Origin of the sequence: Serinicoccus chungangensis, assembly GCF_001483745.1 — a bacterium.
GTDB classification, from domain to species: domain Bacteria; phylum Actinomycetota; class Actinomycetes; order Actinomycetales; family Dermatophilaceae; genus Ornithinicoccus; species Ornithinicoccus chungangensis_A.
Genome location: NZ_LQBL01000002.1, coordinates 115344 through 227970, shown reverse-complemented (window position 1 = coordinate 227970; position 112627 = coordinate 115344). Strand labels below are relative to the sequence as shown.

Genomic DNA, 112627 nt, shown 5'->3' with positions numbered 1-112627 from the left:
AAGCGGCTGCGCAAGGCCGGTTTCGAGCAGGTCGGGCCGACCACCCTGTATGCCGCCATGCAGGCCTGCGGGTTGGTCGACGACCACCTCGTCGGGTGCTTCCGCGCCGGCTCGGCGCGCTCCGGGCTCCGTCCGACGGAGATGCGCGCCACCTCATGACCCGTGCGGCGACCCGGGCCCCGGTGCCGGCCCGCCTGCTCGACCTGCGCTTCGTGGGGGCGGTGCTGCTCCTCTGGACCCTGTTGCGCGCGGTCAGCGGGGTGATCCTCCTGCGGCTGGCCCACGACCACCAGGACCCCTCCGTCTACGACGACCCCGGCGTCGGCCTGTACTTCCAGTTCGCGACGCTGTGGGACGGCCAGTGGTACGAGCGCATCGCGACCGAGGGCTACCCCGACGAGGTGCCCGTCGGGACCGACGGCGTGGTCCAGCAGAACCCCTGGGCCTTCTACCCCGCCTTCCCGCTGCTGGCGCGTGGCGTCATGGCGCTCACCGGGTGGCCGTTCGCGGTCGCCGGCGTCGTCGTGGCCACGGTCCTGGGGTATGCCGCAGCGGTCGTGGTGGCAGGCCTGCTGCGCGATCGCGTCGGCCCGGCCGGTGCGCTGGCCGGGGTGGCCCTCCTCGGGGCGTACCCGAGCTCACCCACCTTCCAGGTCGCCTACACCGAGTCGATCGCCCTGCTCGTGCTGGCGACGGCGCTGTGGCTGCTCGTGCGGGAGCGGTGGTGGGCTGCGGGAGCCGTCGCCCTGCTCACCGGCCTGGCCCGTCCGGTGGCGCTGCCGCTGGGGCTGGTCGCGCTGGTGGTCGTGGTCGCGCGGTGGCGCCGCAGGCGGGAGCGGCCGCTGCGGCCCCGGGAGTACGTCGCGATGGCGGCCGCCCTCGTGGGGTGCGGCCTCGCCGGTCTGGTGTGGCCGGCCGTCGCGTGGGTGCGGACCGGCCGGGCGGACGCCTACACCTCGACGATGTCCGCCTGGCGCGGTGGCGAGCAGGTGCTGCCGTTCCTGCCCAGCATCGAGCGGGCGCAGTGGCTGTGGGGGGACCTCGTCGGGCTGCTCGTCCTGGCGGCCGGCATCGGGGTGCTCGTCCTGGCCGTGCTCGGGCCGTGGGCGGCGGGGCTGGGCCTGGCCCTGCGCACCTGGTGCCTCGGGTACGCGCTGTACCTGTTCGCGGCGCTGGACCCGTGGACCAGCCTCTACCGCTACCTCATGCTGCTCTTCCCGCTCTTCGTCGTGCTGGCCGGCGCCGGGTGGGCGCCGGGCAGCCGGGAGCACGAGCAGCCGCGGTGGCTGCTGGTGGTCCGGACGGGCGTCCTCGCGGCCCTCATGGTCGCGTGGCAGGTGTGGTGGGGCTGGTACCTCTTCCGGTTCGAGCCGCCCAGCGACTACCCGCCGTGACTCGGGGCCTCAGCGGCCGGTGAAGACCGGCTTCTCCTTGGCGAGGAAGGCGTCCACGGCCGCGCGGTGGTCGGTGCTGGTGCCGGTGCGGGTCATGAGCGTCTCCTCGACCTCCAGCGAGTCGGCCAGACCGTGGCCGGCGGAGAACGCCACGGCCCGCCGCACCGCGCCGTAGGCCAGCGTCGGTCCGGCCGCCAGCTGCCGCGCCACGTCGAGGGCGCGGGGGAGCAGCTCCTCGTCCGGGACGACCTCGGTGGCCAGCCCGAGGCTCAGCGCCTCCTCCGCCGGGACGGTCCGAGGGAAGAGCAGGAGCTCCTTGGCCCGGGCCGTGCCGACCAGGCGGGGGAGGGACCAGGAGGTCCCCGAGTCGCAGGACAGCGCGATGCCGGTGAAGGCCAGGTTGAAGCCGGCGGAGGCCGCGACGTAGCGCAGGTCGCAGGCGAAGGCGAAGGCGGCCCCGGCCCCGGCCGCCACGCCGTTCACCGCGGCGACGACCGGCTTGTCCATGGTGGCGAGCAGCTCGACCACCGGGTTGTAGTGCTCGGCGACGGTCCGCCACAACGCCTCGGCGTCCTCCCCGAGCAGCTGCACGTGCTCCTTGAGGTCCTGGCCGACGCAGAACGCCCGACCGGTCCCGGTGAGCACGACGCACCGGACCTCGGGATCGCCGGCGACGGTCCGCAGCGCCTCGAGCAGGGCGTCCTTGGTCGCGACGTCGAGGGAGTTCATGGCCTCGGGCCGGTGGAACCGCAGGACGGCGACGCCGCTGCCGGCGTCGTGGTCCACCTGGACGGGGGAGGAGGCGTCGCTGCTCATCGTCCCAACCTACCGAATGGCCGAGGCGAGGACGCCATCCACGTAGTCGTCGGCGGCCGGCGCCAGCGCGGCCGCCCGGTCGAGGAAGAGCTCCCGCGAGCGGTGCCCCGGCCAGCCGACGGGCAGCACCTCCGGTGGGAGGTCAGGGTCCCGGAAGAGGAAGCGCCGCCAGGCGTGGACCAGGGCGGTGCGCTCGCGGTAGGCGAGCTCGGGACGCAGCCCGGCCACCGCCGGCGCGGCGGCGAGCGTCCGCGCGAACCGGTGGTGCTCGTCGGCCAGACCGTCCAGGTCCCAGACGCGGCCGGCCAGCCGGGCCGGGTCCTGGGCCGGTTCCAGCCGGCCGTGCACCGCCACCCAGCCGACCTCGAGGGGCTCCAGCGAGGGCTCGAGCTCGGGGCTCGGCCGGGGGCTGACCCAGCCGCCGGAGCCCAGCCGCCCGTAGCCGAGGTAGGTCATGGTGCGGGTCACCTGCTCACGACGCCGGCGGTCGCCGCCGGAGTCGACGTGGACGAGGTGCCAGCACCCGTCCCAGGCGGGGGGGCCGGGGGCGTAGACCCGGTCGTGCGCCCGCTCCCAGCGGACCCGCGCCCGGGGGGTCGCCGCATACCCCCGGACCCCCTCCTCGGCCCGGGCCTCGAGCCACCCCTGGGCCACCAGCCGGGAGATCGCCGTCCGGGTCGCCGGGCCGGCCACCTCGACCGCGGAGGTGAGCGCCAGCACCGCGGAGACCGGGGCCCACCAGCCACGTCGTCGCAGGTGGTCGCCGAAGAGGTCGACGACGGCGGAGCGGGCGTGCACGGGGACAGTGTGCCGCACGTCGGGTCACCCCGATTAGGCACGGCGTCAGCCAGGGGGGATAATTCGGTGGTATGTCTCCGTCGACACCGCGGCGGAGGAGCGGCGGCAGGCCGCGCCACGAGGAAGGGCAACCATGGCAGCAATGAAGCCTCGCACCGGGGATGGTCCTCTGGAAGTGACCAAGGAGGGCCGCGGCATCGTCCTGCGCATGCCTCTGGAGGGTGGTGGCCGGCTCGTCGTCGAGATGAACGCCGAGGAGGCGAGCGCCCTCGGCGACGCCATCAAGGACTGCGTGGGCTGACGCGCCCCTCGCGCCGACACCGAGCCCCCGGACGCCGTGATCGTCCGGGGGCTCGGTCCGTGCTCAGCGCTTGACCGCGACGAGCAGCCCGTCGCCCACCGGCAGCAGGGCGGGGACCAGTCCGTCCTCCTCGCGCAAGGTCTTGCCGAGGTCGCGCAGGATGCTGGTGGTCTCGTCACGCGCGGCCGGGTCGGCGACCTTGTCGTGCCAGAGCATGTTGTCGAGGACGAGCAGCCCACCCGGACGGAGCAGCCGCAGCGCGGCCTCGGCGTAGACCGGGTAGCCGTCCTTGTCCGCGTCCACCAGGACCAGGTCGTAGGCACCGTCGGTCAACCGGCCGAGCACGGCTGCGGCGTCCCCGCTGATGACCCGGGTGCGCTGCGGCGGGATGCCCGCCGCGGCGTAGGCCTCCCGGGCGGCCCGCTGGTGCTCCGGGTCGCTGTCGATCGTCGTGAGGATGCCGTCGCGCGGCATCCCCTGCAGGAGCCACAGCCCCGAGCTCCCGGCGCCGGTGCCCACCTCGACCACGTGGGCGGCCCGGACCGCCGCGGCCAGGAGCCGCAGCGTCGCGCCCGCACCGTTGCCGAGGGGCGTCGCCCCGAGCTCCTCGCCGCGCCGCTGGGCCGACTCGATGACGGGGTGGGGCGCGATGAAGTCCTCGGCGTAGGCGACCGAGGATGCCTTGGGTGCTGCCATGGGCGTAGCCTATCCCGGCCCGGACCGTCCAGCCTCCTCCCAGCCGGACCTGACACCGTTGATTCATGTCGACGCCGGACTGGGTGCCCCCGAGCTGGGAGGAGATCGTGCGCGAGCACTCTCCCCGCGTCTACCGCCTGTCCTACCGGCTGACCGGTGACCCGCACGAGGCCGAGGACCTCACCCAGGACGTCTTCGTCCGGGTCTTCCGCTCCCTCGACTCCTACCGTCCCGGCACCTTCGAGGGCTGGCTGCACCGCATCACGACCAACCTGTTCCTGGACAAGATGCGCCGTCGGCAACGGATCCGCTTCGACGCCCTGACCGAGGAGCTCTCCGCCCGGCTGCCGCTGCGCGCCTCGGGCACCGACCCGGAGCAGGTCTACGCCATGACCCACCTCGACGGGGACATCCAGCAGGCGCTCAACGCCCTGCCGCCGCAGTTCCGTGCGGCCGTGGTCCTGTCCGACATCGAAGGCCTCTCCTACGAGGAGGTCTCCCAGACGCTGGGCATCAAGATGGGGACGGTGCGCTCTCGCATCCACCGGGGACGGGCGCTGCTGCGGCAGTCCCTCGCCCACCGCCGTCCCAGCCGCGGGCTGCGTCCCGCGGGGACGGGTGCTCGGCTGGGTCGACCGGCCGCCGCGCTCGGCTGACGTCGGCGCTGGCAGAATCCGTGGGTATGACCGGCCCCACGACCGAGCGGCCCACCGACGGCCCCGCCCCGCCACCCGCTGGCCCGGCGCCCCGTCGCGCCGCCGCGCGTCGCCCGGCACGACGATCCCTCGTGCCGGTGGTGCTCGTGGCCCTGGTCAGCGGCGCGCTGGGCGGCCTGGGGGGCGCGGTGCTCGCGGACCGGATGGAGCCGGGGGCCGCGTCCTCGACGTCCGCTCAGGACCAGTCGCCGGGCCGGGCCGACGGACCCGTCCGTGACGACGCCGCGCCGAGCGTCGCCCCCGCCGCCCCGCCGGCGCAGGCCGACGGCACCATCAGCGGGCTCTCCCGCGCGGTGCTGCCCAGCGTGGCCCTCATCTCGATCGGCGAGGACGGGTCGCTGGGCCTGGGGTCCGGCTTCGTCGTGCGCCGTGACGGCTACCTCGTCACCAACCACCACGTCATCGAGGGGGCCGGGGAGGGTGACCCGATCCTCGTCGAGCTGCCCGGTGAGGACCCGCTCGAGGCCGAGGTGGTCGGGTCGGACCCCGCCTACGACATCGCCGTGCTGCAGGTGGAGCGCGAGGACCTCACCCCGCTGGCGTTCGCCGACTCCGACGACGTGCTGGTGGGCCAGACGGTCGTCGCGGTGGGCGCGCCGCTGGGGCTGGACAGCACGGTGACCAGCGGCATCGTGTCGGCGAAGGACCGCCCGGTCGTCGCGGGGGAGACCCAGGAGAGCACGAGCTACATCAGCGCGATCCAGACCGACGCCGCCATCAACCCCGGCAACTCGGGCGGGCCGCTCCTCGACCTGTCCGGACGCGTCGTCGGGGTGAACTCGGCCATCGCCCAGGTGCCCCAGGCCGCCGGGTTCGGCGGCAGGTCCGGCAGCATCGGTCTGGGCTTCGCCGTGCCCGCCGAGCAGGCCGACCGCACGGCGACCCAGCTCATCGAGACCGGGACCAGCGAGTACCCGGTCATGGGCGTCCTCGTCGACCTCACCTACACGGGGGACGGCGCCCGGGTCCGGCGGCAGGTGGCCGGCGAGGACGCCCCGGTGGTCGCCGGCGGTCCGGCGGACCGTGCCGGGGTGCGACCGGGCGACGTCATCCTCTCCGTCGACGGGACGACGATCCGGGACTCCCAGCACCTCATCGTGGTCCTGCGCTCCTACGCCGTGGGCGACACCGTCGAGCTGGAGCTGCGGACGGCCTCCGGCGAGGACCGCACGGTGAGCGTCACCCTGGTCGGCTCGGGGGACTAGGTAGGGTGACCCCGGTGTCCCGTCCACCCGCACGAGGTGGCCCCTGGAGCGGAGGAGCAGCGTGATCGGCAACCTCGCGGGCGGCGAGATCCTCCTGCTCGTGCTGGCCGCGCTCATCATCCTCGGCCCGACCCGGCTGCCGGGGTACGCCGCCAAGCTCGGCCAGGGGGTCCGTTACCTGCGCGACCTCGCCGAGGGGGCCAAGGGGCAGCTGCGCGACGAGCTGGGCCCGGGCTTCGACGACATCGACTGGCAGCAGCTGGACCCGCGGCAGTACGACCCCCGACGCATCGTGCGCGAGGCCCTCACCGAGCCCCGGGGCGCCACGTCGTCCTCGGCCCGCGCGGGTTCCGACGCGGGGGAGAGGGCGGAGAAGCCGGTGTCCGCGCGGATGCGCCCGGCGCTGGGTGCGGGGCACGACCCCTCGCGGCCCACCCCGTTCGACACCGACGCGACCTAGCCCCTGCGGACCTGGCCGGGACGCGACCTCGTCCCTACGACGAGGCGCGAGCGGTGGGGGTGATGCCGAGCTTCCGCCCCGCCAGACCACGGCCTCGCCGGGCCAGCTGCCGGGCGACGCCACGCAGCGCGGTCGCCGCCGGGGTGTCGTCGGCGCCGTCGACGTTCCCCGCCGCCACGACAGGGGTGCCGTGGTCGCCGCCCTCGCGCAGGGCCACGTCGATGGGCACCTGGCCCAGCAGCGGCACCTGCGCGCCGATGGACCGGGAGAGCGAGTCGGCGACCGCCTGGCCGCCACCGCTGCCGAAGAGCTCGGAGCGGGAACCGTCCGGCAGCTCCAGCCAGGACATGTTCTCGATGACCCCGGCGAGCCGCTGGTGGGTCTGCAGCGCGATGGCGCCGGCCCGCTCGGCCACCTCGGCGGCAGCCTGCTGCGGCGTGGTGACCACCAGCAGCTCGCTGCTCGGCAGCAGCTGGGCCACGGTGATGGCGATGTCACCGGTGCCGGGGGGCAGGTCGAGCAGCAGGACGTCCAGGTCGCCCCAGTAGACGTCGGCCAGGAACTGCTGCATGGCCCGGTGGAGCATGGGCCCGCGCCACACCACGGGCTGGTTGCCGGGGACGAACATGCCGATGGAGATGACCTTGACCCCGCTCGGCTCGGCGACCGGCGGCAGGATCATGTCGTCCACCTGCGTGGGGGCCTGGGTGATGCCCATCATGCGGGGCACCGAGAAGCCGTAGATGTCGGCGTCGACCACCCCCACCCGCAGTCCCTCCTCGGCCAGGGCGACGGCCAGGTTGACGGTGACCGAGGACTTGCCCACGCCGCCCTTGCCGGAGGCGACGGCATACACCGTCGTGAGGGAGTCGGGCCGGGCGAAGGGGATCTCGCGCTCGGCCTGCCCGCCGCGCAGCTGGTCGCGCAGCGCACCGCGCTGCTCCTCGGTCATGACGCCCAGCCGGACGTCCACGCCGGTGACGTGCTCCACCTCGCTCACCGCAGCCGTGACGTCACGGGTGATGGTGTCCTTGAGCGGGCAGCCGGGGACGGTCAGCAGCACCGTGACCTGGACCTGGCCGTCGTCGGTGACGTCGACCGCCTCGAGCATCCCGAGCTCGGTGATCGGCTTCTTGATCTCCGGGTCGTTGACGCGGGCCAGGGCAGCGTGCAGGGCGTCGTCGCTGGGGATGGGCATACCTCCATGGTAGGCGCCGGCCGCCCCACCGGCGACGGCGCCCTCAGCGGTCGTGGCGGCGTCCCGCGCCCCCCTCGCCGTGCTGCTGCCGCTCCGGGGCAGCGTCCTCGGCGTCCTCCGCGTCCTGGGCGCGCAGCTCCTCGAGCAGGTCCCGGAGCTCGGAGCGCACGAAGTCCCGGGTCGCGACGTCGCGCATGGCCAGGCGCAGGGCCGCCACCTCACGGGTGAGGAACTCGGTGTCGGCCTGCGTGCGCTCGTCCCGGGTGCGGTCCTGCTCCATCTGCACCTTGTCGCGGTCGTCCTGCCGGTTCTGCGCGAGCAGGATGAGCGGTGCCGCGTAGGACGCCTGGAGGCTGAGCATGAGGGTGAGGAAGATGAAGGCGTACGGGTCGAAGCGCGCCTCCGCGGGGAGCACGGTGTTCCAGGCGATCCAGACGAGGACGAAGAGCGTCATCCACACGAGGAAGCGCGCGGTACCCATGAAGCGCGCGAAGCGCTCCGCGAAGGCCCCGAAGCTCTCGGGGTCCATGCGGGCCTGCGGCATCCAGCGCGACTGCTTGGCCAGCGGCTGGTCGAGGCGCGGCCCGCCCGAGGTGGGGTCCGCCCGGCGGTTGCCCCCGCGGCCCCGTGCGGTGTGGCGCGTCGGCTCAGACATCGTCCGCCTCCGTCAGGTCGGTCTCGCGCCAGTCGTCGGGGAGGATGTGGTCGAGGACGTCGTCGACGGTCACCGCTCCGAGCAGCCGGCCCTCCGGGTCGGCCACGGGGAGGGCCACGAGGTTGTACGTCGCCAGCGCCCGCGTCACGACGCCGAGGCTGGCGCCGGGGGAGACGGGGTCGATGTCGGTGTCGAGGATCGAGCCCACGGGCTGGTGCGGGGCCTCGCGCAGCAGCCGCTGGATGTGGATGCTGCCGAGCAGGCGGCCGGTGGGGGTCTCGTGCGGAGGGCGCGTGACGTAGACCAGCGACGCGGTCGCGGGGTGCATCTCCTCCCGCCGGACCAGCGCCAGGGCCTCGGCGATGCTGGCCTCCGGCCCGAGGATCACCGGGTCGGTCGTCATGAGGCCACCGGCGGTGTTCTCGTCGTAGGTCAGCAGTCGCCGCAGGTCGGCGGCCTCGTCCGGCTGCATGAGAGCCAGCAGCTCCTCCTGGACGGCCTCCGGGAGGTCGGACAGCAGGTCCGTGGCGTCGTCCGGCTGCATGACCTCCAGGATGTCGGCCGCCCGGTCGGTCGGCAGGTGGGTGAGGATCTCGAGGCGGTCGTCGTCGGGCAGCTCCTCCAGGACGTCGGCCAGGGTCTCGTCGTCCAGGGCGTCCGCCACCTCGGCGCGTCGCTTGGTCGACAGGTCGTGGATGGCCTCGGCGAGGTCCTGCGGCTTGAGGTCCTCGTAGGCCTCCAGGAGGGCGGTGGCCGCCTGCGGGGGGCCCTGCTCCTGCAGGCCCTCGACGGCCTCGATGTCGACGAGCAGCGTCTCGCCGCGGCGCCGCCGGAGCAGCCCCCGTCGGGGCGCCTCGTCCCGCCCCTTGCGGACGAAGACCTTGGTGATGCGCCAGTCCCCGCTGCGCTGCTGGTCCATCGCCATGTCCTCCACGACGGCAGGACGGCGCTCGGACCCCTCGGTCACGGTGACCTGCCGGTCGAAGAGCTCACCCACGACGAGGGTCTCTCCCGCCCGCTGCTCGAAGCGCCGCATGTTGAGCAGCCCCGTGGTGATGACCTGTCCGGCGTCCACCGACGTGACCCTGGTGATCGGCACGAAGACGCGCCGACGGCCGGGGACCTCGACCACCAGACCGATGACCCGCGGCCCGTGCGCGGCCGAGCGGGCCGTCAGGGTGACGACGACGTCGCGGACCCGGCCCACCTCGTCACCCAGCGGGTCGAAGACGCTCAGGCCGTTGAGGCGGGCGACGAAGACACGGTGGGTGCTCACCCCCAGGACAATACGAGGTCGGCGACCCCCGGGGAGCGCGGTGCACCGGAATGGCGCGGCCGGGGGGGTGGTGGGCACAATGAGGGGGTGACTACCCCGACCGGTCCCCGTGCTGCCCTGCCCCGGCCGACCCTGGACCTCGACTACCCCAAGAGCCTCGGGGTCTTCGAGCGCTACGACCAGGCCCAGGAGGCCGTCGACTACCTCTCCGACCACGAGTTCCCGGTGGACCAGGTCCTCATCGTCGGCACCGACCTCAAGCAGGTGGAGCGGGTCACCGGCCGGCTCACGACGGGGCGTGTGGCGCTGGGCGGGGCGCTGTCCGGCGTGTGGCTGGGACTCTTCGTCGGTCTCATCTTCGCGCTGTTCGCCGGGCCGCGCGACGCTTTGATGACGGTGATCTGGACGGCCTGCTTCGGCGCCGTGTTCGGGCTGGTCTGGGGCCTCATCGGCTACGCCTTCACCCGCGGGCGTCGCGACTTCACCTCGGTGACCCAGGTGGTGGCCACCCGCTACGAGGTGCTCACCGAGCACAAGCTGGTCGAGCGCGCCCGCGACCTGCTGGACGGTCGGCTGTCCTGACCGCCGACGTGGCGCCGGGTCAGCCCCGTCGCCCGCCCCCGCGCACCCAGGCCTCCACCTCGGGCACCGTCCGCGGCAGCATGGCGGACAGGTTGCGTGCCCCGTCCGCGGTCACCACGACGTCGTCCTCGATGCGCACCCCGATCCCGCGCAGCTCCTCCGGGACCAGCAGGTCGTCGGACTTGAAGTACAGCCCGGGCTCCACGGTGAGGACCATGCCCTCGCGCAGCTCACCCTCGACGTAGTCCTCGCGCAGGGCCTGGGCGCAGTCGTGCACGTCGAGCCCGAGGTGGTGGCTGGTGCCGTGCACCATCCAACGGCGGTGGAACTGCCCCTCCTCGGCGTCCAGGGTCTGCTCCAGGGTGACGTCCTCGGGCAGCAGCCCCCACTCCAGCAGGTGCCGGGCGATGACCTCGATGGCGGCCGCGTGCACGTCCTTGAACCGGTTCCCGGGCCGTACCGCGGCCAGCCCGGCCTCCTGGGCCTCGAGGACGGCCTCGTAGACCCGTCGCTGCGGATCGGTGAAACGACCGGACACCGGCACGGTGCGGGTGACGTCGGCGGTGTAGAGCGCGTCGGTCTCGACACCGGCGTCGAGGAGCAGGAGGTCGCCGTCCTTCACCTCGCCGGTGTTGCGGATCCAGTGCAGGGTCGTCGCGTGGTCGCCGGCGGCGCAGATGGAGTCGTAGCCGACGCCGTTGCCGGCGTGACGGGCGTGCAGCCCGAAGACGCCCTCGACCCAGCGTTCCCCGCGCCCGCGCCGGACCGCCTCCGGGAGCTGCTCCACCACGGCGTCGAAGGCGGTCGCGGTGGCGTCGACCGCCTCCTGCATCTGCTCCACCTCCCAGTCGTCCTTGACCAGGCGCATCGTCGAGAGCGTGCGCGCCAGCGCCAGGTCGGCCTCCTGCGCCTGCTCGGCGGAGGACAGGCCGGACTGCTCGCGAACCCTGTCGACGGTGGCCGCGACCTCGCGGTCGGCGTCGCGCACGACCCGCACCGCCAGCCCGGAGGGGCCGACGTCCTTGGCCACGGCGTCCGGGAGCTCGGACAGGTGGCGCGTCGACAGGCCCAGCTCGGCGGAGGCGCTCGCCAGGGTCGGCCGGGACCCGACCCAGAACTCCCCGGATCGGGAGTCGGCGAAGAACTCCTCGCTGTCGCGGTCCGCCAGCGGCAGGAAGTAGAGGGTCGCCTCGTGGCCCTCGCCGGAGGGCAGCGGGTCCAGGACGAGCACGGCGTCCGGCTCCCGGTCGGCCCCCAGGCCGGTGAGGTGGGCGAAGGCGCTGTGCGGGCGGAAGACGTAGTCGGTGTCGTTGCTCCGGATCTTGAGCCCACCGGCGGGGACGACCAGGCGCTCGCCCGGGTAGGTGGCGGACAGCTCCTCCCGGCGCGCGGCGGCATACCGGGCGGCCTCGGTGAGCTCGGGGAGCTCGCCGGACCGGGGTGCCCAGCCCGCCCGCATGAAGGCCATGAAGGCCTCTCCGGTCGGCCGGTTCCGGTGCTCTGGCTGGTGCTGCTTCTCACTCACCCGGCTCATGGTAGGCGGTGCCCAGGGAGCACCGAGCGGACGGTCAGCGGCGGGCCCTACGCTGGATCCTGATGAGCGATCAGACCCCCTTCACGACCATGCCCGGCGAGGTGACCGGACCGCAGCGGATCGCCCGCCCGCAGCTGATCCCTGCGGCCCGGCTCGGCCGCCATCTCAAGCACGCCGCCGTCCACGTCGTCCGCTCCAGCTCGCCCCCGACCACGGCGTTGGGGGTGCGCACCGACGGCGACGAGGCGACCCAGCGGCACGCCCGGGCGGTCTGCGACCTCGCATTACGGGTCGGCGAGGCGTTGCTGTCGACGGGGGCCTCGGCGGCCGACACGGTGGCCATCGTGCTGCGCCTCGGGCACGCCTACGGCATCCGCTCGATGCACGTCGACATCACCTACACCTCGATCTCGGTGTCGGTGCACCGGGGGCTGGACGAGGACTCCCTGACCGTGATGCGCGTCATCAACGACCGGGCACCGGACTACACCCGCCTGGAGGCCGTGCAGCGGCACATCGAGGAGATCGTCCGCTCTGCCGAGGGCAGCAGCGAGGGACCGTCGCTGGACGTCGACGCGGCCCGGGCCCACCTGTCGACCCTGCTCGCCTCGCCCCACCCCTACCGTCGCTGGGTCGTCACCGTGGGGGCCGCGATCATGTCGGTCGGCGTCGTCATGCTCTTCGGGGCGGGCCCCCTGATGTGGCTGGTGGCCGCGATCTCCGCGGCCACCGTCGACCGGGTCCAGCGCCAGCTCTACATCTGGGGCGTCGCCGCCTTCTTCACCCAGGTGCTCAGCGCCGCGATCCCCACGGGCATCGCGCTGGTCATGTATGCCGTCGGTCGGGAGACACCCTCGGTGGTCGTCGTCTCCGGCATCGTCGTCCTCCTCGCCGGGCTGGGCGTCCTGGGCGCCGCGCAGGACGCCATCGACGGCTACTACGTGACGGCCGGGGCGCGGGGCCTGGAGGTCCTCATGATGACCCTGGGCATCGCGGTCGGGGTGGCGTCGGTGCTCGGGGTCTCCCGGTGGTTCGGGGTGGACATGCAGGTGTCGCCGATCATCGCCCTGGGTGGCACCCCCTTCATCTCGACCATCGGCGCCATGCTCATCGCGCTGGGCTTCTGCCTGAGCACCTACTCCGGCACCCGCACCATCCTGGTGAGCATCGGGATCGCCGCCCCGGCGTGGCTGGTGCTCGAGGCCGCCATCTTCGTGGGGTTCGCCGCCCCGGCCGGCGTCGCGGTCGCCGCCTCCCTGGTGGGCGCGTTCGCCTACGTCACGTACCGCGTGCTGCGGGTGCCGGAGGCCGCGGTCGCCACCGCGGGGATCGTCTCGCTCCTGCCCGGGCTGGCGGTCTACCGCGCGCTCTACGTCATCATGCAGAACGACGCGTCCACGGTGGCGAACGCGGTGATCTACTTCGTCGACGCCGTGGCGACCGGGCTGGGCCTGGCGGGCGGGCTGGCCATCGGTGGCTACCTCGCGCGACGCAAGCTCGGCCTGGACCGGGCCGCGCTCCGGGCCCGCCGCCGGTCCCGGGGCACCTACGTGGCCGAGGCCTGACCGGCAGCCCGACCGCGCCGGGCCGGCCGGGGCGGGCCGTCCACGGTCGGTGCCGGGGTCAGTCGTTCCAGGTCCAGCCGGCGAGCAGGTCCTCGAGGACCGGCTCGGCGTCCTCGGCCTGGCTCTCCACGGCGGAGAGGGTCACGACGTAGAGCGTGCCCTCGTGCGACACCCAGCGCTGCGTCTGGTGCACGGTCGCGTCCTGGACCTCGCGCACCAGGGTGTACCCGGGGGCCCGGTTGCCGTCCACCTCCGCCGGCTCGAGCAGCTCGTACTCCCCGTCCTCACCGGCCAGCTGCTCGGCCGAGCTCTCCACCGCGGAGGTGAGGTTGCCGACGTACTCCTCCTGGGTGATGACGATGTTGGTGTAGAAGGAGTCGACGCGCTCGCCGTCCCGGGCCGCCAGCACGGCCGTCTCGGTCTGCTCCTGCGCCGTGGAGGTCGCGTCCTCCCAGCCGGCCGGGACGGTCACCGTGAAGGACCCGTCGCTCGCGCTGAGCTCGAGCTCCTCCGGCTCGCTGGTCGCCTCCGCCTGCTCGGTCTGCGTGGCTGTGTCCGCCGCGGCGTCCTCGGAGGCGGTCTCCTCCTGCGCATCCTCCGGGGCGCTGCTGGTCGCCGCGTCGTCGGTCGCCGTGCTGGTCGCCGTGGGCTCCGCGACCGGCTCCTCCTCCGCGCAGCCGGCCAGGGCCAGTACGGCGAGCACGGTCGCGGCTCCGGCGGTCCGGAGCGAGGCTCGGGTCGTGGTCATGCTTCTCCTCGGTGTCTCGTGTCGGTCGCGCCGGTGGCGCGGGCGGATGGGGGAGTGGGGTTCCAGTATGCCCGTCCCTGGGCGCCGCCTACGGTGGGCTCATGAGCCGTCTCGCGCCGAGCGCCCGGATCGACCTGCACGTGCACTCCACGCACAGCGACGGCACCGAGTCACCCGCGCAGGTCGTGGGCCGGGCCCGGGAGGCCGGCCTGGACGTGGTGGCGCTGACCGACCACGATGCCGTCTCGGGCTGGGAGGAGGCTGACCGGGCCGGTCGGGAACGGGGCGTCGCGGTGGTGCCCGGGCTGGAGCTGTCCTGCAGCGCGGCAGGAGCGTCGGTCCACCTGCTCGGCTACTTCGTGGACCCGACCCACCCGGCCCTGCTCGAGGAGCTGGGGCGCATCCGGGGCAGCCGGGACGACCGCCTGCGGAGGATGGTCGACCGGTTGGCGGAGGCCGGCTTCCCCGTCTCCTGGGAGGAGGTGCTGGGCCAGGCCTCCGCCGGCGCGTCGTTGGGGCGCCCGCACATCGCGGACGTCCTGGTGCTGCGCGGGAGGTACCCGGACCGCGACGCGGCCTTCGCCGACGTGCTCCACTCCAGCAGCCGCTTCCACGTCGCCCACATCGCACCGGACCCGCGGCGGGCCGTCGAGCTGGTGCGGTCGGCGGGGGGAGCCGCCGTGCTGGCCCACCCGTTCGCCGCGGCCCGGGGCCGGGGCGTGCCGCGCGAGCTCCTGGGCGACCTCGTCGAGGCCGGTCTCGCGGGCATCGAGGTGGACCACCGTGACCACGACGGGGCCGGGCGGGAACTGGCCCGTCGGCTCGCGAGCCGCCACGGCCTGCTGCCGACGGGGTCCAGCGACTACCACGGGTCGGGCAAGCCCAACCGTCTCGGCGAGCACACCACGCAGCCGAGGGTCCTCTCCGCCCTGCTCGAGCGGACCGGGGGTCAGCTGCTGGGCGCCTCGCCGTGACCGGCGCTGGTGCGACGACGACGCCGGCGACGACCCCCGGAGCCCGCGGACTCGGTCGAGCTGGATCGGCGCGCCGATCCACCGGTGCCCTCTGCTGCTGACCCGCCCCTCGGGCCGTGGCCCTCACGGGCGCTGCTCCGACCGCCGTCCTGCCCGCTGCGCTGACCACCGCGCCCGGAGCGGCCACCTCGGCCGCGTCCGCGCCGGTCACCCCGCTCCCGGCCGGAGGTGCCCTCGATGTCCTCGACCGCCTCGGCACCCAGCCCGGCCCGGGTGCGGGCGGACTTGGGGAGCGTCCCACGGGTGCCCTCGGGGATGCCGAGCTGCTCGAAGAGGTGCGGGCTGGAGGAGTAGGTCTCCTCCGGCTCGGGGTAGCCCAGGTCCAGCGCCTTGTTGATGAGGCCCCACCGCGGCATGTCGTCCCAGTCCACGAAGGTCACCGCGACACCGGTCGCGCCCGCCCGGCCGGTGCGGCCGATGCGGTGCAGGTAGGTCTTCTCGTCCTCGGGGCACTGGTAGTTGATGACGTGGGTCACGGCCTCGACGTCGATCCCGCGGGCCGCGACGTCCGTGGCCACGAGGATGTCGACCTTCCCGCTGCGGAAGGCCCGCAGCGCCTGCTCCCTGGCTCCCTGACCGAGGTCGCCGTGGATCGCGGCCGCGGCGAAACCGCGGTCGCCCAGCTCGTCGGCGACCTTGGCGGCCGTTCGCTTCGTCCGGGCGAAGACGATGGTGAGCCCTCGTCCGTCGGCCTGGAGCATGCGCGCCAGCATCTCGACCTTGTCCATGGCGTGCGCGCGGTAGGCGAACTGCTCGACCGCCGCGACGGTCTGCCTGCCGTCGTCGTCGTCGCTGACCGCACGGATGTGCGTGGGCTGGGTCATGTAGCTGCGCGCCAGGGAGACCACGGCGCCGGGCATCGTGGCCGAGAACAGCATGGTCTGGCGACCGGCGGGGGTCAGGGCCAGCAGCTTCTCCACGTCGGGCAGGAAGCCGAGGTCGAGCATCTCGTCCGCCTCGTCGAGGACGACGGTGCGGGCGTGCCCGAGGGTGAGGTGGCCCTTGGCGGCGAGGTCCAGCAGGCGGCCCGGGGTGCCGACGACGATCTCGACGCCGCGGTTGAGCGCCTCGATCTGCGGCTCGTAGGCGCGGCCGCCGTAGACGGTGAGGATGCGGGTCGAGCGATGGGCTGCCGCCTTGGACAGGTCCCCGGCGACCTGCACGGCGAGCTCACGGGTGGGGGCGACCACGAGGGCCTGGGGGGCGCCCGGCCTTTCCAGGTCGGCGAACGCGGCGTCCTGGGGAGCGACCACGTTGTGCAGCAGCGGGAGGCCGAAGCCGAGCGTCTTGCCCGTGCCGGTCTTGGCCTGACCGATGATGTCGTGCCGGGACAGCGCCACCGGCAGCGTCATCGCCTGGATGGGGAACGGGTGGGTGATGCCACCGTCGGCGAGCGCCCGGACGATGTCCGGGTGCAGCCCGAAGTCGGCGAACGTGCGGGTCTCCTGCATGGGTACTCCCTGATCGGGTGAGTGCGGCCAGCTCCCGACGAGGTGACGTCGGGGTGGTCCGGGCCGATCGGGAACTGGGCGATGAAAGGGGCCGGGCCGCTCGCCCGACCCGCCAACAACCGTCTGACCATCGTGGCATGACGGCCGACCGGGCACCGGTGTACATGCACCAGGCTACCCGAGAGACCGTCCGGGACCGGACGCGCGGACGGCGCGCCCCCCACGTGGGGAGGCGCGCCGTCCGGACCGGCTCGGCTCGGTGCGCGGTCAGCGCACCGCCTTGCGGCGGGTGACCGCGATGTAGGCCATCACGGCGACGATCGCGAAGACCGTGCCGAGGATGAGGCCCCAGAAGCTGAACTGCGCACCGCTGGTCCCGAGGAAGTTGGCCCCGACCCAGGAGCCGACGAGCGAGCCGACGGCGCCCAGCAGGATGGTCATGGGGACGGAGATGTTCTGGTCACCCGGCAGGATGAGCCGGGCGAGGGGGCCGACGATGCAGCCGACGATGAGAGCGACGATGATGGTGGTGATCATGGGTATGACCCTTTCGCACAAGTCAGCCCAGGAGGAGAGAGCCCTCTGGGTGAGCGACGCGGGAGCAGTCTCCCGCGACGATCGCCCTCACAGTAGAGAGCGCGCGGCAGGAACACCAACCGACACGACGCGACAGGCCGTTTCGTGACGTTCTCGTGACCGACGGAGCGGTGTCAGTGGGTCCCGAAGCCCACGCGGCCCTTCTCCTGCACACCGATCTCGACGTAGGCGATGGTCGCCGTCGGCACGATGATCGTCTGGCCCTTCTCGTCCTGCAGCTCGAGGACCGAGGAGCCGCTGCTGAGCGCCTCCGTCACGGACTCTCGGACGGCGGCCGGCGTCTGCGCCGACTCGAAGGTGACCTCGCGTCCGACGTCCCGTACTCCGATGCGGACCTCCACGGTGGGTTCCTCCCTGTCGACTGGCAGTGGGTGCGCCCCGGACCGGGGCAGGACCCAGCCTAGCCCGGGACCGGGACCACCCTGGCGCGCGGGGGCACCGCCCCGAACCCGCGCCAGGCGATGGTCGAGAGCAGCTCGAGGACCCGTTCGCGGCTCATGCTCCCGCGGCGGTCGTACCAGGCGACCGCCGCGGCCTGCGCCATCCCGGCCATGGTGGTCCCGAGCAGGACGCACTCGTCCCAGCTGAGCTCGGTCTCCTCCGCCAGCACCCGGCCCATGGACTCGCCGCAGGCCCGGCGGGTGCGCTCCAGGATGCTGGCCACGGACGGGTCGGACGTCATGTCGGAGCGGAAGAGCACCGGATAGCCGGACGACGGCTGCTCGACGAACTCGAAGAAGCTGCTGAGGCAGCCGGTGATCCGGGCCTCGTTGCCCTCCTCGGAGGCGAGCGCCGCCTCGATCCGTCGGACGACGTCGTCGGCCACCGACTCCGCGATCGCGACGTAGAGGGCGAGCTTGCTGTCGAAGTGCTGGTAGAGCACCGGTTTGCTGACCCCGGCACGGTCGGCGATGTCGTCCATGGCGGTGGCGTGGTACCCCGACTCGGCGAACGCCTCCAGGGCGGCGCCGAGCAGCTGGGCCCGGCGCTCCCCTCGGGGCAGGCGCACGCGTCGTTCGGGGGTCAGGGGGCTGGTCACGGGGCTCCCTCCTTCTCGATCCTCCCATCGTAGGCCCACCCGACCGCTCCGGGCGGTCTGTCGGCAGCGGGTGATGTGATGGCCCCATGGCACGACCGCAGACCGCCGCACCGGCACCGCCCGGCGACGACCCGGACCAGCGTCGGGCCGTGGAGCACCGGGGTGGCGTCCTGCTCGTCCTGGGGGCCCCCGGCACCGGCCGCACCAGCGTGGTCGTGGCGCAGGCGCAGGCGCGGCTGCGCGAGGGGCTGGAGCCGGACCGCTGCCTCGTCGTCGCCGCGACCCGGCAGGGAGCGGGCCGCCTGCGCGCCGCCATCGGCCAGGACCTCGCGGCCACCCACACCGAGCCGCTCGCACGGACCGCCGCGTCCCTGGCGTTCTCGGTGCTGCGGCTCGCCGCGGCACGCGAGGACGGGCCGACGCCGCGGCTCATCTCCGGGGCCGACCAGGACGCCGTGCTGCGCGAGCTGCTCGCGGGGCACGAGGCCGACGGTGGCGGCCCTGCGTGGCCCGAGGAGCTCGACCGGGCCCGCCGCACGGACGGCTTCCGGGCCCAGCTGCGCGACCTGCTCATGCGTGCGGTCGAGCACGGTGTGGGGCGCGAGGACCTCGAGGTCCTCGCCCAGGTCCACGACCGGCCGGAGTGGGCGTGCGCCGGCGCCGTGCTGGAGGAGTACGACCAGGTCACCGCCCTCGCAGATCCGGGCAGCTACGACCCCGCCTGGATCACCACGGCCGCGGCGGAGGCGCTGGAGGGCGACCCCGACCTCCGCGCCCTGGTGCACCGCCGGGTGGGGGCCCTGCTGGTCGACGACGCGCAGGAGCTCACCGTGTCCGCGGCCCGCCTGCTCGACGCGGTGCGCCCCCCGGGCGCGGACGGCGTCCTCGTGGGCGATCCCGACTCCGCCGTCCAGGGCTTCCGTGGTGCGGTCCCGGAGGCGTTCCTGGGGCTGGCCCGTCGCTGGGCGGGAGCGGCAGGGCCGACGACCCTGACCCTGGGCACCCGGCACGGGGTGGCCGGGGACGTGGGGCGGGCGGCCGACCGGGTGGCCGAGCGCATCGGCGTGGTGGGTGCCGGGGGCCAGCGCCGCCCCGCCGACGGTGCGGACCCGGGGGCGGTGCGGGTCCACGTCACCCGGAGCCCGGCCCAGGAGGCGGCGCTGGTGGCCCGGTGGCTGCGGCAGGCGCACCTGCTCGAGGGGGTGCCCTGGCAGGAGCTCGCGGTGGTGGCCCGCAGCCGCGCGCAGCAGGCCACGGTCCGCAGGGCGCTCGCGTCCGGGGGCGTCCCCGTGCGGGCGGACCGGTCGTCCGTGCCGCTGGGGTCCGACCCCGCCGTGCGTCCTCTGCTCCTGGCCCTGGACGTGGTGACCCGGGGTGACGACGACGACCCAGGATGGTCCCTCGCCCCGCAGGAGGCCGTCGACCTGCTCACCGGGCCGCTGGGAGGGCTGGACCCGGTGGGGCTGCGCCGGTTGCGCCGGCAGGTCCGGGCGGCGGAGCTGGCGGGCGGCGGGGGTCGCGGCGCCGACGAGCTCCTCGCCCTGCGCCTCGGCGACCCGGACCTGCGGCGGCAGGCCCCGCACGACGTCCCCGTCGAGCTGCAGGCACTACGGCGGGTGGCGGAGGTCCTGCAGGCCGGACGCGACGTCGTGGTGCGAGCCGCGCGGGCCGAGGCGTCGGAGGCGTCGTCGGGGACCCCGCATCCACGGCGCGGTGCACCTGGCCTCCCGGGACCGGACGAGGTCCTCTGGGCGCTCTGGTCCCGGAGCGGGCTGGCGAGGGCGTGGTCCCGTCAGGCGCTCGCCGGTGGGCCGTCGGGTGCGCGGGCCGACCGCGACCTCGACGCGGTCCTCGTCCTGTTCTCCGCGGCGGACGACCACGTGGACCGGCTCCCCGGGGCCAGGGCCAGGACCTTCCTCGACACCGTGCGGGGGGCGGAGGTGGCGGCCGACACCCTCGTGGTGGGGGCCCAGCAGCCCGAGGCGGTGGAGATCCTCACCCCTCACTCGGCGGCCGGCCGCCGGTGGCGCCGGGTCGCCGTCGTCGGGGTGCAGGAGGGCGTCTGGCCGGACCTCCGGCTGCGGGACTCGCTGCTGGGGTCGCACGCGCTGGTCGCCGCGGTCGAGGGCCGCCCGGTGACGGGCACCGAGGCACGGCGGCACGCCCAGGCGGCCGTGCGCTCGGACGAGCTGCGCCAGTTCCACGTCGCGCTGACCCGCGCCCGGGAGGAGGTGCTGGTGACGGCGACGGCCAGCACCGACGACCAGCCCTCGGCCCTGCTGGACCTCGTCGATCCCGCGTTCCGGGACCGGCCCCCGGTCGACGTGCCGCCTCCCCTCACCCTGCGGGGCCTGGTCGGTGAGCTGCGCCGCTGCGCCGTCCAGGCCCACCGCGACGGCGACCAGCCGGCCCGGACGGCCGCCGTCGAGCTGCTGGTCCGGCTGGCGCGCGAGCAGGTCCCGGGTGCCGATCCGGCGGCGTGGTGGGACCTGCGGGAGCTGTCGAGCACCTCGCCCGTCCAGCCGGAGGGGCCGGTCCGTGTGTCGCCCTCCCGGCTGCAGACGTTCCTCGACTGCGAGCTGCGGTGGTTCCTCACCTCGAGGGGCGCCGAGACCGGGGAGGCCTCCGGCGCCGCCCTGGGGACCCTGGTGCACGACGTCGTCGCCACCCGGCCCGACGCGACCGCCGACGAGCTGGTCGCCGAGCTGGACCGGCGGTGGCCCGACCTGGGCCTCGTGGAGGGATGGGTCTCCGAGCGCACCCGCCAGGACGCGCACCGCATGCTGGAGCGCTACGTCTCCTACGTCCGCGACGCCCGGGCCGCCGGGCGCGAGCTCGTGGGTGCCGAGCTGGACCTCTCGGTGGCGCTGCCACCGGGCGAGGGCGAGGCCGCCCGGGAGCCCCGGCTGACGGGAGCGGTGGACCGTCTGGAGCGGCAGTCCGACGGGGCGCTCGTCGTCGCCGACCTCAAGACGGGACGCACCCCCGTCCCCCGCGCCGACGTGGACCGGCACGCCCAGCTCGCGGCGTACCAGGTCGCGGTGACGCACGGAGCCTTCGCGGACCTGGGTGCCGCGAGCGGGGGCGCCCGGCTCGTGCAGCTGGGCGCGCCCGGCTCGGTGGAGCAGTCGCAGCCGCCGCTGACCTCCGCGGACGACCCCCGGTGGGCGCTGTCCACGATCCAGGACGCGGCCACGCGGATGGCCGGGGCGCAGTTCACGGCCCGGGACCAGGACCGGGTGTGCCGCCGGTGCCCGGCCCGGTTCGCCTGTCCGCTGCAGCCCGAGGGCCGCGCACGGTGAGCAGGTCGACCGGGCCGCGCTTCTCCCCCCAGGACCTGGCGCTGGCGCTGGGGACCCCTGAGCCCACCCCGGAGCAGGCAGCGGTCATCACCGCGCCCCTGCTGCCGGGCGTCGTCGTCGCCGGGGCAGGCTCCGGCAAGACGGAGACGATGGCCTCGCGGGTGCTGTGGTTGGTGGCGAACGGGCTGGTGGCGCCCCAGGACGTGCTCGGACTCACCTTCACCCGCAAGGCCTCGGTGGAGCTCACCACCCGTCTCACCGGCAAGCTGCGTCGGCTCCGGGAGGCAGGTCTGTGGTCCGGCGAGGAGGCCGCGGACGGTCCCGACGTGGCGTCGGGACCTGCGGGCGGCGACGGCTTCGACCTCCCGACCATCTCGACCTACCACGCCTACGCGGGCCGCCTCGTCAGCGAGCACGGGCTGCGCCTCGGCGTCGAGCCCGACGCCGTGCTGCTCTCCGAGGCCGCCTGCTGGCAGCTCGCGCACGACGTCGTCAGCCGCTACGACGGGGACATGACGCCGATGGACCGCGCCCCGAGCACCGTGGTCCGCGCCGTCCTCGCCCTCTCGGGCGAGCTCGGTGAGCACCTGGTGGAGCCGCAGGACGCCGAGCAGCTGCTGCTGGATCTGGCGGAGCGCTTCGAGGACCTGCCGCACGACGGCCGACCGCTCAAGGCCGGGAGGGACCTCGCCGCGACCCTGCGTCAGCAGGCCTGCCTCTACCCGCTCGTGCTCGCCTACCGCCGCGCCAAGGCCGAGCGCGGGGCCCTCGACTTCGGCGACCAGATGGCCCTGGCGGCCCGCCTCGCCCGCGACGTTCCCGTGGTCGGGGCCACGGAACGCAGCCGGTATGCCGCGGTGCTGCTGGACGAGTTCCAGGACACCTCCGAGGCGCAGCTCGTGCTGCTCACCTCGCTCTTCGCCGGGCAGGAGATGCCGGTCACCGCGGTCGGTGACCCCCACCAGTCCATCTACGGCTGGCGCGGGGCGAGCGCCACGACGCTCACCCGGTTCCCCGAGCAGTTCGCCGTCGACGGGCACCCGGCGCAGGTCCTGCAGCTGAGCACGTCCTGGCGCAACGACGAGATGGTGCTGGGCGCGGCCAACGCCGTGGCGGGGCCGTTGCGCGAGGAGAGCCCGGTGCCGGTGGCCACGCTGCGCCCGCGTCCGGGGGCCGGGGCCGGGACGGTGGAGGTGGCCCGCCTCGTCGACCACGTGGCGGAGGCCGAGCACGTGGCGGACTGGGTGCGCGTCCGGTCCACGGACGGTGCCACGGCGGCCGTCCTCTGCCGCACGCGCGCGCAGTTCGGGCCGGTCGTCGACGCGCTGCGCCGGCGCGGTCTGCCGGTCGAGGTGGTCGGCCTGGGCGGGCTGCTGGACACACCCGAGGTGCTCGACCTGGTCGCCCTGCTGTGGGTGGCGCAGGAACCCACCCGGGGCGACCAGGTGATGCGCCTGCTCGCCGGGCCGGTCGGGCGTCTCGGCGCGGCGGACCTGGACGCCCTGTGGGCCCGCGCGCGCGAGCTGGCGCGGTCGGCGGGTGGCGGGGTGGCCCGGGAGCGGGAGCACGCCCCGGTGCTGGCCGAGGCCCTCGAGCATGTGCCGGGAGAGTCCTGGACCGGTCAGGAGGGCCAGCGCCTGTCGTCCCAGGGCCGCGACCGGGTCTCCTGGTTGGCCGAGGTGCTCCACCGGGTGCGGTCCCTCGCCGGGCTCCCGCTGCCCGACCTGGTGTCCGAGGCCGAGCGGTTGCTCGGGCTGGACATCGAGGTGGCTGCCGACCCGGACCTGCACCCCACCTGGGGGCGTGCGCCGCTGGACGCTCTCGTCGAGGTCGCCGCCGGGTTCGACCACGGCGCGGACCGGGCCAGCCTGGGTGCGTTCCTGGACTGGCTCGACGCAGCGCGGGAGCACCAGCGGGGGTTGGAGGACGCCGAGACCCCGGAGCTGGCCGAGGTGTCGGTCGACACGACGGCGGTCCAGGTCCTCACCGTGCACGCGGCCAAGGGGCTGGAGTGGGACGCGGTGGCCGTCCCCGGACTGGTCGAGGGCGTCTTCCCCTCGGGGAGGGTCACCCCGCAGCACCGGGACGGCCGGTGGCAGACCAAGGAGCGGACCGACAACGGGTGGCTGGCGGGCATCGGCCGCCTGCCGACCCCGCTGCGTGGCGACCGCGAGGGCCGACCGGACCTGTCCTGGTCGCAGATCCCCGACACCCGAGCCCTGCGGGCCGCGCTGGCGCGGCTCGCCCTGGACCAGGGGCGCTTCGCGGTCCAGGAGGAGCGGCGGCTGGCCTACGTCGCGACGACGCGGGCCAGGCAGCAGCTGCTGCTCACCGCCCCCGTGTGGTCGACGGGCAAGCAGCCCAGGGTGACCTCACGCTTCCTCGAGGAGGTCACGGACCTGCCGGGGGCCGTGGTCGGGCCGTGGGTGGACATGCCCGACCCGGGGGAGGGGATGCTGAACCCGCGCCTGGGCGAGCAGACGGCCGCTCCGTGGCCGGTCCAGCGCGAGGACCGACGGGAGACGGTCCGGGACGTCGCGGCCGCCCTCGTCGCCGCGGGGGGCGTCGGTGGTCCGCCGACGGTCCAGCAGGACGCCCGCGCCCCCTGGGTCGAGACCGTCGACCTGCTGCTCGCCGAGCGCGCGGACCGGCACACCCGCCGGGACGGGCCGCAGCTCCCCGGACACCTGTCGACGTCGGCGGTGGTCGCGCTGGTGGCCGACCGCGAGGCCTACCTGCGCGACCTCCGTCGCCCCGTGCCCGTCCCCCCCACGCCCCGGACGCGGGTGGGCACGCTCTTCCACGCCTGGGTGGAGCGGCACTACGCGGCGGCCACGCTCGTGGACCTGGACGACCTCGACGCCGGGTCCGACCCCTCCGACCAGGCGTCCGGGCTCGGCACGCTGCAGCAGCACTTCCTGGCCAGCGAGTGGGCGGACCGGGTCCCGCTGGCGGTCGAGGTACCTCTGCAGACGACGCTGGGGGGACGCACGGTGGCGGGCCGGATCGACGCCGTCTTCGGCGACGCCGACGGGGGTGTCACCGTGGTGGACTGGAAGACGGGGACGCCCGGGAGCACGGCCCAGCAACGGGCCCGGACGGTCCAGCTGGCCGTCTACCGCCTGGCCTACGCCCGGCTGCGCGGGCTTCCGGTGGACCAGGTGCGGGCGGCCTTCTTCTACGCCGCGACCGGCACGACGGTCCGGCCACGGCTGCCCACGGAGGCCGACCTCGCACGGCTCCTGGACGAGGCGCAGCGGATCGCGGGGCAGGGGTCACCCGGCGAGGGTCAGCGGTCCTGGTCCTCCTCGGAGGGCATGCCGTAGAGCTCGTGCAGCCGGGTGTCGTCGTCCAGGAGCTCGACGTCCTCCGACGCCGCGTCCTGGTCCGGCTCGGGCGTGGCGCCGTGCTCCGGCGCCGCGTCCTGGTCCGGCTCGGGCGTGGCGCCGCCCTCGGGCGCGCCCTGGGCGGGCGCGCCGGACGGCTCCTCGCCCAGGGGGGTCCCCCCGGCCGGTCCTGCGGCCGGGGGCTCCGCCGGCTCGCCCCCCGGGGCGGGGGCGTCCACCCCCTCCGGGGTGCCCTCCTCCTCCGGGCGCTGCGGCACGGCCGGTGCCGGCCCGTCGGCGAGGGGACGGGGGGCGTCGTCGGGGCGCACGACGGGGACCTCCGTCGTGATGTCCGCGTCGTCAGCGCCGTCGTCGGCGCCGGACCACGGGTCGGCACCGGGTCCGGAGGACTCGTCGTCCGGGTGCGGGTCGGGGTCGCCGTCGTCGAGATAGGGGTCGGGCCGCGCCACGGCCTCGTCGCTGTCGAGGTCGTCGTCCTCCTCGTCCAGCTCCTCGCCCTCGGGGGGCTCGGGCAGGTCGCCCTCGGCAGCGAGCGGTCCCGGCCCACCTTTCGGTGCCGACGGCCCCTCGGGCACGGGGTGGGCGGCAGCCGAGAGGGCGGCTCCGCCGGCGCGGGCGGTCGTGGGCACCAGGGAGTCCTCGTCCTCGGTGAGGCGGTCCATGCGGCGCAGCACCTCCACGACCCGACGGGCCGACTCCTCGTCGCCGGCCGCGACGTGCTGGGCCAGCCCCCGCAGCCGACCCGTCTCGGACAGGAGACGGGCCCGGGCGTGCAGGTAGGGGTCAGGGCGCTGGGCGCGCGCCAGGGCGTAGCTGTCGAGCACCGACTCCCAGGCCTCCGGGGACGCCTGCGCGTAGACCTCGGCGAGGTCGGTCGCCGGGTCGCCCACCATCGCCTCGTCCCAGTCGGTCACCGCCACCACCCGCCCGCTGTCGGCCCCGTCGTCGGCGAAGGTCACGACGACGGTGGCGCCCCGGAAGGAACCGTGGACCGGGGTGCTGGCGAACTGCCACAGGGGGGAGGCGTCGAAGGCCTCCTCCCAGCGGGCGAGGAGCCTGGTGGGCACGCGCCCGGTCTCGGCGGCGCGGTCGACCTCGGCGATGAGCCGCTGCCGCCAACCGGCGGCGTCGAACGAGGGCACGTCCTGCTCCTCGAAGACCCCCGCGGGGATGTTGTGGACGGCGGCGACGGCGCGGCCGACGGCGTGGGCGAGCCCGGCCCCCGCCGGCAGGCGGGTGAAGTCGAGGGTGGCGCCCTCCACGTGGGGGTAGACGGCAGCGTGACCCTCCCGGCCGACCGCGGCGTAGCCGGCCGCGGCGGGCACCTTGAACGGCAGGTGCCTGGCGAGCTGACGGACCAGCTCGTCGTTGCGGTGCAGCCGCGCCCCGGCGACCGCGGTCAGCGGTGAGCGGACCAGCCACCGTCGCCCGGTGGCGTCCTCGACCACGGCCTGCTCGAGCTCGGTCTCGGCCCCCCTCTCGACGCTCATCCGGGCCACGGTCACCGGCTTCATCCCCGGGACGGCGGCGCTCGCGAGGGCAGCGAGGGCCAGGTCGGTGCGCTTCACGCCCCCACCGTATGCCGTGTCCTCCACCCGGGGCGTCATTCCACCGGCACGTCCCCGAAGCGGCCCGCCCCCGGCGCGGTGGCACCGTCGGCGCCGGGACCTACAGTGTCCGGGTGAGCGCTGCCGACGAGACCTTTCTGGACCTGGCCCTCTCCCGGTCCCGGGTGGACCGCCTCGCGCGGGTGCGGACCGACGACGCCGAGCTGGGTGCGCTCCTCCGGCGCCCGGGGACGCGCGTGCTCGAGCTGCGCGGCGACACCGTCGCGGTCCTGCGCGACCCGGTGCGGCTGCGGTTGCGGGCGCCTCGCGAGGACGACGCCCACCACGAGCCGTGGTTCCTCGGCCGCGACGCCGGGGTCGACTACGTGGCGGTGACGGCCGGGCGCGCCAGGCAGCAGGACGGCGACCAGGCGGGTGGTCCGGGCGCGCTGAGCTGGGTCGGTCTCCGGGAGGTCGGTGCCGACCTGGACGACCGCGACGCCGGGCTGCTCACGGCGGCGACCGCGCTGCGGGCGTGGCACGACCGCCACGGCCACTGCCCCCGGTGCGGGACCGCCACGCAGGTGGTGCAGGGGGGATGGCTGCGTCGCTGCCCGACCGACGGGTCGGAGCACCACCCACGCACCGACCCCGCCGTCATCATGGCGGTCACGGACCCGGACGACCGGCTCCTGCTGGCCACCGGCATACCGTGGCCCGAGGGACGGTTGTCCGTCCTGGCGGGGTTCGTCGAGGCGGGCGAGTCCCTGGAGGCGGCGGTCGTCCGCGAGGTGGAGGAGGAGGTCGGCGTGCAGGTCGACGACCTGGTCTACCGAGGCAACCAGCCCTGGCCCTTCCCGGGGTCGCTGATGCTCGCCTTCCGCGCCCGGACCGGCCAGACGCGCCTGACCATCCAGGAGAGCGAGCTGCGGTCCGCCTCCTGGTACACCCGGGACCAGCTGACGCGAGGGCTGCAGGAGGGGCGGTTCACCCTGCCCTCCCGGGTCTCCATCGCCCACCGGCTCATCGAGGAGTGGTTCGGCGGTCCGCTGCCGGGGCACGGTCCCGCGGTGCCGCGGTGAGCGCGGCGCCGGACCCGGACACCCTCCTGGACGGTCTCGACCCCGAGCAGCGGGAGGTGGCGGCCGCGCCGCTGGGGCCGATGGTCGTGCTCGCCGGCGCCGGCACCGGCAAGACCCGGGCCATCACCCACCGCATCGCCTACGGGGTCGCGAGCGGCGCCTACCCGCCGGACCGACTCCTCGCCGTGACGTTTACGGCGCGAGCCGCGGGGGAGATGCGGACCCGTCTGCGGAGCCTGGGCGTGCGCGGGGTCCAGGCGCGGACCTTCCACGCCGCGGCCCTGCGGCAGCTGCAGTTCTTCTGGCCGCAGGCGGTGGGTGGGCCACCCCCGACCGTCGTCGCCCACAAGGCCCCCGCGGTGGCCGAGGCCGCCGGTCGGCTGCGCCTGAGGCTGGACCGGGCCGCCCTGCGCGACGTCGCGTCCGAGATCGAGTGGGCCAAGGTCTCCATGCTGACGGCCCAGACCTACGCGGCGCGGGCCACCGCCCTGCGGCGATCGGTCGCCGACCTCGACGCGACCGCCATGGCCCGGCTGCTGGAGACCTACCACGAGGTGTGCTCCGAGCGTCATGTCATCGACTTCGAGGACGTCCTCCTGCTCACCGTCGGCATGCTGGACGAGCACCCGCAGATCGCCGCCGCGATCCACGACCAGTACCGCCACTTCGTCGTCGACGAGTACCAGGACGTCAACCCCCTCCAGCAGCAGCTGCTCGAGCTGTGGCGGGGGCGGCGCGAGGACGTCTGCGTCGTGGGCGACCCGGCGCAGTCGATCTACTCCTTCACCGGGGCGAGTGCCGACCACCTGCTCGGGTTCTCCCGGCTGCACCCGGACGCGCGACGGGTGCGCCTCGTCCGCAACTACCGCAGCACCCCCCAGATCGTGCACCTGGCCAACCTGGTGCTCGCCTCGGGCGGTCGGCAGCGGGACCCCTCGGCCGACCTGGTGGCGCAGGCGGCCGACGGCCCGGCGCCCGTCCTCACCTCCTACCCCGACGACGAGGCGGAGGCGGCGGGGGTCGCCGACGGCGTCCGGGTCCTCATGGACGCCGGGCAGGAGCCCAGCGAGATCGCGGTGCTCTATCGCACCAACAGCCAGTCGGAGGTGCTCGAGAGCGCGCTCGCCCAAGCCGGTGTCCCGTACCTCGTGCGCGGTGGCGAGCGCTTCTTCTCCCGCGCCGAGGTGCGCAACGCCATCGTGCTGCTGCGCGGGGCGGTGCGCTCGGACGACGGTACCCGGCCGCTGGGCGAGCAGGTCCGCCACGTCCTGGCGGGGGCCGGCTGGGCACCCACGCCGCCGGAGGGCTCGGGCGCGGTGCGGGAGCGGTGGGAGAGCCTGCAGGCGCTCGCGCTGCTGGCGGACTCCCTGGTGGAGCAGGCCCCGGGTGCGCGGACCTCGGACCTCGTGGCCGAGCTGGACCGGCGTGCCCAGGAGCAGCACGCCCCGACCGTGCAGGGCATCACCCTCGCCTCGCTGCACGCCGCCAAGGGCCTGGAGTGGGACGCGGTCTTCCTCGTGGGGGCCAGCGACGGACTCCTGCCCATCACCCTCGCCGACACGCCCGAACGGGTGGAGGAGGAGCGTCGACTCCTCTACGTCGGGCTCACCCGCGCCCGCCACCGGCTGACCGTGAGCTGGGCCGGGGCACGCAGCCCGGGCGCCCGGTCCAGCCGCGCGGTCTCACCCTTCCTCGCCTCGGCCGCAGGAGTCCTCGGGGCGGGCGCGCAGGCCGGGCGACGGGCCCCCGGCAGGCGCGCGGGGAGCCGACGCTCCCCGCGACCGCCGCGGACCTGTCGGTCCTGCGGGGCGGTTCTCGCGGCGGCGGGCGAGCGAAAGATCGGCCGGTGCGGAGCCTGCCCGCCCACCTACGACGAGGCGACCTTCACCGCGTTGCGGGAGTGGCGTCGAGGGGTGGCGGCGGAGGGCGCCGTGCCCGCCTACGTCGTCTTCACCGACGCCACCCTGGTCGCGATCGCCGAGCAGGTGCCGGCAGACCGCGACGCGCTCTCGCAGGTCTCGGGGGTGGGGGAGCGCAAGCTGCAGATGTACGGCGACGCGGTGCTGCAGATCCTCTCCGGCGCGTCCCCGCCCACCGGCTGAGGACGCCGACGGAAAAGGCGTTGCGCCCCTGGTGGAGGGGGGCATACAGTGACCGAGTCAAGCCCACGGCCTCGTCGCCCTGGGGTCACGCGCACCGAGAGGAGGGTGGATCACGATGGAGAGCACGATCGTCACCGGCGGCTTCCCCGCCCGTACGACGCACGCCGCGTCCACCCTCCGGACCGTCCGCCCCCGCGCCACGGTCCTCTCCGTGGGGACGTCCGCGACCGCGCCGTTCGGTGCCGGAACCGCGCAGACGTCGTTCCCGCACGTTGCCGACCCCTCCCAGGGCCTGGGCTCAGCACGGACACCGTAGAAGGCTTCTCCTTCCCGTTCCGGCCGCGAGTCCTCGCCTGAGGATCCGCGGCCGTTCTCGTTGCTCGCCGGTCAGCCGGCGTCATCGGCGGTCCTGGATCCGACCACCTCGGAAGACAGACGCCATGACGACCAGCCCCCGACACCAGCAGCACCGACATCAGGAAGGAACCACCGTGTATCCCGCAGCGCGCCGAGAGCACGAGGCCACCCACGACTCCGCCGCACCCCGGCTCGTGCTCGGCCACGCGCCACTGCCGTGCCACGAGCACCCGGCGGACCTGTGGTTCGCCGAGCTCCCCGCCGAGGTCGAGCACGCCAAGGAGCTCTGTGCTCCCTGCCCCGTGCGTGAGCAGTGCCTCGCCGGGGCGCTCGAACGGCGTGAGCCCTGGGGCGTCTGGGGTGGGCAGCTGATGCTGCAGGGTCGGGTGGTGCCGCGCAAGCGTCCCCGGGGCCGGCCCCGCAAGGACGAGGTGGCCGCCTGAGCGGTGCGCCGGAGCCGGCCCTCAGCCGGCCCCGGTGCCCGCGTGCCACGGACAGGCGACGTGGCGCGACCACCGACGGGTGACGAGGTGCGGGTGCCACGGCCCCACCTCGTGGGCGTCGCCGGTCGCGGTCGCCGGGACCCGCGCGGTGAGCAGCGCCACCAGGGCGACCACCGCACGGAGCACCTCGTCGGGCACGGCCGGCGGCAGCGGGGCGGTGAGCGGGTCCTCGAGGGCGGCGGCACGGGCCGGCCAGGCCGGGTCGCGGTCCCGGCGGTGCAGGTCCAGGCAGTGCAGGCACGGTCCGCCGGCCAGGCCCGTCCACGGGCCGATCACCACCCGGGTGCTCTGGGCGACCACGGGCAGGACCGGCCGCCCGGTCAGCCCGGGCTGCCGGGCCGTCCCCACCGGCACCACGTGGTCGTGCACCGTGACGACGGCCCGCCCCGTCGGGGACGGCCACGCCGGCCGCGGGCTGGGGCTGGCGGGTCGGTCGTCGCGACCGGCACCGGTCGGGGGGAGCGGTGCCGCCGTGGGGGCGAGGCACGCACGCAGCGTGCCGACCAGGTGGCCTGGACCCCGGACGTCGGTGGGGGTCACGTCCCGGTGACGAGACCCCGGGGCGGTCGCGAGCCGTTCGACGACCCGCCACCCGAGGGTCTCCGCAGGCCCCGGGGGCAGCCCGCCGGCCACCGCCCACGCCCCCGGACCCACACCCAGCTGCAGGGCGCCGTCCGGACCGAGGGGCCACCAGTGATGACCCCGCTCGACCGTTCCGCCGCCCGCCATGGACCGACCCTGCCACGCACCGAGCGCGGCAGGGTCGGCTGTCCACAGGCCGGTGCGGCCCCTCAGGTGTCCCTGCGGCCCTCGGGGCCGGAACCCTCGCCGTCGCTCAGCAGCCGCTCGATGTCCTCGTCGGTGACCGTGAGGCCCTCCGTCAGCGCACCGTGCCGCTCCACGAAGCCCAGCGGGTCGTCGAGGTCGGCACCCGTGGGAGCGACGTCGGGGTGGCCCCAGGCCTCGTCCCGGGCGTCGCGCCCGTGCCGCGACTCCAGCGCCGCCCAGAGGTTGGCGGCGTCGCGCAGCCGACGCGGCCGCAGCTCCAGCCCCACGAGCGAGGCGAAGGTCCGCTCGGCCGGACCGCCGGTCGCCCGACGGCGGCGCACCGCCTCGGCGAGCGCCTCGGCGTGGGGGAGGTGCGGGCCCACGGCCTGGGCGGCCACGACGTCGACCCACCCCTCGACGAGGGCGAGCAGGGTCTCGAGGCGGGTGAGCGCGGCCTGCTGGGCGGGGCTGTGGTCGTTGGAGAACAGGCTGTCGCCCAGCGCGTCCTGGAGCGACGCCGGGTCCTGGGGGTCGACGTGGCGGACCGCCTCCTCGATGCCCTCGGTGTTGATCCGGATGTCGCGGGCGTACTCCTCGACCGCCGTCAGCAGCTGCGGCCCCAGCCAGGGCGCCCCGGCGAAGAGCCGCACCCGGGCCGCCTCGCGGACGGCGAGGTAGAGGTGCAGCTCACCGGCGTCGACCTCCAGGCCCTCGGCGAAGTCGGCGACGTTGGCCGGCAGGATCGCCACGCTCTCGTCGCCGAGGATCGGCAGGCCCACCTCGGTGCCCGAGAGCACCTCCCCGGCCAGGGTGCCGACGGCCTGTCCCACCTGACCGCCGAACATGCTGGCCGACATGCGCCGCACCATGGGCGCCATCTGGCCCATCATCGCGGCCGGGTTCATCCCCGGGGGCAGGCCGGGGATGGGGGGAGCACCCTCCTCGCCCAGCTGGCCCAGCTGCTGCTCCATGGCGGCGGTCATCGCGGACTGCAGACCCTCGGCCACCGGTGCCGTCAGCCGTTCCCACAGCGGGAGGGTCCGTTCCACCCACTCGGCCCGGCTGAGCGCCAGCGCGGCGCCCTCCGGCCGGGGGAGGTCGGTGACCTGGTCGATCCACAGGGTGGCCACCTGGACCACCTGCTCGACGTCCCGCCGGGTGCCCTCGCTGATCGACGAGTCCTCCTCGGCCACGGCCTGCCGGGCCACGTCCCGGGCCAGCTCGGAGTTCACCGGCCCGTCGTCACCACCGGGGCCCCCGCCCATGAGCATCTCGAGCTGGGAACGCATCTGCGCGACCTGGTCGGGGTCGAGGTCGCCGAGGCCCATGGCGCTGAGGGTCTCGCGCAGCTCGGGCGGGACCGGCCCGCCGAACAGCGCCTCGAGCGGGTCGGGCTCGTCGCGACGCTCCGGGTTGTCCTGATCTGACACGGTCCTCGTCCTTCTCCTTCGGGGGTTCCGGCGCCCCAGCCTGTCACGTGTCGGACGGCGACGCCGGGCACCGGTCGTGCGCGCTGTCCCTTCTCTGGTCTCAACACCGGTGGGGGCGGCAGAGTTCCCGCTCCCGGGCGGGGCGGCCCGGGGAGCGGTCAGGCAGATCAGGCATGATGACGCGATGAGCGAGGACCAGAGCATCGTCGCCGGGGTGCGTGAGGCGCCGTTGTCCGTCGACGAGGCGCTGCGCGCGGTGCGGCACCCGAGGGCAGGGGCGGTGACCATCTTCGTCGGCACCGTCCGCGACCACGACTCGGGGCGCACCGGGGTGACGCGGCTGGACTACTCGGCCCACCCGGAGGCCGCCGACCGGTTGACCGCGCTGGCGACGTCGGTGGCCCGGCACGAGCAGGTGCACGGGGTGTATGCCGTGCACCGGGTCGGCCAGCTCGAGGTCGGGGACCTCGCCGTCGTGTGCGCCGTCGCGGCCGAGCACCGCGCCGAGGCCTTCGAGGCCGGCCGCACGCTCATCGAGGAGCTGAAGGGCGGCATACCCATCTGGAAACGGCAGCAGTTCGACGGTCACGAGCACGAGTGGGTGGGTCTGTGAGCGGGGACGTCCAGGCCGGCCCCGAGGGACGCCCGGGCCAGCCCCCGCACACGCGCGTCGGCGTCAGCGCCGCCGCGCTGCTCGTCGTGGTCGCGGCGGGCGTGCTCACCGGGTCGGTGCTCAACCTCGTCACGGTGCAGCGGGTGATCTACGTCCCCGGACCCGTCTACGACACCCTGGGGCAGATCGACGGGGCGGACATCGTCAGCGTGGACGAGGAGCTCACCACCTACGACGACACCGACGGCCACCTCTACTTCACCACCATCCGGCTCCAGGGTGGCCCCGGCGACACGGTCTCCGCGTGGGAGGCGCTGCGGGCGAGCATCGACCCGTCGACGACCGTCGTGCCGCGCGAGGAGGTCTTCCCCGAGGACGTCACCGCCGAGCAGGTGCGCGAGCAGAACACCGAGCTGATGCAGCACTCCCAGGACGACGCCGCCGTCGTGGCGCTGCGGGCCCAGGGCGTGCAGATCGACGAGAACGTCGTCGTGGCGCAGGTCATCGCCGACGCCCCCGCCGACGGGGTGCTGGAGGTCGAGGACGAGATCGTCCGGGTGGCGGGCGAGGAGGTCAGCGACACCACGGCCGTCCGGGACCAGATCCAGGCCGTGGAGCCCGGGCAGGAGGTGCCGGTCACGGTCCGCCGCGCGGGGGAGGAGATCGAGCTGGACGTGCCCACCCGGCTGGACGAGGAGAGCGGCCGCACGATCGTGGGCGTCTACCTCGCCCCGGTCTACGACAACCCCTACGAGGTCACCATCGACGCCGGCAACGTGGGGGGACCCAGTGCGGGCCTGATGTTCTCGCTGGCGGTCTACGACGAGATCACCCCCGGTGCCCTGACCGGGGGTCGCTCGATCGCCGGGACCGGGACGATTGCCGGGGACGGGACGGTCGGGGGGATCGGGGGCATCACCCAGAAGATGTATGCCGCCCGCGAGGCCGGTGCCGAGGTGTTCCTCGCGCCCAGCGACAACTGCACGGAGGTCGTCGAGGGCGACCCCGGGGGGATCACGGTGGTGCCCGTCGGCACGTTCGACGACGCGTTGGCGGTCGTCGACGAGCTCGAGGGGTCCCCGGGCACGTCGGCGAGCGCGCTCTCCTTCCCCACCTGCGCCGACGAGCTCGAGGACCAGGCGGAGCAGACCGGCTGAGTCAGTCCGTCCCGTCGACGAGCGTCGAGGCGAGGGCGTGCGTCAGGCCCGGGGCGATGTCGGGCCCGACGGCCACGGCGTCGTCCTCGTCGAAGTCGCGCTGACGCAGCAGGCAGGTGCGGGAGCCGTCCCGCAGACAGGCCGCCAGCAGCCGCACGTCCTTGCGGTCGGGGTGGGCCATGAGGGCGTCCGTCGCCTCCTGCGGCCCCCGCGGGAGCTCGCGCTCGGCCTCCGGTGGCACGACGATGCGCTCGACCGACAGCGCCACGCCCTCGACGTCCGGCGGCCAGGCCATCCGGCCCAGCAGCGACTCCAGGTCGGCGGTCGGGGGCAGCCGCTCCTGCTCGACGGCCGTGAACCCGTCGTCCTCGGGATCGGCGAGCTGGCCGGCGAGGGAGGGCTCCCGCTCGCGCAGCAGGGCGGTGCGCACGAGGGCGAACAACCGGGGCGGCTGGTCCCACCCGGAGCGCGCGACGTGCTTCTCGGTGTCGACGGCCGCGCGCAGGAGGGCGCTCGGGCGGGACGGGTCGGTGGCCGGGGTGGGGTCAGGGTCGGTGGGGGGCACGTCGCCATCGTCGCATCCGGGTCGCCGTGGGGCCGCGCAGCCGCGGCAGTTACGCTGGAACGGTGAGCGAGCGCGAGCCAGAGCCCGGCCCGGATCCCGACGAGAGCGGCCGTGGTGCCGCCGGTACGGGCGGCGGACCGACCGGACCGGCCTGGTCGGGAGGGCCTCAGGAGCGCGCCGGCGCCGACCCCGGAGCCCGTGGGGGCGGGCCGGGCCGTCCGTCCTCGGGTGGCGGTGGCGGTGGGGGAGGCGGCCGTCCGGGTCGCCGTGGCGGGGGACTGCCCCGGGGGCGTGTCCTGCCGACCGTGCTCATCGTGCTCGCCCTGCTCAGCCTGCTGGGCTGGGGTGCGACGCTGTGGACCGACCTGCTGTGGTTCCAGGCGCTGGGCTTCCGCGAGGTGCTCGTCACCCGGCTCCTCACCCAGGTCGGGCTGTTCGTCCTGGCTGCGGTCGTCACGGCAGGCGTCGTGTGGTCCGGCCTCTGGCTCGGCTGGCGGCACCGGCCCATCTACGCCCCCTCCACCCCCGAGCAGGCCGCTCTCGACCGCTACCGCAGCGCGCTGGACCCGGTGCGCCGGCTCGTCTTCATCGCCGTGCCCGCGGTGCTCGGGCTGTTCGCCGGTACCGCCGCCGCCGCCCAGTGGCAGACCGTGCTGCTCTTCATCCACCGTCAGCCCTTCGGCGAGGTCGACCCCGAGTTCGGGATGGACGTCGGCTTCTTCGTCTTCAGCCTGCCGTTCTGGCAGATGGTCATCTCCTTCGCCACCCTGGTCCTGGGGCTCAGCCTCATCGGGGCCCTCCTCACCCACTACATCTACGGCGGCATCCAGCTGCAGGGGGGCAGCCGGGGCCAGCGCACCACCACCGCCGCGCGCATCCACCTCGCGGTGCTCCTCGGGCTCATCCTCGTCGTCCGGGCCGCCGGCTACTGGGTCGAGCGCTTCTCGCTGTCCATGACCCAGCACGCCCGCATCACCGGCATGACCTACACCGACGTCAACGCGCTGCTGCCGACCCGGAGCATCCTCGCGGTGGCGGCGCTGCTCTGCGCGGCGTTCTTCGTCGCCACCATCTGGACGAAGACCTGGCGGCTGCCCGTCATCGGGCTGGCGGGACTCCTCGTCATCGCGCTGGTGCTCGGCGGGGCATACCCCTCGCTGGTGCAGCAGTTCCGGGTCAACCCCTCGGAGGCCCAGCTGGAGGCCCCCTACATCCAGCGCGCGATCGACTCGACGCTCAGCGCCTACGACCTGGAGGACATCGAGCGGACCGACTACAACGCGGTGACCGAGGCCGAGCCGGGCCAGCTGCGCAGCGACGCGGACACCATCCCCGGCATCCGCATCGTGGACCCCTCCATCGTGTCCCCGACGTTCCGGCAGCTGCAGGGTGTGCGCAACTACTACCAGTTCCCGGAGGCGCTCGACGTCGACCGCTACGAGGTCGACGGCGAGCTGGTCGACACGGTGATCGCGGTCCGCGAGCTCAACCTCGACGGCATCTCCGCGGACCAGCGCAACTGGGTGAACGACCACACCGTCTATACCCACGGGTTCGGGGTCGTGGCCAGCTACGGCAACCGTCGCTCGCCCGAGGGCGAGCCGATCCTCTTCGAGCGCAACATCCCGCCGGTCGGCGCTCTGGGGGAGTACGAGCCGCGCATCTACTTCGGCGAGTCCTCACCCGAGTACTCCATCGTCGGGGCCCCCGAGGACCAGCCCCCGCGGGAGCTGGACTACCCGGTGAGCGGTCAGGACACCGGCGAGGTGCGCAACACCTACAGCGGCGGGGGCGGGGTCGCCATGGGCAGCTTCGCGCGCCGCGCGGCCTACGCCATCAAGTACCGGCAGATCGAGATCATGCTCTCGGACTCGGTCAACACCGAGTCCCGCATGCTCGACCACCGCGACCCCCGGGAGCGCATCGGCCGGGTGGCGCCCTGGCTGCGGCTGGACGGCAACCCCTACCCGGCGGTGGTCGACGGCCGGGTGAAGTGGATCGTCGACGGCTACACCGTGAGCGACCGCTACCCCTACAGCCAGATGGAGGAGCTGGGTGAGGTCACCCTCGACTCGCTGCAGACGGGGGCGGAGAACGTCAGCTCGATCGGTGGCGGCCAGGTCAACTACATCCGCAACTCGGTCAAGGCCACCGTCGACGCCTACGACGGCAGCGTCGACCTGTACGCCTGGGACGAGGAGGACCCGCTGCTGCGGGCCTGGTCCTCGGCCTTCGACAGCTCCGTGCAGCCGCTGTCCGAGATCGACGGCGAGCTCATGGCGCACCTGCGCTACCCCGAGGACCTCTTCAAGGTGCAGCGTGAGGTGCTCTCCCGCTACCACGTGGACGACGCCGGGTCCTTCTTCACCGGTCAGGACTTCTGGGCGGTCTCCGAGGACCCGACCGTCTCGGGCGAGAACCAGCCGGACATGCCGCCGCACTACCTGTCGGTGACGATGCCCGGTCAGGAGGAGCCGACCTTCAGCCTCACCACGACCTACATCCCGCGCGGCAACGACCGGCAGAACCTCACCGGCTACGTCGCCGTGGACGCCGATGCCGGCTCGACCTCGGGCGAACGGCGCGAGGGGTACGGGCAGATGCGCATGCTGGTGCTGCCACGTGACACCACGGTGCGCGGGCCCGGGCAGTTCCAGAACGACATCAACTCCTCGGACGCCAACTCCGAGGCCTTCGGGCAGACGCTGTCCCAGTTCCTCAACCTCAACCGGAACACCGAGGCCTCCGAGGTGCTCATGGGCAACCTGCTCACGCTCCCGGTCGGGGGCGGGCTGCTCTACGTGGAGCCCGTCTACGTGCAGGCCCAGGGCGGCAACGCCTACCCGCTGCAGCGCATCGTCGTCGTGGCCTTCGGCAACGACCTGGCCTGGTCCGACACCCTCGACGGGGCCCTGGACGAGCTGTTCGGCGGGGACTCGGGAGCCACGGCCGGGGACGCCGGGGACGCCGGTCCCCCCACCGACGGCGACGCGCCGGCCGACGAGGACGGCGCCTCAGGTGAGGAGGGCGACGGCAGCTCGGGGCAGGTCGACGAGGGCGCCCTGGCCGAGGCGCTGGCCGACATCCAGGCCGCCTACGACGACGGCCAGGAGGCACTCGCGGACAGCGACTGGGAGGCCTACGGCCAGGCCCAGGAGCGGCTGCGGGAGGCGATCGACCGCGCGGTCGAGGCCGACCCCTCCGGCGGGTCGGTCAGCGTCGACGGCGGCGAGGAGGACCCGGCCGACGACGGAGCCGCCCAGACGCAGGAGCCCTGAGGAGAGGCGCAGACGTCCCCGGACCGGGATTTGGTGAGCACCTCGGCATCACGTAGAGTGGTGCTCACCACGACGCGGGGTGGAGCAGTTCGGTAGCTCGCCGGGCTCATAACCCGGAGGTCGCAGGTTCAAATCCTGCCCCCGCTACGCATCGCGTCGGACGCGAACGAAGGCCCGGACCCTCTGGTCCGGGCCTTCGTCGTGCGGGGGCATAGGGTGACAGCCCTATGCCCCTCGACCTGCCCGTCGCCCGCCTGACCCTGGCCAACGGCCTGCAGGTCGTCGTCAGCGAGGACCGCGCCGTCCCGAGCGTCAGCATCAACCTGTGGGTGGACGTCGGGTCGCGCCACGAGGAGCCGGGGCGCACCGGGCTGGCCCACCTGTTCGAGCACCTCATGTTCCAGGGCAGCGAGCTGGTGGCCGAGGGGGAGCACATGGCGGCGCTCATGGCCCGCGGTGGACGGGCCAACGCGACGACCAGCTTCGACCGCACCTCCTACGTCGCCTCCGTCCCGCGCAACGCGCTCGAGCTGGCGCTCTGGATGGAGGCGGATCGCCAGGGGCACCTCCTGCCGGCGCTCACCCAGGAGACGCTGGACAACCAGCGCGACGTCGTGGTGGAGGAGAAGCGTCAACGCTACGACAGCGTGCCCTACGGCACGGCGCTCTCCCGCCTGGGTGAGCTCGTCTTCCCCGTCGGGCACCCCTACCACCACCCGACGATCGGCTCGATGACCGACCTGCGCGCGGCGACCCTCGACGACGTCCGCGCGTTCTACGGTGCGCACTACGGTCCGCGGACCACCGTGCTCTCCCTGGTCGGCGACATCGGGGCCGAGGAGGGGTTCGACCTGGCGGAGACGTACTTCGGCCACCTGCAGGACACCACGAGGCCACGGCCGCCCTCGAGCCCGCCGCTCGGGCCGCTGGCCGCGCCGGTGCGCGAGGTCGTGGTGGGCGGGCCGGAGCTGCCCTCCGAGCGGATCTTCCTCGCGGCCCGTCTCCCCGGGGTCACCGAGCCGGACTTCCTGCCCTGCGCCATGGCCCTGGACGCCCTGGCCTCCTCGTCCATCTCCCGGGTCCACGAGCGGCTCGTCCGGGGTGCCGACGTCCTCAGCGGGGCGTCGGCGAGCGCGCTGGGTCTGCGGGACGGCACCTCTCTCGGCCTCGTCGTCGTCGACGTGACCGAGGGCGTGGACCCCCGGGCGGTCGAGGAGCAGCTCGCCGAGATCCTGCAGGACTTCGCCGACCGTGGCCCGAGGCCGGTGGAGATGGAGGCCTCGGCGGCGGACACCGAGCGGTCCTGGCTGGAGGCCCTGTCGGGCCACGACGAGCGGGCCGACCTGCTCAGCCGGGCGACCCTCCTGTTCGGCGACCCCGGTCAGGTCGACCGCTACGTGGACGAGGTGCTGGCGGTGACGCCGGAGCAGGTGGGTCGTGCCGCCGCGCAGCACCTGGTCCCCGGGGCCATGGCCACCCTGGTCTACCGCTGGGAGGAGGAGGTATGACGCGCCCGGCCCGGGTCCGTCGGCGCCCCGACGTGGGTGAGCCGGCGCTGTGGAGCTTCCCCGAGCCGGAGCGGACCCGGCTGCCGAACGGGCTGGACCTCCTGATCGTCGACCTGCCCGGCCAGCACGTGCTCTCGCTGCGCGTCAGCCTCGCCGTGCCGATCGGCCGGGAGCGACCGGGGCAGGAGGGCTCGACCCTCATGATGGCCCGCTGCCTCGACGAGGGGACCGGCTCGCGCTCGGCCACCGAGCTGGCCGAGCTCGCCGAGCGCCACGGCATCGCGCTGGGAGCGGGGGCCGGGGAGCACGGCGTGCACCTCGGTGCCGAGGTGACCGGGCGCCACCTGGGCACCGCCCTGGAGCTGATCGTCGAGTGCCTCGACGATCCGACCTTCCCCGAGGCGGAGGTCGCGCGTCAGGTGCGACACCGCCTGACCGACCTTGCGCACGAGCTGGCGGACCCGACGGGTCGGGCGCACCACGAGCTGCGCCAGGCCTACTACGCGGCCGGGGACCGGTCCCGGGTGCCCGTCGGTGGGACGACCTCGTCCGTCGGCGTCCTCACCCCGGACGTCCTCCGGGCGCGGCACCGGGTCCTGGGACCGCGCGGTGGGGTGGTGGTGCTGGCCGGTGACCTCGCGACGGTCCAGGACCCGGTCCGGCTGCTGTCCGGCACCCTGGGGTCGTGGCACCCGTCCCCGCCGGAGGCTCCCGACGGCCCCCGCCGGGCGGAGCGGTCGCCCGACGCCCACCAGGTGGTGCTCGTCCCCCGCCCGGGCGCCGGGCAGACCGAGCTGCTGCTCGCCCGTCCCGGGCCGGACCGGCGCACCCCCCACGGCTGGGGCACCTACCAGGCCCTGTCGATGCTGTTCGGAGGTGCTCCGCACTCCCGCCTGGACCGAGTGCTCCGCGAACGGCGCGGCTGGACCTACGGGATGCGCCTCGGTTTCCGGCCGCGTCGGGTCGGGGGACAGTGCGTGGTCGGAGGTGCGGTCCGCGCGGACGCGACGCTGCCCGCCCTCGAGGAGACCCTGCGGATCCTGGGCGCACCGGGGGAGTCCCTGGGGCAGCAGGAGGTCCGTGAGGCGGCGGACTTCGTCGCGATGACCGCGCCCGCGCGGTACCTCACCGCGGACAGCGTCGCCGACGAGCTCGTCTCGCTGGTGGGTGACGGGCTCGGCCCCGAGGCGGTGACCCGGACCTTGCGCGAGGTGCACGACCTCACGACCGAGCGGGCGGCGCAGGCCTGGGACGAGGTCCGGACCGGACCCGGCTGGACCGTCGTCGTCGTGGGTGACCCCGACGCCATCGCCCCGGTGGCGGACGCCGGTCTGGGACCCGTGCGGACGGTCGGGCCGCCGCGGCTCAGCCCTCGGCCCCGCCCCCCTGGCCCAGCATCATGAGGACCTCCTCGTGCATCCTCCCGTTGGTGGCCACCACCGGGCGGGCCTGCGCCGCCGAGCTCAGCGGGGAGGCCGCCGGGTGGCCGGCCAGGTCGGTGACGGCACCCCCGGCCTCGCGCAGCAGCGGGGCGAGCGTCGCGAGCTGGTAGCCGTCGGCCCAGGCGGCCAGCCCCAGGTCGACCGCACCCTCGGCCACGAGGGCGTGGCTCCAGAACTCGCCGTAGGCGCGGGTGCGCCACACCCGGTCGGTGAGGGTGGCGAACCCGCTGCCGTGGTCGCCGTGCAGCCATCCGGCCACGTCGTCGGTCGACAACGAGGCGTGGGCCAGCACCTCGGTCCCGGAGACCTCGATGCGGCGTGCCCGGGACAGCGTCCGGCCGGTCCAGGCACCCGAACCGGCGCCGGCCCACCAGCGCCGGGCCAGCAGCGGGGCGGCGACGAGGCCGAGCACCGGCTCGTCCTCCACGACCAGGCTGATGAGCGTCGCCCAGACCGGGACGCCCCGCACGTAGTTGGCCGAGCCGTCGATGGCGTCGAGCACCCACCGCCGCGCGCCGTGCCCGGTCGGGTCGAGGGTGCGCCCCTCGACCCGGTCGCGGGGACGGGTGCGGTGCAGCTGGTGGCGCAGCAGCTCCTCCAGCCGACGGGCGGCCGGGGTGGTGAGCGCACCCTCCGGGTCCATCTCGACCTCCTCATGCAGCGCGCCGAAGAGCTCGAGGGAGGTCCGCTCCACCGCGTCCGCGAGGACGTGGGCCAGTCTCAGGTCGTCGTCGAAGCCAGGCACCCGTTCACCGTAACCGCTGGTCAGCGTTCAGCCGTGGTCCTCCCCGGTGCGGCTGCGCAGCAACCGGCGCAGGGACTCCAGCCGCGCCGCACCGGCCGGCCCCGCGTGTCCCTCGTCCACCCAGGCGTCCAGCGCGCAGTCGGGCTCGTCGTGGCTGCAGCCCCGCGGGCAGCCCGAGGTCCCGGCGGCGAGGTCGTCGAAGTGCTCCACGAAGCTCGCCGGGTCGACGTGCCCGAGACCGAAGGAGCGCACTCCCGGGGTGTCGACCACCCACCCGCCCCCGGCCAGCTCCAGGGCGACGGCCGAGGTGGAGGTGTGCCGCCCCCGCCCGGTGACGGCGTTGACCACGCCGGTCGAGCGGGCCGCGTCGGGGACCAGGGCGTTGACCAGGGTCGACTTGCCGACCCCGGAGTGGCCGACGAGCACGCTGGTGCGACCGAGCAGGGCCGCGCGCACCCGCTCGAGGGCGGTCGGGTCGACCGCGTCGCCGCCCGCGCCGGGCACCGTCCCCGTGACCACGGAGGGCACGTCGAGCGCCGCGTAGTGCCGCAGGAAGGCGACCGGGGAGGCCAGGTCGGCCTTGGTGAGGACCAGCAGCGGGTCCAGGCCCGCGTCGTAGGCGGCGACCAGGCACCGGTCCACCATGCGTTCGCGCGGCTCGGGGTCGGCGAGGGCGGTGACGACCACCAGCTGGTCGGCGTTGGCGACGATGACGCGCTCCACGGTGTCGGAGTCGTCCGCGCTGCGGCGCAGCACCGTGCGCCGCTCCTCGACCCGGACGATCCTGGCCAGCGTGTCGGGTCGTCCGGAGGTGTCGCCCACCATGCCCACCCGGTCGCCGACCACGATGCGGCTGCGGCCCAGCTCGCGGGCCCGCATCGCGACCACCGTGCGGTCCGAGACCCGGACGGTGTACCGTCCCCGGTCCACCGCGGTCACCACCCCCAGGACGGCGTCCTCGTGGGCAGGGCGGTCCTTGGTCCGGGGCCGGGAGCCCTTGCGTGAGGGGCGCACGCGCACGTCCGACTCGTCGAGGTGGTCGTAGCGACCGCTCATGACGGGCTCATCCTGCGCCCACGCCGGCCGCGGGGCCCACCGCCCGCTCCCAGGCCAGGTCGAAGCCGGGGTAGGTCTTGCCCGCCGCCCCCGGGTCCTCGAGCACCACGCCGGGGACCACGGCCCCGACCACCGCTCCGAACATCACCATCCGGTGGTCGTGGTAGGTGCGCACGCGGGCGCCGACCAGGTCGCCGGGTCCGATGGCGAGGCCGTCGGGGAGCTCCTGCGCCCGCGCGCCCAGACGGCCCAGCTCCGCGGCCAGGGCGGCGAGACGGTCGGTCTCGTGACCGCGCAGGTGCGCCACCCCCCGCAGCCGGCTGGGGGAGTCGGCGAGGGCGCAGAGGGCGGCGACCACCGGGGTGAGCTCGCCGACCTCGGCCAGGTCGAGGTCCACGCCGGACAACCGACCACCAGGAGCGCCGGTCGCGAGCAGTCCCTCGGGGGTGGCCTCGGTGCGCGCGCCCACGGAGGCCAGGACCTCGCGCATCCGGTCGCCCGGCTGGGTGGTCCGCTCCGGCCAGCCCGGCACCAGGACCCGCCCCCCGGTGGCTGCGGCGAGGGCGAGGAAGGGGGCCGCGGAGGACAGGTCGGGCTCCACGGCCACGTCGAAGGCGCGGACCCGGCCGGGGGGGACCAGCCAGCTCCTCGGGTCGGGACGATCGACGTGGACGCCGACCTCGGCGAGGACGTCCAGGGTCATCTCGATGTGGGGCAGGCTCGGCAGCGCCGTCCCGGTGTGCTCGAGGCGGAGGCCGGCCGGGTACGCCGCTCCCGCCAGCAGCAGCGCCGAGACGAACTGCGAGCTGGCGGAGGCGTCGATGCGCACGTGCGGGGTCCGGCCCCCGGCGGCGCGCAGCGGGCCGACGACCTCGAAGGGCAAGGTCCCGGTCCCGGTCTCGCGGACGGCGACCCCGATGTCTGCGAGCGCCCGGAGCACCGGCCCCACGGGTCTGGCGCGGGCGCTCGGGTGCCCGTCGAAACGGACCGGCCCGTCGGCCAGGGCCGCCACCGGCGGCACGAACCGCATGACCGTGCCGGCCTGGCCGCAGTCCACGTCCACACCACCGCGGGGTCCTCCCTCCGGCGGCCGGACCACCCAGGCCTGCGGGTCCTGGTCGTCCACCTCCGCACCGAGGGCCCGCAGGGCCCCGACCATGCGCAGGGTGTCGTCGGAGCGCAGCGGGTGACGCAGGGTGCTCGGGCCGTCGGCCAGCAGCGCCAGCACCAACCAGCGGTTGGTCAGCGACTTGCTCCCCGGCACCCGCACCCGGGCATCGATCGGGCCGTCGGCGCAGGGCGCGGCCCAGGTCGGCGCATCGGTCATCGCAGGTGGCTCCTCGGCATGGTCTCGGTCCCGGTCGCGGTCAAACCTAGCGCCTTCGCCGTCGCCACGGACCTGCGGTGCTACCGTTCCCGCGTCGGTCGGTGGGTGCCGTCCCGCTCTTCCCGGACCAGGTCGAGCGGGCCCGCCCCGCCCCGACCGACGGACCTGTCCGACGCACACCCTGGCCGCACGAGGCCGAAGGACTGCCCGAGATGACTCGCTCCCCGGTGTCGACCCGTCGGTCCGTCCTCGGTGCGGCGGGCGTGCTGACTGCCATGCTGCTGTTCGCCGTCACGGTGGGGGCCGCGATCCACACCAGCGGGACGACCTTCGTCTGGTCGGTGAACATGATCAGCGACCTGGGAGACGGGGCGTGCCGTCCCCGGGACGGGCGGTGGATCTGCTCGCCGGGCTCGGCGGCGTTCAACGTCGGGCTGCTGCTGACGGGGGTGCTGCTCGGCGTCGCGGCCCTCTGCCTGACGGCCCGCTGGGGCCGCTGGCTCGCCGGCAGCGTGGCGGTCATGGGGCTGGGTCTGGTCGTCGCCGCGGTCTTCCCCGCGGGGGACACGGGGGCCGTGCACCTGGCGGGCGTCATCCTGGCCCTCGTCGTGCCGGCCGGCGGGCTGCTGCTGTCGGCCGTGCGCCCGGAGACGTCCTGGCTGCGGCGCGGGCGCCGGACCCGGGGCACGTTGGCCACGGTGGCGCTGCTCTTCTGCGCGGAGAACCGCATACCCCCCGCCCTGGTCCAGGAGGGCACGGGGCAGATCATCATCGTCTCCTGCCTGCTGCTCGCCCTGCTCGTGGAGTCGGTGCGCGTCCTGGCCACGCGATCCGGCTGAACCCGTCAGCCGGTCAGCCGGCGGAAGCGCGGCCACAGGGTCTGCCAGTCCGTCACCGGGCCCTCGCAGCGCAGCAGCGGCACGTGCACGAGCTGGGGGTGGACGACCGGGCCCGTCTCCAGGGTCCCTGCGGACCGGCAGGTGTCGAAGGCGTCGCGCTGCCGCACCGCGTCCTCGCCGACGAGCAGCACCAGGTCGCCGGCGGGAGGACCGAGGTCCCAGAGCGCGTTGTGCCCGGAGTGCACAGCCGCACGGTCCTCCGCGGTGCCGTAGCGGTGCACGGCGCCCGCCAGGGCGTAGGTGTCGACGACGACGTCCTCCCCGGCCCCGCGCAGGGAGGTGATCTGCTGGGCGTACCCGGGCCATCCCACCTGGTCGCGGATGGTCGGGTTGACCCGCGACAGCGCGGAGAGCCACGGCTCGGTGGGCGGGAGGAGCGGCAGGCAGACCAGGCAGGCGACGAGCCCGTTGGCGGCGACCACCCAGGAGCTCTTGCGCAGGCTCCACCGCCGCGCCGCCCCGGAGGTCACCCATCCCACGGCCAGGGCCGGCAGGAGGACCCCGACCGGGTAGTAGGGCTGCGAGGGGTTGGCGAGGGTCCAGAGGAGCACGACGACGAAGGTCGGCAGGAGGAAGCGCCCGGGACGGTCCGTCCGCCACGGCGCGAGCAGGGCGCCCCCCCAGACGAGCAGCAGCGGGGGTCCCACGAACAACGCCAGCGCGGGCAGCAGGGCGAGGCGGACCAGGTCCCCCTGCTGGTCGACGAGACCGCCGGAGACCTGCGTCATCGGCAGGCCGTGGACGAGCTGCAGCAGGACCTGCGGGGCGCCGAGCGCGACGAAGACGAGGGAGCCCAGGAGAGCGTCACGGGTGACCAGGAGGCTGCGCCGGGTCAGCAGCAGACCGACCAGCAGGGCCGCCGCGAGGACGACGACGAGCAGCTTGTTCCAGCACGCCAGTCCGGCGACCGTGCCCGCCCAGAGCAACCCGTGCGGGTGGCCCAGGGTCGCGCGCAGGACGCACAGGACGACGACCTGCCAGGCCAGCAGGTCGAGGGTCGACGTGGTGAACAGGTGCCCCATGATGAGCGGGTAGACGGTGAAGGCGTGCGCCCAGCCCGCCAGGCGCTGCACCTGCGGAGAAGCCCCCAGCGTGCGGGGGTAGAGGGTGGCCACGAAAGCCCCGGCGACCGCGGCCACGACCCCGGGCAGACGCTGCACCCACAGGTCGTCGCTGACCCTGCCCAGGGCCCATGTGACCCACACGGTCAGCGGTGGCTGGTCCTCGTACCACCAGCGCGGCGGCAGCATCCCGAAGTACAGCTCGTCCCAGTGCGGCCCGTATCGGGGTGCCACGGCGAGCAGCACCAGGGCCACCGCCAGCATGGGCGGCGCCGCCACCCGGAGCGGGCTGGGGTGGGCGTGGGCCGCAGCCCTCGACCTCACCGGCGCTCCGCGTGGGCCAGCCACTCCTCGACCTGCCGGACGGCGACCCCGCACCCGTCCTGGCCCTCGACCCGACGGGCGAGCTCGGCGGCACGGTGGTGCAGGGGCGCCGACATCGCCTCACCCAGCGCCCGCGTGAGCCGCCGGGTGGAGGCGGTCGTCCGGGGGACCGGGTGGGGCGCCACCCCCAGGAGGTGCAGCCGGCGACCCCAGTAGAACTGGTCGGCGAGGTGCGGCACGACGACCGACGGGGTGCCCGCCCGGACGGCGGCGCCCGTCGTGCCCGCTCCGCCGTGGTGCACGACGGCCCGCACCCGTCCGAACAGCTCGTCGTGCGGTTCCTGGGTGACCGCCAGCAGGTGCGGGTGCCCGCTGGTGTCCGCCCCCGCCACCTGGACGAGGGCGTGGACCCCGAGCCGGGCGCACACCTGCTCCAGGCGGTCCAGCAGGGCGTCGGGGTCGCGCTGGTGCATCGACCCGAAGCCGACGTAGATCCACTCGTGGCCGTCCTCCAGGGCCCTCGCGACCGGCGTCGAGACCGGTGCTGGGCGCTCCGGCGCGGTCCACCAGCCGGTCACGGTGCCGTGCGCCGGGCTGTCCGGGACGAGCTCGCGACTGAAGGCGAGCAGCGAGCCGTGCGTGGCGGTCGTCAGCGTCACGGGGTGGCGGGCGACCAGGTGGAGCCGACCGCGACGCCACCTGCCGTCCACGCCGCCCAGGTAGCGCTCGAGCCGGCGCAGCCCGTGCCGTGCCAGGCGTCGCAGCGGCCCGGGCAGCAGCCACGAGTAGGGGAGCAGGGGCATGGGCCCCCGCAGGTCGGCGTACTCCGGCCACATGTGGGCCCGCACCACCGGCACCGACCGGTCCAGGGCCTCGTGCACCGCGGCGATGGCGAAGGTGGACGCGACGAGCACGTCCGCACCGTCCAGGGCCTCCAGCGCGGGTCGGTGCGCGGAGTCGATGAAGTCCGCGAAGAGCTGCCGGGTGCGGCTCAGCTGCCGGGGGCTCCCGCGGCGCACGGCCCGGGCCGCGGGTCCGGCCAGCAGCTCCTCCGGGTCGCTGGACACCTCCGCCACCCGCAGACCGGGGTGGGCGCCGTCGACCAGCGTCCCGTGGGTCACGAGGGTGACCTCGTGCCCCTCCGACGCGAAGCGTCGGGCCAGGTGGGTGAAGGGCAGGACGTCACCTCTGCTGCCGATGGCGGCGACCACCACCCTCATCGTGCGGTCACCCGCCGATCACCTCTCCGCTGGCCGGATCGACCACCCCGACCAGCTCGGTGCTCGGCAGGGGCTCCACGAGGCCCGCGCCGTTGCTGCCGGCGTTGCCGACGGCACGGCTCACGGGCCAGGCGGTGAAGCGGCCCGGCACGTGCGCGGCCGCGACCATCGAGCGGACGTCGTCGGCGTCGGTGAGGTCGGGGTCCAGCCAGTCCTGCCACTGCTCCGGCTCCAGGGCCAGGGGCTGACGCTCGTGGATCCGGTCCAGACCCGGCTCCGCGGCCGTGGTGAGGACGGCGTAGGTCACCAGCCAGGCGTCCGCGCCGTCGGGGTCGCCCTGCGGGTTGCGCCAGAACTCGTAGAGGCCGGCCAGCGCCAGCGGTCGGCCGTCGGAGCGGGTCACGTAGAAGGGCTGCTTGCGGGGCCGGCCCCTGGTGTCGGTCGCGACCGGGCTGGCCTGCCACTCGTACCACCCGCTGATCGGCACGAGGGCGCGTCGGGCCAAGGCGGCGCGGGCGAAGGCCGGCTTGTCGAGCAGGGTCTCCTGGCGTGCGTTGATCATGCGCGCCCCGATCGAGGGATCCTTGGCCCAGGACGGCACGAGACCCCACGTGAGCAGCCGCAGCTGACGGACCGGCACCGGGCCGGTCTCCTCGGACGGTGCGCCGTCCGACGCGGCCCGGGGCGCGCGGGTCAGGACCACGGGGGCCTGCTTGCTGGGGGCCACGTTGTAGTCGGGCTCACCCGGTGGTGGCGTCTGGGGGTTCTTCAACAGGCTGAGCGACCCCTCCCCGGTGGCGTCGAGCTCGACGTCGTAGGCCTCGACGAGCTCGTCCGGCCGGGCGCTCGCGGCATACCGTCCGCACATCAGGTGCTCCGCGCTCTCACTGGCGGTAGGCGGACAGGAAGTTGCCCATCCGCTCCAGGGCCGCCCTCAGGTCCGCCCCCCAGGGGAGGGTCACGACGCGCAGGTGGTCGGGAGTGGGCCAGTTGAAGCCGGTGCCGTGCACGACGAGGATCTTCTCGCGCTCCAGGAGGTCGAGGCACAGCTGCACGTCGTCATGGATCTCGTGCACCTCCGGGTCGAGGCGGGGGAAGACGTAGAGGGCGCCCCGCGGCTCGACGCAGCTCACCCCCTCCATGGCGTTCAGCATGCCGGTCGCGATGTCGCGCTGCTCGGCGAGGCGCCCCCCCGGCGCGATGAGCTCCTCGATGCTCTGGTGTCCGGACACGGCCACCTGGATCGCGTGCTGGGCGGGGACGTTGGGGCACAGCCGGGTGGAGGCGAGCAGCTCGATGCCCTCCAGGAAACCCCGCGCGTGCGCGGTGGGCCCGGTGATGGCGACCCACCCGGCCCGGTAGCCCGCGACCCGGTAGGTCTTGGACAGGCCGTTGAAGGTGAGGCACAGCAGGTCGGGCGCCAACGAGGCGATCGACACGTGCCGGGCGTCGTCGTAGACGATGCGGTCGTAGATCTCGTCGGCGAGCAGCAGCAGGGAGTGCTCGCGCGCCAGCTCGGCGGCCTGCTCGAGCACCTCGCGCGAGTAGACCGCCCCCGTGGGGTTGTTCGGGTTGATGACGACCAGGGCCTTGGTGCGGGGCGTGATCTTGGCCCGGATGTCCTCCACCTGCGGGTTCCAGCCGTCCGTCTCGTCGCAGAGGTAGTGGCGGGGTATGCCGCCGGCCAGGCTGGTCGCAGCGGTCCACAGGGGGTAGTCCGGCGCCGGCACCAGCACCTCGTCCCCGGGGTCGAGGAGGGCGTTGAGCGTCATCATGATGAGCTCGGAGACGCCGTTGCCGAGGTAGACGTGGTCGACGTCGAGCGGCGGGAAGCCGGGCTCGTCCTGGTAGCGGGAGACGACCGCCCGACGGGCGGGCAGGATGCCCTTGGACTCCGAGTACCCCTGCGCGCCGGGCAGGGCCGCGATCATGTCCTGCAGGATGATGTCGGGCGCCTCGAAACCGAACGGCGCGGGGTTGCCGATGTTGAGCTTGAGGATGCGGTGCCCCTCGGCCTCCAGGGCCGCGGCCCGGGCCGCCACCGGTCCGCGGATCTCGTAGAGGACGTTCTGCAGCTTCGCCGGCTGGGTCAGCGGGCGGAGTCGGTCGGGGCGGGTGCTCGGGTTCACCCGGACATCGTCCCATCCCCCCTGCGCCGGACCGGCGGCCGGGAATGCGCGCGCCCGATCCCCACGTTGACCCCCCAGTTGCGATGACACTGCGGAGGAGACGAGAGTGCTGAGGACCACCACCGCTCCCGGTGAGGCGGCTGGCGACTTCGCCCTGGCGGGCCCGCACGGGCTAGGCTGGACGGCGATGAGTACTGACCAGCCGGCCGTCGAGGAGATCGACGCCCAGGCAGCGGCAGATGCGGCCGTCGACGTCGCGACCGAGAGCCCGCAGGACCGTTCGGCCCGCTTCGAGCGCGAGGCCATGCCGCTGCTGGACCAGATGTACAGCGCGGCTCTGCGGACCACCCGGAACCCGACCGACGCCGAGGACCTGGTGCAGGAGACCTACGCCAAGGCGTTCGCGGCCTTCCACCAGTACCGGCCGGGCACCAACCTGCGCGCCTGGATGTACCGCATCCTCACCAACTCCTACATCAACAGCTACCGCAAGAAGCAGCGTCAGCCGCTGCAGTCGGACGCGGCCGAGGTCGAGGACTACCAGCTGGCCCGGGCGGCCTCGCACACGTCCTCGGGGCTGCGTTCGGCCGAGGCGGAGGCGCTGGACCACCTGCCGGACAGCGACGTCACCCGGGCGCTGGCCAGCATCGGCGAGGACTTCCGGATGGCGGTGTACCTCGCCGACGTCGAGGGCTTCTCCTACAAGGAGATCGCCGACATCATGGACACCCCGATCGGCACCGTGATGTCCCGGTTGCACCGGGGCCGCAAGCAGCTGCGGGAGCTGTTGACCGACTACGCCGCGGAGCGCGGCATCACGCGCGCGGGGGAGGGGTCGTGATGGGCGAGCGCCCTCAGGGAGACGGCGAGGCCGTCGACTGCGCCGGCGTGCTGCTGCGGCTCTTCGAGTTCGTGGACAACGAGACCGGTCCGGTGGACCGCGCGCGCATCCAGGCGCACCTGGACGACTGCGGGTCCTGCCTGGCGGAGTACGACCGTGACCTGCTGCTCAAGGCGCTCGTCCGGCGGGCGTGCGCGCGCCAGAGCGCACCCCCGGAGCTGCGCAGCCAGATCCTCACCCGTATCACCAGCACCCAGGTCACCGTCGTCCGTCGGACCGAGACGTAGCCCCGCGACCCTGACCTGGCACCTGACGTGACGAGGGCCGCCCCGGTCGGGGCGGCCCTCGTTCGGTGCCGGCGCTCAGGCGTTCGGCTTGCGGCCGTGGTTGGCCGCCTTCTTCTTGCGGTCGCGGCGCTTGCGGGCTCGCTTGCTCATGTGGGTCCTCCCAACGATCGGTGACGGCACCCAGTGTCCCACAGGCGCCCCCGTGACCAGCCTCGTGTGACTGGCGTCACGGGTATGGTAAAGGTTTGTCCAATTTTGTCCGTCGCGGTCGTTCTCGACAGGACTGGCCTGTGACGCATGTGGCATATTGGGAGGTAGGCCGGAGGTCTCACCGGCTACCGCTCCTACCCGTCGGGAGCGTCTCTACGGAAGGACACCATCATGTTGCAGCTCATCACCGACTTCGTCACCTCGGGTGCCTTCAGCGCCCTGTTCAGCTTCATCGACGTCGTGCAGTGGAACGGCTGAGCCGACCCACTCACCGGACGAGGGGCGCGGATCGTAACGATCCGCGCCCCTCGTTCATGCCCGTGGCGTTGCTGGCGGGCTCTCTCATCCTTCTCGCGGCGGCGCTGGCCGCCCTCGGGGGGCTGCTCCGGGCGCCGGACCTGGGCGCCGGTGTGGGCGTGACGCTCCTCCTCATGGCCCTGGTGACCCTGGGGGTCCAGATCCACGAACGGGGGATGAGTCACTGGAGCGTGTCCGTCTCCACGGTCGTCCTGGCCGCCGCCATCCCCATCGCAGGCCCGGTGGGGACGACGGTGGCCGCGGGGCTTCCGTACCTCACCGACTTCCGCAGCCGCAACTGGCGCACCCGCTTCTTCAACTGCGGGATGACGGCGACCATGGGCGCCGCCGGGTCCCTCGTCTACCTGGTGACCGGGGGGGTGCTCGTGGACGAGATCCCCGACGGCCCCGGAGGTCTGCTGCTGCGGGTGGGGGGGCCGTTGCTCGTGGCCTACGTGGCGATGATCGGGGTCAACGTCCTGTGCATCGGCCTGGTGTCGGCGGTGAGCCGGGGGACCCGGGTGCTGCCCGTCGCGGAGTCCGTCCTGCGCAGCCTGGGCTGGGGGTACCTCTCGCACGCCGCCATCGGTTTCCTCTTCGTCGTCCTCTGGGGGCCGGTGGGTCTGGGGCCCGGGTCGGCCCTCTTCGTGCTCGGCCCGCTGCTCATCGCGCACTGGGCCATCGGCCGCGACGCGCTGGCCCGACGCGAGCACCAGGAGACCGTCACCACCTTCGTCGCCGCGCTGGAGGAGGCGGACCCCTCGTCCGTCGGCCACAGCGCCCGGGTGGCGGACCTGGCCGAGGCCCTCGCCGAGCAGCTCGGCGTCGGGGCCCCCGAGGCCGAAGACCTGCGCTACGCGGCCCTGCTGCACGACATCGGCATCATGGTGGTCCGTGCCGACCTGCCGACCGACCCGCAGGACGAGATCGCCTATCTCAGCGCCCTCAGCGCCCACCCCCTGGCGGGGGTCAACGTCCTCGAGGGCCTGGACTTCCTGGAGGACTCGCTGCCCGCTATCGCCCATCACCACGAGCGGTGGGACGGCCGCGGCTACCCGGCCGGCCTGCGCGCCGAGGAGATCCCGCTGGCGGCGCGCATCATCGCCGTGGCCGACGCCTTCGACGCCCTGACGGGCGCGCCGGCGGGCCGCGCGGTCAGCGCCCCCGAGGCGCTCCAGGAGCTGCGTCTGCGGGCCGGGAGCCACCTCGACCCGCAGGTCGTCGAGGCGCTGGACGGGGTGCTGGCCCGACCGGGCAGCCCGTGGCTCGGGGGCCGACGGTTGGCGTCCGGCAGCGGGCGGCTGCTGCCGGACCACGACCACCCCAGCATCAGCGACGCCTTCGCCGACTGGCAGCCCGAGTCGGCCGACCTGCTCTTCCCGGGTGCGGGTGAGACGCTGTGACCCTCACCTGGGGGACCGCACTGGTGGGGCTGGTGGTCATGGTGCTCAGCGAGATGTGGCGGCAGACCTCCTCCGGTCCCGGGCGCGACGCCCCCCTCTCCCAGGCCACGGCCATGGCCCTGGCCATGACGACGGCGTGGCCCGTCGCCTCGGGCGAGCCCGGGCACCTGCTCGGGATGGTCGGCCCCCTGCTGCTGACGACGGGTGCCGTCCTCCTCGCCGCAGTCTGGCGTCGACGTCTGCGCTCCACGCAGCGCGAGCTCCTGCGCCTCGGGACCTCCGTGATCGTGGCGGGCGTGCTCGTGCGCATCCCCGGCCCCGGAGGGGACACCCTGCTCGAGAGCGTCTGGCACGCCCAGGACGCGACCGTGCTCATCGCGGTCCTGCTCCTGCTGGTCGCCGTCCTCGCCGCCGCCGCCCCGCTGGTGTGGCGCGGCGTCCGCGCCTCCGCGCGCAGCCGGAGCATGGCCTGGGCCACCCTGAGCGGGGAGTTCGAGCGGCAGGGCCCGGTCTCGCTCGCCGGGGCCACCACCGCGGTCGTCATGGCCCTCGCGCTGACCGCGCTCGGCCCGCTGAGCCTGGTGCTCTTCCTCGTGCCGCTCCTGGTGCTGCAGCCCGCGGTCAACCGCCAGCGACGGATCCGCCGAGCCCAGCGGCAGACCATCTTCGCGCTCGCGCGCCTGCCGGAGGAGGCCGGGCTGGCGATGACGGGCCATGCCGCCCGGGTGGCCGAGCTGGCCGTGCCCATCGCCCGCGACATGGGGGTGGAGGCGGCCGACCTGCGCGACGTGGAGGCGGCCGCGCTGCTGCACGACATCGGCCAGGTGGGCCTGAGCCGGCCGGTCCCCGGTGGCGCCACGGTGGAGCTCTCGGCCCGCGACCAGCGGCAGATCGCCTCGACCGGCTCCTCGATCCTCGGGCGTACCGCCGAGCTGTCACGGTTGGCGTCCGTCGTCGCCGACGTCGGGCTCGCCCACCACCGCGCCGTCGAGCGCGGCGACGTGGCGCTGGCCTCCCGCATCGTCCGGGTGGCGTCGGCCTACGACGACCTCACCGGCCGGGGCACGCGGCTCGCCGGCAGCAGCGCTCCCGTCGAGGCGCTCGAGCGGCTCCTGCGCAGCACCCCGCACGAGTACGACCCGGAGGTCGTCCGCGTCCTCGTCCACCAGCTCGAGCGCCGGGGCTCGTTGTCCACCGGGCAGGCGGAGTCGTTGAGCCGTTGACCACCCGGCGGGGAGCACGACGAGGGCCGACCCGCCGCGGCGGCGGGTCGGCCCTCGTCGGTGCCGGAGGTCAGCCCTTCTTGGTCTCGGCGTAGATCTCCGCGATGCGCTCGATCTTGCCGAGCAGCTCGTCCGCGGTCGCCACGTCGAAGCTGCCCTTGGTGCCCGAGGCACCCGCGAGCTTGGTGGCCTCGTTGACGAGGACGTGCAGCTCGGGGAACTGCTCGAAGTGCGGCGGCTTGAAGTAGTCGGTCCACAGCACCCAGAGGTGGTGCTTGACCAGCTCGGAGCGCTGCTCCTTGATGATCATGGCCCGCATACGGAAGTCCGCGTCGTCGTTGTCCGCGACCTTCTCGCAGATCTTCTTGACGGACTCGGCCTCGATCCGCGCCTGGGCGGGGTCGTAGACGCCGCAGGGCAGGTCGCAGTGGGCGCTGACCTCGATGGTGGGGGCGAAGAACCTGGTGAACATCGGCCATCCTTTGCAGTAGGTCGGGAGGGGGACTCCAACACCCACCACGTTAGCCTGAGCGGGTGCTGCTCGCGATCGACACCGCCACCGGGTCCGTCGGTGCCGCCCTGCACGACGGCGAGGCGGTCCGTGCCGAGGTGGTCCGGCACGACGTCCGACGCCACGGGGAGCTGCTCGCCCCGGCGGTGGGCGAGGCCCTCGAGGAGGCGGGTCTGCGGATGAGCGAGGTGACCTCGGTCGTCTGCGGCGTGGGGCCCGGCCCGTTCACCGGTCTGCGGGTCGGCGTCGTCACCGCCCTCGTCCTGGCCCTGGGGCGCGGACTCCCCGCGCCTCAGGGCGTGTGCTCGCTCGACGCCCTGGCCCACGCGGCCCACCTCGGAGCAGCCGGCGCACCGGGCATACCCGGACCCGGGCTGCTGGTGGCGACCGACGCGCGTCGGCGCGAGGTCTACTGGGCCCGCTACGAGATGACCCCCTCCGGGGCCCGCCGGGTGGCGGGGCCGGCCGTGGGCCCCGCCTCGGGGCTGCCCGAGGACGTGCGGGTGCTGCCCACCGTGGGGCGCGGCGGGCTGCTCTACCCGCAGGCCCTCACGGGGCAGCTCGACGGTGGCCCCCTAGACGTCTCTCCCGGGGTCCTGGCCGACCTCGCCGTCCGCCTGCGCGACGGGACGCACCCGGACAGCGCCACCGGCCTGCTGCCTCCGGAGCCGCTCTACCTGCGTCGGCCGGACGCCGTGGAGACGAGGGCGCGGTGAGCGTGGTGTCCCCACCCGTGCCGCTGCGCCCCGCCACGTGGCGCGACATCCCCGCGATGCTGGCGGTGGAGCGAGCGGCCTTCCCGGACGAGCCCTGGGACGAGGCGGCCCTGTGGTCCGAGCTGGCGTCCCGGCCGCGGCGCGCCTACGTCGTCGCCGCCCGCGAGGGGCACGACGGTCTGGAGGGGTATGCCGGTCTGGACCTGGCCGGTGACGTCGCCGACGTCATGACCCTCGCCGTCCACCCCGGGTCCCGCGGGCGTGGTCTGGGGGCCCTGCTCCTGGGGCGCCTGCACGACCTGGCCCGGGAGGCGGGGGCCACGGGCGTCCTGCTCGAGGTCCGCAGCGGCAACGAGGTCGCGCGCCGTCTCTACGCCGCGCGCGGCTACCAGCTGGTGCGGACCCGGGAGCGGTACTACCGGTCCGGCGAGGACGCCCTCGTCCTGAGGAAGGAGCTCCTGCCGTGAACGGACCTCTCGTCCTGGGCATCGAGACCAGCTGCGACGAGACGGGCGTGGGCCTCGTCCGCGGCCGGACGCTGCTGTTCGACGCCATCGCGAGCAGCGTGGAGGAGCACGCACGGTTCGGCGGCGTGGTCCCCGAGGTGGCCAGCCGCGCCCACCTGGAGGCCATGGTCCCCACCATCGAGCGCGCCTGCCGCGAGGCCGGGGTACGCCTGGCCGACGTCGACGCCGTGTCGGTCACGGCCGGCCCCGGTCTGGCCGGTGCCCTGCTCGTCGGGGTGGCCTCCGCCAAGGCGCTCGCGCTCGCGCTCGGCGTGCCGCTCTACGGCGTCAACCACCTCGCGGCGCACGTGGCGGTCGACGTGGTCGAGCACGGGCCGCTGCCCGAACCGACCTTGGGGCTGCTGGTCAGCGGGGGCCACTCCAACCTGCTCCTCGTGCCGGACGTCACTGACGACATCCGTTCCCTCGGCGCCACCGTCGACGACGCGGCCGGCGAGGCCTTCGACAAGGTGGCCCGCGTCCTGGGGCTGCCCTTCCCCGGTGGCCCGCACATCGACCGGGTCGCCCGCGAGGGTGACCAGGTCGCCATCGACTTCCCCCGCGGGCTCACCTCCGGCCGGGACCTGCAGCGGCACCGCTTCGACTACTCCTTCTCCGGTCTCAAGACCGCGGTCGCCCGGTGGGTGCAGGCCCGCGAGGCGACCGGTCAGCCGGTGCCGGTCGCGGACGTCGCGGCCAGCTTCCAGGAGGCGGTCGTGGACGTCCTCACCCGCAAGGCGGTGCTGGCCTGCGCGGAGCACGGGGTCGACGACCTCCTCATCGGTGGCGGCGTGGCCGCCAACAGCCGCCTGCGGGCGCTGGCCCAGGAGCGGTGCGACGCCGCCGGCATCCGGCTGCGCGTCCCGCGCCCCGGTCTGTGCACCGACAACGGGGCCATGGTGGCCGCGCTGGGGGCGCAGATGGTGATGAAGGGCCGCCCCGAGTCCCGGCTCGACCTGCCGGCCGACTCCTCCCAGCCGGTCGAGCAGGTCCGGGCCTGAGCCGACGGACCCACGGCACGACCGGTCGGCAGACCGGACGACTTGGCCGGCGTGGGATCGAGGCGCACCATGGACCCTCGTGCGCGTCTTCTGGGCCCACCCGGCCCGCTCGGTGACCCTCGGTTTCGTCCTGGTGGTGCTCGTGGGGACAACGCTGCTCATGCTCCCCGTGTCCCGCGGACCGGGGGCGGAGGCCGACCTCTTGGTCGCGGCCTTCACCACCGTGTCCGCCACCTGCGTCACCGGCCTCATCACCGCCGACACCACGAGCTACTGGTCGCCGTTCGGCCAGGTGGTCCTGCTGGTGCTCATCCAGATCGGGGGGTTCGGGGTGATGACCCTCGCCACCCTCATCGCCCTCGTCGTCCGCGGCAAGCTGCGGCTCTCCACCTCGCTGGCGGCCCAGGCGGACACCCGCAGCCGGTCCCTGGGGGACGTCCGCGGCATCCTGCGCCGCATGCTGCAGCTGATGCTGGTCATCGAGGCGGTGACCTGGGCGGCACTCACGCTGCGCTTCCACCTCGGCTACGGCTACGACTGGCCGACCGCCCTCTGGCACGGCCTGTTCCACGCCGTGTCCGCGTTCAACAACGCCGGCTTCGCGCTCTACCAGGACAGCCTCATGGGCTTCGTCGGAGACCTGTGGATCATCGGGCCGATCTGCGCCGCGCTGGTCCTCGGCGGCCTGGGCTTCCCGGTCCTGCGCGAGCTCCTGCGCGGCCGGCGGCCTGGGACGTGGACCATCCACACCCGGCTCACCGTCTGGGGCTCGGCGGTCCTCATGGTCCTCGGGGTGACGGCGTTCTGGGCGTTCGAGGCGCAGCCGGGGGGCACGCTGGCCGAGCTGGGTCCGCGGGGGCAGCTCGTCGGCGCGCTCGGGGGCGGGCTGTTCCCGCGCACGGCCGGCTTCGACTCGGTCGACTACGCGGCGATCACCGACGAGACGGAGGCCATCACCATGGCCCTGATGTTCGTGGGAGGGGGGGAGCGCGGGGACCGCCGGTGGCATCAAGGTCACCACCTTCCTGCTCCTCGCCGCGGTCATCTGGTCCGAGGTGCGGGGAGAGCCCGACGTGGTCATCGGACGTCGGCGGGTGGGGATGCCGGTCGTCCGGCAGGCGCTCTCCGTGGTGCTGCTCGCGGTGGGGCTCGTCATCACGAGCACCATCACCCTGATGATCCTCACCGACCTGCCGCCGCTCGACCTGCGCTTCGAGGTCATCTCGGCGTTCGCCACCGTCGGCCTGTCCACGGGGATCACGGCCAGCCTCCCCCCGGCAGCGCAGCTGATCCTCATGGCGCTGATGTTCCTCGGCCGCCTCGGCCCCATCACCGTGGCCGCCGCCCTCGCCCTCAACACCCGCCACCGCCACTACCGACTCCCGGAGGAGAGACCCATTGTTGGCTAAGAGAAGGCGTCCCGCCGACAGCGGCGCCTACACCGTCCTCGTCGTCGGCCTCGGCCGGTTCGGCACCGCGGTCTGCGAGTCCCTGGTCTGTCAGGGCGTCGAGGTGCTGGCGATCGACACCGACGAGCGACGGGTGCAGAAGTACGCCGACGAGCTGACGCACACCGTCGTGACCGACGCCACGGACGGGGAGGCCATGCGCCAGCTCGGCGTCGGGTCGGTGCGCCGGGCGGTCGTGGCCATCGGCTCCGACATCGAGGCCAGCGTCCTGTCGGTCATCACGCTGCACGAGGCGGGGGTGGAGCGCATCTACGCCAAGGCGATCACCCGCAAGCACGGCAAGATCCTCACCAGCATCGGGGCTCACCACGTCATCTACCCGGAGTACGTCATGGGTCAGCGGGTGGCCCACATGGTCACCGACGGGGTCGCCGACTACCTGGAGTTCGACGACGAGTTCGCCATCGCCCGCTGCACGGCACCGGCCGAGACGTGGGGCCGGACCCTGGCCGACTCCGGGGTCCGCACCCGGCACACGATCACCGTGGTCGGGCTCAAGCGGCCGGGGGAGGAGTTCACGTATGCCGTCCCCGAGACCGTGGTCGAGGAGGGGGACGAGCTGGTGATCTCGGGGCGCATCGCCGACGTCGAGCGCTTCATCGCCCTGCCGCGGACCCCGCAGCGTCGGTCAGTGCTCGACCGCTGACGGCGACGGGGGCGCGAGCCGCTCCACGACGAGAGCGCGACCGGAGGCGCCGACGGTCGTCAGCACGAGGACGAGCTCGTCCCCGCCCCGCGCCCTCCTCGGCAGACGGAGGTCCCTGCGGAAGCCGTCGGGGTCGAGCCGGACCCCGCTCTTCTTCAGGGTGACGGGACCGGCCGGGTCGTGGTGGTGCCGCAGCCAGGCCCGCACCGCCGTGGCCCGCAGCGGCAGGACCTCCCGGACGGCGAACCAGCGCATCGCCGGGTGGTCGACGGCCGCGGCGGCGGTGACGTAGCCGGTCCCGGGCGCGGTCTCCCGCCCGTCGACCGCGGCGGCCAGGGACGGGGTCAGGCCGGCCGCCCGCACCGCGTCGTCGACCTCGGCCAGATGGCCGAGCAGCCCACCCGCGTCCGGCAGGGGCGCCGGCGGGTCGGGGGACTCGACGACCTCGTCCCAGACGGCTGTCGTCCCGGGCCCGGTGCGGCCGACCACGGCGCGCCGCCGGGGCGGCCCGGCTCCCCACCACAGGGCGCACTCGAGCAGGTCGCCGTCCAGGGACACCCACTCGGCGTCGGCGCCCGCCGGCACGTCGCCGGGGTCGAAGGAGGGGCCCAGCTTGGCGACGGTCGCGCGAGCCCGGCCCGCCACGCCCCTGACCTCCTCGAAGGAGGGCGACAGCCCCTCCAGCCCGCGCACCCGGCGGGTGCGCCCGCGGGCGTCCGCCACCCCGGTGACGCGCCGGGCCGGGTCCAGGAACGCCGCGTCGTCGGCCCCGACCGGCTGGGAGAGGGCGTCACCGGTCAGCACCCGGGCACCGGGCCACGGGGCGAGGTTGGCGCGGGCCGCAGCGGCCACCACCGGGTCCCGCTCGACGGCGGTCACCTCCAGCCCCTCCCGGGCGAAGGCGATGGCGTCGAGCCCGAGCCCGCACCCGAGGTCGAGCACGTGCCGGACCCCGGTCCCGGCCAGCCGCGCGGCCCGTCGGGTGGCCACCGCCGGACGAGTGGCCTGCTCCAGCCCGTCCTGCGTGAGCAGGAGGCGCTCGACCCCCGGGCCGAGCCGCTCCCGTCCCCGCGTCCGCAACCGGGACTGGGTCAGGGCGGCAGAGACCAGCTCCGGGTCGTGCCCGTCGGCGCGCAGCCGGGCCAGCAGCGAGAAGGTGTCCTGCTCGTCGTAGGGCGGCAGGGCGTCGAGCAGGCGGGCCCCGGGACCCTCGGCGAGCCGCCGCAGGAGGTCGGCGGCAGGATCGGCGGTCATCGCCCCATTCTGCGGCAGTAGATTGGGCGCATGCCCCGCGTCTTCAGCCGTAAGGTCCACCGCCTGGTGCGTCGTGGGCGCCGGCTGGCGGTCGGCGCCGCCGGCGTCGCCCTCGCCGGACAGCTCACGCTCGCCGCCGGGGTGGTGGCCGTGGACGCGGTCCGCAAGCGACGCGACCACGTGGACCGGGACGCCCCGGTCCAGGAGCCGGTGTCCACCACGGTCGAGGGGTCACGGGTGACGACGTACACCTACGGCCGGTACCTCTACGACGACATGATCGCCGCGATCGACGAGGCAGAGGACTACGTCTACCTCGCGTCCTACATCTGGAAGGCCGACGACGTCGGGCGAGCCTTCAAGGAGGCGGTCGTGCGGGCCGCGGACCGGGGCGTGCTCGTGTGCCTCGTCGTCGACGGCTTCGCCAACCTCGTCGTGCCACGGGAGTTCCTCCGCTTCCCGGACGGCGTGCACATGCTGCGCTTCCCCGTCCTGCGCACCGCCCTGCCCATCATCGACGTCCGCGCCTCCGGGCGGGACCACCGCAAGATCCTCGTGGTGGACGGGCGCGTGGGCTTCGTCGGCGGCTACAACATCGGTTCCCTCTACGCCACCAGCTGGCGGGACACCCACGTCCGGGTGGAGGGGCCGAGCGTCTGGGAGCTGCAGAACGCCTTCGCCGACTTCTGGAACCGGCACAAGGGGGCACGCCGCCCGAGGCTGCTCGACAGCGGGACCGTGGACTGGAAGACCTCCATCCGCGCGGCCCGCAACGAGCCCAGCCGGGTGGTCTACCCGGTGCGCGCCCTCTACCTGGACGCCATGGACCGGGCGGTGCACAGCATCTGGATCACCCAGGGCTACTTCATCCCCGACCGGGAGATCCTGCACGGGCTGCTCACCGCCGCCACCCGCGGGGTGGATGTGCGGGTGGTGCTGCCGGAGGCCTCCAACCACGTCCTGGCCGACGTCGTGGCCCAGTCCTACTACGAGACCCTGCTCGAGGGCGGCGTACGGATCTTCCTCTACCAGGACGTCATGGTCCACGCGAAGACCATGACCGTGGACGGCCGGTGGGCCACCATCGGCACGGCCAACATCGACCGGCTCTCCATGCAGGGCAACTACGAGATCAACCTCGAGATCGTCGACGAGGACCAGGCCGCCCACATGGAGGACATCTTCCGCGCCGACCTCGAGCGGTGCGAGGAGCTGACCCTCGAGACGTGGGCCCAGCGGGGCGTGGGGACCCGCGTCGTCGAGCGGGTGCTGCAGCCGCTGCAGGTCCTGCTGTAGGGGTGGCGTGCCCGGCCCGAGGCGGCCGGGTGCCGGGCGTGTTGGCACTCGGCTTGACCGAGTGCTAACCCGGTGCCTAGATTCGTCCCTAGCACTCTCGGCACGTCAGTGCCAGCCGCGAGAGCCGACCGACCCCCGCGACGGCGGTGGGTGATCGCGGGGGAGTGACGGCCAGCACAAGACCACCTGGCGAGCCGCACAGGCCCGTCACCTGAACGAGAAGGAAGGTAACCGTGTCGGTTTCCATCAAGCCGCTCGAGGACCGCATCGTCGTCAAGGCCGTCGAGGCCGAGCAGACCACGGCCTCCGGCCTGGTCATCCCGGACACCGCCAAGGAGAAGCCCCAGGAGGGCGAGGTCCTGGCGGTCGGTCCGGGTCGCATCGACGACAACGGCAACCGGGTCCCCATGGACGTCACCGTGGGTGACCGCGTCATCTACAGCAAGTACGGCGGCACCGAGGTGAAGTACTCCGGCGAGGAGTACCTCATCCTCTCGGCGCGCGACGTGCTCGCGATCGTCGGCTGACGACCGCTCCACCTCTCTCGACGCGTCGCCCCGGCCGCCCCTCGGGCGACCGGGGCGACGCGCATCCGGACGCACACCGCATACCTGCAAGAAAGGAGCTCTTTGCCCATGGCGAAGCAGCTGCAGTTCAACGACGACGCCCGCAAGGCGCTGGAGCGGGGCGTCGACGCCCTGGCCAACGCGGTCAAGGTGACGCTGGGCCCCAAGGGCCGCAACGTCGTCCTCGACAAGAAGTGGGGCGCCCCCACCATCACCAACGACGGCGTGACCATCGCCCGTGAGGTCGAGCTGGAGGACCCCTACGAGAACCTCGGCGCCCAGCTCGCCAAGGAGGTCGCGACCAAGACCAACGACATCGCCGGTGACGGCACGACGACGGCCACGGTGCTGGCCCAGGCCATGGTCAAGGAGGGGCTGCGCAACGTCGCCGCGGGTGCGGCGCCGTCCGGCCTCAAGCGGGGCATCGACGCCGCGGTGAGCGCCATCAACGACCGTCTCCTGGAGACCGCCCGCGAGCTCGAGGGTCGCGACGAGATCGCCCAGGTCGCCGGGCTGTCGGCCCAGGACCCGCAGATCGGCGAGCTCATCGCCGACGCCTTCGACAAGGTGGGCAAGGACGGGGTCATCACGGTCGAGGAGTCCTCCACGACCGCGATGGAGCTCGAGTTCACCGAGGGTATGCAGTTCGACAAGGGCTACCTCTCGCCGTACTTCGTGACCGACAGCGAGCGCATGGAGGCCGTCCTCGAGGACGCCTACGTGCTGCTGGTGCAGGGGAAGATCTCCAAGGTCGCCGACCTGCTGCCGCTGCTGGAGAAGGTCGTCGGCGAGAGCAAGCCGCTCATGATCATCGCCGAGGACGTCGAGGCCGAGGCGCTGTCGACCCTGGTCGTCAACAAGGTGCGCGGCACCTTCAACGCGGTCGCCGTCAAGGCCCCGGGCTTCGGTGACCGGCGCAAGGCGATGCTGCAGGACATGGCCATCCTCACCGGTGGCCAGGTCGTCGCCGAGGAGGTCGGCCTGTCGCTGGACTCCGTCGGCCTGGAGGTGCTGGGCACCGCCCGCCGCGTCGTGGCCACCAAGGACACCACGACCATCGTCGAGGGCAGCGGCGACGCGCAGGCGGTCTCCGACCGCGTCGCGCAGCTGCAGGCCGAGGCCGCGGCGACCGACTCCGACTGGGACCGCGAGAAGCTCCAGGAGCGGATCGCCAAGCTGGCCGGTGGCGTCTGCGTCATCAAGGTCGGAGCCCACACCGAGGTCGAGCTCAAGGAGAAGAAGCACCGCATCGAGGACGCCGTCTCGGCGACCCGGGCGGCCATCGAGGAGGGCATCGTCGCCGGCGGTGGCTCGGCGCTCGTGCACGCCGCCGGTGCCGCGCAGGAGCTCCAGCTGGACGGGGACGAGGCGGTCGGTGCCGCCATCGTGCGCAAGTCCGCCGCGGAGCCGCTGCGCTGGATCGCCGAGAACGCCGGCCTGCAGGGCTACGTCGCCACGACGCGCGTCGCGGAGATGAGCCCCGGTCAGGGTCTCAACGCCGCCACGGGCGAGTACGGCGACCTGTTCTCCGCCGGCGTCATCGACCCGGTCAAGGTCACCCGCTCGGCCCTGCGCAACGCCGCCTCCATCGCCTCCATGGTCCTGACCACGGACACCCTGGTCGTGGACAAGCCGGAGGACGACGAGGACGAGGGCCACGGCCACTCGCACTGAGCCCGACGCACGGGGGCCGCTCCGGCCTCCCGGCAGCACGACCACGCCCCTCCGGGTCCACCCGGAGGGGCGTGGTCGTCAGGAGGGGCGCGGCGTGGCCCGTGGAGGTGGGTGGGTCAGCGGCGGTGCGGGCGGGCGGCGTCGACCTGCTCGTAGTGGGCCACCCGCTCCTCCTCGGTCATGCCGCCCCAGACGCCGTAGGGCTCGCGCACGGCGAGGGCGTGGGTGCGGCACTGCTCCAGGACGGGACAGCTCGCGCAGACCTGCTTGGCACGCTCGTCGCGGCGGCGGCGTGCCGGACCGCGTTCCCCCTCGGGATGGAAGAAGACCTCGGGACTGGCGGTGCGACAGGCCCCCTCGAACTGCCACTCCCACAGATCTGCCACCGGTCCGGGCTGATGGGTGGCCTCGGCCACGCGTTTCCTCCTCTCGAGGGCGGTGCCCGATCCCGCCAGCCCGCCCCGTCAGGGGCCGCGAGCACCAGGGGTCCGGGCGTGACGAGTACCTCGTCGTCCCGTCACTCTACGTCGTGGACGGCGCGCGGCATAGCCGCGGGTGCCGCGCGGTGGGGCACGCAGCAGGCCCGCCTAGACTGCCGTCATGAGCGCTGGTGATCTCGAGGGCCCCGCCGACCCGTTCGCCCGGCTCGGGCTGACCTACGACGACGTCCTGCTGCTGCCGGGCGAGACCGACATGTCGCCGGACCAGATCGACACGAGCAGCCGGCTGACGAGGGAGATCTCGCTGCGCCTGCCCCTGGTGTCGGCGGCGATGGACACCGTCACCGAGGCGCGGATGGCGATCGCCATGGCGCGCCAGGGCGGGATCGGCATCCTGCACCGCAACCTGTCGGTCGAGGACCAGGCCCTGCAGGTCGACCTCGTCAAGCGCACCCAGACCGGGCGCATCACCAACCCGGTCACCATCGCCCCGGAGGCCACCCTCGAGGACCTGGACCGGATCTGCGGGCAGTACCGCGTCTCCGGGCTCCCCGTCGTCGACGAGCGGGGCATCCTCATGGGCATCTGCACCAACCGGGACCTCCGGTTCACGCCCGTCGCCGAGTGGGACCGCACCCTCGTGAGCGAGGTCATGACCCCCATGCCGCTGGTGACCGCGCCGGCCGACGTGTCGCGCGAGGAGGCCACCGCGATCCTGCGCGCGCACAAGCGCGAGCGGCTCCCGCTGGTGGACGACGCGGGCCGCCTGTCGGGCCTCATCACGGTCAAGGACTTCGTCAAGAGCGAGCAGTTCCCGCACGCCTCCAAGGACGGCGACGGTCGGCTGCTGGTGGGGGCCGCCATCGGCTACTTCGGGGACTCCTGGGAGCGCGCCACGACCCTGGTGGAGGCGGGAGTCGACGTCCTCGTCGCCGACACGGCCCACGGTCACGTGCGTCTGCTGCTGGACATGGTCGCCCGGTTGAAGCAGGACCCGGCCACCCGGCACGTGCAGGTGGTCGGCGGCAACGTCGCCACCGGGGCCGGTGCCCAGGCCTTCGTCGACGCGGGGGCGGACGCCGTGAAGGTGGGGGTCGGACCAGGGGCGATCTGCACCACCCGGGTGGTGACCGGGGTGGGGGTCCCGCAGCTGTCCGCGGTGCACGAGGCGGCCCAGGTGTGCGGGCCGGCCGGGGTCCCCGTCATCGCCGACGGTGGCATGAAGTACTCCGGAGACATCCCCAAGGCCCTGGTCGCCGGCGCCGAGGCGGTGATGATGGGCTCGATGCTCGCGGGCTGCGAGGAGAGCCCGGGCGAGCTGATCTTCGTCAACGGCAAGCAGTTCAAGAGCTACCGGGGGATGGGGTCGCTGGCCGCGATGAGCTCGCGGGGCAAGACCTCCTTCTCCAAGGACCGCTACTTCCAGGCCGAGGTCGCGAGCGACGACCAGCTGGTGCCCGAGGGCGTCGAGGGCAAGGTGGCCTACCGCGGGGCGGCCAGCGCCGTCGTCCACCAGATGGCCGGCGGGCTGCGGCAGGCGATGTTCTACGTCGGCGCCCGCACGGTGCCCGAGCTGCGGTCCCGCGGTCGCTTCGTGCGGATCACCCAGGCCAGCCTGCAGGAGTCGCACCCGCACGACATCGAGATGACGGCGCAGGCCCCGAACTACGGCTGAGCAGCACGCCGATGGCGTGGCGCGGGACGGGAGCACCCGCCCCGGACGGTAGCCTGACGTGGTGAGCGAGATCGAGATCGGACGAGGCAAACGGGGCCGCCGCGCCTACTCCTTCGACGACGTCGCCGTCGTCCCCTCCCGCCGCACCCGGGACCCCGAGGACGTGTCGATCACCTGGCAGATCGACGCCTACCACTTCGACCTCCCGATCCTCGCGGCCCCCATGGACTCGGTCGTGTCGCCGGAGACCGCCATCGCGCTGGGACGCCTCGGCGGCCTGGGGGTGCTCGACCTCGAGGGGCTCTGGACCCGCTACGACGACCCCTCGGCACGCCTGGCCGAGATCGCCGGGCTCGACGGCGAGGCGGCGACGGCCCGGATGCGCGAGCTGTATGCCGCACCGATCCGTCCCGAGCTCATCACCGCTCGCCTGCGCGAGGTCCGGGAGGCCGGGGTCACCGTCGCCGGTGCCCTGTCGCCGCAGCGCACCCAGCAGTTCTGGAAGTCGGTCGTGGACGCCGGGGTCGACCTCTTCGTCATCCGCGGCACGACCGTCTCGGCCGAGCACGTCTCCAGCCAGGCCGAGCCGCTCAACCTCAAGAGGTTCATCTACGAGCTCGACGTCCCGGTCGTCGTCGGCGGGGCGGGCACCTACACCGCGGCGCTGCACCTGATGCGCACCGGCGCGGCCGGCGTGCTCGTCGGCTTCGGGGGCGGGTCGACCCACCGGACGCGCACCGCCCTCGGCATCCACGCGCCCTCGGCGACGGCCATCGCCGACGTCGCCGCCGCGCGTCGGGACTACCTCGACGAGTCCGGCGGTCGGTACGTCCACGTCATCTCCGACGGGGGGACCAGCGTGTCCGGCGAGATCGTCAAGGCGGTGGCCTGCGGTGCGGACGCCGTCATGCTCGGGGCGGCGCTGGCGAGGGCGCAGGAGGCGCCGGGCGCGGGCTACCACTGGGGCAGCGAGGCGCACCATCCGGAGCTGCCACGGGGCGAGAAGGTGCACGTCGGGACGGTGGGGACCCTCGAGGAGATCCTCGTGGGTCCGGCTCGCACGGCCGACGGCACGACCAACATGATGGGCGCCCTGCGACGCGCCATGGCGACGACCGGCTATACCGAGCTCAAGGAGTTCCAGCGCGTGGATGTGGTGGTGGCGCCGTATGGCGAGCGATGACCAGGGTCGCGGGACCGACGGGCGCCCGCGTCCGGCCGGGGTGCCCGAGGTGAGCGTGAGCAAGGACCCGGTGCACGTGCGGCGTCGGCGGCTGGCCGCCGGCGCCCTGCTGGGCGCCGTCCTCCTGGGCGGCTGGGGGATGGCCCAGGTGTTCGGCGGGGACGGCTCCTCGGCCGGTGAGGACGGGAGCGTGGCCGGGCCCACGGAGGCCACCGCGCCGCAGCAGGGCGCGGCGGACGGCGAGGACCCGGGTGCCGACGAGGCGGGCCCGGCGCAGGAGGAGTCCGAGGCGCAGGGTGGGACCTCCGCCGACACCTCCGGCGAGGACTCCTCGGCCGAGGACACCACCGACCCGGCGGGTGCGCAGGACGAGGCCGACCAGGTGTGGCAGCGCGAGCCCGCCCCGGCCGAGCACCCCAGCGACACCACGGCGCTGGAGCAGGTCGACTACCTCACCGGCGGCCTCACGCCCAAGTCGGTCATGGCGTCCGGGCACGGCCTGATGATCGCCAACAACATGATGTACTCGCACACCTCGACCGTCTTCGACAGCACGACCCGTGAGCAGGTCGAGGTGCTGGACGACGGCGTCGAGCTCGCGGCCTTCGGGATCGAGGGCCACCCCGGGGTCTCGCAGGGTTCCCCGGTCGAGGCGGTGTGGACCGAGGACGGCCGCTACGCCTACGTCTCCCAGTACACGATGTACGGGGAGAACTTCGGCGTCGAGGGCTTCGACGCCTGCACCCGGGACAGCGGCGTCGGCGCCTCCTTCGTCTACCGCTTCGACGCGGAGGAGATGGCGTGGGACCAGGTCTTCCAGGTGGGGGCGGTCCCGAAGTACCTCGCGCTCAGCCCGGACCAGCAGACCCTGCTCGTCAGCAACTGGTGCGACGCCACGCTCAGCGTCGTCGACACCGAGAAGGGTGAGGAGACCGGCACCGTCGAGCTGGCCGCCGCGCCGCGCGGGCTGGCGATCATGCCGGACAACCGCACGGTCTACGCCGTCGCGATGTATGCCGACGAGCTCTACAAGGTGGACCTGGACGAGGGCACCGCGGAGGTGGTCATGCAGACCCCGCCCCGGCCCCGCCACCTCAACCTCGCCGACGAGGGGCGCACCCTCTACCTCACCACGAGCGGCGGCAACGCCGTCCTCAAGATCGACACCGCCACCGACGAGGTGGTCGACGAGGCGGCCCCGGGCGCGGAGCCGCGCAGCGTCGTCCTGAGCCCGGACGAGACCGCGCTCTACGTCGTCAACTACGACGAGGCGAGCGTCTCCAAGGTCCGGACCTCGGACATGGAGGTCATCGACACCGTCGGCGTGGACGCCAACCCGATCGGGATCGACTACGACCCGGTCACCCACACCGTCTGGGTGGCCTGCTACGGCGGGTCGATCTACGTCTTCGACGACCAGGACAGCCTGCTCTGACATCCAGGACCACCACCTACCCTGGTGGGGTGATCCGCACCGCCCTCAGACCAGCCTGGCTGGCGCTGCTCGCGCTGCTCGTGGTCGTCGTGGTGGCCTTCTACCAGCTCGGTATGTGGCAGCTCGGGGTGAGCTCGAGCGCCGCCTCGCGCGAGTTCGCGGCCGAGCAGGCGGCCCGGCCGACGGTGCCGCTCCAGGAGGCGCTGCAGCCCCGGACCACGTTCCCCGACGACGGCGCGGGGCGCTCGGTCGTGGTGGCCGGCAGCTACCTGCCCGAGCTGCAGTTCCTCGTCCCGCAGCGGCTGCTGGAGGGTGAGGAGGGCTACTGGGTGGTGACGCCCGTGGAGGTCGCGGACACCGGCGCGCTGCTGCCGGTCGTGCGCGGCTTCGTCACCGACCCGCAGCAGGCGGACCGGCCTGCCCCGACCCCCGTCGAGGTCACCGGCACGCTGGCGCCCGGCGAGGCCCCGGGGCGCAGCGGACTGCCCGAGGGTCAGCGCGGCTCCATCGACACGGCCGAGCTCGTCAACGACTGGGCCGCACCGATCTACGACGCCTTCGTGTTCCTCGTGCAGGAGCAGCCGACCCTCACCGGCGCGGCCGTGGAGCGGGTCCCCCCGCCGACCTTCGGCGAGTCCGGGGTGCTGTGGCGCAACGTCGGCTACGGCCTGCAGTGGTTCGTCTTCGCCGGCTTCGCGATCTACATGTACCTCCGCTTCCTGCACGACGCGTCCCGGCGGCGGCCGGCCCCGCCGGAGGCGGTCCCCGCACCCACGACCCCCGCCCCGCCCGTGAAGGAGCTCCGTCCATGACCCCCCGTGCCAAGCTGCTGTTCTTCCGCGTGATGGCCTTCGTCGTCGGCGTGGGACTGCTCCTGCTCGTCCTGCACATGGTGCTGCGCTACGGCTTCGGCAACCACGCCCTGGCGTGGTGGCCCTCCCCGCACGGGTGGGTCTACATGGTCTACCTCGTGGCGACGGCGCTGCTGGGCTTCCAGCTGCGCTGGGGCCTGGGCCGGATGGTGGGGGTGATGCTGGCCGGCTGCGTGCCCTTCCTGTCCTTCTGGGTCGAGCACCGCGTGGCCCGGCAGGCCCGGGCGCAGATCGAGGGCGACGAGGCCTCCGGGGCGACCGCCGGTAGGGTGACGGCGTGACCTCGGCCCCCCTCCTGGACGCCCGCCCGGTGCTCGTCGTCGACTTCGGCGCGCAGTACGCCCAGCTCATCGCGCGCCGGGTGCGCGAGGCCGACTGCTACAGCGAGATCGTGCCGCACACCATGCCGGCCGAGCAGATGCTCGCCCGGGACCCGGCGGCCATCATCCTCTCCGGCGGACCCGCGTCCGTGTATGCCGAGGGCGCCCCCGCGCTGGAGACCGCCGTGGTGACGGCCGGGGTGCCCGTGCTGGGCATCTGCTACGGCTTCCAGGCCATGGCCCAGGCCCTGGGCGGCACGGTGGAGCGCACCGGGCGACGCGAGTACGGCCAGAGCGACGCGACCGTCGCCGGCCCGCCGAGCACGCTCTTCGCCGACCAGCCCGACCAGCAGGTCGTCTGGATGTCGCACGGCGACGCCGTGACGGCGGCTCCCCAGGGGTGCGCGGTGACCGCCCGGACCTCGGGCGCGCCGGTGGCGGCCTTCGAGGACGACGAGCGTCGGCTCTACGGCGTCCAGTGGCACCCGGAGGTGCTCCACTCGACCTACGGCCAGCAGGTGCTGCGCAACTTCCTCACCCGGGGCGCGGGCATCACGCCCTCGTGGACCAGCGGGAACGTCGCCGACCAGCTCGTCGAGCAGGTGCGGGAGCAGATCGGGTCCGACCGCGTCATCTGCGGGCTGTCCGGGGGGGTCGACTCCTCGGTCGCCGCCGCCCTGGTCCAGCGGGCCGTCGGGGACCAGCTGACCTGCGTCTTCGTCGACCACGGGCTGCTGCGCGAGGGGGAGGCCGAGCAGGTCGAGACCGACTTCGTGGCGGCGACCGGCGTGGACCTCGTCGTCGTCGACGCCCGGCAGCGCTTCCTCGACGCCCTGGCCGGGGTGACCGACCCCGAGGCCAAGCGCAAGGTCATCGGCCGCGAGTTCATCCGCGTGTTCGAGCAGGCCGCCCGCGACGTGGTCCGGGCCCACCAGGGCGGTGCCGGCGACACGGACGCCCCGGAGGGCGAGCACCCCGTGCGCTGGCTCGTGCAGGGCACGCTCTACCCCGATGTCGTGGAGTCCGGCGGGGGCACCGGCGCGGCCAACATCAAGAGCCACCACAACGTCGGCGGCCTGCCGGAGGACCTGCAGTTCTCCCTCGTGGAGCCGCTGCGCACGCTCTTCAAGGACGAGGTGCGCCAGGTCGGTCTGGAGCTGGGGGTGCCGGAGGGGATCGTCTGGCGGCAGCCGTTCCCCGGACCGGGCCTGGGGATCCGCATCATCGGGGAGGTGACCGCCGACCGGCTCGCGATCCTGCGGCGGGCCGACGCCATCGCCCGGGAGGAGCTCACCGCCGCCGGCCTGGACCGGGAGATCTGGCAGTGCCCCGTGGTCCTGCTCGCGGACGTCCGCTCGGTCGGCGTCCAGGGCGACGGCCGCACCTACGGCCACCCGGTGGTGCTGCGCCCCGTGTCCTCCGAGGACGCCATGACGGCGGACTGGACCCGGCTGCCCTACGACGTGCTCGCCCGCATCTCCTCGCGCGTCACCAACGAGGTGGAGGAGATCAACCGGGTCACCCTGGACGTCACGAGCAAGCCCCCGGGGACGATCGAGTGGGAGTGAGGACCAGCCTGGCCCTGGCGGCCGGCAAGGGGACCCGCGCCCTGTCCCGGCTCCGGGGCGGCGGGTCGGCGCTGCCGGGTCTGGTGACCGAGCGTCTCGACCCGGCGGTGCTGCGGCATACCCTCGGGGCGCTGCCCCAGGGCGTGGTCGTGGTGAGCGGCACCAACGGCAAGACGACGACCACCAAGATGCTCGTGGCGCTGCTGCGGGCGCACGGCCTGCGCGTCTTCACCAACCCCACCGGCTCCAACTTCACCCGCGGGGTCATCTCCTCCCTCCTGGGCGAGGTGGGGCTCTCCGGCCGCCTGGACGCCGACCTGGCGGTGGTGGAGCTGGACGAGGCGCACGCCCTGCACTTCAGCGCCCAGGTCCCGCCCACCCACTCCCTGCTGCTCAACGTCGCCCGGGACCAGCTGGACCGGTTCGCCGAGATCGACCACACCGCGCGGCTGCTCACCACGCTGGCCGAGCAGACGACCGGCGGTGTCGTCCTCAACGCCGACGACTCCTTCGTCTCCCGCATCCACGGGCACCTGGGCGACGGGGTGCAGGTCCGGTGGTTCGGGGTGGACCCCAGCATCGCGGACCGGCTGCCCGAGCTGCAGGAGGCCGACGTCCGCTTCGAGGACGCGCAGCCCCCCCGGGAGCCGGGCCCCGACGACGCGCTGCTGCTGCCCGAGGAGGACGGTCGGGGCTTCACCGTCCGGTTCGTGGGCGACCCGGACGCCGACGTCGGTCCCCTGACGCTGCGCCAACGGGGACTGGCCGCGATGATCAACGCCACCGCCGCCACGGCCACCGCCCGCCACCTGCTCGGTCCGTCCTTCTCGGCACCGACCGCCGCCCGTGCCCTGGAGGCTGTCGCCCCGCCGTTCGGCCGGGGCGAGGTCATCGACGTCGACGGTGCGCCGCTGGAGCTGGTCCTGGTGAAGAACCCGGCCGGGTTCACCGTGGCGCTCGGCACCTACGGCACCGAGCCGGTCGCGACGATGGTCGCCATCAACGACAACTACGCCGACGGGCGTGACGTGTCCTGGTTGTACGACGTGTCCTTCGACTCCCTCCGCGACCGGGGGGTGGCGCTCACCTCCGGGGTCCGGGCGTGGGACATGGCCCTGCGGCTGCGCTACGACGGCGTCGAGGTCGACCACGTCGAGCAGGACCTGGACGTGGCCCTGGACCGGTTCCTCCGGGACCACCGGGGCCGGCCGATGCGGATCTTCTGCACCTACACCGCCATGATGCACCTGCGACGCCGGCTGGCCGAGCGGTTCGCCCTGGCGCGCTTCGGAGAGGACCCCGACGCATGAGCGAGGACCGGGGAGTGGCGCAGGCCCTGCCGGACGACGTCGCCGCGCTGGCCGACGTGCCTGCCGACAAGGGCGAGGTGCACGTCGTCCATCTCTACCCGCGCGAGATGAGCATCTACGGCGACCTCGGCAACACCCGGTGCCTGGCCGCCCGCCTGCGCTGGCACGGCTACCGCCCGGTGGTGCACGACCACCACCCGGGGGCGCCGTGGCCCGAGCGGGCCGACATCGTCCTCGGGGGCGGCGGGCAGGACAGCGGCCAGGTCCGGGTGACCGAGGACCTGGCGCGCCACGCGGACCGGCTGCGCGAGCTCGCCCTCGACGGCGTGCCCATGCTCATGATCTGCGGGATGTACCAGCTCTTCGGCGAGGCCTTCATCACCGTGGAGGGCCAGCGGCTGCCGGGCCTGGGCATCCTCGACGTCACCACCCGCGGCAACGCGACCCGGATGATCGGCCCGGTGGTGCTCGACACCGACTTCGGCTCGGTGGTGGGCTACGAGAACCACTCCGGGTCCACCGTGCTGGGGGAGGGGCAGCAGCCCTTCGGGCGGGTCCGGCACGGCCGTGGCAACAACGGCTCCGACGGGCACGAAGGTGCCCGGACCGCCAACGTCGTCGGGTCCTACCTGCACGGCCCGGTCCTGCCGGCCAACCCGGCCCTGGCGGATGGGCTGCTCGAGGTCGCCGCCCGACGGGCCACCGGTGGATGGTCCCCGGCCGTGGTGGACGACACCGTCGCCGACCGGGCCCACCAGGCTCAGGTGCGCAGGCTGCTCGGCTCCTGAGCGGGGAGCCCGCTGCCGCGGCCGCCGGTGCGGGCGGGGGAGAGCCACCACGCGGCCGCCGCGGCCAGGCCGAAGGGCACCACGACCACGTGCGCGTAGATCGCGTAGAGGAGGGCGGTCGCGGACGCCGCACCGGGGTCGCCCCCGAGCAGCACGAGCAGCCCCGCCGTCCCGACCTCGGTGACCCCGAGACCCCCCGGCGTGACGGCCACCACGGTGAGGAACTGGCGGAAGGTGTAGGCGCAGACGAGCTCGGCCAGCGGGAGGTCCAGACCGACCACGCGGGCGGCATACCAGTAGAGCCCGAAGAGGAGGACGAACTGGCCGGCCATCCCCAGGGACATCGACACCCCGCTGGTGCGCACCACGTCGGCGACCCGACGGCGCTGGTCGGTCAGCAGCAGGGCCAGGGGAGGGCGGCCCGGGCGTGCCGGCAGGACCCTGGCCAGCAGCGGCCGGCCGAGGGCCGCCAGGGCGTCCGCCACCCGGTCGGAGAGGACGACCAGGCTCGCGAGCAGGACCAGGGCGGTGCCCGCGGCCACCGCCACCCAGCCGCCGCGGAGGACGACGTCCGGGGCGTCGATGGGGCCGGCGACGAGGACCAGGCACCCGATGACCGGGAGCGCGATCCGCGCGAGCAGGTTCCAGAGGCCCACGACGGCGACGCTGGAGGAGAGGGCCCGCCGGGCGAAGCCCCAGGAGCGCAGCATGAGGACCATGAACCCCACCCCGAGCGCGCCGCCGAGCGGCAGCAGGTTGGCGGCGGTCGCGGACACGGCGTTGACCTTGAGCGCCTGCAGGTGGCCCAGGCCGGGCAACGAGCCCATGAGCACCCAGGTGTAGCTGAACAGTCCACCCAGGAGCAGGCCGGCCATGACGACCGCGGTGCCCGGGCGGATGCGCCCGAGCTGGGCGCCGATCTGGGCCCAGGAGGTGTCGAGGAAGGACGGCAGCCCGAACGCGATGAGCAGCACGGCCACCGTGGTGCCGAGCACCGAGGCGGCCGCGTCCTTCCAGGTCAGCCGCCGCAGCGCCGGTTCACGGTCCTCCACGCTCACGTCTGTCCCCGGGTCATGCCCTTCATGCTGGCAGACTCCCCGTCCGGCGCCGGGTGCGACACGGCACGGGCCCCCCGGGCCGACAGCAGCCACCACAGACCGGCCGCCGGCAGCACGAGCGGGATGAAGAGGTAGCCCTGGCCGTAGTGGCTCCACACCGTCTGGTCCGGGAACATCGAGGGGGCGAGGTAGCTCCAGGTCCCGACCGCGAGGACGCCGGCCAGCTCGACGCTCAGCGCCACCAGGCTCACCCACCACGCGGCGCGCCCGCGGAGGGAGAGCGAGACCAGCGCCACGACGTAGACGGCCGCGGCGACCGCGGACAGGGAGTAGGCGAGGGGGGCCTGCTCGAACCGGGTGGAGATCTGGGCCGCCGAGCGGGAGACCGTCCCGATGACGAAGACGAGGTAGAGCGCGAGGATGACGCGGCCCGGGCCGTGGCGGCGATCTCCGGCGTCGGCGGTGACGCGGCTCACGCGGGCATCCCCACGCCGTACCAGATCTGGGCGCTGCGCGCGGCCATGACGGCGACGGTGAAGGCGGCGACCGCGAGCACGAAGGTGCTCCAGCGGGTGGGCTCCTGCTGGGCCCAGACCAGCGCGAGGGCGGGCAGCATGAGGATGGTCACGAGGTAGGCCCACAGCTCCCAGCCCGGCCCGACCGGGTCCGCCCCGCCCAGCTGGCGGCCGAGGTAGCTCGCGCAGTAGGCGACCACGCCGGCCTGGAGCGCCAGGGTCAGCCCGACGGTCACGCGTCCCGGCGACCTGCCGTTCAGCCCGGCGAGGAGACAGACGACGGCGATGACCAGGCCACCCACCAGCACGGCGAGGGTCGGGGGGTCGAGGTATGCCGAGGAGCCGGTCGTCACGGCAGGCACCGGCGGCGCGGTCGACGGGAGGTCACGCCACCAGGGTAGGGCTCGCGGTTGTGGACGACCTGGGTGGGCACGTCGGTGCGGCTGCCTAGGATGGAGGGCGATGAGCGGCCTCTTCGACCACCTCCCCTTCGACGACCCGGTCCCCTCGATGAGCGCGGCCGCGGCCAGCGGGCACGCGGGCCCGCACCGGGGCGACGGGCCCGTCGACGACCGCGGTGTGCCCGCCTGGGCCGTGTCCGGCGACCCGCCGCCGTCCGGGACGGGCCCGGGCCGGAGCCCCTCCGGACCCACCGTCGAGGAGCTCCTCGCCGGGCTCAACGAGCCCCAGGCGGAGGCGGTGCGTCACCAGGGCAGCCCGCTGCTCATCGTGGCCGGTGCGGGGTCGGGCAAGACCCGGGTGCTGACCCACCGCATCGCCTACCTCCTGGGTGAGCGGCACGTCCACCCCGGACAGATCCTGGCGATCACCTTCACCAACAAGGCGGCGGCCGAGATGCGCGAGCGGGTCGAGGCACTCGTCGGCCCCCGGGCCAAGGCCATGTGGGTCTCGACCTTCCACTCCGCCTGCGTGCGCATCCTGCGCCGGGAGGCCCAGACCGCCGGGCTGCGCAGCTCGTTCTCCATCTACGACGCGGCCGACAGCCAGCGGCTCATGGGCATGGTCATCCGTGACCTCGACCTGGACCCGAAGCGCTACCCGGCGCGGGCCTTCCTGGCGAAGGTCTCGAACGCCAAGAACGAGCTCGTCGACGAGGAGGCCTTCGCCGCCACCGTCGGGGCCAACAGCTACGAGGCCAAGGTGGCCGAGGCCTACACGATGTACCAACGCCGGCTCCGGGCGGCCAACGCCCTGGACTTCGACGACATCATCTCCACCACGGTCCACCTGCTGCGCGCCTTCCCCGCCGTGCGCGAGCACTACCGGCGGCGGTTCCGGCACGTCATGGTCGACGAGTACCAGGACACCAACCACGCCCAGTACGCCTTGGTCAGGGAGCTCGTCGGGTTCGCCGGGGACATCGTCGACGGGGGCAGCCGCGAGCTGCCGCCGGCCGAGCTGTGCGTCGTCGGCGACGCCGACCAGTCCATCTACGCCTTCCGCGGCGCGACGATCCGCAACATCGTCGAGTTCGAGCAGGACTACCCGCAGGCCCGCACCATCCTGCTCGAGCAGAACTACCGCTCCACCAGCACCATCCTCACCGCGGCGAACGCCGTCATCGCTCGCAACCCGCGGCGGCGCGACAAGCGCCTGTGGACCGACCAGGGGGAGGGCCACCGAATCGTCGGCTACGTCGCCGACAGCGAGCACGACGAGGCCTCCTTCGTGGCCCGCCGCATCGACGAGCTCGCCGACGAGCGGGGCGTCCGGCCCGGTGACGTCGCGGTGTTCTACCGCACCAACGCCCAGTCCCGGGCCCTGGAGGAGGTGCTGGTCCGCACCGGGCTGCCCTACAAGGTCGTCGGGGGCACCCGCTTCTACGAGCGCCGGGAGGTCAAGGACGCCCTGGCCTACCTACGGGTCATCGCCAACCCCGCCGACGACGTCAACCTGCGGCGCATCCTCAACACCCCCAAGAGGGGCATCGGTGACCGCGCGGTGGCCGCCGTGACGTCCCTGGCCGAGCGTGAGCGCATCCCGTTCGTCGCCGCCCTGGGCCGGGCCGGCGACGCGCCGGGCATCGCCTCGCGCTCGGTCGCCGCGCTCTCCGGCTTCACGGCCCTGCTCGAGGAGCTCGGCGACCTCGCCGCGGAGGAGGGGTCGGGGATCGGGGCCCTGCTCGAGGCGATCCTCGACCGCACCGGCTACCTCGCCGAGCTCCGCGCCAGCCACGACCCCCAGGACGAGACGCGGGTGGAGAACCTCACCGAGCTCGTCACCGTCGCCCGCGAGTTCGACGACAACTACCCGGAGGGGGGCCTGGTCGACTTCCTCGAGCAGGTCTCGCTGGTCGCCGACGCCGACGAGATCCCCGAGGGCTCGGCCGAGGGCGAGGCAGGGCGGGGGCAGGACCAGGGCGTGGTCACGCTGATGACGCTGCACACCGCCAAGGGCCTGGAGTTCCCGGTGGTCTTCCTCACCGGCCTCGAGGACGGCACCTTCCCGCACCAGCGCAGCCTCGACGACCCGGACGAGCTCGAGGAGGAGCGACGGCTGGCCTACGTCGGGATCACCCGGGCGCGCGAGCAGCTGCACCTGTCCCGGGCCGGCAGCCGGGCGGCGTTCGGCGCGCCGCAGTGGTTCCCCGCCTCCCGCTTCCTCGACGAGATCCCCGACGACCTCGTCACCTGGGAGCGCACCGACGCCGACCGGATGAGCATGGGCGGGCGTCGATCCGCTGCCGAGGGGATGGGCCTGAGCTGGTCCGGGGGGTATGCCGGGGGCCGCGGGGGGCCGGGCGGCGGACGTCCGGCGGCCGTGCGGCTCGACCCGCGGGGCAGCGTGCCCGGGCGCGACCGCACCCCGGAGCAGGAGACCGAGCTGGCGGGACTGGCCGCCGGCGACAAGGTGAGCCACGACAGCTTCGGCATGGGCACGGTGGTCCTCGTGGAGGGGACCGGCAAGCACGCGATGGCGCACGTGGACTTCGGCGAGGCCGGCCTCAAGCGGCTGCTGGTGCGGGTGGCTCCGCTGGTCAAGCTCTGAGCTGGCGGTCGGGCCGGCTCCCGGCACCTCCGCTCGCCCGCCGTCGCTCTGCGGACCTGTGCACGCCAGCGTCACGTGTGCACGCCAGCGTCACCTGTGCACGCTTCTGCACCCGGTGCGCACGTTCTACCGCACGCACCGGGTGCAGGAGCGTGCACAGGTGTCGAGGGTGCCGGTGTCCCTGCCGTCCACCGTCGCTGGTGCTGGCGCAGACCGGGTATGCCGCTGCGATAGTCTGCCTCGCAGTGCCGCCGACGGCGCCCCTTGCGTGCGGTCGTGCGGTGACCACCGGCAGGCCGGAGCTCCTCCGGCCCTCATCGACAGACGGGAACCGCAACTGTGGATCTGTTCGAGTACCAGGCACGTGACCTCTTCGAGAAGCACGGGGTGCCCGTGCTCGCCGCCGAGGTCGTCACCGACGCGGCGGACGCCGGTCCGGCGGCCGAGCGCGTCGGCGCCGGGAGCGGCGGGGTCGTGGTCGTCAAGGCCCAGGTCAAGGTCGGGGGGCGGGGCAAGGCCGGTGGCGTCAAGCTCGCCCGCAGCCCGCAGGAGGCCGTGGAGGCTGCCGAGCAGATCCTCGGCATGGACATCAAGGGCCACACGGTCGGTGCCGTGATGATCGCCCAGGGGGCCAAGATCGCCGAGGAGTACTACTTCTCCCTCCTCCTGGACCGCACCAACCGCTCGCTGCTCGCGATGTGCAGCAAGGAGGGCGGGGTGGACATCGAGACCCTCGCCGAGGAGCGGCCCGAGGCCCTGGCGCGGGTGTCGGTCGACGCCCGGACCGGCATCGACGACGCCACCGCCCGCCACATCCTGGAGCAGGCCGGCTTCGACACCGCCGACGTGGACGCGATCGCCCCGGCGCTGGTGCGCCTCTGGGACGTCTACCAGGGCGAGGACGCGACGCTCGTCGAGGTCAACCCCATGGTGAAGACCGAGGACGGCCAGGTGCTGGCCCTCGACGGCAAGGTCACCCTGGACGACAACGCCGACTTCCGGCACGAGGACCACGCGGCGCTCGCCGACACCGCGGCCGCCGACCCGCTGGAGGCCAAGGCCAAGGAGATGGGCCTCAACTACGTCAAGCTGGACGGCAACGTCGGCATCATCGGCAACGGCGCCGGGCTGGTCATGTCGACCCTCGACGTGGTGGCCTACGCCGGCGAGGAGCACACCGGAGGGCGGGCCAAGCCGGCCAACTTCCTCGACATCGGGGGAGGCGCCTCGGCCGAGGTCATGTCCAACGGTCTCGACGTCATCCTGAACGACGACCAGGTGAGGTCGGTCTTCGTCAACGTCTTCGGCGGGATCACCGCCTGCGACGCGGTCGCCACCGGCATCGTCTCGGCGCTGGAGATCCTCGGGGACGAGGCCACGAAGCCTCTCGTCGTCCGGCTCGACGGCAACAACGTCGAGGAGGGGCGCGCCATCCTCGCCCGGGCCGACCACCCGCTGGTGACCATCGAGGACACCATGGACGGCGCCGCCCGGCGGGCCGCCGAGCTGGCCGCGAACTGACCCTGACGACACGACATACCGAAGGAATCTAGAGACCACCATGGCGATCTTCCTCACCCACGACTCCCACGTCATCGTCCAGGGCATGACCGGCTCCGAGGGCATGAAGCACACCCAGCGCATGCTGCGCTCGGGCACCCAGGTCGTCGGCGGCGTCAACCCGCGCAAGGCCGGGCAGACCGTCGACTTCGAGGACGGCGTGCAGGTGCCGGTCTTCGGCTCCGTCGCCGAGGCGATGGAGGCCACCGGCGCCGACGTGTCCGTCCTCTTCGTGCCTCCCGCCTTCACCAAGGCCGCGGTCGTCGAGGCGGTGGACGCGGGCATGCCGCTGGCCGTCGTCATCACCGAGGGCGTGCCGGTCCAGGACACGGCCGAGTTCTTCGCCTACGCGCAGGCGAAGGGGACCACCCGCATCATCGGCCCCAACTGCCCCGGGCTCATCAGCCCCGAGCAGTCCAACGCCGGCATCATCCCGGCCGACATCACCGGCCCCGGCCGGATCGGCCTGGTGTCCAAGTCGGGCACCCTGACCTACCAGATGATGTACGAGCTGCGGGAGATCGGCTTCTCCACGGCTGTCGGCATCGGTGGCGACCCCATCATCGGCACGACCCACATCGACTGCCTCCAGGCGTTCCAGGACGATCCGGACACCGACGCGATCGTCATGATCGGGGAGATCGGGGGCGACGCCGAGGAGCGGGCCGCCGACTACATCAAGGAGCACGTCACCAAGCCGGTCGTCGGCTACGTCGCCGGGTTCACCGCGCCGGAGGGCAAGACCATGGGCCACGCCGGCGCCATCGTCAGCGGGTCCTCGGGCACGGCCGCGGCCAAGAAGGAGGCCCTGGAGGCCGCCGGGGTCAAGGTCGGCAAGACTCCCTCCGAGACCGCCGAGCTCATGCGGGAGATCGTCGCGGGCCTGGGCTGAGCCCGGGCGCCCGCCGGTCCGACCGGACTGCCCGGCCCGGACCGGCGCGCCTCCCGACGCACCCGCCCGCCGTCCCCGACCATGGTGGGGATGACTGTGGTGGAGCGGACGAGCGGCAGCAGGTCCCCGGAGGCGGCGCGCGAGGGCGTGCCCGGGCGGGGGCCGGTCCTGACCGTCCGCCGGCTGGGTGAGCTGCTCGGCGCGGCGACGGCCGGGGTCGTCTGCGTGCTCGTCGGGCTGCTCGTCGTGGTCCTGCCCACGGTGCTGGCGTGGGTCGTCGAGGAGCGCAGCACGGCGACCTTCTGGCAGACGGTCGGCGTGGGGGTCGACGTCTGGGCGCTGGCGCACCGCGCGAGCATCAGCACCCCGGCGGCGGAGGTGGTCCTGGCGCCGCTGCTGCTCACCCTGCTCTTCCTCGGGCTCTGCTGGTATGCCGCCCGTCAGGTCGTCCTGAGCCGGCACCACCTCACCGCCCGGGTGCCGCGGATCGGCGGGTGGCGGACGGCGTGGAGCGCGCTGGGCGGCTCCGACGGCACGGCCTTCGTCGTCGGCTACCTCCTCACCGGCCTGCTCGTCGCCCACACCGCGAGCTTCGGGCTCGCGCCGGTACGCCTGCTCACGCTCGTCCCCGGCGCCGTGCTCGTGCCGCTGGTGGCCCTCGGGCTGGTGTGGCTGGGGGAGCACCGCCGGGAGGAGCACCCCACCGTCGGGGCCGGTCTGGCCTTCCTCGAGGCGCGCACGCCGGTCCTCGTGCGCCGGGCCCTCCCGCCGGTCGCCGAGGTCCTGGTCGGGCTGGTCACCGTCGCGCTGCTCCTCGTGCTGGGGCTGCTGGTGCTGCGCGGGGAGCGGATCGTCACCCTCTACGGCTCGCTGGACGCCGGGCTGGTGGGCACCTCGCTGCTGACCGTCGGCCAGCTCCTGGCGCTGCCCAACCTCATGGTCTGGGCGCTGGCCTGGATGACGGGATCGGGGGTCACCGTCGGGACCGTGCACGTGGGGTGGACCGACACCACCGCGGGCGACCTGCCCATGCTGCCGGTGCTCGGTGCGCTGCCCGAGCCGGGGGCCATGCCGCCCGGGATGTGGGCGCTGGCGCTGGTCCCCCTGGTCGCGGGGGGCTGGATCGGCTACCGCGCCGTCGGCTCGGCCTCGCGGCTGGCCTCCTGGTGGACGAAGGCGCAGATCATGCTGGCCTCCTGCGTGGCCGTCGCGGGGGTCGTCCTGGTGCTGTCCTGGCTGGCGACCGGCGGGCTCACCCCGGGCCGGCTGGGGACCGTCGGCGTCGAGCCGTGGCGGGTGTCCGGGATGCTGCTGTTCGAGCTGGCGGCGGGCGGGCTGGTGGTCGTCACCGCGCTGCACCTGAGCCGGCGGCGGCTCCGGAGCCGTCGGTGAGCCGGGCCGGTCACCCGTGAGCGGGCTGCCCCGACCCCGCGTGGTGGCCCTGGTCTCCGGCAGCGGCACCCTCCTGGAGGCGGTGCTCGAGGCGTGCACCGACCCCGCCTACGCCGTGGACGTCGTGGCCGTGGGGGCCGACCGGGACGGGATCGAGGGCCTGGAGCGCGCGCGTCGCCGCGGTCTGCCGACCTTCGTCGAGCCGGTGACCGCCCACCCCGACCGGGAGGCCTGGGACGTCGCGCTGGCCGCGCGCATCGCCGCCCACCACCCGGACCTCGTGCTCAGCGCGGGGTTCATGCGGATCCTGGGCCCCGCCGTGCTGGCCGCGCACCGGGTCGTCAACACCCACCCCGCGCTGCTGCCCGCGTTCCCCGGGGCGCACGCCGTCCGGGACGCCCTCGCCCACGGCGTCAAGGTCAGCGGGTGCACCCTGCACGAGGTCGACGCCGGGGTCGACACCGGCCCGATCCTCGACCAGCGGGCCGTGCCGGTGCTGGCCTGCGACACCGAGGAGAGCCTGCACGAGCGCATCAAGGTCGCCGAGCGGGAGATGCTCGTGGCCGCCCTACCCGGGCTGGCGCGCGTGCACCCGCTCGATGAGGCCTAGCGTCGTCCGCCGCGACTCCACCACCTCCAGGCCGAGGGCGGCCAGGCGGGCCGCGGGGCGACGCCCGAGGTGCTCGCCGGCCAGCGGCACGGTGACCGCGTCCACCAGCGCCTGCGGCGCCCGCACCCACCAGTGGTCGGAGGCCACGTGGTCGGCCAGCAGCAGCGCCCCGCCGGGTCGCAGCACGCGGACCATCTCCGCGAGCGCGGCCTCGAGGTCGGGCACGCAGCACAGGGTGAAGGTGGAGACGACCGTGTCCACGGAGGCGTCGTCGACGGCGAGGGCGCCCGCGTCGCCCAGGACGAAGGTCGCCGGCCGGTCGACGGCGGCCGCGCGCCGCCGGGCCTGCTCGAGCATGGGGGCGCTGCGCTCGAGGCACACGAGCTCGACACCGGCCGGGTAGAAGGGCAGGTTCGCCCCGGTCCCCACCCCGACCTCGAGCACGCGCCCGCGGGCGCGGCCCGCCACCCAGGGGCGGCTGGCCGCGAGGAAGCGGCGCTCCACGCCGGCCGACACCTCGTCGTAGCGGTCGGCCAGCCGGTCCCAGTGCCGGGCGTGCCGCACCCCCCGTGCGTCCCGTGCGTCCACGTCCCGAACCTACCGGCCCGGGGGTGCGCCCGGTGGTGGCTAGACTGGGGGCACACGACTGGCGCGGGTGGGGCACCACCGGGGAGTGCACGCGTGGGTATCGCCCGCCTGGGTGCCCGCACCGTCCGTCCGGACGCCCGGAACCGGCGGCCCGGACCGCACCAGAGGAGCGATTCGCCCTGAGCAGCCCGACCCCCTCGCACGACACCCTGCCCGACGGACGCCGGCCGGTCCGCCGCGCCCTCGTCTCGGTCTACGACAAGACCGGCCTGGACGAGCTCGTCACCGGCCTGGCCGAGGCCGGCGTGGCCCTGGTCTCCACCGGCGGGTCGGCCGCCCGGATCGAGGGCCTGGGCCTGCCGGTCACCCGCGTGGAGGAGCTCACCGGCTTCCCCGAGTGCCTCGACGGCCGGGTCAAGACCCTGCACCCGCGGGTCCACGCCGGGCTGCTGGCGGACACCACCAACCCCGAGCACGTGCGGCAGCTGGACGAGCTGGGCGTCGAGGCCTTCGACCTGGTCGTCGGCAACCTCTACCCGTTCGCCGACACGGTGGCCTCCGGGGCGGACCAGGACGCGTGCGTCGAGCAGATCGACATCGGTGGCCCGTCCATGGTCCGCGCCGCGGCCAAGAACCACCGCAGCGTCGCCGTCGTCACCAGCCCCGCGGTATACCCGGAGGTGCTGGCGGCGGTCGCCGGGGGCGGCTTCACCCTGGCGCAGCGCCGGCGGCTGGCCGCCGACGCCTTCGTGCACACCGCGACCTACGACGTGCACGTCGCCTCGTGGATGGGCGACGCGCTCACCGACACCGGCGAGGGGAACGGCTTCCCCGCCTGGAGGGGGGCGACCTGGGACCGCGCGGCGGTGCTGCGCTACGGCGAGAACCCGCACCAGCGGGCCGCGCTCTACGCCGACGGCCACCCGACCGCCCCCGGCCTGGCCCAGGCCGAGCAGCTGGGCGGCAAGGAGATGTCCTTCAACAACTACGTCGACGCCGACGCCGCCCGGCGCGCCGCGCACGACCACGGCGACCAGCCGACCGTGGCGATCATCAAGCACGCCAACCCGTGCGGGATCGCCGTGGGGACCGACGTCGCCGACGCCCACGCCAAGGCGCACGCCTGCGACCCGGTCTCGGCCTTCGGCGGGATCGTCGCGACCAACCGCCCGGTGAGCGAGCAGATGGCCCGGCAGGTCGCCGAGGTGTTCACCGAGGTCGTCGTCGCACCGGACTTCGAGCCGGCCGCCCTGGAGATCCTGCGCACGAAGAAGAACCTGCGGCTACTCCGGGTCGCCTCGCCGCAGGCCGGTGGGGTCGAGACCCGCCCCATCTCCGGCGGGCTGCTCGTCCAGGAGGTCGACGCCGTGGACGCGCAGGTGGAGGGAGGCGGGGACGACGCCGCCCGCTGGCGCCTGGTCGCCGGCGAGCCCGCCGACGAGGCCACGCTCGCCGACCTGCAGTTCGCCTGGCGTGCGGTCCGCGCGACGAAGTCCAACGCGATCCTGCTGGCCGACGCCGGCGCGTCGGTCGGGGTGGGCATGGGCCAGGTCAACCGGGTGGACTCCTGCCAGCTGGCGGTGCGCCGGGCGGGGGAGCGGGCCAGCGGGTCGGTCGTCTCCTCCGACGCGTTCTTCCCCTTCGCCGACGGCCTCCAGGTGCTGCTCGACGCCGGGGTCCGGGCGGTGGTCGCCCCGGGCGGGTCGATCCGGGACGAGGAGGTCGTCGCCGCGGCCGAGCAGGCGGGGGTGACGATGTACTTCACCGGCACCCGGCACTTTGCCCACTGACGCCGCGCAGACGTCCCCCGTCGGGGCCCGGCCCCTGCTGACCACCCTCCTGCCGCTGCTGGCGGCCGGCGTCTGCGGGGCGGTGCTGCCGGTCCAGTCCCGGGTCAACGGGGTGCTCTCGGAGCAGGTGGGGGCGCTCCCCGCCGCCACGCTCTCCTTCGGCAGCGGGCTGGTCGTGCTCACGCTGCTGCTGGCGCTCGCCCCGCTGCGCCGGCGCGCCGCGGCCGTGTGGTCGGCGGTGCGGTCCGGGGGCTGCGGCGGTGGCAGGTGGTCGGCGGTGTCGGGGGTGCGCTGCTCGTCGCCAGCCAGACGTATGCCGTTCCGCTGGTCGGGGTGACCGCCTTCCTCGTCGCGGTCATCGGCGGGCAGTCGGTCAGCGCGCTGCTCGTGGACCGCGCCGGTCTCGGCCCCGGACCCGCGCAGCCGTGGCGGGCCGGCCGGGTGGGGGCGGCCGCGCTCGCCGTGGTCGGGGTGGCGGTCGCCGCGACGGCCCGGCCGGAGGAGGGTGGTGCCGCGACCGGCGCGGGCGTGGGGTTCGCCGTGGCGCTCGTGCTGGTCTGCGCCGCCGGCGCGCTCACCTCGGTGCAGCAGGCGCTCAACGGCGTGGTGACCACCGTGAGCAGGGCGCCGGTCGCGACCGCCTGGGTCAACTTCCTCACCGGGACGCTGACGCTGGTGCTCGTCGGTCTGGTGGCCTCGCTCGCCGGCGGGGTGCGACCGAGCGCCGTGCAGGCCGGGCTGCCCTGGTGGGCGTGGACCGGAGGGGTCATGGGCATCGTCTTCATCGCCCTCGCGGCCTACGCGGTCCAGCACCTGCCCGTCCTCGTCTTCGCCCTGGTCACCATCACGACCCAGCTGGTGGTGGGCGTGCTGCTCGACGCCCTCGACCCGGTGGGCCGCGCGGCCCTGGGACCTCAGCTGCTCCTGGGCGTCGCCCTGGCGCTCACCGCCTCGGTCTGGGCCGCGCTGGCCCGGCCCGCGCGGGGCCGGCGTGCGTCCTCGCCCCCGGTGGTCGCGCACCGGTAGGCTCCCCGCCATGGCGACTCTCGTGATCACCGTCATCGGCGACGACCGCCCGGGCCTGGTCAACGTGCTGGCCGACGTGGTGGCCGCGCACGGCGGCAGCTGGGAGCGCAGCCAGCTGGCCGAGCTCGCCGGCAAGTTCGCCGGCATCGTCACCGTGGACGTCCCGGACAGCCGGTCGCAGGCCCTCGCCGAGGCCCTGGGGTCCCTCGGGGGCGTGCTCGAGACGACCGTGCACCTCGTGGGCGAGGACGAGCCGGCCGCCTCCGCCCCGTCCGGCCCCGAGGGGGACCTGCTGCACCTGGACCTGGTCGGCAACGACCGTCCCGGCATCGTCAAGGAGATCACCGGCATCCTGGCCGGGCACCAGGTGTCCGTGGAGGACCTCCAGACCAAGGTCGTGCCGGCACCCCAGGCCGGCGGGGACCTCTTCGCCGCCAGGGTGCGCCTGCGCGCCCCTGCCGGGACGGACCTGTCGACCCTGCGGCAGTCCCTGGAGGAGCTGGCCGCCGAGCTCCTCGTCGACATGAGCTTCGACGCCGACGACCAGCCGGAGTGGGAGTGAGCCCCGCCGCCCGCACGTCCCTAGACTCGAGGCCATGACCGCGACGATCCTCGACGGCAAGGCCGTGCACGCGACGATCCAGGACGAGCTGCGCACCCGGGTCGAGGCCCTGGCCCGGCGGGGGGTGGTCCCCGGCCTGGCCACCGTCCTCGTGGGCGAGGACCCGGCCAGCCGCTGGTACGTCGGGGCCAAGCACAAGGACTGCGCGGCCATCGGCGTCACCTCGGTGCGGCGCGAGCTGCCGGCCGGCTCGGGTCTCGCCGACGTCCTCGCCACCGTCGACGAGCTCAACGCCGACCCCGCGGTGACGGCCTTCCTCGTCCAGCAGCCCACGGGCCTGGACGAGTTCGCCATCCTCTCCCGGGTCGACCCGGCCAAGGACGTCGACGGGCTGCACCCGCAGAACCTCGGGGCGCTCGTGCTGGGCGAGCCGGCGCCGCTGCCCTGCACCCCCGTGGGGTGCGTGGAGCTGCTCCGTCGCTACGACGTGCCGATCGCCGGCGCCGAGGTCGTCGTGGTGGGCCGCGGTCTCACCGTCGGCCGGCCCCTGGGTCTCATCCTCACGCGGCGCAGCGAGAACGCGACGGTGACCCTGTGTCATACCGGCACGCGGGACCTCGCCGCCCACACGCGGCGGGCCGACATCGTCATCTCGGCGGCCGGCGTGCCGGACATGATCACCCCCGACATGGTCAAGCCCGGTGCGGCTGTCATGGACGTGGGCGTCGCCCGTCGGGAGGGCAGGATCGCCGGCGACGTCCACCCGGACGTCGCGGAGGTGGCCGGCTGGCTGACCCCGAACCCCGGCGGGGTGGGCCCCATGACGCGGGCCATGCTGCTGAGCAATGTCGTGGAGGCCGCGGAACGCACCCTCGACGCGGCGTGATGGGCAGCGGGCCGGGGGAGGAGCACCGGCGGGAGTCCGGCGCCGCGACGCAGCCGCTGGGTGCCTGGTGGGTCGGGGTGCTCGGCCTGGTGGTCTCCGGTGTGCTGCTGACCTCCTCGAACCTGCGCGCCTACGGCTACGCCCTCGGGGCCACCCTGGGTGTGCTCGCCCTGCTGCGGGCGTTCCTGCCGCCCGGCCGGGCGGGGGGGCTGGAGGTGCGCAGCCGGCTCACCGACGTCGCGACGCTCCTCCTCCTGGGGACGGCGACGGTGGCCGTCGCGGCCACCCTGCGCCTGGGCTGACCAGGTCTGACCAGGGCAGACCAGGGCCGGCCGCAGGCGGCGCCGGCGTCCTGCCCCCCTCCCCAGGCGTTCTGTCACCCGCCCGAGACGACCACCGCCCCTCCTCGGCGGGCGAGGAGGGGCGGTGCTGGTCCGTGCGAGGGGGTCAGACGAGGCCCAGCTGGGTGACCGCGGCCTTCTCCTCGGACAGCTCGGCCACCGTGGCGTCGATGCGGCCGCGGGAGAAGTCGTCGATGTCCAGGCCCTGGACGATCTCGTAGGACCCGTCGCGGGTCGTCACGGGGAAGGAGGAGATGAGACCCTCCTCGACGCCGTACGACCCGTCCGAGCGCACCGCCATCGACACCCAGTCGCCCTCCGGCGAGCCGCGCAGCCAGTCCCGGGCGTGGTCGATGGTCGCGGAGGCCGCGGACGCCGCGGAGGAGGAGCCGCGCGCCTCGATGATCGCGGCGCCGCGCTTGGCGACGGTCGGGATGAAGGTGTCCTCGATCCACTGCTGGTCGCCCACCGCCTCGGCGGCGTTGCGGCCGCCGACCTGGGCGTGGAACAGGTCGGGGTACTGCGTCGCGCTGTGGTTGCCCCAGATGGTCATGTGCGAGACGTCGGTCACGGGGGCGCCGACCTTGGCCGCGAGCTGGGCGATCGCGCGGTTGTGGTCCAGCCGGGTGAGGGCCGAGAAGCGCTCGGTCGGGATGTCGGGGGCGTTGCTCATGGCGATGAGGGCGTTGGTGTTGGCCGGGTTGCCGGTGACCGTGATCCGCACGTCGTCGGCGGCGTGGCTGTTGAGGGCCTTGCCCTGGGCGGTGAAGATGGCGCCGTTGGCCTCGAGCAGGTCGCCGCGCTCCATCCCCTTGGTGCGCGGGCGCGCGCCGACCAGCAGCGCCACGTTGACGCCGTCGAAGACGACGTCGGCGTCGTCACCGGTCTCGACGCCGGCGAGCAGGGGGAAGGCGCAGTCGTCGAGCTCCATGACGACGCCCTCCAGGGCGCCCAGCGCCGGGGTGATCTCGAGCAGCCGCAGCTCGACGGGGGTGTCCGGGCCCAGCAGCTCGCCGGAGGCGATGCGGAAGAGCAGGCTGTAGCCGATCTGACCGGCAGCTCCGGTGACGGCGACCTTGACGGGAGTGTTCACGAGCGGGGACCTTCCTTCGGGTGCAGATGGACTGGCGCCGTGCACGCACGGTGTCGGGCAGCGCCATGCCGCCGGACGGCTGATGCGAGCGACGCTAGCACCCTGCCCGCGGGCCACCACGTCCGAGTGGCCGGGCGCAGCGGTCGTGGGCTACGGTGCGCGGGCACGACGGTCGTCGCGTGCGGGGCGCCCACCCCGCCCGGCCGCAGGAACGGAGTGGACCATGGGACTCATCGACCGGATCAGGGGGGCGTGGCGCGGTCGGCGCCCCGGCGCCTCCGGCACCGCCGCGGGCCGTGCGGCCGGGCCCGCGCGTCCGGACCCCGCGGCCGGCCCCGGGCAGGCCGCGACCCCAGCCACCCCCGGCGGCGGTGCACCCGCGGGCCTGCCGCAGGTGCCGGCAGACCCTGCCGGACGTCACCCCACGGCCACGGTGCAGCCCGGCGACACCCTGGCCGACCTCGCCGCCCGGCACGGCGTAGACGAGGACGGCATCGTCCGCCTCAACGGCATCCCGGACCCCGAGCTCGTCTTCGCGGGCCAGGTCTTCCGCCTGCCCCGCGACCAGGGCTGACCGGGCGGACGCCGACCGGCGTGCTCACCCCCCGGTCAGCGGGTGGTCGGCACAGGTGCGCCACATACCGTCCCCGTCGTGGGCGTAGAGCCGGACGACGTCGGCGGTGAAGGTGCAGCTGAACGCCGCGAGGTCGCTGAACGCGCGGTCCATGGCGGGGGCGGGGAGGTCGTGCGCCAGGGTGACGTGCGGGTGGTAGGGGAAGTCGACCCGTCGCCGCACCGGGCCCGACCGCACCTCCTGCTCGATGCGCTCGCACGACGCGACCCCCTTGGCCACCTGGACGAAGACGACGTCGGACACCGGGCGGAACGTCCCGGTGCCGCGCAGCAGGACCTCGAAGGGCGCGTGCGAGGCGGCCACCCGGCTCAGGTGGGCGTCGAGCTCGTCGGCCACGCCCGGGGTGACCTCGGTCGGCGGCAGCAGCGTGATGTGGGTGGGGATGCGGGCCGCGCGCTCCTCGCCGTAGCCGATCCGCAGGCGCTGCAGGTGGGCCCCCCACGGCTCCGGGACGGGGATGGCCACGCCGACCACGGCCGGGTCGACCACGGGGTCGGACGAGGAGCCGCTGGTCATCGGCCCACCCTACTCGGCGCCGTCGGTCTCCCTCGGGAGGCGTTCAGGCCACCGAGAAGGCGGCCTTGTGCACCACCCGCGAGTAGTGCCCGACCAGCTGGTCCACCAGCGCCGGCCACGACCGCTCTTCCACCCGCCGACGCCCGGCCGCGCCCAGCCGCCGGCGCCGCTCCTGCTCCTCGGTGCCGGCGCCGACCAGCGGCAGGACCGCCTCCCGCAGCGCGCCCCGCACGTCGGGGTCGAACAGCGCACCGGTCTCCCCGGGCTCGATGAGGTCGACGGGGCCGCCCCGCGCCGGCGCGACGACCGGCAGCCCGGCGGCCGAGGCCTCCTGCAGCGTCTGGCCGAAGGTCTCGCGGGTGCCGGTGTGCACGAAGACGTCGAAGGCGGCGTAGGCGCGGGCCAGCTCGGCCCCCTCCCGACGGCCCAGGAAGACCGCCTCGGGCAGCTGGGCCTGCAGGATCTCCCGGCTGGGCCCCTCGCCCACGAGGACGAGCCGGGTGCCCGGCAGCGAGGCGAGCTCGGTCAGCCGGTGCAGCTCCTTCTCCGGGGCGAGCCGGCCGACATACCCCAGGACGGTCTCGCCGCGCGGTGCCAGCGTGGCGTGCAGCGCGCCGGCGGCGGGGTCGCGACGGCGGTCGGGGTGGAACAGGTCGCTGTCGACGCCCCGGCCCCAGAGCGCGACCCGGGGCACGTGGTGGGCGGCCAGGTCGGCGAGGGCCGAGGTGGAGGGGGCGAGGGTGAGGTCGGCCTGCTCGTGGATGCGCCGGATCCAGCGCCAGGTGGCCCGGGCGGTCAGGTCGCCGGCGGGGCCGGCGTGCTGGCGGATGTAGGACGGCATGTCGGTCTGGTAGATCGCCACCGACGGGATCCCCAGCGCCCGGGCGGCGACGAGGCCGCGCACCCCGAGCACGAAGGGCGAGGCGACGTGGACCACGTCGGGCCGGAAGCGGTGCAGGACGGTCTCGAGCTCGTAGGAGGGCAGCCCGACCCGGAACTTGCGCACGGGCAGGCTGGTGACGGTGTGGACCGGGAAGCCGGCGTAGTGCTCCGGGGTCATGACCGGGCTCCACGGGCTGGTGCCGGGGGCGATGACGAGGGCCTCGTGCCCCTGCTCGCGCAGGCACTCCAGCACCTTGCAGACGCTCGTGGTGACGCCGTTGAGGGCGGGGAGGAAGGACTCGGTGACGATGGCGACGCGCACGTGGTCCATCCTCGGCGCGTCGGGTATGGCGTCGGCGGACCCTGGGGGTGTGTCGGGTGGCCGGCGGGTGACCAGATGGTGCCCGATGCCGTCGCGCAGCGCGCGCCGGGGGGAGCGCACGGTGCCCGGTCGTGTCGTCACGTGAGGTCCTCCCGCCCGAGCTGCTCCAGGGCGGCCACCACCGAGCGGACGTCCTGGCAGCGCTCGCGGCTGGTGACGAGCAAGGCGTCGGGGGTGTCGACGACGACGACCCCCTCGACCCCCAGGGTCACCACGGTCCGTCCCCCGCGGGCGGCGACCAGCCCGGTGGAGTCCTGCGCCAGGACGTCCCCGGGGCTGCCCAGCACCCGCACGCCGGCGTGACGAGGATGCTCCTGGAGCAGCGTGGCGAGGGAGGCGAAGTCGCCGAGGTCGTCCCAGCCCAGGTCGGCGGGGACCACCTCCACCACGCCCGCGCGGGCCGCCGGCTCGGCCACCGCCCGGTCGATGGCCACCGCCGGCAGCGAGCCCCATACCTCGTCGAGCCGTCCCGGGTCCCGGGCGAGCAGCCGCAGGAGGTGCACCATCTCCGGGTGCTGGTCGGCCAGCAGGTCCAGGAGGACACCGGCCCGCACGACGAAGATGCCGGCGTTCCACAGGTGCCGCCCGCCCTCGAGGTAGCGCTCGGCGACGCTGCGGTCGGGCTTCTCCACGAACGACACGACCCGGTGGGCGTCCGGGGCCCCTGGGGAGGGGCGTCGCTCTCCCACCTCGACGTAGCCGAACCCGGTGGCGGGGTAGCGGGGCTGGACGCCCAGCGTGACCAGGGACCCGCGCCGGGCGGCGACCACCGCCTGGCGCACGCAGTCCGCGAAGGCGTCCTCGTCCTCGATGACGTGGTCCGCCGCGAACGAGCCGAGCACCGCGTCCGGGTCGCTGCGCTCGAGCACCGCCGCGGCCCACCCGATCGCCGGCATGGAGTCCCGCGGCGAGGGCTCGAGCAGCAGACGGTCCTCCGGCAGCCCACCCAGCTGCCGCCGCACGGCCGCGGCGTGGGCCCGGCCGGTGACGACGAGCACCCGCCCGCCGACCAGCCGACCGACCCGGTCGACCGTCCCCTGCAGCATCGAGCGGCCCGAGCCGGTGAGGTCCTGGAGGAACTTGGGGGCCGCGCTGCGCGACAGGGGCCACAGCCGGGTGCCCGAGCCCCCGGCCGGGACGACGGCCGTGAGGTCGGCGACGGCGTCGTCCAGGCTGCCGGCGGCGCGGCGAGAGGTGCTCACCCCTGCCAGTCTAGGGTTGCTCACATGCCAGCGTCCCTGCCGTCCGCCGCCGCCCCGCGCCGGGTCCTCGGTGCGGCCCAGCGCCTCGGCTACCGCGGGGTGGTCCGGCCGGTCGCCTGGCGGCTGGAGGCCGAGCAGGCCCACCACCTCACCGTCCGCGGCGTGGACGTGCTGGGCCGCAGCGCGCTCACCCGGGGGTTGCTCTGCGCCGGGGGCGCCGCGGTCCCTGCGGGTCCGCCGGTGGAGGTGCTCGGGCTGCGCTTCGCCCACCGGGTCGGTCTGGCCGCCGGGATGGACAAGGACGGTCGTGCCGTGGCGGGCTGGGGGGCCCTCGGCTTCGGGCACGTCGAGCTGGGCACGGTCACCGCCCGGCCGCAGCCGGGCAACCCCCGTCCGCGCCTGGTGCGGCTGCCGGCCAGCCGTGCCGTCATCAACCGGATGGGGTTCAACAACGAGGGCGTCGAGGCGCTCGCCGCCCGGCTCCGCGCCGCGCGGCGGGCCGGGTCGGTGCGGCTGCCCGTCGGGGTGAGCATCGGCAAGAGCAAGGTCACGCCGGTGGAGGAGGCGGTGGAGGACTACCTCGCCTCGGTGCGGGCCCTCACCGGCCTCGCCGACTACCTGGCGGTCAACGTGTCCTCGCCCAACACCCCGGGCCTGCGCTCGCTGCAGGACGCGGGCCCGCTGGCCGAGCTGCTGACCGCGGTGGTGCGGGCGGCCGACGTGCCGGTGCTCGTCAAGGTGGCGCCCGACCTCACCGAGCCGGCGCTGGAGCAGGCGGTCGGCGTGGCCGTGGACTCCGGTGCGCGGGGGGTCATCGCCACCAACACGACCCTCTCCCGGGAGGGGGTGGCGCAGGTCGACGCGGCCCGCGCGGCGGCCGAGAGCGGCGGGCTGTCCGGGGCGCCCCTCACGCTGCGGGCGAGGGAGGTCGTCGGCCGGGTGCGCCGGTGGACCGACCTGCCGGTCATCGGGGTGGGCGGGGTGCTGACCGGCGCGGACGCCGCAGCGCTGGTCGACGCCGGTGCCGACCTCGTCCAGCTCTACACCGGTCTCGTGTATGCCGGCCCCGGCCTCCTCGCCGACGCCGTCGCCGCGACGGCCCCGGACGGCGCCCGGTGAGGGGAACCACTCGCGGCGCTCGGTGGGGGTGAGGGGAACCATTCGCGGCGCTCGGTGGGGGTGAGGGGAACCATTCGCGGCGCTCGGTGGGGGTGAGGGCAACCACTCACGGCGCTCGGTGGGGGTGAGGGGGCGGTGGGGGAGCCGCGCGTATGCTCGGGGTGACCCCCCAGCCCCGTCCGGAGAGAGCCGTTGACCACCGACGCCCGCACCCAGCGCGAGACCGCAACCCCCGACCCCGGTCCGGGGGAGCGCGGCGGCCCCCGCCCCCTGGCCGAGGTGATGCGACGGATCGAGGCCGTGGTCGAGGGTCGGGCCGAGGAGTTACTGGCCTGGCGGCGCCAGGTGCACCAGCACCCGGAGGTGTGCTGGACCGAGCACCGGACCACCGAGCTCGTCGCGGGCGTGCTGTCCCAGGCCGGTGCGCAGGTGCGCACCCTGCCGGGCACCGGTGCGCTGGTCGACATCGGGCACCCCGAGCCCCGCACCCGCATCGCCCTGCGCGCGGACCTCGACGCCCTGCCCATCGACGAGGTGACCGGCCTGCCCTTCGCCTCCACCACCGCCGGCGTGTGCCACGCCTGCGGTCACGACGTGCACACGGTCGGGCTGGTCGGGGCGGGGCTGGCCCTGCACGAGCTGTCCGAGGAGCTGGTGGCACGGCAGGCGGCGGTCCGGCTCGTCTTCCAGCCGGCGGAGGAGACCCACCCCGGGGGTGCGCTCAAGGTCATGGACCAGGGCGGGCTCGAGGGTGTCGACCGGATGCTGGCGGTCCACTGCGACCCCTCCGTCGACGTCGGGCGCATCGGGCTGCGGGTCGGGCCGATCACCGCGGCCTCCGACGAGGTCCGCGTCGTCATCACCGGCCGCGGCGGGCACACCTCCCGCCCCCACCTCACCCAGGACATCACCTACGCCCTGGCCAAGGTCGTCACCGAGGTGCCCGCGGCGCTGACCCGGCGGCTGGACCCCCGGGCGGCCGCGATCCTCGTCTGGGGCGTGGTGCGGGCGGGCGCCGCGGCCAACGTCATCCCGGCGCGCGGCGAGGCCCTCGGCACGCTGCGCATGCTCGACGCCGAGCTGTGGGACGTCGTCGAGCCCATCTTCACCGAGACCGTCCAGGCGGTGGTGGCGCCCTACGGCGTGACCGCCACCGTCGAGTACACCAAGGGCGTGCCCCCGGTCGACAACGAGAACGCCTCGGTGGTCGCGCTCTCCAAGGCCGGCATGATGCTGCTGGGGGCGGGGTCGGTGCAGGCCACCAAGCAGTCCATGGGCGGGGAGGACCTTGGGTGGTACCTCCAGCAGGTGCCCGGGGCGATGGCCCGGCTCGGGACGCGGGCACCGGGCGGCCCGACCTACGAGCTGCACCAGGGTGACCTCGTGGTCGACGAGCGCTCGGTGCTCGTGGGCGCCAAGCTGCTCGCCGGCGCGGTCTTCACCGCGCTGGGGGAGACGCACCCCTGACCCCTCCACCCGGGTCGGGTGGCCCGGGTGCGGGACGCGTGTGACAGGTGTGACGTCGCAGGTCACGAGTTCGTCACGTCTTGCCGCGCGCCCGTGAGGCGAGGCACCTACCGGCGAGTCACCAGGGTTACCATCGTCGCGTCATACCCCCAGGACAAAGGAGTATCCCGTGCGTCGGGTCCTGAAGCTCGCCACCGCCGGTGCGGCGGCCACCCTCGTCCTTGCCGCGTGCGGTGAGGCCCCCTCCGAAGAAGAGACCACTGCCGGTGGCGGCGAGAACGCCGAGAGCAGTGAGGACGGCGAGGCCGCCGGCGGCGACGCCGGTGACTTCAAGGCCTGCATGGTCTCCGACTCCGGCGGGTTCGACGACCAGTCCTTCAACCAGTCCGGCAAGGAGGGCCTCGACGCCGCCGCTGAGGAGCTGGGCATCGAGCCGGTCGAGGTCGAGTCCCAGGCGGACACCGACTACGCCACCAACGTCTCCAATCTCGTCTCCCAGGGCTGCAACATCACCATCGGGGTCGGCTTCCTGCTCGAGGACGCCATCCAGGCGGCCGCCGAGGAGAACCCCGACACCAACTTCGCCCTCATCGACTCGGCCTTCAGCGACGCCGACTTCAACCCGGTCGAGCTGGACAACGCCAAGCCGATCCTCTTCAACACCGCGGAGGCCAGCTACCTCGCCGGCTACCTCGCGGCGGGTATGACCGAGTCCGGCACCGTCGCCACCTTCGGTGGGCTGCAGATCCCCTCGGTCTCGGTCTTCATGGACGGCTTCGCCGACGGCGTCGACAAGTTCAACGAGGACAACGGCACCGACGTCAACCTGCTCGGGTGGGACAAGGAGGCCCAGGAGGGCGCCTTCTCCGGCGACTTCGAGAACCAGAGCCAGGGCCAGACCCTGACCGAGCAGTTCATCTCCCAGGGCGCCGACATCGTCATGCCGGTCGCCGGTCCGGTCGGCCTGGGCGCGGCCGCGGCCGCCTCCGAGTCCGACGGTGTCAAGATCGTCTGGGTCGACTCCGACGGTTACCTCACCGCCTCCGAGTACTCCGACCTCATGCTCACCTCGGTCATGAAGGAGATCGGTGCCGCGGTCGAGCAGACCATCACCGAGACGGTCGAGGGCGGATTCACCAACGAGCCCTACGTCGGCACGCTGGAGAACGACGGTGTCGGCCTGGCCGAGTACCACGACTACGCCGGCGACGTCGAGGCCATGATGGTCACCGGCCCCGACGGCGAAGAGGTCTCGCTGGCCGAGGCGGTCACCATGCTCGAGGAGATGATCGTCTCCGGCGACATCACCGTCGAGTCGGACAACAGCCCGCAGCAGTGAGGTGAGGGTCTGCCCGACCGGTCCCCCCGACGCGCAGACCCCCTCCGGTAGCGGCCCGGCCCACCTCGGGCCGGGCCGCTACGCTGTCCCTCCGCACCCCCCGGGCGCCCCCGATCGCCGGCACCCGGACCGCACCACCCGTGAGGTTTGTATGAAGCAGGTTCTGCGATGAAGCTCGAGCTGCAGGGCATCACCAAGGTCTTCGGCTCGCTGGTCGCCAACGACCACATCGACCTCGTCGTCGAGCCCGGGGAGATCCACGCCCTGCTGGGCGAGAACGGTGCCGGCAAGTCGACCCTGATGAACGTCCTGTACGGCCTCTACGACCCCGACGACGGGCAGATCCTGCTCGACGGCACGCCCGCGACCTTCAAGGGGCCCGGCGACGCCGTGTCCGCGGGCATCGGCATGGTGCACCAGCACTTCATGCTGGTGCCGGTCTTCACGGTCGCCGAGTCGGTGGCCCTGGGCTACGAGCCGACCGGCACCGGTGGGGTGCTCCGGCTGGAGGAGGCGCGCCGGCGGGTGCGCGAGATCTCCGACCGCTTCGGCTTCCAGGTGGACCCCGACGCCCGGATCGAGGACCTGCCGGTCGGGGTGCAGCAGCGGGTCGAGATCATCAAGGCTCTCTCGCGGGACGCGCAGGTGCTCATCCTCGACGAGCCCACCGCCGTGCTCACCCCGCAGGAGACCGACGAGCTCATCCGCATCATGCGCGAGCTCAAGGACTCCGGGACCTCGATCGTCTTCATCACCCACAAGCTGCGTGAGGTCCGGGCGATCGCCGACCGGATCACCGTCATCCGGCGCGGCCGGGTCGTGGGGGAGGCCAGCCCGACCTCGACCGAGACCGAGCTCGCCTCGCTCATGGTCGGTCGCTCGGTCAGCCTCACCGTCGACAAGGAGCCGGCGCAGCCCGGGGAGGCGACCTTCGAGGTCGAGGGCCTGTCCGTCGTCGCCCCGACCGGCACCGTCCTCGTCGACGACATCTCCTTCGACGTCCGGGCCGGTGAGATCCTGTGCGTGGCGGGGGTGCAGGGCAACGGGCAGACCGAGCTCGCCGAGGTCATCCTCGGCATCGAGCAGGCCGACGCCGGGTCGGTCCGCCTCGACGGCAAGGACATCCTGGGCACCGGGGTCAAGGAACGGCTGCGCTCGGGCATCGGCTTCGTGCCCGAGGACCGGTCGACCGACGGCGTGGTCTCCAGCTTCTCCATCGCCGAGAACCTCGTGCTCGACCTCTTCGACACCCCGCCGTTCGCGCGCGGGGTCTCCATGAGCCCGGCCAGGGTCACCGCGAACGCCGAGCAGCGCACCGAGGAGTTCGACGTGCGCCACACCTCGGTCCACGACCCCATCTCCACCCTCAGCGGCGGCAACGCGCAGAAGGTCGTGCTGGCGCGGGAGATGTCCCGCCCGCTGCGCCTGCTCGTCGCCTCCCAGCCCACCCGGGGGCTGGACGTCGGCTCCATCGAGTTCGTGCACGGGCGGGTCGTCGCCGAGCGAGACCGGGGCACGCCGGTCATCATCGTCTCGACCGAGCTGGACGAGGTGCTCGGTCTGGCCGACCGGATCGCGGTGATGTACCGCGGCCGCATCGTCGGGATCGTGGACGCCGTCGGGGAGGACGGCACCCCGGTCAGCCGCGACGTCCTGGGCCTCATGATGGCCGGCGTCCCGCTCGAGGACGCCCAGCAGCAGGCCGCGCAGCACCGGTCCGTGCTCGGTGCCGCCGACCTCGGTGAGGAGCAGGCATGAACGACCAGAACAGGCCCGACGCCGCCGAGGAGCAGTCGGTCACGGCGACTCCCCCCGGTGAGACCGGGGGCCCCACCGTGCGCGAGCAGGAGCGCCCAGGTGTCCTCCAGCAGATCCTCGGCGGCAGCGCCCTCATGTCGGTGCTCGCCGTCGTGCTGGCCCTCTTCATCGGCGGTCTGCTCATCGCCTTCGCCGACGAGGACACGCGAGAGGCGGCGACCTACTTCTTCGCGCGGCCCCTCGACACCATCTCGGCCGGGCTGAGCGCCATGGCCGAGGCCTACGTCGCGATGTTCCGCGGCTCGGTCTTCGACTGGCAGGCGGCGACCTTCGCCGGCATGGTCAACCCGCTCACCGAGTCCATGGTCTTCGCCGTCCCGCTCATCCTGGCCGGCCTCGGCATCGCCGTCGGCTTCCGTGCCGGACTGTTCAACATCGGCGCCCAGGGGCAGATCATCGTCGGCGCCATCGGCGCCGCCTGGCTGGGTTTCGCCTTCGACCTGCCCCCGGTCATCCACCTCCTGGTCGCGATCCTCGGCGGTGCCATCGGCGGCGCCGTCTGGGGTGGCATCCCCGGCGTCCTCAAGGCCAGGTTCGGGGCCAACGAGGTGATCGTCACGATCATGCTCAACTACATCGCCGTCTACCTCATCAGCTACATCCTCAAGCAGCCCGGCTTCAACCCCGGGCGCACCGGCCAGCGCAGCCCGGCCGTCAGTCCCGACGCGACCTACCCGCTGCTCGTGCCGCAGTGGCTCTGGCCGGACAACGGCTTCCGGCTCCACTGGGGCTTCGTCGTGGCGATCCTGGCCACGGTCTTCGTCTGGTGGCTCATGGAGCGGTCCACCGTCGGCTTCCAGATCCGGGCCGTCGGCGCCAACCCGGCCGCCGCCCGGACGGCGGGCATGTCGGTCGGCCGGATCACCATCATCACGATGGTCGTCGCCGGTGCGCTCGCCGGGCTGGCCGCGACCGGGCAGGTCCTCGGCACCGAGCGCTCGCTCACGGCGGGGGTGGCCGCCTCCTTCGGCTTCGACGCCATCACCGTCGCGCTGCTGGGCCGGTCCCGCCCGTGGGGCACGTTCTTCGCGGGGCTGCTCTTCGGGGCGCTCAAGGCCGGTGGCTTCCTCATGCAGTCCCTGACCTCGACCCCGATCGACATCGTCCTGGTGGTGCAGTCGCTCATCGTGCTGTTCATCGCCGCGCCCCCGTTGGTCCGGTCCGTCTTCCGGCTGCCCGACCCCGACCGCCGGCGACGGCGCAAGGCCGACACCCGCACCACCCAGGAGGCGACGGCATGAGCACCGCCACCCAGCCGCGGCAGGCCACCCCCTCCGAGGGCGCCGGACCCGAGCGGACCCGCCCCAAGGTGAGCCTCAAGGCGACGGTCGTCTACGCCCTCGCCGCCCTGGTCACCCTCGTCGCCTGGGTGCTCGACACCCCCGCGGACGCGCGCACCACCTTCCAGTTCGGCACCAGCGGCGACGTCGTGAGCATCCCGAACATCCCGGTCCCGGCGCTGGCCTTCCTCGTGGTGCTGCTCGTGGTCATGCTCGCGGCCACCGGCTTCTCCTTCTGGCGCTGGCGCGAGCGGAGGCCGTTGCCCGCCTGGACGCACGTCGTCGTGGGGGTCGCCTTCGTCCTGGCCTTCCTCACCTTCGTCGGGTCCGGCCGCAGCACCGTCATCCCCATGGTCTCGCTGCTCGCGGGGGCGCTCGCGCTGTCGGTGCCGCTCGTCTTCGGCGCCATGTCCGGCGTCATCTGCGAGCGCTCGGGCATCATCAACATCGCCATCGAGGGCCAGCTGCTCTTCGGTGCCTTCATGGGGGCCGTCGTGGCCTCGGCGGCGGGATCGGCCTACCTCGGGCTCGTGGCGGCTCCGCTCGCCGGCGCCCTCGTCGGTGCCGGGCTGGCGTGGTTCTCGGTGTCCTTCCGGGTCAACCAGATCATCGTCGGCGTCGTGCTCAACACCCTCATCATCGGGCTGACCGGCTTCCTCTTCTCGACCGTGCTGTCGGACAACAAGGCGCTGTGGAACAGCCGGATGCCCCTGCCCCGCATCCGGATCCCGCTGCTGGCGGACATCCCCGTCGTCGGGCCGGTGCTGTTCAACCAGACGATCCTCGTCTACCTCATGTACGCCCTCATCTTCGGCCTGCAGTTCATGCTCTTCCGCAGCCGCTGGGGCCTGCGCACGAGGGCCGTGGGCGAGCACCCGAAGGCGGCGGACACGGTGGGCATCAAGGTCAACGTCCGACGGGTCTGGAACACCATCCTCGGCGGGGCCATCGCCGGGCTGGGCGGGGCCTTCTTCACCGTCGGCTCGGGACTCGCCTTCGGGCGGGAGATGTCGGCCGGGCAGGGGTACATCGCGCTGGCCGCCATGATCCTCGGGAAGTGGAACCCCTGGGGTGCGGTCATGGCCGCGCTGCTCTTCGGCTTCTCCAAGAACCTCGGCAACGTGCTGTCCAGCATCGGCAGCGGCGTGCCCTCCGAGCTGCTCCTCATGCTGCCCTACGTCATCACCATCCTGGCCGTCGCCGGCTTCGTCGGGCGGGTCCGTCCGCCGGCCGCCGAGGGCGTGCCCTACACCAAGAGCTGAGCGCGCGGCCAGACCGAGTCAGCCGCGCCGGCGCCGACCCCGAGGAGACCCCGTGTCCGAGATCGACTGGCAGCCGCTGCACGACGCCGCGGTGACGATGACCCGGCGTGCCTACGCGCCGTACTCCGGCTACCCCGTGGGGGTCGCCGGGCTGGTCGATGACGGCCGGGTGGTGGCCGGGTGCAACGTCGAGAACGCCGGCTACGGCGTCACGCTCTGCGCCGAGTGCGGGATGGTCTCCGACCTCGTCGCCGGTGGCGGGGGGCGGCTGGTGGCGGTGTGGTGCGTCGACGGCCGGGGCGAGACGATCATGCCCTGCGGCCGCTGCCGCCAGCTGCTGTGGGAGCACGGCGGCGCCGACTGCCTGCTGCAGACCCCGCGGGGCGTGCTGCGCATGGACGAGGTGCTGCCGCAGGCGTTCGGACCGGAGGACCTCGAGCGCCGCTGAGCCGTCTGGGTGCCGCGGGCGCAGGGTCGAGCCGTGGACGGCCGGGTCACAGGTGTCCCGCGAGCCACAGCGACCACGTCGTGCGGGGATCTGTCCCGCCGCCCGGGTTATCTCTCCGGTCGCTGCGCGCTTCCCCGCGCGGCGGTGCCGGTGGGACGGGCGGGACGGGAGAGCCACGCAAACAGGCCGGTGCCGCGCACCAGCACGGTGGACACGACGACCGCCACCGCGGGGATGATGCCGAGCTCGAGCTGCAGGCCGAACAGCATGGTCGTGATGACCATGACCATGAGGGGCAGCGGCACCAGGGCGGCCGTCACCGAGGCGGCGAGCGCCGGGACGGCCACGACGAGCGGTATGCCGGGGACCAGCTCGTGGACGAGGACCCCGGCCACGGCACCGACGAAGACCAGGGGGAAGATCGGGCCGCCGAAGAAGCCCCACGTCATGGAGACCACGAAGGTCAGGACCTTGCCGAGGAGCACCAGCACCAGGAGCCCGGCCGTGATGGCGACACCCCCCTCCAGGACCCCGCTCAGCTGGGCGCGGCCGGAGAAGAGGGTGAGGGGGAGGGCATACCCCACGGCGGCGACGACCGCGGCGCCGACGAGGGCCCGGACCACCACGTGGGGGACACGGGTGCTGCACCGTCGCGAGAGCGTCATCGCCAGGACTTACACCGCGCCCAGCGCCGCCCCGGCCACCCCCAGCACGACGGCCAGGCCGATCCACCACACGCGCAGGTCGGAGTCGCCCAGGTCGTACACGGAGAGGAAGGGGGTGCCGATCAGGTGGTAGAGCACCGCGAGCGCCGTGGTGGCCCAGACGATGCCGGGCAGCATCCGGTGCGGTGCCTCGTGCCACCGGTCGTGGTGGGCCTCCCAGGCCATGATGGGGCCGGCGAAGGGGAAGGTGCCCAGGGCCCCGAACACCCCGGAGATGCCCGCGAAGGTGAGGTCCTCGGTGGCCTCCTCGCGCCGCTCGTAGCGCCGGCCCACCGCGGTTCCGATCCCGCCGCCCAGCGTCCCCAGCGGCGCCTCGGGCCCCACCGAGCCGCCACCGACCAGGCTGATGAGGCCCAGCAGGCCGTAGCGTGCCCCCCTCCGCAGCGGCACCTCGCCCTCGATCATCTCGGTGATGAAGTCGGGGTCGGGACCGGTCAGCCCCGTGCGGTGCCGCACCCACCCGACCAGCGCTCCGGCGGCCAGGACGACGAGCACCCCGACCAGCGAGCCGGTGAACAGGCCGAGGGGGGTGCCCTCCTCGCCCCAGAGGAGCCCGGTCACCACGTGCTCGACCGCGAGGTAGACCACGCACGCCGCGCCGGCGAGCAGCCCGACGACGGCGGCACCCCCCATGACCCGCCAGAAGTGCGGGCGCACCCCGTAGCGGGCGGTGGTCATGACGCTGCGGGAGGGGCGGGGGCGAGCAGGCAGGCCCGGGGCAGCCCGGCCTCGAGGGCGAGCCGACCGGCCTCCGGGCTGCGCGCGAGGTACAACACCTGGCCACCGATCTCGGCCACCCGCTCGTGCAGGGTGCTCATCGTGCCCGCGTCGACGACCACGCGCCCCTGCTCCGGCGGCAGGAAGGTGTCCTCGCCGAAGGTGCCCGAGCGGTCCTGGCGCGCCACGGTCGAGACGTCCACCGGACGCTGGCCCAGGGCCTCGGCCAGCACCCGCAGCGTGCCCGCCGCCTGTCCCCGCGGCTCGCCCCCGTCGACGGGCACCGAGAAGCGCACCTCCGGGCCGTCCTCGTGGATCTCCTGGACGACCCAGCGGGCGCGGCGCTCGCGGGTCATCACGGCGTAGGTCAGGGCCGGACGGTCGTCCAGCCGCGCCTCGGTGGCCACCACGAGCGCCTGGGGGTCCAGCCCCACGGCCATCGTCGTCGCGGCCGACATGGTCGCCTCGACGCGCAGGGTCGACACCGTCGCCAGGACGCGGTCGTTGCGCACGGCGACGATGGTGGGGAACATCGGCTGCGGGTCCTGCGTCACACTCCGGGAACGCCGCAGCAGGTCCGTGACCGGTGGCGCGACGAGGGCCATGATGTCAGCGATCAGCACGCGGGCCAGGATGTCACACCGACCGAGGGTCGGTGAGGGAAGAGCGGAGACAGGTATGAAGAAGCCCACCCGGGTGCCGATCTTCGGCATCGTGCTCGTGGTCGTCCTGGTCAACGTCTTCTCGAGCTGGGACGTGCCGATGGTGCCCATCATCATCGGGCTCGTCATCGTCAGCATGGTCACCGGGCAGGGACGTCGCCCGGGGTCCCTCGGGGGCCGGCCGGGGTCCGGAGGCCGGCCCGGCACGAGCCCCCAGCAGCCCGCGGGTGACACCTCCGAGCTGCCGCGGATCGACGTCCCCCGCTACCCGGACGAGGCCACGCCCCCGCCCCTGCCCCGTCAGGGGTCCGGCGCGGTCGAGGACCAGGGCGCCGCGGCATACCCGACCAGCACCTCGACCGACCCGGTCGTGTCCCTGGGGCAGCTGCACCTGGGGCGGCTGGGCCGAGAGCTGGACACCGCCGCGCGCACCGGCACCGGGGCGGACGTGGCGCGCCTGCTCGGGGAGATCGACCAGCTCGTCGAGCGCTCGCTGATGATGCTCTCCGGGGCCCACGGGGGCCCGGGCAGCGGGCGCAAGGAGTTCGAGTCCGGGCTGCGGCGCCTGGCGCGGGAGGTCGACGCCGCCCACGGCGAGGAGCCCGCCGGGAGCAGGGTGGCCCGGGTGGTGCAGACCTCCGGCTCGCTCGCCCGGACCGGCCGCCACGGCTGATCGCGGCATACGTCACACTGGGGCGCATGAGCGAGTCCTTCGACGCCGTGGACATCATCCGGACCAAGCGGGACCGGGGGGAGCTGAGCGGGGAGGAGATCGCCTGGGTCATCGACGCCTACACCCGTGACGTGGTGGCCGACGAGCAGATGTCGGCCCTGGCGATGGCCATCCTGCTCAACGGCATGGACCGCCGGGAGATCAGCGACTGGACGAAGGCCATGATCGCCTCGGGGGAGCGGATGGACTTCTCCTCCCTCTCCCGCCCGACCGCCGACAAGCACTCCACCGGCGGGGTCGGTGACAAGATCACCCTCCCGCTGGCGCCGCTCGTCGCCGCCTGCGGGGTCGCCGTACCGCAGCTGTCCGGCCGCGGGCTCGGCCACACCGGCGGCACCCTGGACAAGCTCGAGGCGATCCCGGGCTGGCGCGCCTCGCTGTCGAACGAGGAGATGCTGGACCAGCTGGAGGACGTCGGTGCGGTCATCTGCGCCGCCGGCTCCGGGCTCGCCCCGGCGGACAAGCGGCTCTACGCCCTGCGCGACGTCACCGGGACGGTCGAGGCGATCCCGCTCATCGCCTCCTCGATCATGAGCAAGAAGATCGCCGAGGGGACCGGCACGCTGGTCCTCGACGTCAAGGTGGGGTCCGGCGCGTTCATGAAGACCGAGGCCGACGCCCGGGAGCTCGCCGAGACCATGGTGGCCCTCGGTCAGGACGCCGGGGTGCACACGGTGGCCCTGCTCACCGACATGTCGACCCCGCTCGGGCTCACCGCCGGCAACGGCGTCGAGGTGGCCGAGTCGGTGGAGGTGCTCGCCGGCGGTGGCCCGCAGGACGTCGTGGACCTCACGGTCGCGCTCGCCCGGGAGATGCTGCAGGGGGCGGGCGTCAGCGACGTCGACCCGGCGGACGCGCTCGCCGACGGTCGCGCGATGGACGTGTGGCGGCGGATGATCGCCGCGCAGGGTGGCGACCCCGACGCCCCGATGCCGGAGTCCAGGGAGAGCCACGAGGTCGTGGCCGACGCCGACGGGGTGCTCACCCGCCTCGACGCCCTGGCCGTCGGGGTCGCGGCCTGGCGCCTGGGGGCCGGCCGGGCCCGCAAGGAGGACCCGGTCCAGGCCGCGGCCGGCGTCGTCATGCATGCCAAGCCCGGCGACGAGGTCCGCCGGGGCCAGCCGCTCCTGACCCTGCACACCGACGACGCCGGCCGCATCGAGCGGGCCACCGCGGCCCTCGACGGCGCGTGGGCGGTCGGCTCGGCCGACGAGGTCGAGACGGCCGACAGCATCGTCATCGACCGGGTGGGCTGACCCCCGCCCGCCACCTCCCGCACCGGACGCGCGCTCAGCCCGCACCGGACGCGCGCCAGCCCGCACCGGACGCGCGCTCAGCCCGCACCGGACGCGCGCCCAGCCAACACCGGACCGGCGTCAGTAGCCCTGGCCGTCGGCCCCCGCGACGTCGGAGCCGGGCTCGGGCACGACGAGGGTGCCGGCCTGCTCGCGCTCGCGGGCGCCGGCCAGCAGCGCCTGCGTCGACGACGTGCCGATGCGGGTGACCCCCTCGGCCACCATGGCCAGGAGGGTGTCGATGTCCCGCACCCCGCCGGAGGCCTTGACCTGCACGCCGTCCGGCACGCTCGCCCGCATGAGCCGCACGTCCGGCAGGGTCGCCCCGCCGCCGGCGAAACCGGTCGAGGTCTTGACGAAGTCGGCGCCGGCCTCCGCGCTCGCCCGGCAGGCGGCCTGCTTCTGCTCCTCGTCCAGCAGCGCGGTCTCGATGATGACCTTGACCAGGACGTCGGTCGCGTGGCCGACCTCGACGACCGCGGCGATGTCCTGCCTGACCGCGTCGAGGTCGCCCCCGCGGAGCCGGCCGATGTTGAGCACCATGTCGAGCTCGGTCGCCCCGTCGGCCAGCGCCTGGCGGGCCTCGGCCACCTTGCCGGCGGTCGACGTGGTGCCGTGCGGGAAGCCGATGACGGTGCAGACGCGGGTCCGGTGCCCGTCCACCGCGGCGAGCGCGAGGCGGACGTCGGAGGGCCGCACGCAGACCGACCAGATCTCGTCGGCCGCGAGCTCGCGGCAGGCCTGCTCGACCTCCTCCGGGGTGAGCTCGGGCTTGAGCAGGGCGTGGTCGATGAGATCGGCGACGTCCTGCGTGGTCATCGTGGTGCCAGGGGTGATCGTGTGCGACATACCCCCCAGAATAGGATCTGGGTCATGCCGACGATGTTGCGGCCGGTCCGGGTGCCCGGGACCGGGGAGAAGCTGATCCAGGAGCTGGCCGGTGCCGCGAGCACGGGTCAGGACACCGTGTCCCTGGCGCGGATGACCGCGCCGGCCGGCTGGGACGAGCCGGGGCAGCGACCCGAGTTCGACGAGATCACCTATGTCCTCGCGGGGCACCTGCTGGTCGAGCACGAGGAGGGGCAGGTCGAGCTCGGCGCCGGGGAGTGCGTGCTGACCCGCGCGGGGGAGTGGGTGCGCTACTCGGCCGGGCCGGGCGGCGCGGAGTACCTCGCCGTGTGCGCCCCCGCGTTCACCCTGGAGCGGGCGAACCGCGATGGCTGAGGCGCTCGCCACCGAGCAGTTCCGCCGGCTGCCCAAGGTCCTGCTCCACGACCACCTCGACGGCGGCGTGCGCCCCGCGACCGTGCTCGAGCTGGCTCGCGAGCAGGGGTATGCCGCGCTGCCGGCCGACGACGTCGCGTCGCTGTCGAGGTGGTTCGCGGCCTCGGCGGACAGCGGCTCCCTCGTGCGCTACCTCGAGACCTTCACCCACACCGTCGGGGTGATGCAGACGGCCGAGGCGCTGCGGCGGACCGCCCGCGAGTGCGTGCTGGACCTGGCGGCGGACGGCGTCGTCTACGCCGAGGTGAGGTATGCCCCGGAGCAGCACCTCGAGGGCGGCCTGGGGCTGGACGAGGTGGTCGCGGCGGTGAACGCCGGGTTCCGCGAGGGCGAGGAGGTCGTGGCGGGCGGTGACGCCGACGCCCCGGCCGGGCCGATCCGGGTCCGCGCGATGCTCACGGCGATGCGGCACGCGGCGCGGAGCCGGGAGATCGCCGAGCTCGCGGTGCGCCACCGGGCCGAGGAGGTCTGCGGCTTCGACATCGCCGGGGCCGAGGACGGATTCCCGCCCACCCGCCACCTCGGGGCCTTCGAGTTCCTCCGCCAGGCCAACGCCCACTTCACCATCCACGCCGGCGAGGCCTTCGGCCTGCCCAGCATCTGGGAGGCGATCCAGTGGTGCGGGGCCGAGCGGCTCGGCCACGGCATCCGCATCGTCGACGACATCCGGCTGGACGGCTCGCCGGTCACCGACGACCTCGCCGGCGCCATCGCCCGGGCCCAGGAGGACCCGGGCGCCTTCGCGCTGGGGGACCTGGCCGCCTACGTGCGCGACCGCCGGATCCCGCTGGAGATGTGCCCCAGCAGCAACGTCCAGACCGGCGCGGCCCCCTCCATCGCGGAGCACGCGATCCGGCTGCTCGACGCCCTGCGCTTCCGGGTGACCCTCAACACGGACAACCGGCTCATGAGCGCGACCTCGATGACGAGGGAGGCCGAGCTCCTCGTGGACCAGGCCGGGTGGGGCGTACCGGAGCTGCGGCGGGTGAGCGTCAACGCGATGAAGTCGGCCTTCCTGCCCTTCGACGAGCGGCTCGCGATCATCGAGGACGTGCTCAAGCCCGCCTACGACGGCTGACCACCCGTCCTGGACCGAGGGTGCTCGGACTCCTCGCCCACGAGGCCGTGTCCAGAAGGACAGGTCAGCCGGGGTCGGGCAGCAGCCGGGCACGCAGCCGGTCGGCCCGCTCGAGGCGCTCCTCGTCGCGCTGACGCCGGCGCGCCAGCACGGTGGCCATGACCTGCTCCGGGGGCGCGCCGGGCGGAGGCGCCGGCGCCACGTGACCCAGCAGCGCGGCATACAGCTCCCCGCCGGTCTGCGCGCGCGCCGAGGGCGTCAGGGTCGAGGAGCGGGCGAGGAACTGGCGGGTGGCGACCACCAGGGCGTCCGGGATGACGCCGACGTCGGCCCCCTGCACCCAGGCGGCCAGCGCCGGGTCCGCCTGGGGCGGCTCGGGCAGCCGCAGCCGCACCCGGTCGTGCACGACGTAGGTCCCGGCGAGGAAGTCCCCGAGCCGCTTGCCCTTCTCGTTGGTCATCGCGGTGATGAGCGCCACGCTCCCGAGGGTCATCCAGATCTCGAACGCGCCGACCAGGGCCCGGATGACCGCGTGCCGCAGGCCGATGGGCCCGGTGTCGTCCCGGACGGTGCGCAGCCCCAGGGCCAGCTTGCCGAGGGTGCGGCCGTGCGTGAGGGTCTCCAGCGTGATCGGGATGCCCGCCATGGCCAGGACGGTCAGCACGATGACGAACACCTGACCGAGGGCGGCGTCGGCCTCGAAGAGGTCACCCGGCACCAAGAGGATGAGCCCGACGACCCCGGCCGCGACGACGAGCAGGTCGACGAGGCCGGAGACCATGCGGGTCGGCAGCGCGGCCGCGGGAAGCTCGACCTCGACCGCCTCACTGGTGACGAAGCGCTGCGCCTCGAAGATGCCCCGGCTCGTCATACGCCGCACTCTAGTCCGCGCCCGTCGGGCGATGACCTACGGTGGGCGGGTGGATCTCGATGCCCTGGTGGGGCGCCGGCGCGCGGCGTGGGAGCGGCTGGACCACCTCGCGCGGCAGCGTCGGCTGGACGGTGAGCAGGCCGACGAGCTGCTCGACGGCTACCAGCGCGCTGCCACGGACCTGTCGCTGGTGCGCTCCAGCGCGCCGGACGCCGGCGTGGTGACCCACCTGTCGACGCTGGTGGCGCGGGCCCGGGCGCGCGCGGCCCGGGTGCGGACGGCGAGCTGGTCGGGCATCGGCCGGTTCTTCGCCGAGGACTTCCCGGCTGCGCTCTACCGCCTGCGCTGGTGGTGGGGCATCACCGCCCTCGCGAATGTCGTGGTGGGGCTCGTGCTCGGCTGGTGGCTGGTGCAGAACCCGGTGGTGGAGCAGTCCCTGCTCTCGCCCGAGGAGGTGACCGAGCTCGTCAACGTCAGCTTCGAGTCCTACTACTCCGAGAACGCCGCCAGCAGCTTCTCCACCCTCGTCTGGGTCAACAACGCCTGGGTCGCGGCCCGGTGCATCGGGATGGGTGTGCTCGGCCTGCCGGTCATCTGGCTGCTGTGGCAGAACATCGCCAACGTCGCGGTCATCGGCTCGCTCATGCACCGGCACGGCCGTGGAGACGTCTTCTGGGGGCTCATCGCCCCGCACGGGCTGCTCGAGCTCATGGCGATCTTCGTCGCGGCCGGGGTGGGGCTGCGGCTGTTCTGGGCCTGGGTGGCCCCCGGGCCGCGGACCCGGCTGGCCAACCTCGCCGCCGAGGGCCGGACGGCGGCGGGGGTCGCCATCGGGCTGGTCTTCGTGCTGCTGGTCTCCGGCCTCATCGAGGGCTTCGTCACCCCCTCGCCGCTGCCGACGTGGGCCCGGGTGGGGATCGGCGCCCTGGCGCTCGCCCTCTTCTTCGCGTATGTGTTCACGCTCGGGCGGCGCGCGGTGCGCCGCGGCGTCAGCGGGGACGTCGGCGAGGACCTCCAGGCAGCCACGGCGCCCACGGCCGGCTGAGCCGCCCGACACACCCGTGGCCACCGGCTCATCCACGCACGTGCGCGGATGAGCCGCTCGGGACGGGCGTGTCGGCGGTGCCCCGCGCCACCCCGCCTCCGGGCGCGTCCGCCGGCTCACCGATGAGTCCGACGAGGGCGGCCGGTCTGACCACGAGACCGAGGAGAGGACAACCGATGATCGACCTGACCCCCGCCGCCACCCGCGTCGCCCGCGTGGTCGACGGGATCGACGACACCCGGCTCCAGGACCCGACGCCGAACGAGGGCATGGCGGTGACCGCCGTGCTGCACCACCTGCTCGGGCTGACCGTCGCCTTCGGGGACGCCGCCGCGAAGGTCGAGGGCCCGACGACGCAGACCCCTCCTGCGGTGACGGAGGAGCCGCTGCCCGCCGGGTGGCGCGGGCTGCTGCACGAGCGGCTGGCCGCCCTCGCCCGGGCCTGGTCCGCGGAGTCGGCCTGGGAAGGGATGACCACGGCGGGCGGGGTGACCTTCCCTGCCGAGGCCTGCGGGCTGGTGGCCCTGGACGAGGTGCTGCTGCACGGGTGGGACCTGGCGGTCGCGACGGGGCAGGACTACGAGGTGTCCGACGAGGAGGCCGAGGCGGTGCTGCCCGTCGTGATACCGAGCGGCGACGCCGAGGAGGACGCGGCAGCGCGGGAGGGGATGTTCGGCCCGCCGGTCGAGATCCCGGAGGACGCCTCGACCTTCGACCGGGCCCTGGCGCTGTCCGGCCGCGATCCGCGCTGGCAGCCCGCGGCGGGCTGAGCTCTCGGGAGGTGCCCGGTCCGAGCAGGACCGTCAGAGCAGGCCCTGGGCCTTGAGGGCGAGGTAGTGGTCCGCCAGGGCCACCGGCAGCTGCTCCGGCGGCTCGTCGAGGACGCTCACGCCCAGCTGGGACAGGGCCGTGGCGGTGCGGTGCCGCAGCGCCGCGGTGCGCTCGGCCGCGGCGGCCGCGTAGGCCCCGGCGACGTCGTCCGCGCTGCGCTGCAGGTCGTGCAGGGCCGGGTCGGCGACGGAGGCGACCACGACCCGGTGGTGCGCGGTGAGGGAGGGCAGGACGGGCAGCAGCCCCTCCTCCAGCGCCGCCGGCTCCAGCGGGGTGAGGAGCACCACGAGGGCGCGGCGGCGGGTCAGCGTCGTCACGGCCCCGGCCAGCATCGGCCAGTCCGCCTCCAGCAGGGCGGGTTCCAGCGGGGCCATGGCCGTCACCAGCTGGTGCAGGAGCCCGGACCGGCCGGTGGTGGTGCCCGAGCCCACCCGCGCGCGGACGGCCCGGTCGCCGGCCACCAGGTCGACGCGGTCGCCGGCCCGTGAGGCGAGCGCGGCCAACAGCAGGGCCGCGTCCATCGCCGCGTCGAGCCGCGGCTCGTCACCGACCCGGGCGGCGCTGGTGCGCGCGGTGTCGAGCACGAGGATGACGCGGCGGTCGCGCTCCGGCTGCCAGGTGCGCACCACCACGTGCTGACGCCGTGCCGTGGCCCGCCAGTCGATGGACCGGACGTCGTCGCCCTCGACGTAGTCGCGCAGCGAGTCGAACTCGGTGCCCTGCCCGCGGGTCCGCACCGCGGACCGCCCGTCGAGCTGACGCAGCTGGGCCAGCTTGGCCGGGAGGTGACGCCGGGACCGGAACGGCGGCAGCGAGCGCACGGCGCCGGGCACGAGCACGGTGCCCTGACGTCCGGCGAGCCCCAGCGGGCCGTGGGTGCGCACGGTGACGCCGACGGCGGGCCGGTCCCCTCGACGGGTCGGCCGCAGGGTCGTGACCACCCGGCGCCGCTCACCGGGGGGCAGGTCCAGGGGATGACGCGTCGGCTCCTGCGCCCCCGCCGAGGGCACCCAGGCGTCCCGCAGCACACCACGGACACGACGGCGCCCGTGGTTGGTGACCAGCAGCGTGGTCATGGTCTCCTCCCGCAGCCGGACCTGGGCCACCGGGGAGCGGTGCAGCTCCAGCGACGTCGGCCGGGGCGCCGCCACGGCGTCCGCGACGACCAGCGCGGAGACCCCCACGAGCCACCCGGCGGCGACCGGTCCGGACGCGGCCGGCCAGAGCAGGACCGGCAGCAGCCCGAGGAGGGCCAGCGCCACGACGGGGCCACGGAGGATCATCGGACGGGGCGGATCAGCGGGGGACCGGGACGCTGGTCAGCACGGACTCCAGCACGGAGTCGCCGGTCACCCCTTCGAGCTCGGCCTCGGGGCGCAGGGCCACACGGTGCCCGAGGGTCGCGCGGGCCAGCGCCTTCACGTCGTCCGGCGTGACGAAACCACGGCCGGACAGCCAGGCCCACGCCCGCGCCGTGCTCATGAGGGCGGTCGCGCCGCGGGGGCTGACGCCCAGCTGCAGGGACGGGGCCTCGCGGGTCGCGCGGGCGAGGTCGACGACATACCCCACGACCTCGGGGGAGACCTGCACGCCGCGGACCGCGGCGGAGGCGGCCTGCAGGTCCTGCGGCGAGGCGACGGGCTGCACCCCGGCGGCGCCGAGGTCGCGGGGGTCGAAGCCGGCGGCGTGCCGCTCGAGCACCTGCACCTCGTCCTCGCGCGGCGGCAGCGGAAGGGTGACCTTCATGAGGAACCGGTCGAGCTGGGCCTCGGGCAGCGGGTAGGTCCCCTCGTACTCGACGGGGTTCTGGGTGGCGGCGACGAGGAACGGCGAGGGCAGCGGCCGGGAGGCGCCGTCGACGGTGACCTGCCGCTCCTCCATGGCCTCCAGCAGCGCGGACTGCGTCTTCGGCGGTGTCCGGTTGATCTCGTCGGCGAGCAGCAGGTTGGTGAAGACCGGGCCGGGCCGGAACGCGAACTCGCCGCGGCCGCTGTCGTAGATCATCGAGCCGGTGACGTCGCCGGGCATGAGGTCGGGGGTGAACTGCACGCGCTTGGTGTCGATCGACAGCGCTGTCGCGAGCGTGCGCACGAGCAGCGTCTTGGCGACGCCGGGCACCCCTTCGAGGAGGATGTGCCCGCGGGCCAGCAGCGCCACGATGAGCCCCGACACGGCCTGGTCCTGGCCCACGACGGCCTTGGCGACCTCGGTGCGCACGGCGTGCAGCGCCGCCCGTGCGGCGTCCGCGTCCGGGGTCCCCGCAGCGGGGTCGGGGCTGCCCTGCCCGGGGGGTGGCTGCTCGGTCATCGTGTCCTCTCGGCCGTGCTGGTGCTGGTGCCGGGGCGCTGCGCGGCGGGTGCGGAGCCCCCCGGGTCAGGGTAGTCGGTGGGGTGGGTG

At 74.2% G+C, this 112627-nt stretch carries 106 protein-coding genes, 1 tRNA gene and 2 pseudogenes (2 of these 109 only partly in view); 67 read left to right on the top strand and 42 right to left on the bottom strand.

Annotated features, from left to right (window positions below):
- Together AVL62_RS01305 and AVL62_RS01300 are read left to right on the top strand one after the other, a co-directional pair.
- Positions 1-159: the final stretch of a DNA-3-methyladenine glycosylase I gene (locus AVL62_RS01305; protein ID WP_058889878.1), read on the top strand. Its footprint begins 477 nt before the window's first position; 159 of the gene's 636 nt are visible here — the last part of the coding sequence; its start codon lies off the left edge, out of view; it ends in the stop codon at positions 157-159.
- A complete protein-coding gene (locus AVL62_RS01300) occupies positions 156-1394 on the top strand; it encodes a hypothetical protein (protein WP_058889877.1) in 1239 nt (412 codons plus the stop codon). Before AVL62_RS01305 ends, AVL62_RS01300 begins: the two co-directional genes overlap by 4 nt.
- A 9-nt stretch (positions 1395-1403) precedes the next feature.
- On the opposite strand, the gene AVL62_RS01295 is transcribed toward AVL62_RS01300, so the two are convergent.
- Together AVL62_RS01295 and AVL62_RS01290 are read right to left on the bottom strand one after the other, a co-directional pair.
- Entirely contained in the window at positions 1404-2210 is an 807-nt protein-coding gene (locus AVL62_RS01295; protein ID WP_058889876.1) for an enoyl-CoA hydratase/isomerase family protein, read from the bottom strand.
- Between the two features lie 9 nt (positions 2211-2219).
- The gene (locus tag AVL62_RS01290) at positions 2220-3008 is read right to left on the bottom strand and encodes a PaaX family transcriptional regulator C-terminal domain-containing protein (protein WP_058889875.1); all 789 of its coding nucleotides are present in this window, start codon (positions 3006-3008) and stop codon (positions 2220-2222) included.
- A gap of 133 nt (positions 3009-3141) precedes the next feature.
- Between AVL62_RS01290 and AVL62_RS16355 the strand changes: the two genes are divergently transcribed.
- Positions 3142-3309 (top strand): DUF3117 domain-containing protein, encoded by a 168-nt coding sequence (locus AVL62_RS16355; RefSeq protein WP_010147956.1) that lies wholly within the window; start codon positions 3142-3144, stop codon positions 3307-3309.
- Positions 3310-3372: 63 nt separating this feature from the next.
- Here the strand turns inward: AVL62_RS16355 and AVL62_RS01285 are convergent, their stop codons facing one another.
- Complete coding sequence (locus AVL62_RS01285) at positions 3373-4005, bottom strand: O-methyltransferase (RefSeq protein ID WP_058889874.1); 633 nt, start codon at positions 4003-4005, stop codon at positions 3373-3375.
- Between the two features lie 65 nt (positions 4006-4070).
- Between AVL62_RS01285 and sigE the strand changes: the two genes are divergently transcribed.
- The 3 genes from sigE (at position 4071) to AVL62_RS01270 (ending at position 6386) form a co-directional block, all read left to right on the top strand.
- A complete protein-coding gene (sigE, locus tag AVL62_RS01280; protein ID WP_058889873.1) occupies positions 4071-4661 on the top strand; it encodes an RNA polymerase sigma factor SigE in 591 nt (196 codons plus the stop codon).
- Between the two features lie 26 nt (positions 4662-4687).
- The gene (locus tag AVL62_RS01275; protein ID WP_153011596.1) at positions 4688-5926 is read left to right on the top strand and encodes a S1C family serine protease; all 1239 of its coding nucleotides are present in this window, start codon (positions 4688-4690) and stop codon (positions 5924-5926) included.
- Between the two features lie 61 nt (positions 5927-5987).
- Positions 5988-6386, top strand: a complete 399-nt coding sequence (locus tag AVL62_RS01270; RefSeq protein WP_058889871.1) for a hypothetical protein — start codon at positions 5988-5990, stop codon at positions 6384-6386.
- Positions 6387-6420: 34 nt separating this feature from the next.
- Here AVL62_RS01270 and AVL62_RS01265 read toward each other — a convergent pair whose 3' ends face one another.
- The 3 genes from AVL62_RS01265 to AVL62_RS01255 are packed head-to-tail and all read right to left on the bottom strand — an operon-like array spanning position 6421 to position 9515.
- Positions 6421-7584, bottom strand: coding sequence for an Mrp/NBP35 family ATP-binding protein (locus AVL62_RS01265; protein WP_058889870.1), 1164 nt, complete (start codon positions 7582-7584; stop codon positions 6421-6423).
- Between the two features lie 43 nt (positions 7585-7627).
- Complete coding sequence (locus tag AVL62_RS01260) at positions 7628-8239, bottom strand: DUF1003 domain-containing protein (RefSeq protein ID WP_058889869.1); 612 nt, start codon at positions 8237-8239, stop codon at positions 7628-7630.
- A complete protein-coding gene (locus AVL62_RS01255) occupies positions 8232-9515 on the bottom strand; it encodes a magnesium transporter MgtE N-terminal domain-containing protein (protein WP_058889868.1) in 1284 nt (427 codons plus the stop codon). The genes AVL62_RS01260 and AVL62_RS01255 overlap by 8 nt, the downstream gene beginning before the upstream one ends.
- Before the next feature lie 87 nt (positions 9516-9602).
- Here AVL62_RS01255 and AVL62_RS01250 point away from each other — a divergent pair, with 87 nt between their 5' ends.
- On the top strand, positions 9603-10097 hold the full coding sequence (locus AVL62_RS01250) for a general stress protein (RefSeq protein ID WP_058889867.1): 495 nt from the start codon (positions 9603-9605) through the stop codon (positions 10095-10097).
- Positions 10098-10116: 19 nt separating this feature from the next.
- Here the strand turns inward: AVL62_RS01250 and AVL62_RS01245 are convergent, their stop codons facing one another.
- Positions 10117-11622 carry an aminopeptidase P family protein gene (locus AVL62_RS01245; protein WP_058889866.1) on the bottom strand — a complete coding sequence of 502 codons (1506 nt, stop codon included), beginning with the start codon at positions 11620-11622 and terminating at the stop codon, positions 10117-10119.
- 71 nt (positions 11623-11693) lie between these two features.
- On the opposite strand from AVL62_RS01245, the gene AVL62_RS01240 reads away from it, so the two are divergent.
- The gene (locus tag AVL62_RS01240; RefSeq protein ID WP_058889865.1) at positions 11694-13196 is read left to right on the top strand and encodes a threonine/serine ThrE exporter family protein; all 1503 of its coding nucleotides are present in this window, start codon (positions 11694-11696) and stop codon (positions 13194-13196) included.
- 58 nt (positions 13197-13254) lie between these two features.
- On the opposite strand, the gene AVL62_RS01235 is transcribed toward AVL62_RS01240, so the two are convergent.
- Positions 13255-13944 carry a DcrB-related protein gene (locus tag AVL62_RS01235; protein ID WP_058889864.1) on the bottom strand — a complete coding sequence of 230 codons (690 nt, stop codon included), beginning with the start codon at positions 13942-13944 and terminating at the stop codon, positions 13255-13257.
- Between the two features lie 101 nt (positions 13945-14045).
- Here AVL62_RS01235 and AVL62_RS01230 point away from each other — a divergent pair, with 101 nt between their 5' ends.
- Positions 14046-14918: a PHP domain-containing protein gene (locus tag AVL62_RS01230; protein ID WP_058889863.1), complete on the top strand. Its 873-nt coding sequence runs from the start codon at positions 14046-14048 to the stop codon at positions 14916-14918.
- On the opposite strand, the gene AVL62_RS01225 is transcribed toward AVL62_RS01230, so the two are convergent.
- The 4 genes from AVL62_RS01225 to AVL62_RS01210 form a co-directional block, all read right to left on the bottom strand.
- Complete coding sequence (locus tag AVL62_RS01225) at positions 14894-16429, bottom strand: DEAD/DEAH box helicase (RefSeq protein WP_058889862.1); 1536 nt, start codon at positions 16427-16429, stop codon at positions 14894-14896. The two genes, AVL62_RS01230 and AVL62_RS01225, sit on opposite strands and share 25 nt — an antisense overlap.
- A 267-nt stretch (positions 16430-16696) precedes the next feature.
- Positions 16697-16966 carry a GlsB/YeaQ/YmgE family stress response membrane protein gene (locus AVL62_RS01220; RefSeq protein ID WP_083518576.1) on the bottom strand — a complete coding sequence of 90 codons (270 nt, stop codon included), beginning with the start codon at positions 16964-16966 and terminating at the stop codon, positions 16697-16699.
- 173 nt (positions 16967-17139) lie between these two features.
- Positions 17140-17367, bottom strand: a complete 228-nt coding sequence (locus AVL62_RS01215) for a DUF3107 domain-containing protein (RefSeq protein ID WP_058889861.1) — start codon at positions 17365-17367, stop codon at positions 17140-17142.
- Between the two features lie 59 nt (positions 17368-17426).
- On the bottom strand, positions 17427-18065 hold the full coding sequence (locus tag AVL62_RS01210) for a TetR/AcrR family transcriptional regulator (RefSeq protein ID WP_058889860.1): 639 nt from the start codon (positions 18063-18065) through the stop codon (positions 17427-17429).
- An 86-nt stretch (positions 18066-18151) separates the two neighbouring features.
- On the opposite strand from AVL62_RS01210, the gene AVL62_RS01205 reads away from it, so the two are divergent.
- Together AVL62_RS01205 and AVL62_RS01200 are read left to right on the top strand one after the other, a co-directional pair.
- Positions 18152-21367 (top strand): ATP-dependent helicase, encoded by a 3216-nt coding sequence (locus AVL62_RS01205; protein WP_058889859.1) that lies wholly within the window; start codon positions 18152-18154, stop codon positions 21365-21367.
- Positions 21364-24693 (top strand): ATP-dependent helicase, encoded by a 3330-nt coding sequence (locus tag AVL62_RS01200; protein WP_153011595.1) that lies wholly within the window; start codon positions 21364-21366, stop codon positions 24691-24693. Before AVL62_RS01205 ends, AVL62_RS01200 begins: the two co-directional genes overlap by 4 nt.
- On the opposite strand, the gene AVL62_RS01195 is transcribed toward AVL62_RS01200, so the two are convergent.
- Positions 24657-26282, bottom strand: a complete 1626-nt coding sequence (locus tag AVL62_RS01195) for a phosphotransferase (RefSeq protein ID WP_161937814.1) — start codon at positions 26280-26282, stop codon at positions 24657-24659. The genes AVL62_RS01200 and AVL62_RS01195 overlap by 37 nt on opposite strands.
- 113 nt (positions 26283-26395) lie before the next feature.
- On the opposite strand from AVL62_RS01195, the gene nudC reads away from it, so the two are divergent.
- From nudC to AVL62_RS01175, 3 genes are all read left to right on the top strand, one after another.
- Positions 26396-27343, top strand: a complete 948-nt coding sequence (gene nudC, locus AVL62_RS01190) for an NAD(+) diphosphatase (RefSeq protein WP_058889857.1) — start codon at positions 26396-26398, stop codon at positions 27341-27343.
- Complete coding sequence (locus tag AVL62_RS01185) at positions 27340-29445, top strand: ATP-dependent DNA helicase UvrD2 (RefSeq protein WP_058889950.1); 2106 nt, start codon at positions 27340-27342, stop codon at positions 29443-29445. The genes nudC and AVL62_RS01185 overlap by 4 nt, the downstream gene beginning before the upstream one ends.
- A gap of 440 nt (positions 29446-29885) precedes the next feature.
- On the top strand, positions 29886-30245 hold the full coding sequence (locus AVL62_RS01175; protein WP_083518571.1) for a WhiB family transcriptional regulator: 360 nt from the start codon (positions 29886-29888) through the stop codon (positions 30243-30245).
- Between the two features lie 21 nt (positions 30246-30266).
- Here the strand turns inward: AVL62_RS01175 and AVL62_RS01170 are convergent, their stop codons facing one another.
- Positions 30267-31034, bottom strand: a complete 768-nt coding sequence (locus tag AVL62_RS01170; RefSeq protein WP_058889855.1) for a hypothetical protein — start codon at positions 31032-31034, stop codon at positions 30267-30269.
- 62 nt (positions 31035-31096) lie between these two features.
- On the bottom strand, positions 31097-32503 hold the full coding sequence (locus AVL62_RS01165) for a zinc-dependent metalloprotease (protein WP_058889854.1): 1407 nt from the start codon (positions 32501-32503) through the stop codon (positions 31097-31099).
- 184 nt (positions 32504-32687) lie between these two features.
- On the opposite strand from AVL62_RS01165, the gene AVL62_RS01160 reads away from it, so the two are divergent.
- Positions 32688-33116, top strand: coding sequence for a molybdenum cofactor biosynthesis protein MoaE (locus AVL62_RS01160; RefSeq protein ID WP_058889853.1), 429 nt, complete (start codon positions 32688-32690; stop codon positions 33114-33116).
- On the top strand, positions 33113-34273 hold the full coding sequence (locus AVL62_RS01155; protein ID WP_058889852.1) for a PDZ domain-containing protein: 1161 nt from the start codon (positions 33113-33115) through the stop codon (positions 34271-34273). Before AVL62_RS01160 ends, AVL62_RS01155 begins: the two co-directional genes overlap by 4 nt.
- Position 34274: 1 nt before the next feature.
- On the opposite strand, the gene AVL62_RS01150 is transcribed toward AVL62_RS01155, so the two are convergent.
- Complete coding sequence (locus AVL62_RS01150; RefSeq protein ID WP_058889851.1) at positions 34275-34838, bottom strand: PPA1309 family protein; 564 nt, start codon at positions 34836-34838, stop codon at positions 34275-34277.
- Positions 34839-35143: 305 nt separating this feature from the next.
- On the opposite strand from AVL62_RS01150, the gene AVL62_RS01145 reads away from it, so the two are divergent.
- The 4 genes from AVL62_RS01145 (at position 35144) to AVL62_RS01130 (ending at position 41027) form a co-directional block, all read left to right on the top strand.
- Entirely contained in the window at positions 35144-38116 is a 2973-nt protein-coding gene (locus tag AVL62_RS01145; RefSeq protein ID WP_058889850.1) for a UPF0182 family protein, read from the top strand.
- Positions 38117-38189: 73 nt separating this feature from the next.
- A tRNA-Met gene (locus tag AVL62_RS01140) sits at positions 38190-38263 on the top strand.
- Positions 38264-38343: 80 nt separating this feature from the next.
- On the top strand, positions 38344-39624 hold the full coding sequence (locus AVL62_RS01135) for a M16 family metallopeptidase (RefSeq protein WP_058889849.1): 1281 nt from the start codon (positions 38344-38346) through the stop codon (positions 39622-39624).
- Positions 39621-41027 carry a M16 family metallopeptidase gene (locus tag AVL62_RS01130; RefSeq protein WP_058889848.1) on the top strand — a complete coding sequence of 469 codons (1407 nt, stop codon included), beginning with the start codon at positions 39621-39623 and terminating at the stop codon, positions 41025-41027. Before AVL62_RS01135 ends, AVL62_RS01130 begins: the two co-directional genes overlap by 4 nt.
- Here the strand turns inward: AVL62_RS01130 and AVL62_RS01125 are convergent.
- The 3 genes from AVL62_RS01125 to aroA are packed head-to-tail and all read right to left on the bottom strand — an operon-like array spanning position 40990 to position 44194.
- The gene (locus tag AVL62_RS01125; protein ID WP_058889847.1) at positions 40990-41811 is read right to left on the bottom strand and encodes an inositol monophosphatase family protein; all 822 of its coding nucleotides are present in this window, start codon (positions 41809-41811) and stop codon (positions 40990-40992) included. The genes AVL62_RS01130 and AVL62_RS01125 overlap by 38 nt on opposite strands.
- A gap of 27 nt (positions 41812-41838) precedes the next feature.
- Positions 41839-42867 (bottom strand): ribosome small subunit-dependent GTPase A, encoded by a 1029-nt coding sequence (rsgA, locus tag AVL62_RS01120; protein ID WP_058889846.1) that lies wholly within the window; start codon positions 42865-42867, stop codon positions 41839-41841.
- A gap of 7 nt (positions 42868-42874) precedes the next feature.
- Entirely contained in the window at positions 42875-44194 is a 1320-nt protein-coding gene (aroA, locus tag AVL62_RS01115) for a 3-phosphoshikimate 1-carboxyvinyltransferase (protein ID WP_058889845.1), read from the bottom strand.
- A gap of 212 nt (positions 44195-44406) precedes the next feature.
- Between aroA and AVL62_RS01110 the strand changes: the two genes are divergently transcribed.
- On the top strand, positions 44407-45033 hold the full coding sequence (locus tag AVL62_RS01110) for a DUF998 domain-containing protein (protein WP_153011594.1): 627 nt from the start codon (positions 44407-44409) through the stop codon (positions 45031-45033).
- A gap of 5 nt (positions 45034-45038) precedes the next feature.
- Here the strand turns inward: AVL62_RS01110 and AVL62_RS01105 are convergent, their stop codons facing one another.
- Genes AVL62_RS01105 through AVL62_RS01090 form a run of 4 tightly spaced genes read right to left on the bottom strand, consistent with a single transcriptional unit; the run spans position 45039 to position 49827 of the window.
- Positions 45039-46478, bottom strand: coding sequence for a glycosyltransferase family 39 protein (locus tag AVL62_RS01105; RefSeq protein ID WP_153011593.1), 1440 nt, complete (start codon positions 46476-46478; stop codon positions 45039-45041).
- Complete coding sequence (locus AVL62_RS01100; protein ID WP_083518570.1) at positions 46475-47698, bottom strand: glycosyltransferase; 1224 nt, start codon at positions 47696-47698, stop codon at positions 46475-46477. The genes AVL62_RS01105 and AVL62_RS01100 overlap by 4 nt, the downstream gene beginning before the upstream one ends.
- A 7-nt stretch (positions 47699-47705) precedes the next feature.
- Entirely contained in the window at positions 47706-48566 is an 861-nt protein-coding gene (locus AVL62_RS01095; protein WP_058889841.1) for an SOS response-associated peptidase, read from the bottom strand.
- A 16-nt stretch (positions 48567-48582) separates the two neighbouring features.
- A complete protein-coding gene (locus AVL62_RS01090) occupies positions 48583-49827 on the bottom strand; it encodes a pyridoxal phosphate-dependent aminotransferase (protein ID WP_058889840.1) in 1245 nt (414 codons plus the stop codon).
- A gap of 187 nt (positions 49828-50014) precedes the next feature.
- On the opposite strand from AVL62_RS01090, the gene AVL62_RS01085 reads away from it, so the two are divergent.
- Together AVL62_RS01085 and rsrA are read left to right on the top strand one after the other, a co-directional pair.
- Positions 50015-50668 (top strand): sigma-70 family RNA polymerase sigma factor, encoded by a 654-nt coding sequence (locus AVL62_RS01085; RefSeq protein ID WP_058889948.1) that lies wholly within the window; start codon positions 50015-50017, stop codon positions 50666-50668.
- Complete coding sequence (gene rsrA, locus AVL62_RS01080; RefSeq protein ID WP_058889839.1) at positions 50668-50955, top strand: mycothiol system anti-sigma-R factor; 288 nt, start codon at positions 50668-50670, stop codon at positions 50953-50955. Before AVL62_RS01085 ends, rsrA begins: the two co-directional genes overlap by 1 nt.
- A 75-nt stretch (positions 50956-51030) precedes the next feature.
- Here rsrA and AVL62_RS18150 read toward each other — a convergent pair whose 3' ends face one another.
- The gene (locus AVL62_RS18150) at positions 51031-51105 is read right to left on the bottom strand and encodes a 50S ribosomal protein bL37 (RefSeq protein WP_373288732.1); all 75 of its coding nucleotides are present in this window, start codon (positions 51103-51105) and stop codon (positions 51031-51033) included.
- Between the two features lie 374 nt (positions 51106-51479).
- On the opposite strand from AVL62_RS18150, the gene AVL62_RS01075 reads away from it, so the two are divergent.
- Entirely contained in the window at positions 51480-52865 is a 1386-nt protein-coding gene (locus AVL62_RS01075) for an HD-GYP domain-containing protein (RefSeq protein WP_058889838.1), read from the top strand.
- The gene (locus AVL62_RS01070) at positions 52862-54088 is read left to right on the top strand and encodes an HD-GYP domain-containing protein (protein ID WP_058889837.1); all 1227 of its coding nucleotides are present in this window, start codon (positions 52862-52864) and stop codon (positions 54086-54088) included. The genes AVL62_RS01075 and AVL62_RS01070 overlap by 4 nt, the downstream gene beginning before the upstream one ends.
- Before the next feature lie 70 nt (positions 54089-54158).
- Here AVL62_RS01070 and sodN read toward each other — a convergent pair whose 3' ends face one another.
- The gene (gene sodN / locus AVL62_RS01065) at positions 54159-54560 is read right to left on the bottom strand and encodes a superoxide dismutase, Ni (RefSeq protein ID WP_058889836.1); all 402 of its coding nucleotides are present in this window, start codon (positions 54558-54560) and stop codon (positions 54159-54161) included.
- 62 nt (positions 54561-54622) lie between these two features.
- Between sodN and tsaB the strand changes: the two genes are divergently transcribed.
- From tsaB to AVL62_RS01040, 6 genes and pseudogenes are all read left to right on the top strand, one after another.
- Positions 54623-55315 carry a tRNA (adenosine(37)-N6)-threonylcarbamoyltransferase complex dimerization subunit type 1 TsaB gene (gene tsaB / locus AVL62_RS01060; protein ID WP_058889835.1) on the top strand — a complete coding sequence of 231 codons (693 nt, stop codon included), beginning with the start codon at positions 54623-54625 and terminating at the stop codon, positions 55313-55315.
- The gene (gene rimI, locus AVL62_RS01055) at positions 55312-55782 is read left to right on the top strand and encodes a ribosomal protein S18-alanine N-acetyltransferase (protein ID WP_058889834.1); all 471 of its coding nucleotides are present in this window, start codon (positions 55312-55314) and stop codon (positions 55780-55782) included. The genes tsaB and rimI overlap by 4 nt, the downstream gene beginning before the upstream one ends.
- The gene (gene tsaD / locus AVL62_RS01050; protein ID WP_058889833.1) at positions 55779-56822 is read left to right on the top strand and encodes a tRNA (adenosine(37)-N6)-threonylcarbamoyltransferase complex transferase subunit TsaD; all 1044 of its coding nucleotides are present in this window, start codon (positions 55779-55781) and stop codon (positions 56820-56822) included. Before rimI ends, tsaD begins: the two co-directional genes overlap by 4 nt.
- Before the next feature lie 160 nt (positions 56823-56982).
- A pseudogene (locus AVL62_RS17670) lies at positions 56983-57744 on the top strand (potassium transporter TrkG); the annotation flags it as partial.
- Positions 57745-57829: 85 nt separating this feature from the next.
- A complete protein-coding gene (locus tag AVL62_RS17665) occupies positions 57830-58231 on the top strand; it encodes a potassium transporter TrkG (protein WP_327281204.1) in 402 nt (133 codons plus the stop codon).
- Entirely contained in the window at positions 58224-58937 is a 714-nt protein-coding gene (locus tag AVL62_RS01040) for a potassium channel family protein (protein ID WP_058889832.1), read from the top strand. The genes AVL62_RS17665 and AVL62_RS01040 overlap by 8 nt, the downstream gene beginning before the upstream one ends.
- On the opposite strand, the gene AVL62_RS18015 is transcribed toward AVL62_RS01040, so the two are convergent.
- Positions 58920-60191: a class I SAM-dependent methyltransferase gene (locus AVL62_RS18015; RefSeq protein ID WP_058889831.1), complete on the bottom strand. Its 1272-nt coding sequence runs from the start codon at positions 60189-60191 to the stop codon at positions 58920-58922. The two genes, AVL62_RS01040 and AVL62_RS18015, sit on opposite strands and share 18 nt — an antisense overlap.
- Positions 60192-60221: 30 nt before the next feature.
- Here AVL62_RS18015 and AVL62_RS01030 point away from each other — a divergent pair, with 30 nt between their 5' ends.
- The 3 genes from AVL62_RS01030 to groL all read left to right on the top strand — a co-directional run bounded on the left by AVL62_RS01030 (position 60222) and on the right by groL (position 63727).
- The gene (locus AVL62_RS01030; RefSeq protein WP_058889830.1) at positions 60222-61487 is read left to right on the top strand and encodes a phospholipase D-like domain-containing protein; all 1266 of its coding nucleotides are present in this window, start codon (positions 60222-60224) and stop codon (positions 61485-61487) included.
- A gap of 233 nt (positions 61488-61720) precedes the next feature.
- Positions 61721-62014 carry a co-chaperone GroES gene (groES, locus tag AVL62_RS01025; RefSeq protein WP_058889829.1) on the top strand — a complete coding sequence of 98 codons (294 nt, stop codon included), beginning with the start codon at positions 61721-61723 and terminating at the stop codon, positions 62012-62014.
- A 108-nt stretch (positions 62015-62122) separates the two neighbouring features.
- Entirely contained in the window at positions 62123-63727 is a 1605-nt protein-coding gene (groL, locus tag AVL62_RS01020; protein WP_058889828.1) for a chaperonin GroEL, read from the top strand.
- A 116-nt stretch (positions 63728-63843) separates the two neighbouring features.
- Here groL and AVL62_RS01015 read toward each other — a convergent pair whose 3' ends face one another.
- Positions 63844-64143 (bottom strand): WhiB family transcriptional regulator, encoded by a 300-nt coding sequence (locus tag AVL62_RS01015; RefSeq protein WP_058889827.1) that lies wholly within the window; start codon positions 64141-64143, stop codon positions 63844-63846.
- 184 nt (positions 64144-64327) lie between these two features.
- On the opposite strand from AVL62_RS01015, the gene guaB reads away from it, so the two are divergent.
- From guaB to AVL62_RS00975, 8 genes are read left to right on the top strand one after another with little or no spacing between them, the layout of a single operon-like run.
- Positions 64328-65842: an IMP dehydrogenase gene (guaB, locus tag AVL62_RS01010; RefSeq protein ID WP_058889826.1), complete on the top strand. Its 1515-nt coding sequence runs from the start codon at positions 64328-64330 to the stop codon at positions 65840-65842.
- A gap of 58 nt (positions 65843-65900) precedes the next feature.
- Positions 65901-67025 carry a GuaB3 family IMP dehydrogenase-related protein gene (locus AVL62_RS01005; RefSeq protein WP_058889825.1) on the top strand — a complete coding sequence of 375 codons (1125 nt, stop codon included), beginning with the start codon at positions 65901-65903 and terminating at the stop codon, positions 67023-67025.
- A 49-nt stretch (positions 67026-67074) separates the two neighbouring features.
- Entirely contained in the window at positions 67075-68460 is a 1386-nt protein-coding gene (locus tag AVL62_RS01000; protein ID WP_235585449.1) for a YncE family protein, read from the top strand.
- Between the two features lie 29 nt (positions 68461-68489).
- Positions 68490-69272 carry an SURF1 family protein gene (locus AVL62_RS00995; protein WP_058889823.1) on the top strand — a complete coding sequence of 261 codons (783 nt, stop codon included), beginning with the start codon at positions 68490-68492 and terminating at the stop codon, positions 69270-69272.
- A complete protein-coding gene (locus tag AVL62_RS00990; RefSeq protein ID WP_058889822.1) occupies positions 69269-69613 on the top strand; it encodes a DUF3817 domain-containing protein in 345 nt (114 codons plus the stop codon). The genes AVL62_RS00995 and AVL62_RS00990 overlap by 4 nt, the downstream gene beginning before the upstream one ends.
- Complete coding sequence (gene guaA / locus AVL62_RS00985) at positions 69610-71220, top strand: glutamine-hydrolyzing GMP synthase (RefSeq protein ID WP_058889821.1); 1611 nt, start codon at positions 69610-69612, stop codon at positions 71218-71220. The genes AVL62_RS00990 and guaA overlap by 4 nt, the downstream gene beginning before the upstream one ends.
- Positions 71217-72530 (top strand): Mur ligase family protein, encoded by a 1314-nt coding sequence (locus AVL62_RS00980; RefSeq protein WP_058889820.1) that lies wholly within the window; start codon positions 71217-71219, stop codon positions 72528-72530. Before guaA ends, AVL62_RS00980 begins: the two co-directional genes overlap by 4 nt.
- A complete protein-coding gene (locus tag AVL62_RS00975; RefSeq protein ID WP_235585448.1) occupies positions 72527-73318 on the top strand; it encodes a type 1 glutamine amidotransferase in 792 nt (263 codons plus the stop codon). Before AVL62_RS00980 ends, AVL62_RS00975 begins: the two co-directional genes overlap by 4 nt.
- Here the strand turns inward: AVL62_RS00975 and AVL62_RS00970 are convergent.
- From AVL62_RS00970 to AVL62_RS00960, 3 genes are read right to left on the bottom strand one after another with little or no spacing between them, the layout of a single operon-like run.
- Positions 73291-74376, bottom strand: a complete 1086-nt coding sequence (locus tag AVL62_RS00970) for a lysylphosphatidylglycerol synthase transmembrane domain-containing protein (protein WP_161937813.1) — start codon at positions 74374-74376, stop codon at positions 73291-73293. The genes AVL62_RS00975 and AVL62_RS00970 overlap by 28 nt on opposite strands.
- Positions 74373-74852 carry a hypothetical protein gene (locus AVL62_RS00965; protein ID WP_058889818.1) on the bottom strand — a complete coding sequence of 160 codons (480 nt, stop codon included), beginning with the start codon at positions 74850-74852 and terminating at the stop codon, positions 74373-74375. The genes AVL62_RS00970 and AVL62_RS00965 overlap by 4 nt, the downstream gene beginning before the upstream one ends.
- On the bottom strand, positions 74849-75244 hold the full coding sequence (locus AVL62_RS00960; RefSeq protein ID WP_058889817.1) for a hypothetical protein: 396 nt from the start codon (positions 75242-75244) through the stop codon (positions 74849-74851). Before AVL62_RS00960 ends, AVL62_RS00965 begins: the two co-directional genes overlap by 4 nt.
- Before the next feature lie 109 nt (positions 75245-75353).
- Between AVL62_RS00960 and pcrA the strand changes: the two genes are divergently transcribed.
- From pcrA to purN, 5 genes are all read left to right on the top strand, one after another.
- Entirely contained in the window at positions 75354-77900 is a 2547-nt protein-coding gene (pcrA, locus tag AVL62_RS00955) for a DNA helicase PcrA (protein WP_058889816.1), read from the top strand.
- A gap of 339 nt (positions 77901-78239) precedes the next feature.
- Complete coding sequence (gene sucC / locus AVL62_RS00950) at positions 78240-79421, top strand: ADP-forming succinate--CoA ligase subunit beta (protein ID WP_058889815.1); 1182 nt, start codon at positions 78240-78242, stop codon at positions 79419-79421.
- Positions 79422-79461: 40 nt separating this feature from the next.
- Positions 79462-80352, top strand: coding sequence for a succinate--CoA ligase subunit alpha (gene sucD, locus AVL62_RS00945; protein WP_058889814.1), 891 nt, complete (start codon positions 79462-79464; stop codon positions 80350-80352).
- Between the two features lie 90 nt (positions 80353-80442).
- Positions 80443-81744, top strand: a complete 1302-nt coding sequence (locus AVL62_RS00940) for a DUF6350 family protein (protein WP_153011592.1) — start codon at positions 80443-80445, stop codon at positions 81742-81744.
- Positions 81745-81760: 16 nt separating this feature from the next.
- Positions 81761-82354 (top strand): phosphoribosylglycinamide formyltransferase, encoded by a 594-nt coding sequence (purN, locus tag AVL62_RS00935; protein WP_058889812.1) that lies wholly within the window; start codon positions 81761-81763, stop codon positions 82352-82354.
- Here the strand turns inward: purN and AVL62_RS00930 are convergent.
- Entirely contained in the window at positions 82313-82942 is a 630-nt protein-coding gene (locus tag AVL62_RS00930) for a class I SAM-dependent methyltransferase (RefSeq protein WP_235585447.1), read from the bottom strand. The two genes, purN and AVL62_RS00930, sit on opposite strands and share 42 nt — an antisense overlap.
- A 209-nt stretch (positions 82943-83151) precedes the next feature.
- Between AVL62_RS00930 and purH the strand changes: the two genes are divergently transcribed.
- Genes purH through AVL62_RS00900 form a run of 6 tightly spaced genes read left to right on the top strand, consistent with a single transcriptional unit; the run spans position 83152 to position 87508 of the window.
- Complete coding sequence (gene purH / locus AVL62_RS00925; protein ID WP_153011599.1) at positions 83152-84732, top strand: bifunctional phosphoribosylaminoimidazolecarboxamide formyltransferase/IMP cyclohydrolase; 1581 nt, start codon at positions 83152-83154, stop codon at positions 84730-84732.
- On the top strand, positions 84722-85069 hold the full coding sequence (locus AVL62_RS18010; protein WP_058889811.1) for a DMT family transporter: 348 nt from the start codon (positions 84722-84724) through the stop codon (positions 85067-85069). The genes purH and AVL62_RS18010 overlap by 11 nt, the downstream gene beginning before the upstream one ends.
- Positions 85000-85758 carry a DMT family transporter gene (locus AVL62_RS18005; RefSeq protein WP_161937812.1) on the top strand — a complete coding sequence of 253 codons (759 nt, stop codon included), beginning with the start codon at positions 85000-85002 and terminating at the stop codon, positions 85756-85758. Before AVL62_RS18010 ends, AVL62_RS18005 begins: the two co-directional genes overlap by 70 nt.
- Before the next feature lie 10 nt (positions 85759-85768).
- Positions 85769-86320: a glycine cleavage system protein R gene (locus tag AVL62_RS00910; RefSeq protein WP_058889809.1), complete on the top strand. Its 552-nt coding sequence runs from the start codon at positions 85769-85771 to the stop codon at positions 86318-86320.
- A 34-nt stretch (positions 86321-86354) separates the two neighbouring features.
- Positions 86355-87206, top strand: coding sequence for a bifunctional methylenetetrahydrofolate dehydrogenase/methenyltetrahydrofolate cyclohydrolase (locus AVL62_RS00905; RefSeq protein ID WP_058889808.1), 852 nt, complete (start codon positions 86355-86357; stop codon positions 87204-87206).
- Entirely contained in the window at positions 87206-87508 is a 303-nt protein-coding gene (locus tag AVL62_RS00900; protein ID WP_058889807.1) for a DUF3017 domain-containing protein, read from the top strand. The genes AVL62_RS00905 and AVL62_RS00900 overlap by 1 nt, the downstream gene beginning before the upstream one ends.
- Positions 87509-87653: 145 nt before the next feature.
- Here the strand turns inward: AVL62_RS00900 and AVL62_RS00895 are convergent, their stop codons facing one another.
- Complete coding sequence (locus AVL62_RS00895; RefSeq protein ID WP_058889806.1) at positions 87654-88640, bottom strand: malate dehydrogenase; 987 nt, start codon at positions 88638-88640, stop codon at positions 87654-87656.
- Between the two features lie 223 nt (positions 88641-88863).
- Here AVL62_RS00895 and AVL62_RS16805 point away from each other — a divergent pair, with 223 nt between their 5' ends.
- The gene (locus AVL62_RS16805; RefSeq protein WP_058889805.1) at positions 88864-89214 is read left to right on the top strand and encodes a LysM peptidoglycan-binding domain-containing protein; all 351 of its coding nucleotides are present in this window, start codon (positions 88864-88866) and stop codon (positions 89212-89214) included.
- Between the two features lie 24 nt (positions 89215-89238).
- Here AVL62_RS16805 and AVL62_RS00885 read toward each other — a convergent pair whose 3' ends face one another.
- The 3 genes from AVL62_RS00885 to AVL62_RS00875 form a co-directional block, all read right to left on the bottom strand.
- Complete coding sequence (locus tag AVL62_RS00885; protein WP_058889804.1) at positions 89239-89790, bottom strand: 2'-5' RNA ligase family protein; 552 nt, start codon at positions 89788-89790, stop codon at positions 89239-89241.
- Between the two features lie 43 nt (positions 89791-89833).
- Positions 89834-90994 (bottom strand): glycosyltransferase family 4 protein, encoded by a 1161-nt coding sequence (locus AVL62_RS00880; protein WP_201023167.1) that lies wholly within the window; start codon positions 90992-90994, stop codon positions 89834-89836.
- Between the two features lie 137 nt (positions 90995-91131).
- Positions 91132-92256 carry a mannose-1-phosphate guanylyltransferase gene (locus AVL62_RS00875; RefSeq protein ID WP_058889803.1) on the bottom strand — a complete coding sequence of 375 codons (1125 nt, stop codon included), beginning with the start codon at positions 92254-92256 and terminating at the stop codon, positions 91132-91134.
- A 24-nt stretch (positions 92257-92280) separates the two neighbouring features.
- Between AVL62_RS00875 and AVL62_RS00870 the strand changes: the two genes are divergently transcribed.
- The 7 genes from AVL62_RS00870 (at position 92281) to AVL62_RS00840 (ending at position 100989) form a co-directional block, all read left to right on the top strand.
- Complete coding sequence (locus tag AVL62_RS00870; protein ID WP_058889802.1) at positions 92281-93375, top strand: quinone-dependent dihydroorotate dehydrogenase; 1095 nt, start codon at positions 92281-92283, stop codon at positions 93373-93375.
- Between the two features lie 192 nt (positions 93376-93567).
- Positions 93568-94842 (top strand): amidohydrolase, encoded by a 1275-nt coding sequence (locus AVL62_RS00865; protein WP_058889801.1) that lies wholly within the window; start codon positions 93568-93570, stop codon positions 94840-94842.
- 169 nt (positions 94843-95011) lie between these two features.
- Positions 95012-96181: a BMP family lipoprotein gene (locus tag AVL62_RS00860; RefSeq protein WP_058889800.1), complete on the top strand. Its 1170-nt coding sequence runs from the start codon at positions 95012-95014 to the stop codon at positions 96179-96181.
- A 168-nt stretch (positions 96182-96349) separates the two neighbouring features.
- Complete coding sequence (locus tag AVL62_RS00855) at positions 96350-97939, top strand: ABC transporter ATP-binding protein (RefSeq protein ID WP_058889799.1); 1590 nt, start codon at positions 96350-96352, stop codon at positions 97937-97939.
- Complete coding sequence (locus AVL62_RS00850) at positions 97936-99240, top strand: ABC transporter permease (protein WP_058889798.1); 1305 nt, start codon at positions 97936-97938, stop codon at positions 99238-99240. Before AVL62_RS00855 ends, AVL62_RS00850 begins: the two co-directional genes overlap by 4 nt.
- A complete protein-coding gene (locus tag AVL62_RS00845; protein WP_058889797.1) occupies positions 99237-100541 on the top strand; it encodes an ABC transporter permease in 1305 nt (434 codons plus the stop codon). The genes AVL62_RS00850 and AVL62_RS00845 overlap by 4 nt, the downstream gene beginning before the upstream one ends.
- 52 nt (positions 100542-100593) lie before the next feature.
- Positions 100594-100989, top strand: a complete 396-nt coding sequence (locus AVL62_RS00840; protein WP_083518567.1) for a cytidine deaminase — start codon at positions 100594-100596, stop codon at positions 100987-100989.
- A 107-nt stretch (positions 100990-101096) separates the two neighbouring features.
- Here AVL62_RS00840 and AVL62_RS17645 read toward each other — a convergent pair.
- Both AVL62_RS17645 and AVL62_RS00825 read right to left on the bottom strand, forming a co-directional pair.
- Positions 101097-102119, bottom strand: a pseudogene (locus tag AVL62_RS17645) (chloride channel protein).
- A gap of 269 nt (positions 102120-102388) precedes the next feature.
- Positions 102389-103054, bottom strand: coding sequence for a hypothetical protein (locus tag AVL62_RS00825; RefSeq protein ID WP_058889794.1), 666 nt, complete (start codon positions 103052-103054; stop codon positions 102389-102391).
- 55 nt (positions 103055-103109) lie between these two features.
- On the opposite strand from AVL62_RS00825, the gene AVL62_RS00820 reads away from it, so the two are divergent.
- On the top strand, positions 103110-103766 hold the full coding sequence (locus tag AVL62_RS00820; protein ID WP_058889793.1) for a hypothetical protein: 657 nt from the start codon (positions 103110-103112) through the stop codon (positions 103764-103766).
- Between the two features lie 26 nt (positions 103767-103792).
- Entirely contained in the window at positions 103793-105082 is a 1290-nt protein-coding gene (locus AVL62_RS00815) for a thymidine phosphorylase (RefSeq protein ID WP_058889792.1), read from the top strand.
- A 120-nt stretch (positions 105083-105202) separates the two neighbouring features.
- On the opposite strand, the gene deoC is transcribed toward AVL62_RS00815, so the two are convergent.
- On the bottom strand, positions 105203-105970 hold the full coding sequence (gene deoC, locus AVL62_RS00810) for a deoxyribose-phosphate aldolase (protein ID WP_058889791.1): 768 nt from the start codon (positions 105968-105970) through the stop codon (positions 105203-105205).
- 24 nt (positions 105971-105994) lie between these two features.
- Between deoC and AVL62_RS00805 the strand changes: the two genes are divergently transcribed.
- Complete coding sequence (locus tag AVL62_RS00805) at positions 105995-106345, top strand: cupin domain-containing protein (protein WP_058889790.1); 351 nt, start codon at positions 105995-105997, stop codon at positions 106343-106345.
- On the top strand, positions 106338-107483 hold the full coding sequence (locus AVL62_RS00800; RefSeq protein WP_058889789.1) for an adenosine deaminase: 1146 nt from the start codon (positions 106338-106340) through the stop codon (positions 107481-107483). Before AVL62_RS00805 ends, AVL62_RS00800 begins: the two co-directional genes overlap by 8 nt.
- A 64-nt stretch (positions 107484-107547) precedes the next feature.
- Here the strand turns inward: AVL62_RS00800 and AVL62_RS00795 are convergent, their stop codons facing one another.
- Entirely contained in the window at positions 107548-108354 is an 807-nt protein-coding gene (locus AVL62_RS00795; RefSeq protein WP_058889788.1) for an RDD family protein, read from the bottom strand.
- Between the two features lie 49 nt (positions 108355-108403).
- Between AVL62_RS00795 and AVL62_RS00790 the strand changes: the two genes are divergently transcribed.
- Together AVL62_RS00790 and AVL62_RS00785 are read left to right on the top strand one after the other, a co-directional pair.
- On the top strand, positions 108404-109399 hold the full coding sequence (locus tag AVL62_RS00790) for a stage II sporulation protein M (protein ID WP_058889942.1): 996 nt from the start codon (positions 108404-108406) through the stop codon (positions 109397-109399).
- Positions 109400-109575: 176 nt separating this feature from the next.
- Complete coding sequence (locus AVL62_RS00785) at positions 109576-110169, top strand: TIGR03086 family metal-binding protein (protein WP_058889787.1); 594 nt, start codon at positions 109576-109578, stop codon at positions 110167-110169.
- A 33-nt stretch (positions 110170-110202) separates the two neighbouring features.
- Here the strand turns inward: AVL62_RS00785 and AVL62_RS00780 are convergent, their stop codons facing one another.
- The 3 genes in view from AVL62_RS00780 to AVL62_RS00770 are tightly spaced (at most 13 nt apart) and all read right to left on the bottom strand, a layout consistent with a single transcriptional unit that may run on beyond the window.
- Entirely contained in the window at positions 110203-111513 is a 1311-nt protein-coding gene (locus tag AVL62_RS00780; RefSeq protein WP_058889786.1) for a DUF58 domain-containing protein, read from the bottom strand.
- A 13-nt stretch (positions 111514-111526) separates the two neighbouring features.
- The gene (locus tag AVL62_RS00775) at positions 111527-112537 is read right to left on the bottom strand and encodes an AAA family ATPase (RefSeq protein WP_058889785.1); all 1011 of its coding nucleotides are present in this window, start codon (positions 112535-112537) and stop codon (positions 111527-111529) included.
- Positions 112534-112627 carry the final stretch of a DUF4350 domain-containing protein gene (locus AVL62_RS00770; RefSeq protein WP_058889784.1) on the bottom strand. The gene runs 1169 nt beyond the window's last position, so only the last 94 of its 1263 coding nucleotides appear in the window; its start codon lies off the right edge, out of view; its stop codon occupies positions 112534-112536. Before AVL62_RS00770 ends, AVL62_RS00775 begins: the two co-directional genes overlap by 4 nt.

Bases quoted from the DNA above. Each gene is read 5' to 3' on its own strand.
- AVL62_RS01300 (WP_058889877.1), top strand. From the start codon at position 156: ATGACCCGTGCGGCGACCCGGGCCCCGGTGCCGGCCCGCCTGCTCGAC.
- AVL62_RS01295 (WP_058889876.1), bottom strand. From the start codon at position 2,210: ATGAGCAGCGACGCCTCCTCCCCCGTCCAGGTGGACCACGACGCCGGC.
- AVL62_RS16355 (WP_010147956.1), top strand. From the start codon at position 3,142: ATGGCAGCAATGAAGCCTCGCACCGGGGATGGTCCTCTGGAAGTGACC.
- AVL62_RS01285 (WP_058889874.1), bottom strand. From the start codon at position 4,005: ATGGCAGCACCCAAGGCATCCTCGGTCGCCTACGCCGAGGACTTCATC.
- sigE (WP_058889873.1), top strand. From the start codon at position 4,071: ATGTCGACGCCGGACTGGGTGCCCCCGAGCTGGGAGGAGATCGTGCGC.
- AVL62_RS01275 (WP_153011596.1), top strand. From the start codon at position 4,688: ATGACCGGCCCCACGACCGAGCGGCCCACCGACGGCCCCGCCCCGCCA.
- AVL62_RS01265 (WP_058889870.1), bottom strand. From the start codon at position 7,584: ATGCCCATCCCCAGCGACGACGCCCTGCACGCTGCCCTGGCCCGCGTC.
- AVL62_RS01260 (WP_058889869.1), bottom strand. From the start codon at position 8,239: ATGTCTGAGCCGACGCGCCACACCGCACGGGGCCGCGGGGGCAACCGC.
- AVL62_RS01240 (WP_058889865.1), top strand. From the start codon at position 11,694: ATGAGCGATCAGACCCCCTTCACGACCATGCCCGGCGAGGTGACCGGA.
- AVL62_RS01235 (WP_058889864.1), bottom strand. From the start codon at position 13,944: ATGACCACGACCCGAGCCTCGCTCCGGACCGCCGGAGCCGCGACCGTG.
- AVL62_RS01230 (WP_058889863.1), top strand. From the start codon at position 14,046: ATGAGCCGTCTCGCGCCGAGCGCCCGGATCGACCTGCACGTGCACTCC.
- AVL62_RS01225 (WP_058889862.1), bottom strand. From the start codon at position 16,429: ATGCAGGAGACCCGCACGTTCGCCGACTTCGGGCTGCACCCGGACATC.
- AVL62_RS01220 (WP_083518576.1), bottom strand. From the start codon at position 16,966: ATGATCACCACCATCATCGTCGCTCTCATCGTCGGCTGCATCGTCGGC.
- AVL62_RS01205 (WP_058889859.1), top strand. From the start codon at position 18,152: ATGGCACGACCGCAGACCGCCGCACCGGCACCGCCCGGCGACGACCCG.
- AVL62_RS01175 (WP_083518571.1), top strand. From the start codon at position 29,886: ATGACGACCAGCCCCCGACACCAGCAGCACCGACATCAGGAAGGAACC.
- AVL62_RS01170 (WP_058889855.1), bottom strand. From the start codon at position 31,034: ATGGCGGGCGGCGGAACGGTCGAGCGGGGTCATCACTGGTGGCCCCTC.
- AVL62_RS01160 (WP_058889853.1), top strand. From the start codon at position 32,688: ATGAGCGAGGACCAGAGCATCGTCGCCGGGGTGCGTGAGGCGCCGTTG.
- AVL62_RS01135 (WP_058889849.1), top strand. From the start codon at position 38,344: ATGCCCCTCGACCTGCCCGTCGCCCGCCTGACCCTGGCCAACGGCCTG.
- AVL62_RS01130 (WP_058889848.1), top strand. From the start codon at position 39,621: ATGACGCGCCCGGCCCGGGTCCGTCGGCGCCCCGACGTGGGTGAGCCG.
- rsgA (WP_058889846.1), bottom strand. From the start codon at position 42,867: ATGAGCGGTCGCTACGACCACCTCGACGAGTCGGACGTGCGCGTGCGC.
- aroA (WP_058889845.1), bottom strand. From the start codon at position 44,194: ATGACCGATGCGCCGACCTGGGCCGCGCCCTGCGCCGACGGCCCGATC.
- AVL62_RS01110 (WP_153011594.1), top strand. From the start codon at position 44,407: ATGACTCGCTCCCCGGTGTCGACCCGTCGGTCCGTCCTCGGTGCGGCG.
- AVL62_RS01100 (WP_083518570.1), bottom strand. From the start codon at position 47,698: ATGAGGGTGGTGGTCGCCGCCATCGGCAGCAGAGGTGACGTCCTGCCC.
- AVL62_RS01095 (WP_058889841.1), bottom strand. From the start codon at position 48,566: ATGTGCGGACGGTATGCCGCGAGCGCCCGGCCGGACGAGCTCGTCGAG.
- AVL62_RS01085 (WP_058889948.1), top strand. From the start codon at position 50,015: ATGAGTACTGACCAGCCGGCCGTCGAGGAGATCGACGCCCAGGCAGCG.
- rsrA (WP_058889839.1), top strand. From the start codon at position 50,668: ATGGGCGAGCGCCCTCAGGGAGACGGCGAGGCCGTCGACTGCGCCGGC.
- AVL62_RS01075 (WP_058889838.1), top strand. From the start codon at position 51,480: ATGCCCGTGGCGTTGCTGGCGGGCTCTCTCATCCTTCTCGCGGCGGCG.
- sodN (WP_058889836.1), bottom strand. From the start codon at position 54,560: ATGTTCACCAGGTTCTTCGCCCCCACCATCGAGGTCAGCGCCCACTGC.
- AVL62_RS18015 (WP_058889831.1), bottom strand. From the start codon at position 60,191: ATGACCGCCGATCCTGCCGCCGACCTCCTGCGGCGGCTCGCCGAGGGT.
- AVL62_RS01030 (WP_058889830.1), top strand. From the start codon at position 60,222: ATGCCCCGCGTCTTCAGCCGTAAGGTCCACCGCCTGGTGCGTCGTGGG.
- groL (WP_058889828.1), top strand. From the start codon at position 62,123: ATGGCGAAGCAGCTGCAGTTCAACGACGACGCCCGCAAGGCGCTGGAG.
- guaB (WP_058889826.1), top strand. From the start codon at position 64,328: ATGAGCGCTGGTGATCTCGAGGGCCCCGCCGACCCGTTCGCCCGGCTC.
- AVL62_RS00990 (WP_058889822.1), top strand. From the start codon at position 69,269: ATGACCCCCCGTGCCAAGCTGCTGTTCTTCCGCGTGATGGCCTTCGTC.
- AVL62_RS00975 (WP_235585448.1), top strand. From the start codon at position 72,527: ATGAGCGAGGACCGGGGAGTGGCGCAGGCCCTGCCGGACGACGTCGCC.
- pcrA (WP_058889816.1), top strand. From the start codon at position 75,354: ATGAGCGGCCTCTTCGACCACCTCCCCTTCGACGACCCGGTCCCCTCG.
- sucD (WP_058889814.1), top strand. From the start codon at position 79,462: ATGGCGATCTTCCTCACCCACGACTCCCACGTCATCGTCCAGGGCATG.
- AVL62_RS00940 (WP_153011592.1), top strand. From the start codon at position 80,443: ATGACTGTGGTGGAGCGGACGAGCGGCAGCAGGTCCCCGGAGGCGGCG.
- AVL62_RS00910 (WP_058889809.1), top strand. From the start codon at position 85,769: ATGGCGACTCTCGTGATCACCGTCATCGGCGACGACCGCCCGGGCCTG.
- AVL62_RS00905 (WP_058889808.1), top strand. From the start codon at position 86,355: ATGACCGCGACGATCCTCGACGGCAAGGCCGTGCACGCGACGATCCAG.
- AVL62_RS00900 (WP_058889807.1), top strand. From the start codon at position 87,206: ATGGGCAGCGGGCCGGGGGAGGAGCACCGGCGGGAGTCCGGCGCCGCG.
- AVL62_RS16805 (WP_058889805.1), top strand. From the start codon at position 88,864: ATGGGACTCATCGACCGGATCAGGGGGGCGTGGCGCGGTCGGCGCCCC.
- AVL62_RS00885 (WP_058889804.1), bottom strand. From the start codon at position 89,790: ATGACCAGCGGCTCCTCGTCCGACCCCGTGGTCGACCCGGCCGTGGTC.
- AVL62_RS00870 (WP_058889802.1), top strand. From the start codon at position 92,281: ATGCCAGCGTCCCTGCCGTCCGCCGCCGCCCCGCGCCGGGTCCTCGGT.
- AVL62_RS00855 (WP_058889799.1), top strand. From the start codon at position 96,350: ATGAAGCTCGAGCTGCAGGGCATCACCAAGGTCTTCGGCTCGCTGGTC.
- AVL62_RS00850 (WP_058889798.1), top strand. From the start codon at position 97,936: ATGAACGACCAGAACAGGCCCGACGCCGCCGAGGAGCAGTCGGTCACG.
- AVL62_RS00845 (WP_058889797.1), top strand. From the start codon at position 99,237: ATGAGCACCGCCACCCAGCCGCGGCAGGCCACCCCCTCCGAGGGCGCC.
- AVL62_RS00820 (WP_058889793.1), top strand. From the start codon at position 103,110: ATGAAGAAGCCCACCCGGGTGCCGATCTTCGGCATCGTGCTCGTGGTC.
- AVL62_RS00815 (WP_058889792.1), top strand. From the start codon at position 103,793: ATGAGCGAGTCCTTCGACGCCGTGGACATCATCCGGACCAAGCGGGAC.
- deoC (WP_058889791.1), bottom strand. From the start codon at position 105,970: ATGTCGCACACGATCACCCCTGGCACCACGATGACCACGCAGGACGTC.
- AVL62_RS00805 (WP_058889790.1), top strand. From the start codon at position 105,995: ATGCCGACGATGTTGCGGCCGGTCCGGGTGCCCGGGACCGGGGAGAAG.
- AVL62_RS00800 (WP_058889789.1), top strand. From the start codon at position 106,338: ATGGCTGAGGCGCTCGCCACCGAGCAGTTCCGCCGGCTGCCCAAGGTC.
- AVL62_RS00795 (WP_058889788.1), bottom strand. From the start codon at position 108,354: ATGACGAGCCGGGGCATCTTCGAGGCGCAGCGCTTCGTCACCAGTGAG.
- AVL62_RS00785 (WP_058889787.1), top strand. From the start codon at position 109,576: ATGATCGACCTGACCCCCGCCGCCACCCGCGTCGCCCGCGTGGTCGAC.
- AVL62_RS00780 (WP_058889786.1), bottom strand. From the start codon at position 111,513: ATGATCCTCCGTGGCCCCGTCGTGGCGCTGGCCCTCCTCGGGCTGCTG.
- AVL62_RS00775 (WP_058889785.1), bottom strand. From the start codon at position 112,537: ATGACCGAGCAGCCACCCCCCGGGCAGGGCAGCCCCGACCCCGCTGCG.